117 protein-coding genes and 1 pseudogene (1 of these 118 only partly in view) are annotated in these 115,343 nt (G+C 48.8%); 21 read left to right on the top strand and 97 right to left on the bottom strand.

The features are described 5' to 3' along the window. The 7 genes from K331_RS0111010 to terS form a co-directional block, all read right to left on the bottom strand. Window positions 1-1,197 carry the 5' portion of a hypothetical protein gene (locus K331_RS0111010; RefSeq protein WP_156897643.1) on the bottom strand. 246 nt of this gene lie to the left of the window's left edge, so the window shows 1,197 of its 1,443 coding nt (coding positions 1-1,197); its start codon is at window positions 1,195-1,197; its stop codon lies beyond the left edge, outside the window. A gap of 53 nt (window positions 1,198-1,250) precedes the next feature. Beyond that, window positions 1,251-2,195 carry a hypothetical protein gene (locus K331_RS0111005; RefSeq protein WP_028590350.1) on the bottom strand — a complete coding sequence of 315 codons (945 nt, stop codon included), beginning with the start codon at window positions 2,193-2,195 and terminating at the stop codon, window positions 1,251-1,253. A gap of 17 nt (window positions 2,196-2,212) precedes the next feature. Then, a complete protein-coding gene (locus K331_RS29335) occupies window positions 2,213-2,425 on the bottom strand; it encodes a hypothetical protein (RefSeq protein WP_036634665.1) in 213 nt (70 codons plus the stop codon). 68 nt (window positions 2,426-2,493) lie between these two features. Continuing rightward, window positions 2,494-3,558, bottom strand: a complete 1,065-nt coding sequence (locus tag K331_RS0110995) for a hypothetical protein (protein ID WP_156897642.1) — start codon at window positions 3,556-3,558, stop codon at window positions 2,494-2,496. Beyond that, on the bottom strand, window positions 3,543-5,033 hold the full coding sequence (locus tag K331_RS0110990; RefSeq protein WP_028590348.1) for a phage portal protein: 1,491 nt from the start codon (window positions 5,031-5,033) through the stop codon (window positions 3,543-3,545). Before K331_RS0110990 ends, K331_RS0110995 begins: the two co-directional genes overlap by 16 nt. A gap of 18 nt (window positions 5,034-5,051) precedes the next feature. Then, window positions 5,052-6,329, bottom strand: a complete 1,278-nt coding sequence (locus K331_RS29330; RefSeq protein WP_036634662.1) for a PBSX family phage terminase large subunit — start codon at window positions 6,327-6,329, stop codon at window positions 5,052-5,054. After that, window positions 6,310-7,197: a phage terminase small subunit gene (terS, locus tag K331_RS29325; RefSeq protein WP_084165449.1), complete on the bottom strand. Its 888-nt coding sequence runs from the start codon at window positions 7,195-7,197 to the stop codon at window positions 6,310-6,312. Before terS ends, K331_RS29330 begins: the two co-directional genes overlap by 20 nt. Before the next feature lie 85 nt (window positions 7,198-7,282). Here terS and K331_RS0110975 point away from each other — a divergent pair, with 85 nt between their 5' ends. Then, a complete protein-coding gene (locus K331_RS0110975; RefSeq protein ID WP_028590347.1) occupies window positions 7,283-7,930 on the top strand; it encodes a DUF4145 domain-containing protein in 648 nt (215 codons plus the stop codon). Here K331_RS0110975 and K331_RS0110970 read toward each other — a convergent pair. The 12 genes from K331_RS0110970 to K331_RS0110915 form a co-directional block, all read right to left on the bottom strand. After that, window positions 7,927-8,142 carry a hypothetical protein gene (locus tag K331_RS0110970; protein ID WP_028590346.1) on the bottom strand — a complete coding sequence of 72 codons (216 nt, stop codon included), beginning with the start codon at window positions 8,140-8,142 and terminating at the stop codon, window positions 7,927-7,929. The two genes, K331_RS0110975 and K331_RS0110970, sit on opposite strands and share 4 nt — an antisense overlap. A gap of 777 nt (window positions 8,143-8,919) precedes the next feature. After that, window positions 8,920-9,270: a hypothetical protein gene (locus K331_RS0110965; protein WP_028590345.1), complete on the bottom strand. Its 351-nt coding sequence runs from the start codon at window positions 9,268-9,270 to the stop codon at window positions 8,920-8,922. A 244-nt stretch (window positions 9,271-9,514) separates the two neighbouring features. After that, on the bottom strand, window positions 9,515-9,706 hold the full coding sequence (locus tag K331_RS0110960; protein ID WP_028590344.1) for a hypothetical protein: 192 nt from the start codon (window positions 9,704-9,706) through the stop codon (window positions 9,515-9,517). A 680-nt stretch (window positions 9,707-10,386) separates the two neighbouring features. Beyond that, window positions 10,387-10,872 (bottom strand): hypothetical protein, encoded by a 486-nt coding sequence (locus K331_RS0110955; RefSeq protein WP_036634654.1) that lies wholly within the window; start codon window positions 10,870-10,872, stop codon window positions 10,387-10,389. Window positions 10,873-10,971: 99 nt separating this feature from the next. Then, a complete protein-coding gene (locus K331_RS32950; protein WP_264177750.1) occupies window positions 10,972-11,097 on the bottom strand; it encodes a hypothetical protein in 126 nt (41 codons plus the stop codon). 2 nt (window positions 11,098-11,099) lie between these two features. Continuing rightward, on the bottom strand, window positions 11,100-11,279 hold the full coding sequence (locus K331_RS0110945) for a hypothetical protein (RefSeq protein WP_028590342.1): 180 nt from the start codon (window positions 11,277-11,279) through the stop codon (window positions 11,100-11,102). Further along, complete coding sequence (locus K331_RS29320; RefSeq protein WP_028590341.1) at window positions 11,276-11,641, bottom strand: LexA family protein; 366 nt, start codon at window positions 11,639-11,641, stop codon at window positions 11,276-11,278. The genes K331_RS0110945 and K331_RS29320 overlap by 4 nt, the downstream gene beginning before the upstream one ends. Next, on the bottom strand, window positions 11,638-12,009 hold the full coding sequence (locus K331_RS0110935) for a hypothetical protein (protein WP_028590340.1): 372 nt from the start codon (window positions 12,007-12,009) through the stop codon (window positions 11,638-11,640). Before K331_RS0110935 ends, K331_RS29320 begins: the two co-directional genes overlap by 4 nt. Next, complete coding sequence (locus tag K331_RS0110930) at window positions 12,006-12,491, bottom strand: ASCH domain-containing protein (protein ID WP_028590339.1); 486 nt, start codon at window positions 12,489-12,491, stop codon at window positions 12,006-12,008. Before K331_RS0110930 ends, K331_RS0110935 begins: the two co-directional genes overlap by 4 nt. A gap of 17 nt (window positions 12,492-12,508) precedes the next feature. After that, window positions 12,509-12,880 carry a hypothetical protein gene (locus tag K331_RS0110925; RefSeq protein ID WP_028590338.1) on the bottom strand — a complete coding sequence of 124 codons (372 nt, stop codon included), beginning with the start codon at window positions 12,878-12,880 and terminating at the stop codon, window positions 12,509-12,511. Beyond that, on the bottom strand, window positions 12,873-13,181 hold the full coding sequence (locus K331_RS0110920) for a VVA0879 family protein (protein ID WP_028590337.1): 309 nt from the start codon (window positions 13,179-13,181) through the stop codon (window positions 12,873-12,875). The genes K331_RS0110925 and K331_RS0110920 overlap by 8 nt, the downstream gene beginning before the upstream one ends. Beyond that, the gene (locus K331_RS0110915; RefSeq protein ID WP_028590336.1) at window positions 13,178-13,438 is read right to left on the bottom strand and encodes a hypothetical protein; all 261 of its coding nucleotides are present in this window, start codon (window positions 13,436-13,438) and stop codon (window positions 13,178-13,180) included. Before K331_RS0110915 ends, K331_RS0110920 begins: the two co-directional genes overlap by 4 nt. Before the next feature lie 230 nt (window positions 13,439-13,668). On the opposite strand from K331_RS0110915, the gene K331_RS0110910 reads away from it, so the two are divergent. Then, window positions 13,669-13,893 (top strand): hypothetical protein, encoded by a 225-nt coding sequence (locus tag K331_RS0110910; protein ID WP_028590335.1) that lies wholly within the window; start codon window positions 13,669-13,671, stop codon window positions 13,891-13,893. A gap of 14 nt (window positions 13,894-13,907) precedes the next feature. Here the strand turns inward: K331_RS0110910 and K331_RS0110905 are convergent, their stop codons facing one another. From K331_RS0110905 to K331_RS0110765, 29 genes are all read right to left on the bottom strand, one after another. Further along, complete coding sequence (locus K331_RS0110905) at window positions 13,908-14,708, bottom strand: DNA adenine methylase (RefSeq protein WP_028590334.1); 801 nt, start codon at window positions 14,706-14,708, stop codon at window positions 13,908-13,910. A gap of 20 nt (window positions 14,709-14,728) precedes the next feature. Continuing rightward, on the bottom strand, window positions 14,729-15,058 hold the full coding sequence (locus K331_RS0110900; protein ID WP_051289779.1) for a hypothetical protein: 330 nt from the start codon (window positions 15,056-15,058) through the stop codon (window positions 14,729-14,731). Window positions 15,059-15,070: 12 nt separating this feature from the next. Then, entirely contained in the window at window positions 15,071-17,233 is a 2,163-nt protein-coding gene (locus tag K331_RS29315; protein ID WP_036634652.1) for a DNA cytosine methyltransferase, read from the bottom strand. A 14-nt stretch (window positions 17,234-17,247) separates the two neighbouring features. Further along, complete coding sequence (locus K331_RS0110890; protein WP_028590332.1) at window positions 17,248-17,685, bottom strand: DUF5348 domain-containing protein; 438 nt, start codon at window positions 17,683-17,685, stop codon at window positions 17,248-17,250. Between the two features lie 104 nt (window positions 17,686-17,789). Next, window positions 17,790-18,683: an ICP22 family protein gene (locus K331_RS0110885; protein ID WP_028590331.1), complete on the bottom strand. Its 894-nt coding sequence runs from the start codon at window positions 18,681-18,683 to the stop codon at window positions 17,790-17,792. 21 nt (window positions 18,684-18,704) lie between these two features. Next, on the bottom strand, window positions 18,705-19,124 hold the full coding sequence (locus tag K331_RS0110880; protein WP_028590330.1) for a RusA family crossover junction endodeoxyribonuclease: 420 nt from the start codon (window positions 19,122-19,124) through the stop codon (window positions 18,705-18,707). Beyond that, window positions 19,124-19,291 (bottom strand): hypothetical protein, encoded by a 168-nt coding sequence (locus K331_RS31870; protein ID WP_156897641.1) that lies wholly within the window; start codon window positions 19,289-19,291, stop codon window positions 19,124-19,126. The genes K331_RS0110880 and K331_RS31870 overlap by 1 nt, the downstream gene beginning before the upstream one ends. Then, window positions 19,266-19,484, bottom strand: coding sequence for a hypothetical protein (locus K331_RS29310; RefSeq protein WP_036634650.1), 219 nt, complete (start codon window positions 19,482-19,484; stop codon window positions 19,266-19,268). The genes K331_RS31870 and K331_RS29310 overlap by 26 nt, the downstream gene beginning before the upstream one ends. Further along, complete coding sequence (locus K331_RS0110865) at window positions 19,484-19,678, bottom strand: DUF6906 family protein (protein ID WP_028590329.1); 195 nt, start codon at window positions 19,676-19,678, stop codon at window positions 19,484-19,486. Before K331_RS0110865 ends, K331_RS29310 begins: the two co-directional genes overlap by 1 nt. Window positions 19,679-19,692: 14 nt before the next feature. Then, window positions 19,693-21,111 carry a replicative DNA helicase gene (gene dnaB / locus K331_RS0110860; RefSeq protein WP_028590328.1) on the bottom strand — a complete coding sequence of 473 codons (1,419 nt, stop codon included), beginning with the start codon at window positions 21,109-21,111 and terminating at the stop codon, window positions 19,693-19,695. Further along, a complete protein-coding gene (locus tag K331_RS0110855) occupies window positions 21,083-21,424 on the bottom strand; it encodes a replicative helicase loader/inhibitor (protein ID WP_028590327.1) in 342 nt (113 codons plus the stop codon). Before K331_RS0110855 ends, dnaB begins: the two co-directional genes overlap by 29 nt. After that, the gene (locus tag K331_RS0110850; protein ID WP_028590326.1) at window positions 21,411-22,358 is read right to left on the bottom strand and encodes a DnaD domain protein; all 948 of its coding nucleotides are present in this window, start codon (window positions 22,356-22,358) and stop codon (window positions 21,411-21,413) included. Before K331_RS0110850 ends, K331_RS0110855 begins: the two co-directional genes overlap by 14 nt. 32 nt (window positions 22,359-22,390) lie before the next feature. After that, entirely contained in the window at window positions 22,391-22,666 is a 276-nt protein-coding gene (locus K331_RS0110845) for a hypothetical protein (protein WP_028590325.1), read from the bottom strand. Continuing rightward, window positions 22,663-22,875: a hypothetical protein gene (locus tag K331_RS0110840; protein WP_028590324.1), complete on the bottom strand. Its 213-nt coding sequence runs from the start codon at window positions 22,873-22,875 to the stop codon at window positions 22,663-22,665. Before K331_RS0110840 ends, K331_RS0110845 begins: the two co-directional genes overlap by 4 nt. Continuing rightward, window positions 22,872-23,066, bottom strand: coding sequence for a hypothetical protein (locus tag K331_RS0110835; RefSeq protein ID WP_036634647.1), 195 nt, complete (start codon window positions 23,064-23,066; stop codon window positions 22,872-22,874). The genes K331_RS0110840 and K331_RS0110835 overlap by 4 nt, the downstream gene beginning before the upstream one ends. A 5-nt stretch (window positions 23,067-23,071) precedes the next feature. Beyond that, entirely contained in the window at window positions 23,072-23,779 is a 708-nt protein-coding gene (locus K331_RS0110830; RefSeq protein ID WP_028590322.1) for an MBL fold metallo-hydrolase, read from the bottom strand. Further along, entirely contained in the window at window positions 23,779-24,867 is a 1,089-nt protein-coding gene (locus K331_RS29305) for a hypothetical protein (protein WP_036634643.1), read from the bottom strand. The genes K331_RS0110830 and K331_RS29305 overlap by 1 nt, the downstream gene beginning before the upstream one ends. Then, window positions 24,864-25,121, bottom strand: coding sequence for a hypothetical protein (locus K331_RS0110820; RefSeq protein WP_028590321.1), 258 nt, complete (start codon window positions 25,119-25,121; stop codon window positions 24,864-24,866). Before K331_RS0110820 ends, K331_RS29305 begins: the two co-directional genes overlap by 4 nt. Continuing rightward, on the bottom strand, window positions 25,118-27,133 hold the full coding sequence (locus K331_RS29300) for an AAA family ATPase (RefSeq protein WP_036634640.1): 2,016 nt from the start codon (window positions 27,131-27,133) through the stop codon (window positions 25,118-25,120). The genes K331_RS0110820 and K331_RS29300 overlap by 4 nt, the downstream gene beginning before the upstream one ends. Beyond that, a complete protein-coding gene (locus K331_RS29295; protein WP_036634638.1) occupies window positions 27,130-27,330 on the bottom strand; it encodes a hypothetical protein in 201 nt (66 codons plus the stop codon). The genes K331_RS29300 and K331_RS29295 overlap by 4 nt, the downstream gene beginning before the upstream one ends. An 89-nt stretch (window positions 27,331-27,419) precedes the next feature. Continuing rightward, complete coding sequence (locus K331_RS32945) at window positions 27,420-27,542, bottom strand: hypothetical protein (RefSeq protein ID WP_264177749.1); 123 nt, start codon at window positions 27,540-27,542, stop codon at window positions 27,420-27,422. Between the two features lie 2 nt (window positions 27,543-27,544). Beyond that, on the bottom strand, window positions 27,545-27,793 hold the full coding sequence (locus tag K331_RS0110800) for a hypothetical protein (protein ID WP_028590320.1): 249 nt from the start codon (window positions 27,791-27,793) through the stop codon (window positions 27,545-27,547). Window positions 27,794-27,890: 97 nt separating this feature from the next. Then, on the bottom strand, window positions 27,891-28,187 hold the full coding sequence (locus tag K331_RS0110795; protein ID WP_028590319.1) for a hypothetical protein: 297 nt from the start codon (window positions 28,185-28,187) through the stop codon (window positions 27,891-27,893). After that, window positions 28,184-28,441, bottom strand: a complete 258-nt coding sequence (locus tag K331_RS0110790; protein WP_028590318.1) for a hypothetical protein — start codon at window positions 28,439-28,441, stop codon at window positions 28,184-28,186. Before K331_RS0110790 ends, K331_RS0110795 begins: the two co-directional genes overlap by 4 nt. After that, a complete protein-coding gene (locus K331_RS0110785) occupies window positions 28,438-28,665 on the bottom strand; it encodes a hypothetical protein (RefSeq protein WP_028590317.1) in 228 nt (75 codons plus the stop codon). Before K331_RS0110785 ends, K331_RS0110790 begins: the two co-directional genes overlap by 4 nt. A gap of 5 nt (window positions 28,666-28,670) precedes the next feature. Next, complete coding sequence (locus K331_RS0110780; protein ID WP_028590316.1) at window positions 28,671-28,922, bottom strand: helix-turn-helix domain-containing protein; 252 nt, start codon at window positions 28,920-28,922, stop codon at window positions 28,671-28,673. A 108-nt stretch (window positions 28,923-29,030) separates the two neighbouring features. Then, a complete protein-coding gene (locus K331_RS0110775; RefSeq protein WP_028590315.1) occupies window positions 29,031-29,282 on the bottom strand; it encodes a hypothetical protein in 252 nt (83 codons plus the stop codon). Next, window positions 29,282-29,587, bottom strand: a complete 306-nt coding sequence (locus tag K331_RS0110770) for a hypothetical protein (RefSeq protein WP_028590314.1) — start codon at window positions 29,585-29,587, stop codon at window positions 29,282-29,284. Before K331_RS0110770 ends, K331_RS0110775 begins: the two co-directional genes overlap by 1 nt. A 44-nt stretch (window positions 29,588-29,631) precedes the next feature. Next, window positions 29,632-29,913, bottom strand: a complete 282-nt coding sequence (locus K331_RS0110765) for a helix-turn-helix domain-containing protein (protein WP_028590313.1) — start codon at window positions 29,911-29,913, stop codon at window positions 29,632-29,634. Window positions 29,914-30,087: 174 nt separating this feature from the next. On the opposite strand from K331_RS0110765, the gene K331_RS30930 reads away from it, so the two are divergent. Then, complete coding sequence (locus tag K331_RS30930) at window positions 30,088-30,882, top strand: helix-turn-helix domain-containing protein (protein ID WP_051289777.1); 795 nt, start codon at window positions 30,088-30,090, stop codon at window positions 30,880-30,882. Window positions 30,883-31,040: 158 nt separating this feature from the next. Further along, window positions 31,041-31,259: a helix-turn-helix domain-containing protein gene (locus K331_RS29285; RefSeq protein ID WP_036634630.1), complete on the top strand. Its 219-nt coding sequence runs from the start codon at window positions 31,041-31,043 to the stop codon at window positions 31,257-31,259. Between the two features lie 233 nt (window positions 31,260-31,492). On the opposite strand, the gene K331_RS33120 is transcribed toward K331_RS29285, so the two are convergent. Continuing rightward, window positions 31,493-31,822, bottom strand: a complete 330-nt coding sequence (locus tag K331_RS33120) for a LytTR family transcriptional regulator DNA-binding domain-containing protein (protein WP_028590312.1) — start codon at window positions 31,820-31,822, stop codon at window positions 31,493-31,495. A gap of 154 nt (window positions 31,823-31,976) precedes the next feature. Between K331_RS33120 and K331_RS30925 the strand changes: the two genes are divergently transcribed. Continuing rightward, entirely contained in the window at window positions 31,977-33,257 is a 1,281-nt protein-coding gene (locus K331_RS30925) for an S-layer homology domain-containing protein (RefSeq protein ID WP_051289774.1), read from the top strand. Between the two features lie 413 nt (window positions 33,258-33,670). Further along, entirely contained in the window at window positions 33,671-34,873 is a 1,203-nt protein-coding gene (locus K331_RS0110735; protein WP_036634628.1) for a tyrosine-type recombinase/integrase, read from the top strand. A gap of 755 nt (window positions 34,874-35,628) precedes the next feature. Here the strand turns inward: K331_RS0110735 and srtB are convergent. The 7 genes from srtB to isdC form a co-directional block, all read right to left on the bottom strand. Beyond that, a complete protein-coding gene (gene srtB / locus K331_RS0110725; protein ID WP_028590308.1) occupies window positions 35,629-36,450 on the bottom strand; it encodes a class B sortase in 822 nt (273 codons plus the stop codon). Between the two features lie 16 nt (window positions 36,451-36,466). Beyond that, window positions 36,467-37,261, bottom strand: a complete 795-nt coding sequence (locus tag K331_RS0110720) for an ABC transporter ATP-binding protein (RefSeq protein WP_028590307.1) — start codon at window positions 37,259-37,261, stop codon at window positions 36,467-36,469. Next, entirely contained in the window at window positions 37,251-38,237 is a 987-nt protein-coding gene (locus K331_RS0110715; protein WP_018887301.1) for a FecCD family ABC transporter permease, read from the bottom strand. The genes K331_RS0110720 and K331_RS0110715 overlap by 11 nt, the downstream gene beginning before the upstream one ends. Window positions 38,238-38,383: 146 nt before the next feature. Next, window positions 38,384-39,298: a heme ABC transporter substrate-binding protein IsdE gene (gene isdE / locus K331_RS0110710; RefSeq protein WP_036631621.1), complete on the bottom strand. Its 915-nt coding sequence runs from the start codon at window positions 39,296-39,298 to the stop codon at window positions 38,384-38,386. Between the two features lie 217 nt (window positions 39,299-39,515). Next, window positions 39,516-43,685, bottom strand: a complete 4,170-nt coding sequence (locus tag K331_RS0110705; protein ID WP_028590305.1) for an NEAT domain-containing protein — start codon at window positions 43,683-43,685, stop codon at window positions 39,516-39,518. Between the two features lie 156 nt (window positions 43,686-43,841). After that, entirely contained in the window at window positions 43,842-44,312 is a 471-nt protein-coding gene (locus K331_RS0110700) for an NEAT domain-containing protein (protein ID WP_018887298.1), read from the bottom strand. A gap of 57 nt (window positions 44,313-44,369) precedes the next feature. Beyond that, window positions 44,370-45,215, bottom strand: a complete 846-nt coding sequence (gene isdC / locus K331_RS31445) for a heme uptake protein IsdC (RefSeq protein WP_025681764.1) — start codon at window positions 45,213-45,215, stop codon at window positions 44,370-44,372. Window positions 45,216-45,735: 520 nt separating this feature from the next. Here isdC and K331_RS0110690 point away from each other — a divergent pair. Genes K331_RS0110690 through isdG form a run of 4 tightly spaced genes read left to right on the top strand, consistent with a single transcriptional unit; the run spans window position 45,736 to window position 48,855 of the window. Beyond that, window positions 45,736-46,716 carry an ABC transporter substrate-binding protein gene (locus K331_RS0110690; protein ID WP_051289772.1) on the top strand — a complete coding sequence of 327 codons (981 nt, stop codon included), beginning with the start codon at window positions 45,736-45,738 and terminating at the stop codon, window positions 46,714-46,716. Beyond that, the gene (locus K331_RS0110685; protein ID WP_025681766.1) at window positions 46,716-47,717 is read left to right on the top strand and encodes a FecCD family ABC transporter permease; all 1,002 of its coding nucleotides are present in this window, start codon (window positions 46,716-46,718) and stop codon (window positions 47,715-47,717) included. Before K331_RS0110690 ends, K331_RS0110685 begins: the two co-directional genes overlap by 1 nt. Continuing rightward, window positions 47,714-48,502 carry an ABC transporter ATP-binding protein gene (locus tag K331_RS0110680; RefSeq protein WP_028590303.1) on the top strand — a complete coding sequence of 263 codons (789 nt, stop codon included), beginning with the start codon at window positions 47,714-47,716 and terminating at the stop codon, window positions 48,500-48,502. The genes K331_RS0110685 and K331_RS0110680 overlap by 4 nt, the downstream gene beginning before the upstream one ends. A 5-nt stretch (window positions 48,503-48,507) precedes the next feature. Beyond that, window positions 48,508-48,855, top strand: coding sequence for a heme oxygenase (gene isdG, locus K331_RS0110675; protein ID WP_018887293.1), 348 nt, complete (start codon window positions 48,508-48,510; stop codon window positions 48,853-48,855). Between the two features lie 256 nt (window positions 48,856-49,111). Here isdG and K331_RS0110670 read toward each other — a convergent pair whose 3' ends face one another. From K331_RS0110670 to K331_RS0110655, 4 genes are all read right to left on the bottom strand, one after another. After that, window positions 49,112-50,215 carry a GerAB/ArcD/ProY family transporter gene (locus K331_RS0110670; RefSeq protein WP_028590302.1) on the bottom strand — a complete coding sequence of 368 codons (1,104 nt, stop codon included), beginning with the start codon at window positions 50,213-50,215 and terminating at the stop codon, window positions 49,112-49,114. 23 nt (window positions 50,216-50,238) lie between these two features. Then, window positions 50,239-51,462, bottom strand: coding sequence for a Ger(x)C family spore germination protein (locus K331_RS0110665; protein WP_028590301.1), 1,224 nt, complete (start codon window positions 51,460-51,462; stop codon window positions 50,239-50,241). Between the two features lie 13 nt (window positions 51,463-51,475). Further along, window positions 51,476-53,095, bottom strand: a complete 1,620-nt coding sequence (locus K331_RS0110660; RefSeq protein ID WP_028590300.1) for a spore germination protein — start codon at window positions 53,093-53,095, stop codon at window positions 51,476-51,478. A 669-nt stretch (window positions 53,096-53,764) separates the two neighbouring features. Continuing rightward, the gene (locus K331_RS0110655) at window positions 53,765-54,346 is read right to left on the bottom strand and encodes a LysE family transporter (RefSeq protein WP_028590299.1); all 582 of its coding nucleotides are present in this window, start codon (window positions 54,344-54,346) and stop codon (window positions 53,765-53,767) included. Between the two features lie 116 nt (window positions 54,347-54,462). On the opposite strand from K331_RS0110655, the gene K331_RS0110650 reads away from it, so the two are divergent. Further along, the gene (locus tag K331_RS0110650) at window positions 54,463-55,017 is read left to right on the top strand and encodes a helix-turn-helix domain-containing protein (protein WP_028590298.1); all 555 of its coding nucleotides are present in this window, start codon (window positions 54,463-54,465) and stop codon (window positions 55,015-55,017) included. Window positions 55,018-55,103: 86 nt separating this feature from the next. On the opposite strand, the gene K331_RS0110645 is transcribed toward K331_RS0110650, so the two are convergent. The 4 genes from K331_RS0110645 to K331_RS0110630 all read right to left on the bottom strand — a co-directional run bounded on the left by K331_RS0110645 (window position 55,104) and on the right by K331_RS0110630 (window position 58,943). Beyond that, window positions 55,104-56,111 carry an MBL fold metallo-hydrolase gene (locus K331_RS0110645; protein ID WP_028590297.1) on the bottom strand — a complete coding sequence of 336 codons (1,008 nt, stop codon included), beginning with the start codon at window positions 56,109-56,111 and terminating at the stop codon, window positions 55,104-55,106. 342 nt (window positions 56,112-56,453) lie between these two features. Beyond that, a complete protein-coding gene (locus tag K331_RS33230; RefSeq protein WP_018887288.1) occupies window positions 56,454-56,564 on the bottom strand; it encodes a hypothetical protein in 111 nt (36 codons plus the stop codon). 5 nt (window positions 56,565-56,569) lie between these two features. Next, window positions 56,570-57,601: a cytochrome d ubiquinol oxidase subunit II gene (locus K331_RS0110635; protein WP_028590296.1), complete on the bottom strand. Its 1,032-nt coding sequence runs from the start codon at window positions 57,599-57,601 to the stop codon at window positions 56,570-56,572. 4 nt (window positions 57,602-57,605) lie between these two features. Further along, window positions 57,606-58,943, bottom strand: coding sequence for a cytochrome ubiquinol oxidase subunit I (locus K331_RS0110630; protein ID WP_018887286.1), 1,338 nt, complete (start codon window positions 58,941-58,943; stop codon window positions 57,606-57,608). A gap of 361 nt (window positions 58,944-59,304) precedes the next feature. Here K331_RS0110630 and K331_RS0110620 point away from each other — a divergent pair, with 361 nt between their 5' ends. Then, on the top strand, window positions 59,305-60,438 hold the full coding sequence (locus K331_RS0110620; protein WP_028590295.1) for a virulence factor: 1,134 nt from the start codon (window positions 59,305-59,307) through the stop codon (window positions 60,436-60,438). A gap of 31 nt (window positions 60,439-60,469) precedes the next feature. On the opposite strand, the gene K331_RS0110615 is transcribed toward K331_RS0110620, so the two are convergent. From K331_RS0110615 to K331_RS0110605, 3 genes are all read right to left on the bottom strand, one after another. After that, window positions 60,470-60,976, bottom strand: a complete 507-nt coding sequence (locus K331_RS0110615) for a mismatch-specific DNA-glycosylase (protein ID WP_028590294.1) — start codon at window positions 60,974-60,976, stop codon at window positions 60,470-60,472. A gap of 369 nt (window positions 60,977-61,345) precedes the next feature. Next, window positions 61,346-62,701, bottom strand: coding sequence for an MFS transporter (locus K331_RS0110610; protein ID WP_028590293.1), 1,356 nt, complete (start codon window positions 62,699-62,701; stop codon window positions 61,346-61,348). Between the two features lie 158 nt (window positions 62,702-62,859). Further along, window positions 62,860-63,984, bottom strand: a complete 1,125-nt coding sequence (locus tag K331_RS0110605) for a transglutaminase domain-containing protein (RefSeq protein ID WP_028590292.1) — start codon at window positions 63,982-63,984, stop codon at window positions 62,860-62,862. A gap of 277 nt (window positions 63,985-64,261) precedes the next feature. Between K331_RS0110605 and K331_RS0110600 the strand changes: the two genes are divergently transcribed. From K331_RS0110600 to K331_RS0110590, 3 genes are read left to right on the top strand one after another with little or no spacing between them, the layout of a single operon-like run. Beyond that, entirely contained in the window at window positions 64,262-64,501 is a 240-nt protein-coding gene (locus K331_RS0110600) for a FeoA family protein (protein WP_018887280.1), read from the top strand. Then, on the top strand, window positions 64,498-66,519 hold the full coding sequence (gene feoB, locus K331_RS0110595) for a ferrous iron transport protein B (protein ID WP_028590291.1): 2,022 nt from the start codon (window positions 64,498-64,500) through the stop codon (window positions 66,517-66,519). Before K331_RS0110600 ends, feoB begins: the two co-directional genes overlap by 4 nt. A 34-nt stretch (window positions 66,520-66,553) precedes the next feature. Beyond that, entirely contained in the window at window positions 66,554-66,736 is a 183-nt protein-coding gene (locus K331_RS0110590) for a FeoB-associated Cys-rich membrane protein (RefSeq protein WP_018887278.1), read from the top strand. 281 nt (window positions 66,737-67,017) lie between these two features. On the opposite strand, the gene K331_RS0110585 is transcribed toward K331_RS0110590, so the two are convergent. Genes K331_RS0110585 through xylA form a run of 3 tightly spaced genes read right to left on the bottom strand, consistent with a single transcriptional unit; the run spans window position 67,018 to window position 70,684 of the window. Further along, complete coding sequence (locus K331_RS0110585) at window positions 67,018-67,824, bottom strand: class I SAM-dependent methyltransferase (RefSeq protein ID WP_028590290.1); 807 nt, start codon at window positions 67,822-67,824, stop codon at window positions 67,018-67,020. A 30-nt stretch (window positions 67,825-67,854) separates the two neighbouring features. After that, window positions 67,855-69,354: a xylulokinase gene (gene xylB, locus K331_RS0110580; protein WP_028590289.1), complete on the bottom strand. Its 1,500-nt coding sequence runs from the start codon at window positions 69,352-69,354 to the stop codon at window positions 67,855-67,857. Between the two features lie 13 nt (window positions 69,355-69,367). Further along, complete coding sequence (gene xylA, locus K331_RS0110575; protein ID WP_018887275.1) at window positions 69,368-70,684, bottom strand: xylose isomerase; 1,317 nt, start codon at window positions 70,682-70,684, stop codon at window positions 69,368-69,370. Window positions 70,685-70,914: 230 nt separating this feature from the next. Here xylA and K331_RS0110570 point away from each other — a divergent pair, with 230 nt between their 5' ends. After that, window positions 70,915-72,087 (top strand): ROK family transcriptional regulator, encoded by a 1,173-nt coding sequence (locus K331_RS0110570; protein WP_018887274.1) that lies wholly within the window; start codon window positions 70,915-70,917, stop codon window positions 72,085-72,087. A gap of 450 nt (window positions 72,088-72,537) precedes the next feature. Here the strand turns inward: K331_RS0110570 and K331_RS0110565 are convergent, their stop codons facing one another. The 4 genes from K331_RS0110565 to trxB all read right to left on the bottom strand — a co-directional run bounded on the left by K331_RS0110565 (window position 72,538) and on the right by trxB (window position 77,152). Further along, the gene (locus K331_RS0110565; RefSeq protein ID WP_036634706.1) at window positions 72,538-73,911 is read right to left on the bottom strand and encodes a helix-turn-helix domain-containing protein; all 1,374 of its coding nucleotides are present in this window, start codon (window positions 73,909-73,911) and stop codon (window positions 72,538-72,540) included. A gap of 282 nt (window positions 73,912-74,193) precedes the next feature. Then, window positions 74,194-75,477, bottom strand: a complete 1,284-nt coding sequence (locus K331_RS29270) for a hypothetical protein (protein WP_051289770.1) — start codon at window positions 75,475-75,477, stop codon at window positions 74,194-74,196. A 346-nt stretch (window positions 75,478-75,823) separates the two neighbouring features. Beyond that, window positions 75,824-76,060 (bottom strand): glutaredoxin family protein, encoded by a 237-nt coding sequence (locus tag K331_RS0110555; RefSeq protein ID WP_018887271.1) that lies wholly within the window; start codon window positions 76,058-76,060, stop codon window positions 75,824-75,826. A gap of 147 nt (window positions 76,061-76,207) precedes the next feature. Continuing rightward, a complete protein-coding gene (gene trxB, locus K331_RS0110550; protein ID WP_018887270.1) occupies window positions 76,208-77,152 on the bottom strand; it encodes a thioredoxin-disulfide reductase in 945 nt (314 codons plus the stop codon). A gap of 358 nt (window positions 77,153-77,510) precedes the next feature. Between trxB and K331_RS0110545 the strand changes: the two genes are divergently transcribed. Both K331_RS0110545 and K331_RS29265 read left to right on the top strand, forming a co-directional pair. Further along, a complete protein-coding gene (locus K331_RS0110545; RefSeq protein WP_018887269.1) occupies window positions 77,511-78,245 on the top strand; it encodes a ZIP family metal transporter in 735 nt (244 codons plus the stop codon). Between the two features lie 241 nt (window positions 78,246-78,486). After that, window positions 78,487-79,205, top strand: a pseudogene (locus K331_RS29265) (IS30 family transposase); the annotation flags it as partial. 90 nt (window positions 79,206-79,295) lie between these two features. Here the strand turns inward: K331_RS29265 and K331_RS0110535 are convergent. Then, complete coding sequence (locus K331_RS0110535; protein WP_028590287.1) at window positions 79,296-80,474, bottom strand: RCC1 domain-containing protein; 1,179 nt, start codon at window positions 80,472-80,474, stop codon at window positions 79,296-79,298. A gap of 290 nt (window positions 80,475-80,764) precedes the next feature. Between K331_RS0110535 and K331_RS0110530 the strand changes: the two genes are divergently transcribed. Together K331_RS0110530 and K331_RS33115 are read left to right on the top strand one after the other, a co-directional pair. Further along, window positions 80,765-81,949 (top strand): hypothetical protein, encoded by a 1,185-nt coding sequence (locus K331_RS0110530; protein WP_036634621.1) that lies wholly within the window; start codon window positions 80,765-80,767, stop codon window positions 81,947-81,949. Between the two features lie 235 nt (window positions 81,950-82,184). Further along, complete coding sequence (locus K331_RS33115; RefSeq protein WP_084165447.1) at window positions 82,185-82,358, top strand: IS3 family transposase; 174 nt, start codon at window positions 82,185-82,187, stop codon at window positions 82,356-82,358. 249 nt (window positions 82,359-82,607) lie between these two features. Here K331_RS33115 and K331_RS0110525 read toward each other — a convergent pair whose 3' ends face one another. The 3 genes from K331_RS0110525 to K331_RS0110515 all read right to left on the bottom strand — a co-directional run bounded on the left by K331_RS0110525 (window position 82,608) and on the right by K331_RS0110515 (window position 88,421). Then, window positions 82,608-84,605: a heavy metal translocating P-type ATPase gene (locus K331_RS0110525; protein WP_156897648.1), complete on the bottom strand. Its 1,998-nt coding sequence runs from the start codon at window positions 84,603-84,605 to the stop codon at window positions 82,608-82,610. A gap of 358 nt (window positions 84,606-84,963) precedes the next feature. Further along, window positions 84,964-85,854, bottom strand: coding sequence for a hypothetical protein (locus tag K331_RS0110520; RefSeq protein WP_028590284.1), 891 nt, complete (start codon window positions 85,852-85,854; stop codon window positions 84,964-84,966). A 242-nt stretch (window positions 85,855-86,096) separates the two neighbouring features. Next, the gene (locus K331_RS0110515; protein WP_028590283.1) at window positions 86,097-88,421 is read right to left on the bottom strand and encodes a heavy metal translocating P-type ATPase; all 2,325 of its coding nucleotides are present in this window, start codon (window positions 88,419-88,421) and stop codon (window positions 86,097-86,099) included. A 337-nt stretch (window positions 88,422-88,758) separates the two neighbouring features. Here K331_RS0110515 and K331_RS0110505 point away from each other — a divergent pair, with 337 nt between their 5' ends. Further along, on the top strand, window positions 88,759-89,073 hold the full coding sequence (locus K331_RS0110505; RefSeq protein WP_028590282.1) for a hypothetical protein: 315 nt from the start codon (window positions 88,759-88,761) through the stop codon (window positions 89,071-89,073). A gap of 108 nt (window positions 89,074-89,181) precedes the next feature. Here the strand turns inward: K331_RS0110505 and K331_RS0110500 are convergent, their stop codons facing one another. The 19 genes from K331_RS0110500 to K331_RS0110405 form a co-directional block, all read right to left on the bottom strand. After that, window positions 89,182-89,553 carry an ArsR/SmtB family transcription factor gene (locus tag K331_RS0110500; RefSeq protein WP_025680746.1) on the bottom strand — a complete coding sequence of 124 codons (372 nt, stop codon included), beginning with the start codon at window positions 89,551-89,553 and terminating at the stop codon, window positions 89,182-89,184. 41 nt (window positions 89,554-89,594) lie between these two features. Continuing rightward, complete coding sequence (deoC, locus tag K331_RS0110495; protein ID WP_028590281.1) at window positions 89,595-90,272, bottom strand: deoxyribose-phosphate aldolase; 678 nt, start codon at window positions 90,270-90,272, stop codon at window positions 89,595-89,597. 115 nt (window positions 90,273-90,387) lie between these two features. Then, window positions 90,388-90,762, bottom strand: a complete 375-nt coding sequence (locus tag K331_RS0110490; RefSeq protein ID WP_028590280.1) for a DnaJ family domain-containing protein — start codon at window positions 90,760-90,762, stop codon at window positions 90,388-90,390. Between the two features lie 206 nt (window positions 90,763-90,968). Further along, window positions 90,969-91,295, bottom strand: a complete 327-nt coding sequence (gene cyoD / locus K331_RS0110485) for a cytochrome o ubiquinol oxidase subunit IV (RefSeq protein WP_028590279.1) — start codon at window positions 91,293-91,295, stop codon at window positions 90,969-90,971. A 1-nt stretch (window position 91,296) separates the two neighbouring features. Beyond that, window positions 91,297-91,902, bottom strand: a complete 606-nt coding sequence (locus tag K331_RS0110480) for a cytochrome c oxidase subunit 3 (RefSeq protein WP_018887258.1) — start codon at window positions 91,900-91,902, stop codon at window positions 91,297-91,299. Continuing rightward, window positions 91,902-93,878, bottom strand: a complete 1,977-nt coding sequence (locus tag K331_RS0110475) for a cbb3-type cytochrome c oxidase subunit I (RefSeq protein ID WP_028590278.1) — start codon at window positions 93,876-93,878, stop codon at window positions 91,902-91,904. Before K331_RS0110475 ends, K331_RS0110480 begins: the two co-directional genes overlap by 1 nt. Before the next feature lie 25 nt (window positions 93,879-93,903). Then, window positions 93,904-94,893, bottom strand: coding sequence for a ubiquinol oxidase subunit II (gene cyoA, locus K331_RS0110470; RefSeq protein ID WP_018887256.1), 990 nt, complete (start codon window positions 94,891-94,893; stop codon window positions 93,904-93,906). Between the two features lie 291 nt (window positions 94,894-95,184). Further along, window positions 95,185-95,421: a hypothetical protein gene (locus K331_RS0110460; protein ID WP_018887255.1), complete on the bottom strand. Its 237-nt coding sequence runs from the start codon at window positions 95,419-95,421 to the stop codon at window positions 95,185-95,187. Between the two features lie 350 nt (window positions 95,422-95,771). After that, window positions 95,772-97,445, bottom strand: coding sequence for an ABC transporter substrate-binding protein (locus K331_RS0110455; RefSeq protein ID WP_028590276.1), 1,674 nt, complete (start codon window positions 97,443-97,445; stop codon window positions 95,772-95,774). A gap of 147 nt (window positions 97,446-97,592) precedes the next feature. After that, on the bottom strand, window positions 97,593-98,495 hold the full coding sequence (locus tag K331_RS0110450; protein ID WP_028590275.1) for a carbohydrate ABC transporter permease: 903 nt from the start codon (window positions 98,493-98,495) through the stop codon (window positions 97,593-97,595). Between the two features lie 12 nt (window positions 98,496-98,507). Next, window positions 98,508-99,482, bottom strand: a complete 975-nt coding sequence (locus K331_RS0110445; protein ID WP_028590274.1) for an ABC transporter permease — start codon at window positions 99,480-99,482, stop codon at window positions 98,508-98,510. A gap of 323 nt (window positions 99,483-99,805) precedes the next feature. After that, window positions 99,806-100,933: a DNA alkylation repair protein gene (locus K331_RS0110440; protein WP_028590273.1), complete on the bottom strand. Its 1,128-nt coding sequence runs from the start codon at window positions 100,931-100,933 to the stop codon at window positions 99,806-99,808. A 63-nt stretch (window positions 100,934-100,996) separates the two neighbouring features. Beyond that, window positions 100,997-102,172, bottom strand: coding sequence for an MFS transporter (locus K331_RS0110435; RefSeq protein WP_028590272.1), 1,176 nt, complete (start codon window positions 102,170-102,172; stop codon window positions 100,997-100,999). Between the two features lie 78 nt (window positions 102,173-102,250). Continuing rightward, on the bottom strand, window positions 102,251-102,529 hold the full coding sequence (locus tag K331_RS0110430; RefSeq protein ID WP_028590271.1) for an ArsR/SmtB family transcription factor: 279 nt from the start codon (window positions 102,527-102,529) through the stop codon (window positions 102,251-102,253). Between the two features lie 106 nt (window positions 102,530-102,635). Next, entirely contained in the window at window positions 102,636-104,246 is a 1,611-nt protein-coding gene (locus K331_RS0110425) for a response regulator transcription factor (protein WP_226383577.1), read from the bottom strand. Beyond that, a complete protein-coding gene (locus K331_RS0110420) occupies window positions 104,243-106,039 on the bottom strand; it encodes a cache domain-containing sensor histidine kinase (RefSeq protein WP_028590269.1) in 1,797 nt (598 codons plus the stop codon). Before K331_RS0110420 ends, K331_RS0110425 begins: the two co-directional genes overlap by 4 nt. 26 nt (window positions 106,040-106,065) lie before the next feature. After that, entirely contained in the window at window positions 106,066-106,653 is a 588-nt protein-coding gene (gene def / locus K331_RS0110415) for a peptide deformylase (protein WP_028590268.1), read from the bottom strand. Between the two features lie 358 nt (window positions 106,654-107,011). Further along, window positions 107,012-108,310: a hypothetical protein gene (locus tag K331_RS0110410; protein ID WP_028590267.1), complete on the bottom strand. Its 1,299-nt coding sequence runs from the start codon at window positions 108,308-108,310 to the stop codon at window positions 107,012-107,014. A 49-nt stretch (window positions 108,311-108,359) separates the two neighbouring features. Beyond that, the coding region (locus tag K331_RS0110405) for a non-ribosomal peptide synthetase (RefSeq protein WP_211237334.1) at window positions 108,360-115,343 on the bottom strand (6,984 nt) is incomplete at its 5' end.

Below are 115,343 nucleotides of genomic sequence, written 5' to 3'. Positions count from 1 at the left end.
ATCGATCAAGAAGCAATACTCCGTGCCTGGGATATCCTCGCCGTTATCAACCAATACCTGATTTGTACCAGCTCCCGCATCTGTGAATTCAGTCATGAACTCTGCACGTTGCGGATCGGAGTAGTAGCCGCGGTACACTTTATAACTCTTGGCTTCCAGCTTAGGATCTCCGTGAAGGACACGAGGTATTGTGATCTCCACTTTCTGGCCCGCTGCCACGGCAACAGCCCCAGTAGAAACAGGAGCAGATTCGCCCGATACGCCCTTAGAGCTGATGAAGTAGAAATAAGTTCCTGCTTCGAGTTTGGATGTAGAGTCTTCCTTCACTTCTGCCGCAGCCGTTGCAGGCGCAGCAGGGGAATCTTTCTGACTAACTTGTTTCGGTGCCCCCTCTGACTTAAGGAAGCGATCAGCAACGAAGTCGATATTAGCAGCATTTGCAGCATATCCGCGTACAGGCTGGCCCATCCGAACGTTGCTGCCAATATCAACGATCCGCTGCCGGCCTGCAGGGCCGACAAACAGCTTGGAGAAGTCTTTGTGGACCTGATTGGTCAGATACAATTGCAACAAGGCGCTACCGAGGTTATCACTGATAATGGTAGCTGCATCTTCTAAGATTTCCTCGCTTAGCGGATTACCACGCATATCAATGATATGCTGAGTGGCATATGGCTTTCCGATTACAAATTTCTTCACCTGCGCCAAAACGCCATCAATGGCAAGAGGATTCTTGCTGCTGTCCCCAAAGTATAGATTTTTGTTGAGTTGTTGAAGCAACCACATAGTACCGTTTCGTGTCTCTGCAGCTACGGCGTCTCCCACTCCGACGGTATTAACCAGTTGTGCTGGAAGAGTTACCCCACGGGTCACACCCATAAATTTGACTAACCCGGCCTGACGGATATAGTTACTATCACGTTCAATTGGACGACCGCCCTCAACGATGAATGGATCCCCATCGCTGCCATAGGAATCAAGCACGTTGAATTCTTCTGTCGTGCCGCCTGCACCCTTCTTACCGATGTTTTTCCAGAGACTGAGGTGTTCTTCTTTGGCCGTCACGACACGGAGAGTCGTCTCAAGCGATTGCGGTTGAATCGCTGACATGTCGCCGTATACTCCTGGTGCGTAAGCTGCTCCTGGTCCACCTGTCCCCATTGCTTTGACCAATGCTTCAAGGTCTTGCTGCGTCATTTGGCCGAAGCCATCTGGTAAATTCGTGAAATCCATGCTTTAGTCCCCCTCTCTTAAAGCCCCAATCGTGTCTTGACGGTAGCTGGCAGTGCCAAGCGATCCAGCGGAGTACCTGTTTCAAAGCGAATAACCTCAGTGCCGGACAACTCGCCTGCCTCGAAGGACTTTTCCAGAACGCCTAGCACTTCTTGTCTGGTCATTTCCTTGCCGCCTTCTGGACGTGTAATCGTGGTAAGGTCTCGTTGACCCAAGACGCTCTGACGTTGCTGAGGTTGATTCAAGGACTTGCGCAGCTCCACATTCTCTGCACTGAGAGTGTCCAGCTTTGTCTCAAGCGATTTGATAATTGCCGAATCTTCGCCTTGCTTTTTGATGAGCAGTGTAAGCGATTTTTCTAATCCACCCAACTGTGCGCTAATGTCATGCGTGCCTTGTGGTTGTTGCTGTTGATTGTCTGCCATAGTTAATCCATCTCCCTTAGTAAATGATTTGACCAGTTCCGCATAGGTCATGGTGTTGACCGGGTTCATAGTGAGTACCACGTTCCGCAGAACCGACTTAATGATTTTCCCTGTTTGGCGGTCACGTTCGACAACGCCGCCCTCGATGCTCCAACCGACCGAGCGACTGCTCTGCGATTTTTGTAAGTCTTCGATCGCCACCACTGCTTGCATGGCAAGGTCACGATTAGCAAAAAGACGTCCTTTGACAAAGACGCCATTAACCGATTTGTGTAACGTCGGGTGTTCAAATTGCCCAATTTTGACTTCAACCGGCTCCCCGATAAATTGATTCGGAGCATTTCCGTGCTCCCACTTGATCCAACCTTTATCAAGAAAGTAGGATGTGTCCATCCCTTCTGGGGAAATGCTGTCGTCTTGCTCGTCTGTATCATCGCTTGAGATGACGCCTTGAACGATGTAGTCACCAGCTGCATCCACCTCTACGGACTTTTCCAGTGGGACGAACAAGCGAAATGTGTCCTGAATTTCTTCCAACCCCGTTCACTCCTTCCTTATACCCGTGGCGGCCAATCCCACTGTCCGCCCTGCTGACCCTGCTTGACGTTCTGGTTGAAGAACATACCTGTGGGATTGAGCACACATAGATGCACGGTAGTATCATTAACAACTCCTGTAATTACGGCTGCGCGTGCTTCGCTTGCATATTCTCCACCAGGAGTGCCGTAACTGAAGTAATGCACCGTACGTCCTACTGTCGGTTTCATCTGAAAATCACCCCCCTCCCCATAAAAAAAAGCACCCTCGATGAGTGCCGTCCTCAGTCTGATTCTGTTTAGTTCGCTCGCTTAATGCGTATCCACCGATGGCGGCAGTGCGGATGCAACGGGCAGCAGGGCCACCACTCGGTAACCTTGCGCCCGATATTGGACTTGCCTGGCCAGATGTATTTATAGCCATCGTCCATAGGCCCGTCAGATACGATAAAGGTTTTTTCTTCAAGCAGTTTCTGACAATGCGGACAAGCACCAGGAACCGTAGCTACCTGTATCTCGTCACCTGGTTCCAACGCTGCCAGATAAGCGTCGTTTGCCGCCATAGCCAGCTCGGTAATGGCAACCCGGCGCCAGTCCCTGTTCTGATCTCCATATGAATCAAAAAAAGCCTGGGATAGTTTGTTGGCTCCCCAGCGCTCCTTTTGAGCTTGAATAATCAGTTCCTTTGCCCCAGCACGATGGTTATCCGAAATTTGGCTGACCTTTTCAGCGGCATGGGCGACTGACTGTTCAATGCCCCGCAATTCTTGTGAAGTCAAAGACGGGATTTCATTGTCCAGCAGCGGATAAGGTTCTTTTTCGGCTGCTTTTAATGATGTTGGAAGCTGCTGTAACATGGACGCCACTTGAAGCAGATCCTGATCAAGTACCCTGCCTACCAATCCTGCTTGAACCATGAATTTCTCAGCTACTTTGTCAATGCCTTCGTAATTAGCACGGATATTCTGGTCCACTTTACGGATCAAGTCCAGGGGGGCGTCGCTCCCATATTTTAAGGTTTTAGTTGTTCCTTTAGATCGCATCTCCTTGACCATATCACTAATGCGGCGCTTGTCCCCAGGCCCCTTTTGCAGATCATCGACAGGCAACCCTAACAAGACTATGACCGACGCCAGCATGCGTTGTCCCTTGTTGTCCAACTCGCTGTAGAAGCCATCCTCAAGGGCCGCGATTAGCGGATCATCGGAGGAATCCCACATGCTGCGCCCACCCTGGGGACGTTCTGGCTTTATGTCTAGCGCCTTAGTTATTGTTTCAATGATCTGACGGCGATCGGCCAGCGGGAATGATCTAACCTCGGGAGGCAATCTGATCTGCAGCTTCGACATCAGTATCCCTCCCAAGAAATATCAATCTCTAGAGATTTTTTCAAAGGCTTATCCTCCGTCTTGCTCGCCAGGTCTTCGTTATCGTCATCCGTTTTTTCAAGCGGCTGAGGTTCTTCTTGAGCTTGCGGCTGCTGTTCAGCTATGTACGCCTGAATCAGCACGGAATTGGCTGGCGCATTCATCCACGTTGCTTCTGGCGGCACTTCCTGCCCCCGCTGCTTCCGCACCTCAGCAACTGTAGTTAGCCCCATCTCCATGTCATCCTTCAAGCGTTGCGCCTTCCGCTCTTCTTCTTCCTCGTCCAGCCCAGACCAGTAAAGAGCGAATTCCGGGGCGATCAGATCAAGAATATTTGCGTTGAACCCATCGGAAAGAAAATGCATTAACGGCACGAAGCCCTTATCCTTACTCCCGTCCATTTTCTCGGCGGTGTTATCAGACTGGCTCATGCTCTTTCCGCTGGTCCAGCTCTTAAATCCAACCTCGTTCGGATCGATCTGATAGACAGCACAGGCCAGGTTGAACAAGAATTCAAGAAATTCATTGAATTGCATGTCCTGGTTGGAAGACTTGAACGGCGTGAACTTAAACCCGTTCCCTTCTTCCATTGCCATGACCGGAACTGTCCACTTTCCTTGAGCGCCTTCGGTCAGCGTCTTCCAGTGTCGGCTGAATGCCTCGATGTCCTCTTCTTCATACTTACCGATGACTTCTAGTACACCCTGAGGCAACGAATTGAAAGAGAAATACGACGTGTTGTACTTGACTCCGTTGACAATGCCTGTCACGATCTCGACAAGCGTCTCCAGCTCAGAAAATCCGAAATCAGCATAGGCAATGTCTGTCCGAGGATTACGGATCAAATAGGCCAGCTCCTGCCGGGAATACTCTGCGGTTATACGCCCGTCCACACGTTGTATGTAGGCGATTTGCGCAGCAGCTCCGTTGGTCACTGACTGGTACGATGTTGGCTGATAAATCTCTGAAATAGGAGAGGTAGGCAGCAATTCAATAGTGGCCGCATCAACCGCAAACATATCCGTAATCTGACCACCGCGTGTAAATACATTTTCCCAAGCGATTGCGTCTAGTGTCAGACTATCGCGTGTGATCTTACGCAAGAACTGATTGAAGTTGTCTTTACGCTCTAGGTTTCCCCAGCTCCCCGTCCGAAGGAAGAATTCCTCCAACTCAAAGGCTCGCGCTTGTGCTGCGCGGCTCATAGACTGCTTCGGGTTTTTGAAGCCGATCCGAAAGCCAAGATCTCCCTCGTATCGGGGGCGCCGTGCAAAGCGTGCCACCTGGTTAAGCCGTGTATTGATAATTGCGGCGATAGCAGGCACACGCGCCATCTGCCGCAGCACAGAAAACGGCAGCAAAGAAGGCTTGGTTCGCGTGCCGCCCATGCCGGAATATTGATACGGTAGGATGACCGCCGATTTTGCTTTTGCCTGCGGTTGCTGCGCTCCAACCATTCCTGTATTTGCCAAAGATGTTCACCTCCCCACTTACGTAATAAGCATGGAACGGCGCGGTTTGCCAAAGATGGCATATACCACATAACGCAGCGCATCCATTGCATGGTCATGTTTCTTGATAGGCTTATCTTCGCCGCGCTGGGCGGCTTTTTCGTCCCATATATAACTCTGGAATTCTTTCAGGGTTTCCTTGCATTTTGCAGACACAAAAAGCCGTAGCTCTTTTAAAGCTACGGACACAGATTCGATACCAGGCAGCACACTGTTGTCAGCTTCTTCGATGCGACGCACACCCAACTTCTTCAATTCGGTGATAAACCCTTTTGCCGATGGATCGATGAATATTTTCTTCACATCTACACCAGCTATAAATTTAACAAAATCACTTGCGTAATCGGAAGGTGCACGGGACTCCTCCGGATCGGAATGATAGTATTCCTTCACGATATACAGTTGGCCATCCTTTTCGCCCAGTAGCAGGAACACCGTCGCGTTGGTGTGCCCGTAATCGACACCCACATAAAATTTGTTGTATTCCGCAGGCATATCCGAAGGCTTCAATTCGTGCTTGTCTCGCTCGAATAGGTTATAGATAACACCTTCGGCCATAACCCATAGGCCAAGAATGTAGCGCTGATAAAATATCCCAACAAATCTACGGCGATACCTTTCCCGCACTTTCTCAGATAGTGATAAGTTATCTTCCATTGTGAAGTGGAGATGTACGGCACGCTGTTCCACCAATTTGTCCAACCACTCCAACTTGAACCAATGATACGGTCCGGCTGGGTTGCAGTTAAACCAAAGCTTTGCAGATTCGATGGAGCAACGAGCCGTTGCTTGGTCTACGAAGGACTTGGGCATAAGCGCGACTTCATCAAAAAACATACCTGCCAGTGTGATACCTTGTATCAAATCTTGCGAACGCTCATCTTTACCACCAAAGAGGAAAAACTGATTGCTTATCAGTCCTCGGGAAATCGTCAAGACATTATCTGTTTTATTGTCGTGTACCTGGTAGCCTCTACTAGCCAGCATTCGCTTGAGCGGACCCACAACGTTACGCCGTAGCGCCCCGATCGTCTTGCCTGCCATACCGAACTGCTCACCACGAAACGTCTCCGTTGCCCAAACGATGTAACTAAATGACATAGCCACCGTCTTACCAGCACGAACTGATCCGTCACAAATGATCGCATCCATATCATGGTGAGGGAACTCTGGCATCCACCAAGTCAGGACTTGTATTTGCTTGTCGGAGAACGGCTTCCACTTGAACGTGGAGGGTTTAAGCTTGAGAGTTGCCATCTTTAGCCCACACCTCCGCAGCTCGTCTCCTTAACGCTTCGATAAAGCCGTCATCCTCGATCTTATCTGGTTCAGAACCACCCTGTTTGATCATCAGTTCATGCTTCAGCATCTTGATTCGTACCCGCTTCTCTTCATCCTGCAGACGAGCCTTCAGCTCAATTGCCTTGAGCTTCTTGTCCTGGACTCGGGTCAGTGCTTCTTCAAGGGATATGATGTCATCGATCACCCGGAATGTCTTTTCCTCGACTTGCGATTCTACCAGCTCCGTGCGAGTGATAGGCACTGTCTTGGTGATGCCGGTCTTCTCATCGTGAACGGTCATGGCTTCCTTGATGGCTTTCAGCTCGTACAAGACACGCCGCTCCTGCTCAGTAAGGCCGTCAGTCAATCGCTTGATCCGCAGCAGCATACGCCGCTCACGCAGTCCGTACATCTGGATTGATTGATCCGTTTGAACCATAGGGTCCGTATCAATCTGTTCAATCAGTTCTTGTTCGTCATCTTCGAGGGCGTCCAGCCAGATCGTTTCGTACTCTCCGGTCGTGACGGCCTTCTTGTTGCGATACGGCCCACCCGGGCCGCCGCTGTTACCTTCCGCATTCTTATTCCCGGGCGGAGCGCCGCCCTTATTGCCAATAGCATTCTTGTTCCCTTTGGGCGCTCCACGTTTGGTAACGTTACTATTGGATTCATTGGTAACGTTACTATTCAGATCATCGGCCCACTTGTCCTGTGACTTCCATTTACGGACCTGAGTTTCACCAACAGAAAGAGCGGCAGCGATGTCTTTTAGCTTCATCGTCCCGCCGCTCTCCAGCCACATCAGTTTTGCCTTGTCCCGCTCGGGACTGCGCTCTCTGGCCATTACATATCACCCACCCCCATCAGAAGGTATTCAAAACTTATTGTAGAAATAGTTACTGTACATAATTAGAGAAAGGAAGAGAAGTATGGAAAGTAAGTACTATCCTCCGGTATTTGGTCAAGAGTCGTTTCATTGTCCATACTGCAATGTTTTCGCTAAGCAAACCTGGGGCAAAGTTGCTCATGATGTATTTAGATCTTTTAGTTTCCTGGAGGAGTTTAATGTTTCACGTTGTTCTCACTGCACTCAGTTCTCCCTCTGGAACAACGAAGTGTTAATAGTTCCAATGGCAATAAGTGCCCCGATGCCTCACACTGACATGCCAGAAACTATAATTAGTGACTACAGTGAAGCAAGAAGTATAGTTAGCCGATCCCCAAGAGGTGCTGCCGCACTCCTTCGTTTAGCATTACAGAAGCTAATGATTGAACTTGGGGAATCGGGCAAGGATATCAACAAAGACATTGGTTCTCTCGTCAGCAAAGGTCTACCCGAAGAAATTCAACAGGCATTAGATATAGTTCGCGTAGTTGGAAATGAGTCTGTGCACCCTGGTGAGCTTGATCTACGCGACAATCAGGAAGTTGCCCTACAGTTATTTGAACTAATAAACTTTATCATTGAAGAACGTATCTCTCGCAAGAAACGAATCTCGTCGCTATTCTCTACTCTCCCCGAAGGAAAACGAAAGGGGATTGAAGATCGAGATAAAGATAGAACCGTGACCACCTAAAGTTCATCCCGTTGCAACTTAATGTCCAATTCGATGAGCCGTTCCAGATCGGCGACAGTCTGCATTTGTATGTTCCCAGCCTGTAGATCCTTAACCCACTGAGCGATACCAGCCTTAACGATCTTACGGTATTGCTCTTTACTTTCTTGTATCCCTTCGATAACCGCGAGCTCATGTTGCAGTAACAAGTTGTCATTCTCAGATGTTCCCATTGTTGTTCCCCTCGGCTTCCATGTATTATTGGATGCGAGATAGCGGATGTTGTCGATAATGCCGTGCACGGCGGGCCGCTATCTCAGCCGGGGGATACCCTGGGTGATCAGGGGGACGTTACAGCGTCCTCCTTTTTAATTTTAATAAATTCGCGCAATTGACGGTTAATCACATTTGAACTCAAAATGGTGATGTTATATACGCCACAAACAAATCACCCAATTCAGTGGTCCGTTTTGCTAACGCTCCATCGCCTGACATCGTTACATGAAGGCTATCAATTCCTAAAAGACCCTGTCTATTAAGATCCTTTACAAGGAGGTCATAAAATGAACGTTTCCCATGAAGTTCTCTGAACGCTGATTCAAGAATTCTCGCAGGAGAACCCATCATTAAGTTAGGAGCCTGTCTATTATTATCTTCAAACCATTTTTCGGGACTTTGAAATAAGACTAACAGATGAATATGCCATGGCTTATAGCCGGATTGATCACAGGTGTTGTTGTTGCAATTGTGGTGGACACTGCTTCGAAGACTGTTAACACTATTAGATGAGCTACGGCTCATCTTTTTTTTGACGTGTCCATTTGAGTTGAGTTGGTTTCACCTGTGGGCATGGCTCAGATGCGTGTCCACGCTCACTCAGTTGCTGCTCTCAGCCGTTCTCTATGTTCATTCTTGTAATCGGACGCTAAGCGAGAAGACCGCTCAGGATGGCTCGTATTACGTCATATCACAGCAAATGAAAAAGCACCACGATGGGTGCTAAATGGAACCTAATTAATTTGATTTAACCGCACCCCGACTGCTTGATGAAGATAGTAAGCCTCAAGATATTCCTTAGATGGGGGTTCGTCTTCAAGCGCTTGCTTATCTTTCGCAAGCCGATCTTCTTCCTCTTTCTCTTCATTCAACTGACTTTCAAGCTCAACAGAAATTTTATTTTTCTCATGATTTGATTGAAATAACGCTAATCTAGTGATCGTTATTTTGAATCTTAATTCGATTAGCTTTTTGTCAACCTCTTCAATTTTTTTCTTGCTTCTACTCTTGATTTCATTCATTATCGATTGTAATTCTCGCTGGTATTGAATAAGAAAGTCTTTTTCTGCAGTATTATTCGACATCCTCACACCTCCCCTAACACCACTGTATAACGTGTCAGGGATATTTTACCTCTTTTGTACATTTTGGTCGAGAACAGAATTGCCTTCCTTCCCATCGTCCCCATACACAGCCTTTGCACTTCTCTGGCTGCTTCGGTTCAGGCGGCGGCTTCCGTTTACGTCTTCTTGCCACGGCGTTCACTCCTATTTCGGGCTGGTTCAGATCGCGAAGCTGTTATCCGGACGAACCAATTGATTATTCGTTTCACCATGGATATAAACACCCTTGGACCAATCCGCGCTCAGCTTCTGGATTTTCATTTGCCACAGCTTCAGCTGCCGAATCACAGAATGGGCAGATCAGATCCGCACCTTTTGATTTTTGTATGTTGGCGAGGAATGAACCGTTGCACTCTTCCTTGATACATTCGTATTTCTCCAGCAGTGGTTGTTCCATGTTATCGCTCCTTTGAATGCCAAAAAAAGCCGATCCATGAAGGAACGACTTTGGCTGATATATGTACGATTTTGGCTAAATAAATTACGTTTCTGGCATAAAAGATGCCACTATCTGCTGCTACTATAACGCCTTTAAAAGAATTGCGTCCGTAACGTCCGCAGTAAAATCGCTGCGCTCTTTACTAAGGGCATTGTACTTAGTAACAAGAGAGGAAGAACAAGACCATTTTACTGATGTTGCCAAAATCGAGTCAAAAGATACACCACCAATAATAAGCCATTCCCTTAACTCCAAGCCTATAAATCTCGCATTTGCTCACTCTTTTGATATTCTCCACAAAAAGGGTTATTCTGGAATTGAAGGGAGATGGTCATATTTTTAACCTATCAAAAAAAGAAGTAAGTGTCATTCTAGTTGTATTAGTTATTATTTTCAGTGTCTTCTGGTTCAAGGGTCTGTTCCATGCATTAGAAACTTTCCCTGAGCGAATGAATACATTCGGTAGCAGTTTTAGCAAATGAAGAAAGGCGAGAAGAGGAACGCCCCAGTCATGTGCCGCTTCGTGCGGCTGTGCGTTTCATTCTCGCCTGATTTCCACATTGCCATAATAACACGTAAAAATCGTCAAGTGGTCGTCATAATTCCCCGAAATCCCCCGCGTTTTACTCACTCTGTCGTCAGAATCTCTTCATAATTTCATCAAAGAACCCGGTGAGCTTGAGGGAATTCGCTATGCACCTGACTCCCTCAGTAATTCTCCGATCTACCGTGCTGGCAGCTTCCCCGCGACGAAGAAACATGATTGTCTCCTTACGGGTAAGTCCCTGAATGAAACGCAGGGCCACTACTTCCTTTACCTCTTCATCCAGAATCAATCTATATGCTTGCATAAGCATTGCCGAGATCTTCTTATACTGACCATACACCCATATTTGCTTTTCAGTGAGTATAACGGCATTAGCTGTCTTGTCGGCATGCGGATCGTCCTGATCGATGCGGCGAGCTGCTTCACCGTCTACAGCTACTTGTGCCATTTCGGCACGGTAATTCTCGAAGTCTTTCATAAAGAGGGTCATGTCCCTGAATTTTTTAAGGTAGAATTCTGTCTGTTTGATTTCTTGCTCGCTTGCTTCTGCAAAGAGCTCCCCTTGTCCCCATATCATCGCCACAATCCCTCATTCCCCTTTGTGCTATAATGTCAAGAGGAATGAGTTACCAACAACCATCCCCCGCCTGGCCGCCAAGCTCGCGGGGGATATTTTTTAGCCTGGAATGACTTCGCTGCAGAACTCTTCCCACTCAGCTTTACATTCCTCAATGCTCCAGCCTTCTACTAGTTCTGCGGGATAATCATAGTCCAGCAGCAACCTTCTATAATCCTTTTCCAAGACTACCACTCACCTCCCCTTCGAACATATTTGCCGCTCCCATTGACTTGCTTAGGAGCTGTGACCGATGTATGCCCTTTGTTCGGTGGAGCTGGCGGGTGCTCGGCCCCAATGTCCTTCAGGTGCCGTTCAAGTCTCTCCTTATCCCACACCGCTGTTTTCACTTCTCTATAATCCGTCATCGTATCACCCCGGACTCGATGCTCACCTGCAGCTCACTCAAAATCTTGTTGTGACTCGAGTCATTTGTCATTTGCTGCTGCAACCATCTGATGATCCCTGCCTTGCTGACAGTGCCAGTGGGTCCACCTTTATCCGTCAGTCTGAGTGTACGTGGACCGCTTCGTGTGTTGGTAAGGTAACCTTTTAAGATCAATCGTTCTACGATCCCGAAGGCGGTCGATACGCTCCCCATCATGAAATGGGAAGAGATATCCCGAATGCTTGGCGAATACCCGTTGTCTTCGATGTAGGTTTTTATGAAGTCATATACCTCCTGCTGCCGGCGACTGAGTGGCTGATCTGACTTTGCTACTGTACTCATGACTTTTCAGCCTCCTTGAGATGTAATAAGGTCACATACACTGCCTCCGCACGTTGTCTGTTCGTTGCTTGTAAGAATACGGCCACTCCCGAATATGAGAATAGGTCATTGTCGTAGTCCAACGGATCGGAATCGCTATCCCATTCAAGTAGCTTCGCTAGGTTAGTGCAGTATAAGCTTGCATCCGCCGCTAATGCTGCTGCCTGTAGCTCCAGAGAGAACGCAGGATCATTGCTATAGCGCTTAGGGTATGAAGAATATCCACCCTTGAGCACCAAACCCGGTCTATGCCTGTCCTCTTCTGCACCCAGCAGCACTTCGATAGCTATATTGAGTTGTTGGTCTGTCATCTGCCTTGGGTCGTTCATACCTCATCACCCTTCTCCCAATTCCACATTCCTTGCTGCCCCTTCGCCGGGATCGGCTCCGTGAGCTGAAGGACTTCTGCCATCTCCCAGGCGAAGCGACCGTCATCATAATTGCCGAAAAGGTACTCCTTGTTGTTCTCCACCTTTCCCGACCAGGTAATCGTCCGGGGATTGTTGTCTGCAGTAAGTTGGACGGGCGGTGTAACGAATTCACCCCAACCAGACAACCTGCTGATACTCCAGCACTCTTTTAAATCGCATATGGCCACCACAGCGCCAGTCGGCAGGTTGTCCACGGTGTAACCGTGCCGCGCCAATGCCGCTTTGATCTCTGGTACTTCACACGCTGCCCGGTCAATATGCTTTGCTGCGTGAATAGCTAGTGGCCCACGGTGATGCGTGCGGCGGGGCTTGGTCTCGTTCGTCTTTTCACCGACAGCTAGGAGCGTCGCCCAAGGCTGCCAAACTGTTACGGCCTTCATACATACCCCTCCTCTGCTTAAAAATGATTTCGAATTTTACATTGGGCACTTTCGTTGTGCTGTTTCCATTGCTTTGCAACTTCTCGATCTTTTTCGCTTACTTTTTCTGATGTAATCATGCGCTCGATGTTTCGTTCGTTCTTGCCTAATGCCCTCCATATTTCGGTTAGTTCTTCATCAGTAAAACTCACTTCCGTCGTTTGCGCTTCGATCATCATTGCAAGTTCGTGAGTTGGCAGATTTTTCAACACTCTCGCTATCTCCATCCAACTTTGAGCATCATTCTCCCGGAATTGATCCTTCATTTCTATATTTTTCAAATCCTTTTGAGCGGAATGACTGGCACCCGAATAAATGCTATTAATGTAATTTGCTAATTTTTCACTCATGACGTGTACCCCCTGCCTCAGCAAAATCAAACACTTCTACCTCTCGATCGTCTGCAAGTACGATACGACCTTTTCCCAGAGTGCCGAGAAAACCATATGCAGCCCAGTCGCATCCTTTATTTTCGACATGCCTACCAACACATGCTTGATAGACCTTATTCGCTCCGTCTTCTATATCACCAAAGTCAGCCGCGGTCTGCACATTGCCACACTTAGGGCAAATGAACGCCCATTTAGAAGGATCGCTGCCAAATCTCGCAATAGCTTCGGTTTTCCATTCAGTTAATGGTTGCTTAATCATTTAGCTTCATCTCCCTTTCCTACGACCATTTCAAGGTCGCATTTCTCGCCCATTGCCTTCGATGTGAACATCAAGCCCGTTCCCATAGCCTCCGTCATACCGATTAAGACTTGCGTCCGGTCTGGCTGTTCAAAATGACACACCATACCGCCAATGGCATGGGCCATGGTGTTCAAAACCTCCTGCAGTTCGCCGTAGTTCTTCGCTTGGTCCGTCATCTCCCCGATCTGACGAATAATCCCCAGATTGTCGATCATACATCTCCACTCCCTAATTCATATTTTTGTAACAGACTTGACAAATGCCGTTCAGATGTTGTGTAATGCAACCGCAAAATTCTCTCCCTTTCAAAAAAAAAGTTCTTGACAGGGCTTTTTGTCGAAAATGAGGTCTGCACATCGCCCTCTGCGCTCGCCTACCCTCACAAAGATTGAGTAATCAGTTTGGTATAATAGCGAGTAAGATAATTGAAAGGAGGAGCTTTCAAATGTATAAACTCTACTCAGGAAAGACTGTACTTGAAAGAATCAATGCTGGTCTTGCAATCAGCGACCCAGACGCAATTGCTGCAAAAGTGATTTTTGATAACTTTCAAAGTAATTGGAGTGGTGTAGCGAAAAATTGGAAAACCGGAATTGATACACACCTAGTCAGCAATTTGGGGAGCGCGGCTGCTAAATTCACTAAAACTAAACTCGTTGGAGCTAATTAGCCAGATCCCTTTTACTAGAACAACGCCATCTGTCCGACCTGTCCGGCGGCGACAGGATTGATCCAAAGGACTTCCTCACGAGAAGCCCCGCCCTCCGCTTTCGCACGACGAGTCTCCCGGTTCCAGTGCTGCAGCCGATCATCGTACAAAGGGTGAGCATAACCACTGAGCAGCACTGGTCCAGGATGGTCGTCTAGGATGTTCAATAACTCGCAATGGTCTTGATCGGTCATCTCGTAGCGGTAACTAGTGGTAGTCCGCGTGCTCTGCACATAAGGTGGATCAGCGTAGACTAGCACATCCGGTCTTCGGTACCTCAGGAGTAATTCAGCCGCAGCCTGGCATTCGATTTGTACGCCTTGCAACCGTTCGGCAACCGCGTACACCTTATCCGGGAATGAAAGCCACTCTTTGCCGGGTAAAGGACCATTCGGCTCAATCATGCTACGCCAGCCTGTCCGGTGCGCTGTCTTGCCCCCTCTGCCCTGCCAGAGACGTACTACCAAGCGGCGAGCTCGTTCAAGGTCATCATCAGCGGGATGGTAACTCTCGTAATATTCCTGCCTTGAGTGTGGCGTCCATCGAATCGCATTTGCCAGCTCGTCCGGACGCTCCCGGATTACGCGGAACAGATTGACTATTTCGCCGTCCAAATCGTTAACCGTCTCGATCTGGCTTCGTGGCTTGCTGAACAATACCGCACCGGAGCCGAAAAACGACTCCAGATACGTCATGTGCTGCGGCATATGGCTGATGATCCAGTTTGCCATGCTCCACTTGCTGCCTGGGTAATGCAGTATGCGTGGTACCTTCATTGCTGTCTCCCCCCTAACTCTTATGGACTGATCTTGCCGCACACGGTACATAAATCATGATCTGGCTGCATTACTGCTTCGCCAGGGATATAGCTGTATTTCGTTTCAATCATTTTACTCGGATGATTGCAGTGCTCTTGCAGCCCTACCTTTCGCCGAGCTCTGTCCTCATGCTCATACCTGCATCTCGGGCAGACGTTCATGGTCCACGTCCAGAGCTTCCCGTCCTCGTCAAGGTCATATATTTTTTCGTGGTAGTAGACATCACCTTTGCATATGCACTTGTCGCAGTAGATACAGTTATTCGCGATCTTTCGCGTTGCTGTCTTCCGTTGCACGTGCTTCCTCACTGGCTCACTTCCTTAATGAATTAATACTGGCTGTTCCTCATCCACCGGGGCTACCCATACCGGATTCCAACTGAGAGCAAACGCAATGCCTGCCTCTGCCTCGGCTGCAGCAAGCAAGAATGTATTGCCCATATCCTCTTCGGCATCTGGTGGAACTGCGTTTCCGATGTATTCCCTCGCCTTAGCGTCGCTGCACCCTTCGAGTTGAAACGGTCGTCCGTCAGGAAGGTGGGTCGGGAAGCTCTGCAGCATGGCCAACTCATACGTGGTAAGTGGTCTGTGCCATGTTCCATCCAGTGCTTTAATCACCCATACGCCTTGCTCGTTATCTGCTGGGATACGAGGATCTGCAACAGCGGCAGCTCCAGCGTGAACATCCATGCTGCCCGTAACCGTCTTGGATGTGTCAGCCCAACCTTGGACCCCCATCGTGTCGGCGCGTGGCGCGCTATTAATTCGTGGATCGGCAATGACTTTGCCCTGACCTGCGGATACACCGCCAGTGGTCACCGTAGGGGATGTATTTTCCCAAGGACTTACTCTATATGCTCCGTCGTGGTACTTTCCGTGAACATGAGGATCAGCGATAAGCTGAGCACCGTTCTGTACATCCGCTGAGCCTGTGACCGTTGCTGCAGGTCCGTCTATTGACTGCATGCGGTACTGGTCAGTGTATCGTCCTGGTCTATCTGGAACCCGTGGATCGGACACGCTCCCAGCCGCCTGCATGATGCGATTGGCAGAGCGAACTGTCTTGGCTGTAGCATTCCAGTCTTGGACCCCGTAGCTATCAGGATGGAGCTTAGTGTTAACACGGGGGTCAGCTACGATATGCCCGCCATTGGAAGGCCCGCTGCCGCTTGCAACAGTCCCACCTGTTTCTCCCCACTCAGTGACCTTATAAGCATGATTGAACTTTGGGGTCTCCTTGCCGAACATTGGATCTGCAACTGCAATTGCCCCGGATCCAAAACGAGTACCAGTGATGCACGGAGCTGGCTCATCAGCGCGAACAATTCGGTACACTCCCGGATGCCGTCCGTCCCTTTCCTTTAGATTCGGATCAGAGATGCAACCAGCTCCCTGATTCGGCCCAGCAGCTCCTGTCACGCAAGATGCAGGCTCCTCAGAAGCTTGCACGCGGAATAGATTTGTCTTTCCCTCGCCGTTGATCTGCAGACGCGGGTCGGACACCGCCGTCACGCCGTTGCTACGTCCTGGTCCTGCTGTGCTGGTGACTGCTCTGCTTGGCTTGTCCCAGTCGGCTACCTCGTAAGCACCGCGGCGTGGCTCATGAACAACGCGGAGACTTTCCCATTCGACCTTGTTCAGATCTCGCCAGTCTCCACCTGCAGGTATCAAAGCCAACCGCATCCAAGTCTTCCACTGTAATTTAGGCAAACGGTGTAATGGACCACCTGCTTCCGTGTCGCCTGGCTCTGGTATCTCGGCCAGCACGTCTCCGATAGTACGAAGCGGCTTCTTATCCGGGTAATAAATCACGTTCGGGATCTGCACCTCGTGTCTGGCCAAGATCAGGAACCGAACACGGTTTTGTCCAAGGCCACCTATCTCCCCGAGATTGTGATCCGCCCGGATGCTTACCGCGTAACCATACTTCTCCAGCAGCTTCTCAATCTTGGCCAGCAGATCCTTGCCGCGGCTGGTGATACGTGGGACGTTTTCGAGCTGGATGATGGCTGGGACGCTGCCGCCGTATTCCAGACACGCTCGCAACGTCAGCTCCAGTCCATGCACCGTCAGGTAGTTGAGTGCCTGGTATTTGTCGCTCTTGGCCTTATCTGCCGGCAGCAATCCGCTCAGCCCCTTACATGGCGGCGAAAGGAATAGGAAGAATGGAACCTGCTCCTTGAATGCTTGCCAGATGTCCCAAGCCGTGGCTTCCCGCCACTCTTTCGGCGGTTCGTGGCCATGCCATGCTTCATATTGCCAACGCTCGAACAAATCCATGCAGACCGATGTATCCTCACCTGTGATCAGGTCGTGATTGCGGCACGCCACTGGATCAGAATCAATCGCACACAGAACCTTGAATTTATACAGTTTGCCGCCGTATTCAACTTGGCTACGCATCGCACCAGCCGTGGCTCCGCCGACTCCAGCAAAGAGAAAAGCAGATGTCTTGTATTGCACATTGTCATGTGATGGACTCATATGTTTCCCCTTCCTTAGCGGACCCGCTTGATCCGAATGTGCAGCCCCTCCAGCGGAATGTCACGATAACCGACCAAGCGATAGTCTCCATCAAAGTGCTCAATTCGTGTGGCCACCCAGGAACGAACCCCATCGTTAACATGCAGAAACTCGATTGGCGAGTTGCTGAAAAGTTCTGTCCCATTAAGTGCGTAACGGCCATTCGACTGCTTCTGGAGAAAGCCTTGATCTCGAACCTCATCGAATGTCTGTTCAAGCAGCCTCGCCGCGTCATTCATCAGATCACCAGCCCGATAGAACATATTGCGGAGATACTGCTCTTCAGGCTCTTGACGATCGTAGTGGACGCCCCATTCTTCCTCGGCTGTCGCAATCGTAGTGCTAATTCGTTGCAGGCGTGGCAGCAGCTCCTCCAACTCCATTGCGATCTTATCCTTCAAACTCTTGCCCATGATCATCGTCCTCTCTCGTCAATTTAAGATCATACGTTCTGCCAAATGCCTGTAGTTGATCACCCCGGCCAAGCTGGCCGGGGATGTTGCTATATGAAAGGGGCTTATGCTACCCCGCTACCTGCCAGTTGCTTCTTGACTTCCGATTTGTACTTGGACACGGCCGTTGTCAGCTTGCCTTGACTGATGCCCATGCTGCTTGCAATCTCGCGCCATGTCTCAGTACCGCCGCGTTTGCGTTCAATAGCAGCAGGGATGTCCAGTGTAATTTCAGGGACAGTTGGGCGGTGCTCCAGAATGTATTTCTCAAGGACCTCTTTATCGATTTCGCCAGCTCCTGAAGGGTCATCGTCTCCATCGGCATTGTCGCTCCCTTCATCGTCGTTAGGGACTTCATCCGATCCAGTAGGTGGCTCTTCGCCGTCACCTTGAGCTGAGCCAGATGTCTCGTCATCGCCTACGAATTCCAGCTCGGCATTGTCGGGGCTGCCGCCGCCATCTTTCATCCAGTCGGGCAGATCGTCGCCGTCGTTATCGCCATATGGATCGTTTGGATCACTACTATGTTCACTGTCATCACCTGCAGGCGGTTCGGTTTGCTCTTGTTGCTGATCGCCCTCGCCTTCCGTCTGTTCTCCATCCGGGTTTAGATTATCCTCAGTACCAAGCTCGTCAGCTTCGTCACCTTCCATCTTGAGCTCCGCTTGGTTCTCGTCGCGTTCAATTTTCTCTACAACCCCGGAAGCATCTGTCGTAACCGTGTGGCGTTGCCACTTCTTATACATGGCGTCTTGTTCCTCTTCCCGTTCACCAAAGTCGAATGATGCCTGCGGATCACCGAACAGGACTTGAATCTCTTTGTTCAAACTGCTGGTCAAGAACTCTAAATGTTGTCTAGCGACTTTGCTAGGAATCGTGAGTTTGAATTCAACATCCTTGTCACCGAAAACAATCTTTTTGTCTGTTGTAGCCATGAATTGAATAAAATCTTTCCCCATGTTGGTTCATCCCCTCGAAATTTATAATTGTGATAAGTCCTTGATTTTGATTTCGATGCGTGGGCGGGCGCTGTACCACTTGCGACCAAACTCGTCCACGACCTGGCTGTCGTCTTTCCAAATCACACTTTTAAGTGCATCCTTGATGCCTTTGACGTAGTTGTCAGTATCCGGCTTGGTTGTGGGGCGTATTTTCCCCGCTTCAGCCAGCGCTGCTTTTTTCTTGCTGAAGCTTTTAGGGATTGGGCGATAGACATTGATCAGCAATCCTACTTCCCCAAGTAACAGTGCGGCTGGTGCGTGTTCACTAGCCGCTAACCTTACATAATCCTTGTAGTCCCTAGATTTTGCAGGGTCATACGCTCTCGTGAAACCGCCTTGTGTGCTGAATTTTGGCCGTCCTTGCGCTACTGGATTCCCGAAAACCGTAAACTGGATAATCATGCCTTACGCCTCCCCTTTGCGCGCTGCTTACGTCGTTGCTTCGGCGGCATCATGCTCGACCTAATGACAAACACCTCACCGAGCTTGCTGCCATCGTCACCGCGGACAGCGTAGCTCATATCCGTCTGGTGATAAGGATCAATCAACTTTCGTTGCTGTTGCATCCCGTTGCACCTCCACTCCCGGCCATCCGTCAGCAATTGTCCCAAACTCAGCGATCCCCTCACGGAGCTCAGCTTGGTCAATCCCCGCGAACTCGGCTTGCAGCTCGTCCTGATCCGGTACCTGTCCGGTCCGGACGAAGCGGTGCTTCATGTATTCGTAGACCGACCAGCGTGTCCAGCATGACGGCCGCATTAGGCGCGCACCTCGTAAGGCTGTAACTTCCCATAATCCTTGTTCAACAGCCACCGCTTCCCAGAGTGCTTATTCAGCAGCACGACCCCTTCAGGTGTTTCACGCTCCGACTGCCAGTTGTCCAGCGTTACGCCTGGTCGCGCCTTGAGCAATGCGATTTTCTGCTTCTTCGTCAATTTTCTCCCCTGCTTCATGTCCGTTCCTCCCCTTATGCATACATTCGTTTTTCAATGTCTTTTGGTGGCTGTGAGGCCTCTGGCCAAAACTCTTGCTGAGCCCTTTCTAGGGTGGCGAATTTGTTATAGTTCTTGAGGAATACCAGTTCCACAGTGCCGACCGGACCGTTCCGTTGTTTGGCAATAATGATCTCTATGATGTTCTTCTTCTCGCTGTCCTGGTTGTAATAATCATCGCGGTACAGGAACCCTACGATGTCAGCATCTTGTTCCAAGGAGCCGGATTCCCGTAGGTCACTCATCATTGGACGCTTGTCCTGACGCTGCTCCACGCCTCGACTGAGTTGGGAAAGGGCAATGACGGGTACCTCCAGTTCACGAGCTAACTGCTTCAATGTCCGGGATATCTCTGAAACCTCCTGCTGGCGGTTTTCTGCTCCTTTGCTTTTTCCGGTACCTGAGATAAGCTGCAGATAATCAATTACTATGAGCCCTAAGCCGCGTTGCTTTTTGAGGCGTCGGCACTTTGCACGAATGTCATAAACTGTGATTCCAGGCGAATCATCGATCATGATATTGGACGCTCCCAAAACTCCTGCAGCAGTGGCCAATTTGGTCCAGTCATCTTCGGCAAAGTCTCCCATCCTCATTTTGCTTGCGTCGAGATTACCTTCCGCACAGATCATCCGCTGTACAAGCTGCGCTGCCGACATCTCCAGACTGAAGATGGCTACTGTCTCTTTGGCCCGCACCGCAACATTCTGAGCGATGTTTAGCGCAAAGGCTGTCTTACCAACGGAAGGACGCGCTGCTACGATAATCAAATCGTTCTTTTGAAAGCCTCCAGTGATGCTGTCCAGATCACAAAAACCTGTCGGCACGCCCGTTACTACGCCATTTCGGTAATTCTCCGATCTGATCTCGGACGATTCTACGACTTCCAAGAGCACGGAACCTATTGGCTTAAAATCTTCTGCTGGCGCTACCCTGTCAGCCATCTTTGTTGCTGCACTCTGCATGTTGGCTAGAAGTTGCTGCAGGTCGTTTCCGCCCATCGCCTGATTCATTTGGGATAGTCCGGCCTTGATAATCTGGCGGCGTGTATGAACCTCTTGCAGCATCCCGATGTAATGGCTTGTCTCTGTTGCTCCGACTGCCGAACTGGTCAAGCCAGAAAGGTAGGACACCCCACCGATTTCTTCTAGCTTCCCTTGTTCTTGCAATTGCCCCATGATCGTTACCATGTCTACTGGCTCTCCAGCAGATGTTAACTCCTCGATCGCTTGATACACGGTGCGGCGTATCCGATCAGTGAATAAATTCGAGTTAAGCCTGTCGAGTGAATCCTCAACGACTTCGCCTGTTTGATCAGCAATCAAGGCCCCGAGCACTGCCATTTCCGCTTCTGGATGGGATGGGAGATCAATGTTCAATACTTCTAAGGTTAGCAATGAGCGCCTCCTTCCAGCCCGTCGGCGGTGGGCAAGCTTCACGAGCTGCCGATTCCCTTTCGGCAAAATAGTCCGATGTGACAGCCTTCATCCGTTCCCGTTCAATTTGTTCCCCTAGCCGCCCGCGGATCTCCGCAATTGTCGGAGGGAATTTATTTGTCATGATGTGTTGCTCCACGTTTTGAATAGCCGTATCAAGCGGGAAGTCTCGCAAATATTTGGCGTGGCGGTCGATATTCTCATCGCTGTCATCGAAGGTCGGATAAGATTCCGCAATGATCATGACCAATCGAATTACATCAGCCCTTTCCACGGTTCTCCTCCTCCTTGAGCAATTGTTCTAGTCGATTTAACTTCTGCTGTTGCCTGGTAGCATTTCTGTTTGGCGGCGGACCTGTGTTGGGGTTGCTCGCTTTCTTGGCATCAAACGCCGCATCAAAGGCAATTGCTTTATCCAGCGTCAACGCCTTGCTGCCAAGGTAATCGTTCAAAATACGAGTCGTGAGCCTAATGCTTGGGCTTGTTGAAATAAGGGCTGATCGTTCAAGTGCACGAATGACAACCGCTTCCTCCATTCCGTCTTCATCGATGTATTTGCCCAACACTTCACTTTGATGTGGGTTACAAGAGAATCCATAGATTCTTTCGTGAGCCGTAAAAAACGATTCGTATGGAGCAAGTGCAGTACTCCCATATTCCTCCGCAAACTCTTCACCCCCTGCAGTAGCAGAAGTAGTAGAAGTAGAAGCAGTAGAAGAAAGATCTAATACAGTGTCAGAAATTTTGACCACTTTTTCGCCATTCCCCAAAAAGTTGTCAGATTTTTGGGCTACTTCTCCGACAACCCCTGTATAGTTGTCAAAATTTTCGGCAGGTTCATTGACTACTTTTTCGTTATCGCCTTCGAAGTGGTCAAAATTTTCGGCTACTTCTTCAGCAGCTATGAGGTCGAAGGTGAGAATGTAATCGCCTTTCGAGCTACCTCTTGGGGGTTGGATGTATCCAATCAATCCCCCTTCGACCAGTTTGGAACGGTGCCTATTCAGCGTGTCTCGGTTCTTAAATCCCGTTCGGAGCATCAAGTCGGTGTTCGTCATTTTGAACGTCTTACGCCAACCTAACTTGCTACTCCGCATCCATAATGCCACCATTATTGCTATGCCCTCGGGACCAAACTCCTCCGGGCCGCCAATGGCTTCAAATTGTTCCAAAAGCCCGGAAAGGGTTGGTCTGGCTGTCTCGGTCACTATGTATCCCCCTCCCGTAGCAGCCATGCTTTTTAATTAGATTTTTGAACAGCGTGAACGCGGACTCCGAAGCTACCATCCATGCTGTGTGCCTCAAGCATGGTCGCTTGAACGCCCTTGCCAAACTCCATCATCAGTTCATTGACGATTTGAGGCATGTCCCGCGGATCAGCGGTTAAGACTGCCTGAGCGCCAAGCGAGAAAGCCAAAGCCTTTAAGTGAGTGTCAATTGCGGGCTGTCCTTCCTTAGTTGCATCTTCATACATCTGCTGCATTTGCTGGAATGTACCTTTGTAAGTTGTGGTCATATAGCACGCTCCCTCATCGTTTTTTCCTTCCAAGCTTTGTCCCCCAAGCAGCGAGCTGGCGTTACTTCAAAGTGCCGCCTGCCCTGCACATAGGAAACGAATAAGCCTGTAGATTGTTCGTAGTACATACCGTTCAAGATTCGTCTTCTGGGTGGCCCTGGATGCGGCTCGCAAGAAGCGAATAGGTCCATTTGAATCGGCTTGCTCATGCTTTCGGCCCCCGATCATCTCGTAAAGTGACAATTGGGTATTTGACCCGGACCACCGTCCAGCCAGGGTAGCCCTTTTCGAAATACTCGATTGTTTCCTGTTTAAATGCGGCTAGATCAGTCTTGTACAGCCGCCAAATGCGTTCACCCATCATGCTCTTCAGGAGCGGCCTGCCAGTTAGATCACTCATTGCCATCACCTACCCGCTACATAGACTTGCTTGCCTGTCAGGGCTGCTATTTCGCGTTTGAATAGTGCTTCGTCACTGTTGTTGTCCGACAGGTGAAGCAGGTGAATCTCCTGCACTCGCCGCATGTCATTCGCTCGGATGAAGTCCTTGACGTTCTCCAACGAAAAGTGCGATCGGAGTAATCGATGTTTCATGACAGCAGGCACTCGGCCCGCCGCAATATTTTGATTAAGTATCTGAATGGAATAATTGCACTCAATCATGATGTGAGTCAGGCCAGTAAACCGATGCCTGAGATAATAAGTGTCTGTCGCAAACAGAAGCTTGTCCCCCGCCGTATTAGCAAGGAGGAAGCCCAAGGGCTCCGCTGCGTCGTGTTGAGTGTCAAAGGGCATTACCGACCATGTACCGATGACGATGGGCTGCAAGGCTTGCAGGAGTCTCACTCGATGGCCTTTGATCCGCAAGGCATCGGCGGTGCCTGAGCTGGTGTAGATGTCCACTCCTGCCTTCATCAGATCCTTGACGGCTGCTGTATGGTCCCCGTGCTCATGGGAGACCAGGCATCCGGCCAGCGAGGATACCTGAAAAGCTATCCCGCGCTGAATGTCCTTATAGCGCAGCCCTGCATCCAGCAGCAGAGGCGTATGACCATCAGTAATACGATAGGCATTACCCGCGCTGCTACTGCCCAAGGATGTAATCTCGATCATCAGAACGGCACGTCGCCGTCTGATACGTTATCCCCATCCTCATCGCCAAACTCCAATTCGGCTTGGTTTGAGCCATCTTCCTGATCTGATGGCAGCGTATCGTCAACGCTCTGAGGCTGAGCACCTGCAGGCGGCGTGACATCGATAGGTTCTGTATTTGCATGTTCCGCGATCTCCCGTTGCACCTCAGAGTAAGATTCATCAGTCGCTTCGGTGTATGAAAGCTCGACCAGGGCGTTGCCAAAGTCCTTCGGAATCTTTTTGACCACATTGTTCCGCATCTTTCGGATAAGCATGGATTCGCGACTTTGCGGTTCGCTCCAGGCAGGACTGATGTACTGTTGTAATTCAGGATCGTCCAGTGCGCCAAGTCCCAAAGACTTTGCTTTTTGAAGGATTTCAGACTTCTTAGCGGCAATCTGCTTCTTCTGTTCGGCATTCGCTTTAAAGCGATCAGCACACACACCAAACGTCTCATTCATCATGTTGTTGTTCATGTGAGCAATGAGGTTACGAGCAACATCGTCTCGTTCTGCAATGTGAAACTCGATTGTTCCGTCTTTCTTCATGATCGGGTAAACGATTTTTACAACATCGCCTTTCCCAGTTGGTTGCCATGTTGGCGGCTGTACATCGAATCCGGTATACACGGGATATGTGAATGTATCTTCCGATCGAACGAGCCAGAACTGACCTACCTTCTTCACGTCCCGTCCAAAGCGGGCGAGAATGGCATCATTGCCATCCCCCTCGATCCCCATTTCAATTGACTTTTTCCAAACGTCTTGCCCTCCAACCTTTACTTTCGTATTGCGGACTTGGAAGTAAACTTCCCTTGGGCTAGCTGCGGCGTTGAGTTTCAACGAAGCGGTTTGAAGCAGAATTTGGGTAATGTTACTCTTATCAAGCTGCTCGTCGTTCCAGTTGATACCCTTCGCGTCTAAAGCAGTATTAATGGCAGAAATAGCATTCAAGACACAGGATTTCGCATATTCATCCATCTTGATGCCATTTCCGACGAGCTGCCGCTCGATCATAGGGAAGTAGTTGTCATTCACTTTGGTTAGTGTTGTTGAGTAGTCGCTCATTCTTCTTCATCCTCCTCTGATGCGTCTTCGTACATGAAGCGAACCTTTTTTCCTTGATGTTCTAATAAAAAGCGTTTCAGCAAACTGGCGAAGTCGGCAGGCCCTAACAAGTCGCGTTCTAATATGGCATCCTCTGGACATTCAGAAAGCGGTCCGGCATCCATAACCTCTTTTCCATTGATCTCCAGCGTTTCGCGTCGAAGACCTTCCCAACCTGTCCCAGTTATGACCTTGACCGTCACAACTTCACTCATGCAATCACCTCAATATTTACTGGAATCAAGCTATCATCACTTCTTCTTTCCAAACGAAGTTGCTTGTCTCCTTCGGACACCACTAAGCGGATTACCTGGGCGTCGGTATCGATCAGTTGCGTTACCGCCTCAGCGTTATCAACAAAAATTGGAGCTGAGAAGCCGTAATGCTGGCCAAGCGCGTTTATGATGTCCAGCCCTACATTGATCCGCGCCGCATTGTTCAGACCGCCCTCGTAAGGAACGCCCTTATACAGCGTCTTGCACACATCCTTGAGCCCGCCATTGACCTGTTCCTCGAACAAGCGAAACCGCGCAAAGCGGAATTTGCTATTGATCTTGCTCTCCAGCATGGATACCTTGGTACGGGTGAATTCTTCCGTCAGGAAAAGCTCATGCTCCAGGCGCTCGTACTCTGCAGCCAGTTTGCGCTCCTGAGCGGCCAGTTCGGTGATCCGTCCCTCTGTCGCTGCAGCCTGGACGATTTTGGCCTTATCTGCCTCATGTTCGTCCACCTGCTGACGGATCACTCGAAGCTCGGATTGAACTTTTGCGATCGCATCTGCAGAAGAAGTTCGAAGCTGCTCAATCTCTGCACGTACCGCCGTGGCTTCGGCCAACTTCGCTTGGTATTCAACATCGTCCGCCGGATCAGTGATCGCAGCCTGCAGGTCAGATAGCTTAGCTTCAGCGATTGCGAGAGTGGCCTGCTTCGCGGCCAGCGTCTGTTCAAATTCGATGATTTGTTCTTCAACAGCGAACATCGAATTTTTCAAGGTTCTAACATCTGCCGCTGCTGCAGTACCATCCTTGCTGATCCGCTCCAATCGTTGAGACTTGTTAAGGTTGAAATCCTCCAACGCCTTGTCTTGAGCAGCCTGCACCTGATCGTCAGGGAGAGCTTGGCCGCATGTTGGGCAATTGCTGTCATGCTGATGCTCATGCACCGGAAACTCTAGTGCGTTTGCGGCAGTCCACTCTTCCCGTAACCGTGTAGCCATAGCCTCAGCTCGTGCGATCTGCCGCTTGTATTGCTCGACCTCTCGTTGATTCGCTGATATTTGAGCCTGTATGTCAGATGCTTCTCCGCGAAGCTGCATGACCCGTGTGCGTTGCTCATTGGCTGCTTGCACTCCATCGGCCTGAACACGTTGCTTGATCTCTGTCAGCTCCGCGTTGATCTCACGCAAGCGGATCTCCTTGGCCGATAGCTCGCCGCCGGACTGTATGCGTTGCTGCTCAGCGACCTTAGCCGCTTCCCTACCACGCAGAGTGTCTATGTCTTCCTGCAGGAGCTCCGCGTCCAGTTCAGTAACATCTGGAATGGTGCGCCGGGCTTCATCGATGCGGACCGGGATTTTCTCCAACTCCTTGTTGATTTCAGCCCGTCGAGCTGCGATCACCTTCCGGTGATCTTCAAGGCTTCTATCACCTAAGATGCTGGCCAGCGGCGCTAATTGCCCGTTGCTGGCAATAATTTCGGCATCCGTCATGTCACCACAAACATCAAGTAACACCTTACGGCGTGCTTCGGGTTTAAGCTGCTCATTAAAGTAGGCAGGGCTTGTCAGGAGCTTGAAGACGTCCTCACTAATCAGCCCGTTGACTTCGGCGTTGTATTGATTTAATTTCACAGGAACGCCGTCCACATAATAATCAGTGGTATTCCCGTTGGATTCAGCGATTGCAGATCCGCGCTTCTTGGTGAATTTTTCGTAGTGGACTTTCTTAAAGGAGCGGCGGCGGCGGTCAACCATCAGTACCACCTCTACTTCATGTTCGATCCCGCGTTCTGCGACCTGCCCTTGTTCGTTCAATCCCTTGATTTCAAAGAGTGAATGATTTTGGCTATCCTTATGGAACAAGCCCCAAACAAATCCGTCGAATAGCGTCGTCTTGCCCGTGGCATTGTCGCCATAGACGGACACGCTACTGCTGCCAGTTTCCAGCGCAAAGTTCCGTATACCTTTGAAATTACGAAGGGTCAGGGACACAAGCACGATTTCCTTCATACAGCAGTACCACCCTTCGCGAGATGGTCAGCTATAGCAGTAGCCACAGCCGCAAGTTGTTCGTCGCCTGCCCACAGCTCCACAGTGCCAAACGTTCCCGTCACTGACAGGATCGCTGGAGTATACTGCATTGCTGGTCGCACGGTCGCATCGATGGATTGCTCGGACAAATCAAGAGTAATAGCAGTCGTTTTCATAACGTCCTCCTTGTTTGGAAGCCCCCATCGTGCTAAGATGAGGGCGACAATATTAAGTTTTGAAAGAACAGGTGACCCGTTGCCGCGGGTCATTCTTCGTTTTCGCAGTCCTCACAAGTGCGAGGATAGCCTGGCTCCTCCATGTCATCCATGTACGAACCGCATACCTGGCACAACAGACCGTTCAGGGTCATATCCGCAGCTTCACCCAAGATCAGTTCCTCCCTTCTGGTACAGGTCCGTCTATCGCAATCGTCTTCCAATCCACTATCACAGGCGCGTTTTCGACACTTGCGATCAGTTCCCCATTTTCATCAGATATAAGAAACTCTGAATGCGTGCGGTCTTCGTATTCGGCTCCCACCTGTTTGATCTCAATGACCTCACGGCCACCGATCTCCGTCCCGACCTCAAAAACCCTAGTCGGATTGCTGACAACGGTAAGCTTGCTGATGATTTGCACGGTATGTCCTCCTTCCCTATGTATTGCGGTTTCCCGCTACCGTCGCCCCGATGGGGCTAGGTTTCGTCCGCTCCGCTGCGGACTCGTCAGGCGGGTGTTACAATGTGCTTTCCAAATCGTCAATCGCTTCTTCCAACTCCGTGAATGTATCTTTCAATGATTCAAGAGCTTCCTTTGCTGCCTCCAACGACTCCATGCGTGACTCGTATTTTTCAAGGCGATCCTGAAGCGTGTCGCCCAATTCCTCCATCTGTTCTAAGCGATCAATCTTCTCTTGAAGCAGGTCTATCGAGTCTTCATATACCTCTATCAACCTTTCCACTTCATCCGAAGGGAAGGTGTTCCTCATAGGTGCTGATTCTTTCAATAACTTCAGTACATCGCGGTTGTTCATGCTATGCCTCCGTTCATTAGTTCAATGGCTGCCACGGCTTGTGCCAAGTATTCTTGCGGCAGCTCACGCATCACCGCGGCGGCATTATGCCAATTCAGATAGATTACATCGCGCTCAGCCCAAATCTGTTCGAGTTGATAAGGATCAGGAAGACCGTCACCGATCGCGGCCGACATCGATGCTGTATTCTCGCGAAGGGCCTGCGCTGCAGTGGTATATTGTTGGATGATTGCACTAGCCTTTTGTGCTGTCATGCGCGTTCACCCTTGCTTTCAGGCTGTTGCACTGCTACAATAGACAGCACAAGAGACCTTAGTCGGGTTCTCAAGCTAAGTGTCCGCCCTGCCAGGCGGGCATTTTTTATTTCCGCAATTTCGCGATCTAGCCACCATCCCCAAGTGCCATCCTCTGGTTGGGTTATTTCCAAGCGATTCCGCATTTGCTCAAGCTCATTAATCCGTTGCTGTACAATGTTCAATCAAATCATCCTCCTATTACTGTCATCATCATGTTTTGCAAGATCGATAGCCCGTCCATTCCATACAAGAAAGCGACCATCACGTCTTTCGCTCCTGTGGCATCTACCCACCGAAGCATGGTCGGCATATCCGGTACTTTATGGTCATTTTCATATTTGCTTATGCAGGCTTGCGTGCGGTGCAGCTTGTCCGCCATCTGTTCTTGTGTCAAACCAGCGCGCTCGCGGCAAGCCTGCATGATTGCCCCGAATTTCAAAGGTTCACCCCCTCCCCTAAATTACGAATTATTCCGAATTGGAATGGTGGTGCATATAACAGCGGAGTATCATACATATCAGAGCTACCCCAGCTCGTGATGATCCCCTCATTGCCCGCCAGCAGCCGATGTCGCAGCTTGGCGGGATTGCTTTATCTCAACAAGCACGCCGTTGATTTCTTTTTCCAAGCGGTTGATTTCTCGCTTAGAAATCAGGTGCACGTTGCGTGCATACACCTCCTTGCTGAAGGTGAGGTCCATTGCTTTCTCAAGTGTCAAACCTTTGATATGAATGCGAGTTGCAACGGCGTGAATGAACCCGGAACGGGAGTATTGCCTTGTCCAGTAAAAACGGGCCATTAAGCTCCCCTCCCTCGATTCCAGCCGTCACCTGCGTTCGCGCTAATCCATTCCGTGTGACTTTCCACCCACTCCAGAAACAAGCGGGTCGGCACGCGAGGATGTCCGAACTCTCGAATCACGGGAAAGTCTTCTCTGTTCAGTAACTCAGCGGCTTTAGTGGTCCCGATGTCGAGCAATTCCATTAGCTGAGTTTTGGTCATCAACGGCGGCAATTGATTCGGAGTGTATTGTTCCATCGCCTTTGCAACAGCCGAATCAATGAGTGATTTGAGCAGATCTGTATCAAGCTCGACTTTTAACATCAGATGACTCCTTTCTCAATGTTGAAGGTTAGATGTGATTAAGATCAGATAACCTCTTTCCTTATAGGTTTGTTCATTCTTTTCAGGACATCAGGCGGAATCTTTTCAAGATAAGCAGCAGCTTTGAGCTCGACTGGATCTATCTCCAAAACTTCAGCTAAAGCGTCGTTTAGTTTATCTCCAGCAGGTGGGATTTTCCCGTTTTGAAGCTTACTAATGTAAGCCTTATTGGTTCTTTGTCCTATTAATTTAAGGCGCTCGGCTACTTCTCCAAGGGACAAACTCTTTTTTTCAATTGAGTGCTTCAATAGTGTCGAGTATTTCAACTTTGACACCACCTTTCGTTGCTTATTGTTAACAACGTTGTTATTTGTTAATAACGTTATCACAAACTTACACCATTCCCTATTCGTTGTCAATAAGTAACAACGAAATTATTTTTCTAATTCGTTGACTTAAAAAGACAACGGAAGATACAATAAAATTAAGAGGTGAATTAGTTGGAATACAAAGACTTATTAAAGTCGTATATTGAGAACTCTGGTTTAAGTTTGAGGGAAATAGAAGAAGCTATGAGGGAAAAGGGGTTTTCTACCAATAAGGCTTACATTAGTAAGCTTCAAAACGGTATTCATCCACCAGCTGGTGAAGATATTACAAGGGCATTGGCTGAAGTAACGGGAGGGGACTCTGAAGCTCTTCTTCTGGCAGGATATATTGAAAAAGCCCCCGAAGAAATCAAACCGCTTTTAGCGGAAGCTTCGAGGACTGGTCAATTATTCTCATTCTTTGGGTATTTGGTTCTTTTCCTTGAAGAGTATCGTTCTACCGGTCAGATAAGCGAGGAATATCTGGATAACATCGAAGCATCCAAAAATTTGTTTATCCAGAAATATAATTTCTTCCTCCAGACAAGCACGCTTAGAGATTATCCAGAATACGCAGTTGAGCTTATCATAAGACTAAAACAGCACTTTATGCCGTTAGCGGATTCTATATCATACGGTGGAGGGATAATAGATTTTTCCAACTATATAGATAAGCACGGTAAACCAATTTTCAAATCAAGTCCTTATTCTGAACTGAATCGAGACATTGAACTATATGTCTCCCAACAAGATTTAGAAAAAGACCTCCTAAATATAAGCGAAGTCAAACAGCATACTCACGAGTTACAAAAAAAACTTGAATTTTTTAGATATTTAGAAAATGAGTTAAAGTTAGACCTCAATGACCCTGAAGTTCAAAAAAAACTCAAACGAGCCGCGAAAATCATCTTCTCCGAGGAAGATTGATCCTAGCTCGGAAATAGTAAGTTTCCTTTCTTCTTCATTAAGCGGCAGGCCATCTAATTCAGATACTGCCATGTTAAGAATAGTAGTTTCTTTCATGATGTCACTTCCATTCGTTATTTCTTGTATGTACCACAACCAAAAGTATAAGGAGCAGCACGATGCGGATCGAACCGGATCGTTGCCGTCTCAAGGAGCTTTACAAGGAAACCGGCATAACGCAGCGCATGGTGCATGTTATTACCGGTATTCCCGAAAGCAGGCTAAGTGACTACGCCAATAATCGCACTGTGATGGGATATGGGACCGCAGTGACGATCAGCAAGGCTCTGAAACTGGAGAACAATGAATTGCTCTACACTTGGCGCATTATTGAGTGAATAGTCCTTGAGACGCGGAGGTATTCCCTCCCGATCTGGAGCAAACTTCCGTTTTTATGGAAGTGAGCATTTCGACAAATCATGCTATCCTTCTAACATACAGCAATTCCAAATATATCAACCAATTAATAAATTGTGGAATAATGTAACTTTATCACGCGCAGGAGGTGAAGTCTGTCGAATTATGGTATGAAAATATACCCTTAAACCCTGTTTAAGGGGGATTGACAAGTTCAAAGTTTTGCACGAACGCGAACAAAACTTCCATCTTCAAAATATACATTGCTTCCATCCACTATTCTTTCCGTATGTGCAATTCGGTTTTTGTTAATGACAGTTGAACGATCAAAGGACTTGAACCCATACTTCCCGTAGGCACGGGATATATCCTTTAGCGTCCTGAGACTCATGTACGACCCAGTGGAAGTATGGTAAGCAGGGCAGTATTCCTTACTTTTTGTCGGTTGCCATAAATCAATATAATTCACCTCATCCAACGAAATTTCGACAAAATCCGAGTCCGTACCGTCACGGTCGTGTAACTTAATACATATGAGTTTCATAGTGTCAGCCCCTTGATGTAAGTTTTTTTGAACTCATTGTATAAAGGCATTAGCAAATAAGCATTGATCAAATATTTACAATAAGCGTTGTCGCTTGTTCAACACTAAATAAGCAAATTCCCCAGCCGATGGGGACCCTCTACTGGAGCTCATTATGAAGAAAAAACTATTATCATCCCTGATTGTAATCTCATTAGCCATTACTCCATCAAGTATTTTTGCAGATACAAATATCGTAAATAACGGAATTATTAATACTGGCCCGATGATTATACAGTTTAGCGACTTAAAATCCGATAATTGGGCTTATCCAGCCGTAAGAAGCATGAGCAAGAGAGATGTCATTAATGGCTACAAGGATGGAACGTTCCGCCCTAATGAGTCCATCAGCCGCGAGGAATTCGCAAAAATGATAGCAACGACCTTTTCGTTGGAACTGCCCGTCACTCAAGATGTGTATTTCAGTGACGTGTCGAGTAGCAGATGGTCATACTCATACATATCTGCAGCGAAGGATTATTTAACGGGATACTATCCACCTCAAGGCAAAGCATTTTTTGATCCCGTCTCTGACGCTACGCGGGAAGATGTCGCTGCTGCCTTGGTGAAGATCATGGACCTAGACACATCCAGTTACAGCTCGCACTTTACAGATGAGGCAAACATATCTCCACAGCTAAAAAAATACGTCAATGTCGCTGCAGATCACAATTTGATTACTGGTTATTCTGATGGCACATTCAAGCCACTCGGTCCGATCTCACGTGCTGAAGCAGCTGCCCTGCTCTACCGTGCTATTAAAAATGTTGGTGGCATCAGCACTCCCATTTCAGGGCAACAAACCAGTAATCCAAACGTGCCCAGCGACACAAGTGTTTCAGGCAACATAAATAACGGGGGCCCTCGTCTTTGGATGGATGTCGTTAATGAAGACACTTCAGCGGGAGGAAATCCTTCCATACTCGTCAAAGGAGAGACAGTGCCTGGTGCCACAGTAACGGTAAACGGGAATGAAGTCTCCGTTGGATATTCAGGGGAATTCAGCACAAACATTTTTGTGAAGAAAGATGGAGAATATCCTGTCGAAGTCAAAGCAAGTTATCTCGGAAAAACGACCACCGCTACCAAAAGCATCAAAATGTCGGTTGCAGCTCCAAAGCTAATATTGGATGAACCAAGCACCGTGCAGATTAAATCTGGCACTGAGTATAACATTTGGTTCCAATGGTCTGACAAATACGATTCTAAGCCTACGCTTTATGTAAACGGAGAGCAGCGGTTGTATTCGTTAGGCGGCCGGAGAAATAACGGGGAAGCTTATAGCGGCGTGGTTAAGGTTAGCACTCGCAAAGGAGAGAACACATTCAACCTGAAGCTGGTCAATCGGTTTGACATGGAAAGTAACTCGGTTACAAAATCTGTTTATTACCAGTGATCTAGGAGACCATCACATGTATGAGGAAATTATTAATTTTGTTCGGATAATGGCTAGGTTGGGCTTGATTTTTTTTGGAATTAAACTTCTGGTGGCATTAATCCGAAAGAATGGCGAAACAAAATTTTATTCACTCCTTATGTTTATTTGTTTCTTGATTACCATTCGTATTGAAGACTACCTTCCACCAGCTATAAGGTTAATTGTAGCTTTTTTGGGGACTACAGGCTTTGTTTTCTTTGGAATTAATGGCATTATTGCATTCTACAAGAAGGATAGAGTGTACAGGAAATATTTAATCTTCATTTTCATCTCCATTTTCCTAATAAGTTTACACTATCAATAATGTATAAGTCCTATAGTCCTTCCCTCATGTTCTTGCCAACATCTGTAGCAGCGAGGAGTTGTTCATCATGGCATCTTACACCAAAATCAAGGCAAACAATAAACAAGGGTATAAGTGGATATGTACACTGGAAGGGCCACCGGACCCAGTGACAGGCAAACGAAAGCAAATACCCCGAAGGGGCGACAGTCAAAAAGAAGCTTTAGCCAGGGCCGAGAAAGCGTTAGACGATTATATTAAGCACGATGCAGATAGCCGAACGCTCAACAAGGTTGTTTTCGAGGAAGCTGGGGAAGAATGGTTGAAAGACTATGCTAAAACAAAGGTAAAAGAACGAACTGTTGATATACGAAAAGCAGAGCTTAAAGTTATTAATAGCTATTACGGGAAAGTCCCAGTCATCAAGTTAACTTATAAGCATCATCAAAATATGCTCAACGATCTAGATGATAAGGACTATGCTACAACAACTATTAAAGGTATCAATTCTACTGCAAAGATGGTCATAAAGTATGCGATTAAGCACAAATGGAGACTGGACAATCCCTTCATTGACACCTTCGTGCCAGCAAAGATACTCACGATAGAGGAAATCGAAAACGATCCGATTCAGGAGAAAATACTTGAGAGAAATGAGCTGGAAGAATTTTTGTGGGCTGCTCAAAAATACGGGTTGTATATGGATAATGAAATTTTCCACCTATTGGCCTTTTCTGGCATGCGGTCTGGGGAATTATGCGCTTTGAAAGACACCGATTTCTTTTTTGATTCAAACGAAATCCGCATTACAAAAACGGTATACTATCCAAAGAACAATATGCGGAAGTATAAATTGACCCCGCCTAAAACAAAGGGGTCAATAAGAAGAATTGGCATAATTGATACCGTCATGAGTGGTTTGGAAAAGCACATTCTGACGCTGCCGGATCGCAGGGCGGAATTCAAAAAAGTATTCGATGATTATGAAGATAAGAATTTTGTTTTTGGTCGTAAAAATGGTTACCCGAATTTCCCCAAAAGAATTCTTGATCGGATGGTTAGACTATTAGCAAAAACATCGATTAAAAAGGAAGCGACGCCTCACATTTTCAGACACACACACATCAGCATGCTCGCTGAAGCAGAAGTGGACCTAAAAACAATCATGGACCGTGTCGGTCATGATGATGCTAAGACGACGCTAAAAATTTACACTCACGTGACGCATAAGATGAAAATAAATGCATCCGAAAAAATAAAAGAGCGCTTTGGAAACTTAGTTAAGATCTGATTTTTGCAGAGAATGTGATTTTTAAGTGATTTTTTTATAAATAACCACACGAAAAAACCTTGTAATATACGCTATCACAAGGTTTTTTCGAACAAATAGGATTCATACTAGCTATGTATTATAACACATCGAGGGCTTGAATTCAGCAAATTGCAACGTCTGCAACAAAAAAGACCCCTTCACGGAGTCTACAGCCTTCAATAGATTATTTCAGCCTCATGCGGATTGTCGATATTTGTACAGCTTCACTGCATAGTAGGCTGACCTTGCTACACATGATAAACCCACAATTCCTGCAGCCCAATGCTGAAACTGCATACTTGGGGAGTCAGTAGGATAGGTAACTCTAGCGTAAAAAATGGTTCCTATAACTAGGAAAAACAGCACCATATTCATAATTAATCGAAATTTTGCCTTGGCAGGTGTGATCTCACCGAAGAAGGTATTCATAGGGTCGTTTCCCCTTTCAACGCGCCATCGCGGCCAGTCTAAGAAGTACACATCATAGGAAACATGCATCATAGGAAATAGATTATGCTCTCTTCTAAAAATCTTACTATACCCTATATTATACATGAATTATGAAATATAAGGAACCTACTCGCTCCTATTCCTACCAGTACCTGGATTATATCCAAGGTGAGTGTAGCATCGCTGCAAGCGGGGAATCCTGCCGAACTCTGTTAAGCCCCCGCTTTTCGCTAACCACGAGTTCTCCCAATCATACACAATGGAAATCATATTCGGTCAAGGTACTAGACTCCGGCTTTGGAGGTACGCGGTACGAGCTTGCCCTGCACCACCAATCTACCATAGTCGGGGTCCAGTATATAATCGCACGTAGAAAGCGTAATAATACGGTCCTTAGGGGTAACCTCTACACCTGTGTTATAGATCGAACGGGCCTGCATTTGGGAGAGAAAAACACCATATTCCTCATCTGTGGCAAAATCGGTCCGTATATAATTCACATCAGATGTGGTGGTATAGACGGCGAAAATCTCAATATCGTATCCGGCATAGAGATCATCATAATAGAGCTTCCCATGCTCCTTGAAATATGACTCATCCAAATAATGCTTCAGACTGCCGAACATACTACCATCCTTCATTCGGTGTCCGTAGATGATCGTATTTCGATCCTGTCCACCTACACGATTGCGATAATCCATGAAGATACTTCCCGCCCGTGTCGTCTCCTGCTTGTAATTGCGGTTCAGATAATAGGCATTGTCCTGCGCCTGCACGATCGGGTAGTCAACAGGTGTCCCATCTATAGTCACCCAGCCGACAACATCCTCATTCACCGCTAGTAGTGGGTCGAATTGTGGGCGTACCTTGCCTGCTTCAGCAGAGCCAGCAGCCGTCCATCCGCTGCCTTCCCTCTCTTCAGAAGCCGCTGTTATCATGCTGGGTTCCTGTTCCCCATGATACAGCGCCGCAGCCTCCTTCATCAGCTCACGGTTCATATAATCGTCCATCGCAATCTGAAGCAGTCGGCCACCCGAGAACAAAAAGACGCCTATCCACACAACCAGCATGCAGCGATTCAGCAGCCTTTTCCGGCTTGTACTTATTCCATGCTTCGGCGCGTTATCCATGCTTGATCATTCCTTGCGCAATACCTGTCGGGATGATATGCATACCAATGTCATCCTCATGCCGAATGCTGACCTCCACCCCATATACCTCCTGCATGAGCTGCTCTGTAATGATCTCCTGTGGTATGCCAGTCCTATGGATGCGACCATCCTTCATGACGATAATGCGATCACTATAACGAATAGCTTGATTGATATCATGCAGCACCATAACGATGGTAATCGCGAACTCCTCATTAAGCCGCTTTACGAGCTCAAGAATCTCCAACTGATAGTAGATATCCAGGTAGGTAGTAGGCTCATCCAGAAAGAGAATCGGGGTATCCTGCGCCAATGCCATGGCAATCCATACTCGTTGTCGCTCTCCCCCAGAGAGACCGTCAATGCGCTGCTGGCGCTTCTCCAGCAGATTCGTACCCGTTAAGGCCCGTTCTACCGCCCGCTCATCTTCCTCCCGATCCGCGGATAGCCATTTACGATGCGGCATGCGCCCATATTGGACGAGCTTCTCAACCGTCAGATCAGAGGGCGCCTGATTGTGTTGATGAACTACTGCCAACTTGCGGGCAAATTCCTTTGGCGTATAAGTGCTGATCGTCTTGCCATCCAGCACGACCTCCCCGCTACTTGGAGCATGATGCCGCGACATCACGCCGAGCAGGGTGGACTTGCCACATCCATTAGGACCGATAATCGTCGTAATTCGCCCCGTCTCTACCTCGGCCTCGATGCCTTGCAGGCGATTGATTTTACGGTCATAGGAGAAGGTAACATTTTTAATTTCCATAGATGCGGTCACTCTTTCTCAACAGGAATATGAAAAATGGTCCGCCAATAACTGCCATCAGCGTGGATGCCGGAATCTCCAATGGTGCTACCAACGTCCGGCCAAGTGTATCTGCTGTCAGAATCAGCAGCGCCCCGGAGAGAGCTGAGAAAGGAATCAGCAGCTTGTGGTCCGAGCCGACCAGCAGCCGGGCAATATGCGGAATCAACAGACCGACAAAGGAAATGACGCCAGCAATCGCAGTAGCCGTACCCGCCAGCAATACGGCAACAGCGGATATGAGAAGTCTTGCTCTGGTGACACGCAGCCCCAGATTGCTGGCTGTCTTGTCCTGCAGGGAGAGCATATTGCACCAGGTTACCAGCAGGAGGGACAGAACAAGGCCAATGCCGCCATAGGTCACCATCGTCTGTACATCCATCCATGTCAGCATCGTAATGTTGGAGGTCGTCGACGGATTGATATTCGAGCCCATAATGTAGCTGCAGGCGATAATGAACGCTTCGTTCAGCCCAGTGAACATAGCATTGACTGCGATCCCTACGAGCACGATGCGAATGGGACTTAATCCTGACTTCCAGGATAAGGTATAGACTAGGAAGCAAGCAAGCGCCCCGCCTACGAAGGCCATCAGAGGCGAGTAATAATACAATTGGGGCAGTAGAAAAATGACAATCGTGGGGATAAAGTTAGCCCCCGCAGAGATCCCGATCACGCCTGCATCAGCTAGTGGATTACGCATAACAGCCTGCAGAAGCACCCCTGCTACGGCAAGCGCCGCTCCAGCGAACATCGCTACGATAATCCGTGGTAAGCGCAGATCCTTGATGACCTCGACAGTCTCATTATTCCCTGTCCACATTCCTTGAAGGAACTCCCCGAAGCTCACCTTCAGGCTGCCGGTCACTGCAGACAAAATCACCATATATCCCAGAAGAGCAATGACAATGACAAAGCTCCATACTTTTTTATTCATGAGAGAGTACTTCCTTATGTTTACTTAGAATGGGTCAAGCAATGTAACTTCGACTCTACAAGTCTTGGACTATACAAACCCGGGACTATACAGACCTTAGCTACAAAATCCTAGACTGCAATAGATGTCCATGAATACAGCGACAATTACGGATAGAGCATCTTCTGCAGCTCATCCAATGCCTGATCAGCGGCCAGATTGGCTGTAGTTCCGAACAGACTTTCCTCCAGATCATATACTCTACCATTCTGAACAGCACTGAAATGCTTCCAGATATCATTGGTTGCGAACTCCTGGTTGAACATCTTGACGACCTCATCAGGCATACCATGCGCGGCACGCAAAATGACATCAGGATTCGCCTGCTGCAAATACTCTGTGTTGGAGGCCAAATATTCCACATTCTCGTTCTGAACGATATTCTCTCCCCCTGCCAGCTTGACCAGATCTCCAATAAATGAATTCTCCGTAGCCACCAGATAGCTTCCTGGCACGCCTAGCAGAATGAGAACCTTCGGCTTATCCTTTCCAGCAACCGCCTGCTCAATCTGAGCACGCTTCTCCTCATAACGGGATATCAACGCTGTAGCTTGCTCCTCACGATCATACGTCTGTCCAAGTCTCGTAATAGTCTCTTCCATATTCCCCAGACTTTGCAGATTCAGAAAATCAGCCTTAATGCCGAATTTCTCAAAGGTAGGCTGAAGATCGTATTGCAAGGTCGATACGGACAGAACCTCCGTTGGACGAAGAGATTTCACTACCTCCATATCAGGACTCATAGGGTTGCCAATGGGAGTTAGCCCATCATACCTTGCTGGCAAAGTCTTGGTGCTCGTCGGCACGCCGACCAGATCGATCTCCAGTGCGTCCATAATCTCTGTGACAGCAACGGTCGTGGATACGATTCTATGCTCCTGTGCAGATGACGATGAAGCAGTCTCCTCTGCCTGCTGGTCTACTTGCCCCGCTGTGGGAGTACCCCCACAGCCAACCAGAACGAGTAGCAGGAGCAAGACGGACAGGCCATGTATTTTACTAAATCGTTGCTTGCTCAACATGAATGTTCTCCTTATGCAATAGCATTGATATTATTTACTGCAGTCATCATCCTAAAGCAAATCTTGGCGAGCTATGGAAGCCCGCCAAGATTGATATACGTGATTACATCAGGTGATGTGTTGTAACTGGCTTAGTGAATCCAAGCACTGTCTACTATTGTTATCCAACGATTACTGTTATAGAGCTATTACTGTTATCGTAGGTGCTTCTTGTTACTTATTGCTGTTTTTTGCGCTGCAGACGGAAGCGAATCAGCATCGCTGCAGATCCCGCCATCAGCATGGCATAGAGCATTACAGGAGAGTTATCACCCGTTGAAGGGTTGTCAGAGTTACGTGCTCCTGCGGCTCCTGTTGCTTCTGCGCCCGTAGTCGAGGCATTACGTGCCCCTCCCTGATTCGCATCTGCATTGCGGTCAAAGGCAGGCTGTGCGTCTTCCTGTCCGTTCGCACCAGCTTTACCTGGTGTGGCAGCTGCAGTGTTCTTATCAGAGGAGGAATTCGGCGTTCTGTCTCCATTGGTTGAAGTATCTGTGGTGGATGCAGAAGCACCGGACCCGGAAGTCGTTCCATTCTGCCCAGCCGTATCAGCTGTAGCTACAGGAACACGCTTAATGCTATTGGCATCGAACGTGAGCTCCAGATCATATTCACCATCAGCCAATACGATCTCAGCTTGCTGCTCAAGTGCTTGAGCTGCTGCAGCATTCTCTGTCAGAGCAGATAGTGCACTCAGGAACAGCGGTTGCTCAAAGCTTGCAGATCCTGTTGTCACACCTGCTTGATCAGCAGCCGGAGCAGGAGTTACAGGTGCTGTAATGTGCAGCTTCGCTTTTAGCGGCTGAACCAATGAATCTGGTGTGAACGTTACCTGACGCTGATCCCGCGTCTCGTCATTAGCACTCACCTCTGGTGATACATAGCTGTCGCCTTGCAGCACAGTGAAGTCCTTCACAGATGAGCTACGGTTCAATGTAACACGTGCTTGAACTTTGCCATCTTTAACTGTGAGAGATGCTCCTTCTCCGAAGTATTGATCGACACCTTCCGGACCAGACAGCTTGAAGCCAACGTTATACTGTCCTTCCTCCAGAACAGGCTCCGGAAGCGGTGCTGGTTCTACATAAGCTTTAGGCAGACCCTTTTCGATGTCGCCAATGTTGAAGGTAATTTGCAGCTTGTGCTCATTACCTGCCACGTTTACATTCATGAAGATTGGCTTCGTCAGATCGTTAACTGCGAACTTGATGACACGAGCATTCTGTTTCGCATCTTCACGGACTACCGTCGGTTTTTTATAAGCCTCACCGCTATCAATCTCGATATCGGACACTGTATCACTTTGACGAATCGTCAACTGAACTTCATTTTTCTTGTTGCTTACGATCAAGCCAGCCGGGCTGATGAATCTATCCTGCACGGACGACAGACGACCAGTTGCAGTATCCTTCACCTCCAGTGGAATGGAGTATTCTCCATCCTCCAGCAGACTTACTGCTGGCACTTCGCCAGAGCTCACATATGGGTCTGGTGCTCCTTCTTTGATCGTGCTTGGATAGAATACCAACAGTACATCATAATCACCGGAATAGTTGATCTCCGGAATATCTACCTGAACCTTGGACCATACCGGCTGATTCAGATCATTGACATCAAAGGAAATGACGCGAGTGTTTTGTCCAGAATCGGAACTTACCGTAGTCACTTCTTCATATCCGCTACCGTTGTTCACTTGCATGCCGAGAATATAGTTGCTCTCTTTGACCGTAATCGAGATGGTCTTGCGGTTGCCCATAATATTAAGGGTCGCCGGGCTTACCAGATACGTAGACATACGGGATTCCTTCACACCATCCGGATAGAACGCTCTGAAGTTGATGCTGTACACGCCATCCTCACTCTTAGGAGGTGTAACGCCACCACCGCCACCTGGTACAGGTGTTGGAGTGACTGGTGTCTCTGGATTACCAGGTGTTACCGGGGTTCCAGGGACATTATCCAGTGAGAATACCAGATCCACATTGTATGCTTCGTGGTACGAGATCGCAGGCCAATCAATCTGCACCCAGCCTTTCAGGCGCTCACTTGGATTAGGCACTTCAAAACGAACGGTACGTTGGTTAGCTCCTGTATCCTGACTTACCACTTCCGTATCGGTGAGTACGCCGTTAACTGCGGTCTTGAAGCTGGTAATCTCCTTGCTTTGCTTCAATGTGAACGTTACATGGTATTTGCCATTAGCAGCAGTCAGTTGGCCACTGTTCTGGTCTACATACGTGTACATAACGGATGATTCATTCGTACCCTCTTTGAGGATATTGAATGCAATCGGATAGGTTCCATCGGCAATAACCTCTGGATCTGGGTTAGGAACAGGCTCAGGAGTTACAGGAGTATCGCCTTTGAAATAGTCCGTGAACACCAGATCCACATTGTGCACCATCAAGCCCATAGGGCCTGCGTTCACGGATACTTTTCCTTTCAGACGGCTTGTCAGATCCGTTACTTCAAAGCGAACGATCCGCGTATTCGTCGCCGTATCCTCACTTACCTTCTCTGTCTCCACAAATGTACCATTCAGCTCCGTCTGGAACGAAGTAATCATACTGCTGCTCAGCAGCTTGAAGGAGACGTACTTCTTCCCGCCTACTTCGCTCAATATACCACTGCTCAGATCCACACTTCTGCTCATGGACGATGTCTCGTCCGTTCCATCTTTGAGAACATTGAACTTAATTGGAGTATCTACTCTCAGATAGTCTGTGAACACCAAATCCACATTGTGCACCATCAAGCCCATAGGGCCTGCATTTACCGATACTTTCCCTTTCAAACGGCTCGTCAGATCCGTTACTTCAAAGCGAACGATCCGCGTATTCGTCGCTGCATCTTCACTTACCTTCTCTGTCTCCACGAATGCACCGTTCAGCTCCGTCTGGAACGAGGTAATCATGCTGCTGCTCAGTAGCTTGAAGGAGACGTATTTCTTCCCGTTCACTTCGCTCAGCTCGCCACTGTTCAGGTCCACACTTCTGCTCATGGATGATACATCGTTTGTGCCATCCTTCAATACGTTGAACTTAATAGGAGTTGTTGGAGCTTCTGCTTGGTAGTATTCCGGGAACACCAGATCCACATTATGGACCATCAAGCCCATAGGACCTGCATTCACGGATACTTTTCCTTTCAGACGGCTCGTCAGATCCGTTACTTCAAAGCGAACGATCCGCGTATTCGTTGCCGCATCCTCACTTACCTTCTCCGTCTCCACGAATGTACCGTTCAGCTCCGTCTGGAATGAGGTAATCATGCTGCTGCTCAGCAGCTTGAGGGATACGTATTTCTTCCCGTTCACTTCACTCAGCTCACCACTGTTCAGGTCAACACTTCTGCTCATGGATGATGTGTCATCAGTCCCGTCTTTCAGAACGTTGAACTTGATAGGAGTTGTGCTTGCAGGAGGAGTAATCACAATACCGCTTGTATCAAAAGTCAGGTCGACATTGTATTCTTCATCATAAATGAATGGGAAACCCATAATAGCGGTCATATCCCAGTAGATTTTGACCCATCCATTCAGTCGCTCATTTACATCCGCTACTTCAAAACGAACGATAGCCCGATTGTCCTCGACGGACGTTCTTGCTGCATCTTGCAATTGTCCGTTGATCTCAGTCTTAAAGCCTGTGATCTCCTGATCTTGCGTTAATTCGAAAGAAACATACTGCTTGCCATTAATGACTTCCAGCTTGCCACTGGTTGCATCCACATATTGATACATAACAGAAGTATCATCTGTGCCATCCTTAAGAATGTTGAAGCCTAGCTTATATGTCCCGTCCGGGATCGCTGCAGAAGTTGTTGCTGCCGGAATCGTCACATCATAGGAACCCAGGTTAGCAAAGCTAAAAGAATCCCCGTTAACATTCGTTACAGAAGCCGCTTCCAGCTCTATTGTCGTATTCGCAGCCTGTGCTGCTGGTTTGGTCTTGAACACCAGTTGTACTGCATTTTGATTGACTGCAGCCCCACCATCTTCGAGGGAATCCGCCGTCGATTGTACCAATACCTTGCCTGTTCCCTGCGGAGTCGTCTGTACGCTAAATCCGTTCAGCAAGGAATTCGAGGTAATCAGTTCAAGCTTCTGGTCATCATAAGAAATTTGAGCTGTATGACCATATACGCTGGTGTATACACTGTCTGTAACTCCACCAAAGCCTACATTCACACGTACTTCACCATTGGAATCTGGTGCAGATCCCGTAAGACGCGCCTCTTCACCCGAAGCAGCCGAAGCTGTAGTTGCCCAGCCTGGTATTTGCAAGGAACTCAATAATAGACAGAGCGCGAAAAATACAGAGGCAGTCTGCTTGACTAATCTATTCAATGTAATGTTCTCCCCTTAATCAAATGTAGCCGCGATCTGCTCGCGTCCGCTGTTTATATCCATAATGAACCGGCCCCCAGATCCGTCGCAGCCACTAGCAGCGGCTGCAACAGCTGGAGTGCTCGTAAAAAACAAAGGTTGTTAGATATCGCTTTATTATTGGGCCGCAACAGCCAGTGTAGCTGTGTCGAATTTGATCTGCACTTCATATTGGCCACTGTAGTTGATCGCTGGTACAGACACCTCAGTGTATGCATTCAGCTTCGCGGACAGGTCTGCTACCGGGAATCCCACAACACGTGTGTTCGCTGTTGGGTTCGTGCTGATTACTTCAGCGTTCACATATTGTCCATTTTGTTCTACCTGGAATTTAGTAATCCAGCTGCTGTTCTTCAAAGTCACGTAAGCATAAGCCTGACCGTTAGTCACCTTGATTTGGGCTGGTTTCACGGTGTAAGTATCCATCATGGAAGCCGTATCTGTACCATCCTTAAGCACCTTGAATTGAACTGTATAATTGCCGTCAGCCGGAGCTGCTGCTGTTGCTGTTGTTGCTGCTGAAGCAGAACCAAGTACTGTGAACAGGGACAGGATCAAAGCCATTACGGGAAGCATCATTTTTTTCATGGATATCATTCTCCTCTTCATTGGGGTTTGGTTGGAATCCATTCGTATTCGTCAAGCTTATTTCTTAGCCGCCAGCACCGTTCTTCCGATGAACAGGGCAGATACAGCAAGGCCTACAAGCAGCCAGCCATAAGGAACCTCATCTCCAGTATGCGGATTATCCTCTATTGGCTGATTTACAGTGTTCGCGGCCACCGCACCGCTTTGCTGAGATTCGGCAACGGATGCTTTTCCAGTAGCTTGGCCACCTGTTGACGATGCTACCTGTGACGAGGAAGCTACTACCTTGGTATCCGTTGACTGCTTGCTCTCGGTGCTTGCAGACGCTGCTGGGGCTGATCCAGAAGCAGCCTTGACGTCCTTAGATACTTTCGTATCCTTGGAAGCTGCTGTGCCGGAGGCAGAAGAAGATTTCTGTGCGGTCTGTGATGCGTTGATTTGGGTAAGGCTGTCCTGCTTGAAGTCAAAGCGAATGGTGTAATCGTGATCATAATCGACGGAAGGTACCGTCACGTGAATCTGTGATTTCAGCGGAGTCGAAAGACTCTCCACCGGGAATCGCACCACGCGAGTATCCTTGGCCGCGTTATTGCTGATTACACGCACATCGGAATAACTACTTCCGCGAGCCGTCTTGAAATCTGTAATCCATTCGCTATGATTCAATTGGATCTCCATCTCAATCTTCGAGTCCTTGACGTAGATCCGGGCAGGCTTCTCAAAGTAATCGTTAGCCATGGATACCGAGTCATTCTCCGCCTTGAGAATGTTGTAATCCAACGTGTATTCTCCATTCTTCAATGCCTTGTCTGCGGCCGAAGCCTGCAATCCTGGCCCCCAAGTAAGACTTACTCCGATAATCGCTGCCCACAGGACAGGACCGAACCACTTTTTCTTGAACATTTCTTGTCTCTCCTTACCAAAGTCCACCGAGTGATAATCAAAAGTTAAGTTAATAGCAATTGATTATCATTCTCAATAAATCCTGAAAAAATATTGCCCTCGGCAGGCAATTTTTGTTTTTTAATGTATGTCTTTGTTGCGTCAGCATGCCTGACTTCAGTGCTTTTTACAATTACTTAGCTCTCAAGCTCTAGGTGCGATTTAGGTGCAATTAAGACTACACAAATTCTTTTAACAGCATTTTAAAAATAGCACTTTCAAGCTACCTATAGGCCTCACCTCTTTGATATATGTAAAAAACAGGCATGACATGACAACTCGCCTTGATATTAGCCCACTCGTTTTTAAGTTGTCAATAGGTTTGTAAAATTCATTAAGATTATTTCACAATTCTGTTGACAGTGATATTGATATTCATTATCATTTAATCAAATTGCTTCTCTTTCTATTAATTTCCACGAATTTTAATTTTCACATTTTGAATCTTTATCATCAGATTGACCACAGGAGTGTTTGTCTTATGCGTACAAAAATAAACGGCCTGCTTGGTGCTGGATTTCTACTATTTGCCCTATCAGGCTGTGCTACTGGTGCTGAAGATGCCCACCTATCGGCATCCGGTGCTGGCAGTTCACCCCCCTCCTCCAACACCGCAGCGTCCTACAGCATTACTGATTTTGCCGGACGGTCCATTACATTCAATCAGGTTCCTGAGCGAATTGCCGCACTAAGCAGCGGGGATATGGATGTCATCTATGCACTTGGCGGACAGCTTGTTGGTAGACCTGCAGTGGAGGGAGGGCCTGTTCCAGAGGCGGCTGAACAGGTCGAGCAGATCGGAACGACCCACGAGCTGGATCTGGAGAAGATCGCTTACGTCAAGCCTGACGTTGTACTGGGTAATGCCGCTCTGAATGCAAAGGATACTGCAACCGTTGAGAGCCTTGGTTCCAGAATGGTCCTTACCAGTGCTAACTCCGTGGCAGATATCAAGCAACAGATTGAGCTGTTCGGCAGCATGCTGCACAAGGAGGCTGAAGCTACCAAGCTGATTGAGACACTCAATGGCAAGCTTGCTACCTTGTCCCAGCAGGTTCCAGCCAATAAGCCACGTGTACTGATGGTCTATGGGGCACCAGGCACTTACATGGCTGCTCTCCCCAATTCACTAAGCGGGGATCTATTAAGCCTCGCTGGTGGAGCTAACATTGCTGCGGACTTCCCACAGCTAGAGAACTATCCACAATATGCACAGCTGAACACGGAGCGAATTATTGAAGCAGATCCCGAATTCGTGCTGATCATTACCCACGGGAATCCAGAGGCCGTCAAGAGTGGATTTCTAAAAGAAATGCAAGTCAATGCGGCCTGGAATCGGATGAGTGCCATTCAATCCGGTCGTGTCGAGGTCCTGCCTTCGGATTTGTTCGGTACGAACCCGGGCACCCGGGTTACTGAAGCCCTGGATGTGCTCGGTAGCATCCTGAGGGATGTCCGTTGATGCCCCAAGTACAGCAGCGGGATCGACGCAGACGCCTCGTCATGCTGATATTGCCTGTTCTACTCATCGCTTCATGCCTGTATGGCCTTACCTATGGCTCGGTTCCTATCTCTCTGCGGGATATTGTGCAGACGCTCACAGGCCAAGACAACACGGCCTACACCACCATCATCATGGATCTTCGGATTCCGCGTGTGCTGACTGGACTCCTGGTCGGAGCCTGCCTCGCAGCCTCGGGTGCATTGCTCCAAGGTGTGATGAGGAACGCTCTCGCTGATCCAGGAATTATAGGCGTCTCGGCTGGCGGTGGGCTGGCGGCCATGATCTGCATGGTCATGCTGCCACAATTGGGGTACCTGCTCCCTGTTGCTGCATTCGCTGGCGCCTTCCTCACCTCAGTTGTAGTGTATGTACTCGCTTGGGATAAAGGGGCCTCGCCGGTGAAGATTGTACTTGCAGGAGTTGCGGTTAACGCCCTTCTCGGTGCAGTTACCAACGGCATTATGGTCATCTACAGCGATAGAGTCCAAGCCGTATTACCTTGGCTCGCCGGTGGCTTGAACGGTCGTAGCTGGTATCATCTAAGCTTCATTACTCCCTATGCGCTGATCGGACTGTTGCTCTCTCTGGCTGCTATTCGCCCGGCGAATGTGCTGCTTCTCGGAGACGATGCCGCCAAGCTGCTCGGTCAGAGAGTAGAGCTGCAGCGTGTGCTGATTATCCTACTAGCCTCACTGCTGGCAGGAGCTGCAGTAAGTGTCGCTGGGCTGGTAGGATTCGTAGGTCTAGTCGTACCGCATATGATTCGGCTGATCGCCGGAGAGGATTACCGTGTGCTGCTGCCAGCCTCGATGCTGGGTGGAGCAGCGCTGGTCGTATTCGCGGATACGATCGCACGCTCCTGGTTCGATCCGATCGAGCTGCCGGTAGGAATATTGCTGGCCTGCCTTGGTGCTCCATTCTTCTTGATCCTATTAAGGAAGCGAGGAGCCATGACATGAAGGCCATTGATATTAAGGAGCTTGTCGTAGAGCGTGGCGGCTTCCGTCTGAAGGACATTGAGGCCCTGTTCCCACAGGGACAAATGACAGCAATTGTAGGGCCGAATGGCTCTGGCAAATCCACACTCCTCAAGGCCGTTACTCGTCTGCTACGCATACAGCAGGGTCAGATTCGCATCATGGAGCAGCCTGCGGATACGTTATCGCCCAGACAATTCGCCACATTGGTGGCTATGCTTCCCCAGTCCCGCGAGGGCTTCCCCGATCTGACCGTCAAGGAGCTTGTAGCCTATGGTCGTTCTCCCCATAAGCGTCTGCTGAGCAGACGACTGAATGATGAGGACGAAGAAGCCATCCAGGCAGCAATGACAGCTACGGGAGTTCTGGCTTACGCGGATCGGCTTATCCATACTCTATCTGGAGGTGAACAGCAAAAGGCGCGCATTGCGATGGCGCTCGCCCAACAAACGGATATTCTGCTGCTCGATGAACCGACCACTTATCTGGATATGGCTCATCAACTGGATTTAATGAACATGCTGACAGATCTGAATCGCAAGCGAAAGCTTACCATCGTCATGGTGCTCCATGATCTGCAGCAGGCTGCTGCGTATTGTGACTACATGATTGCCATGAAGCGTGGACGCATCGTCGCAGATGGTGAGCCGAGCACGCTGTTAACCGCAGATTTCCTGCGTCAGGTCTACGAACTGGAGGCCAGGGTGACGTTCATGGACGGATATCCCTTAATCATTCCGAATACAGGATTACATCATAGGAGGTAATAAGAATGGTAATTGTAACGAACACTTCGCAATTGAAAAAAGGCTATGCAGATCAGCTCATCGAACGCTTTAATAAGGTAGGCAAGGTAGAGACTATGGAAGGCTTTTTGGGACTGGAGGTCATGCTGACTGACCATAAGGGCGATTATGATGAAGTGACTGTCGTGACACGCTGGGAAGCAAGAGAGAATTTCCAGGCGTGGACCCGCAGCGATGCATTCCGTGAATCCCATTCCCATCGTCAGATTCCGGATTACATTCTGGATAACAAGATTTCCTTCTATGACGTCAAAATCGTCCGCCATCCCCTTTCCAACGAAAGTGCATTTTTGAGTGAGTCTGAGGCAGGCTAAGAGCAACAGATGAGGAACAGTTCTTCATAGATAAATATTTCTTTCTTCCCATTACTTCTTGTGGGAAAAATAAGTCACTACAACGAATTCTCACATCATTAGGAATCACTAAATCTCATACCGCCATCCTGATGAGCTCACCGGTTCTCATCATTACCAGGTCCGCGGCATCCGACAAAAAACACCGTCAAGCACTTCTCCATTTTTTTCAGAATGGTAGATTGGAGCTTGATGGTGTTTTGCCTCGCAACTACTTTTATTGTCGCTGAGGCTTCGCTCTCTTCTTCTTCCGAATGAGCATGGTCAGGAACAGAAGGGCTGGAAGCGCAACCTGAAAGATAGGCCAGATTCTATTCAGAGCTAAATGAAGACCTACCCATATAAATTCGGTAAACCTGGGTGATAGAAACGTAAGTCCATAGGCGACCATGCTCACCAACAATAGGCCAGGCTTATACCTGAAAGGAGTTATCGTTTGCATTCCGATGGTGGCCCCGAACAAGAAGCCCGTCGTTTTGATTCCGAGTCCAAGAAACAAAATCAACGTAAACAAGACATCAGCCCGCTCGATCAACTTATTCATCTGAATAAGTTGGGTCACCTCAAATAAAGGATAGGTACTTGATGCAGCCAAGTCTGGGCCTAGTACAAGAATCGTAAGTTGATTCATGACAATAAGGAACAGGGCCGTGAGCCAGTATACAATGATAATCCAACGCCTTAGTTTGCGTTTATTCGTAATGATCTTGAACAATACAAGGAAGAGAACCGTCTGTCCGAAAGGAAAAGACATGATCTCGGGAATAGCGGCCTCCACTACGGGAGCCAAGCCATTCTCCAACACCGGGAATAAGAATTCCATATGTAGGAGTCCTGTAAAAGGAATCAGCACTATAATAAAGCCGTAACCAAATACCATGAGCAGCAGCCAAATATGACATAGAAGGAACCAGACCCTCGGTCCAAACATGACCACGTCAGCACAGACTACTAGCGCGATAAACGTAATGACCGCCGTGGGTGTCCTGTTCAGCAGTGTCAGTGTCCCAAGCTCACCCATGTCCCTGAGAGTTCTGGAGGCTTCGTATGTGAAGTAACTGATGAACCCCAGACCAGTCAGACTTCCGACCCACTTTCCCCAATAATGACGAAAGAGCTCAAACAGATCCCTCTTCGGTTCTAGCCTGTGAATGGATAGGTACATCATGAGCAATACAAAGCCAGCCATAGCCCCGATCAGCATCGCTAACCAGGCATCCTGCTTGGCATCAGCCCCTAATAGGAATAACGTTGTACTTCCGACCTGAAATAAGGAAAAGGCCATGGCTAATCCGGATACACGCGTAACAGCTTTACTCATCCTTATACGCCCCTCCCCACTGGTTAGGATTCACTTCCAATATGCTTCTGCAAGAGTCCCGGTCGGCGAATTTGAGCATCCACTCGAATATCTAGTTCCATCTTCTTGAACTCCTGCTCCCACTCTTCCCCCACCGATTTCCATTCCTTTGGGTATTTACGGTGAATCCGGTCAGCAAACCCTACTGCATCCACGCCAAGCTCTTGAAGTTTGGTCCATCCTGTATTGATTGTTTGCATGACTTTCTTCTCAATCTCCTCTTCCATCTCATGGATGGTCTCCGTCTTGGAGATATCCTTGTTGCATGTGGTTTCAATCAACCCCCCGCTAATTTTGACTGCAACCTGCATCGTGTAATGGGAGCCGGTTTTTCGCGGATTAAGTTGGACATTGACCACATCCGCTCTTAAGGAAGTATACATCTTGTTAGGCTGATTTCCGCAAGGGAATGTAAGTTCAACATTTTCAACTTTTTGCGATAGATAGGATACGCCCAGACTCTCTTCTTTGTTGAGAAACCCTTTGAGCTTTCCGTTATGAAATACAGCCAATTTCGTTAAGGCCAGCTTGAGCGGATTAGAAGTTTTTTTAAAGATATCTAAGGTCTCGACCTCTTCCTCGCTCTTGGGATTCTTCTCCCCAACCAGCTCAACCATTGGCACACCAATGGATTTGGAATCCGAATTCATGCTAAGTGCGAAATCATATACCCTAACTTCCGGAAAAATTGACACAATAGCACTTTCTTTGTTGATTAAGTCCGACATGCCAGCCCCCTGAAGGTTTTCGGGAGGCATAAGTTTTTTTATTATGTCTGATGCAAGCCCATCCGTTACAACCATGAGTACCATTTCCCTCGCTTCCGTATTACGCAAGTAAAAATCAACCACACGGTTCAATCCTATCTCGGCTGCCTTCCTCCCGATATAGATAACACGATTATGAGCGACGTAGATCCGTCTCGTGGTTTCCAGATTGCTGCGATTTAATGCCTGGCTATAGGTTTTTCCTCTCACCGAGAGCACATGGAATGCTGGTTGGGAAGCTCCCCCAGACCCTCCACCAACTCCACCAGCTATCACAGACGGGACGATAATCTGATAGGACACCATCCACGAGCCGTCCTCCATCATATCTACCCCTGTAGCCGACGTTACCCACAGCTCGTTAAGCTCAGTTCTGTTCCAGCAACCAGTCATGACTAACATGAATACTATAAACAGAGTTAATTTACCGAATCGAGACACATTCGTTCCTCCCTCATGCCATGGGATCCCGGTCATGTTCCTCCGCCTGTTCGGCGTAGGACTCCTGCTTCGTGGACTGCTTCATTATGTTCGAATCGCCTAGCATCACTGGCCGATTCTTCATCTTCCACCAAGGTACGCGTACCAATAGATCTTTCATACTGCTCTTATTGAAGGGAGCAAGTGGCACCATATAAGGAATGCCGAACGATTCCAGCGCCACCAATCGCACGAGGATGGGGACAAGACCCGCCAACACACCATAGAACCCAAAAGAGCCCGCCAACGCCATGAGCAAAAATCGAAGCAATCGTACTGCACCTGCCATATTGATCGCAGGTAATACAAAATTTGAGATGGCCGTGAAAGATACGATGATGACCATAGCTGCAGACACTAGCCCTGCCTCAACAGCAGCTTGGCCAAGGACCAACGCGCCAACGATGGAGATGGCTGGTCCGATAACCCTGGGCATTCGAATTCCGGCTTCGCGGATTACCTCGAAGGTCAGCTCCATAATGATCGCCTCAAGCAGTGCTGGCAGGGGAGAATTCTCTCTCTGCGCCGCAAGACTAATAAGCAGTGTAGTCGGTAACATCTCTTGATGAAATGTGGTCAATGCAATATAGAACGACGGCAATAGCAATGCTACGAAAAAGGAGGACATCCGGATAAACCGAAGAAACGTGGACAGGTCATACCGTTGATAGTAATCCTCACTTGAAGAAATAAATCGAAAAAAAGTGACAGGGGCAAGTAGCACAAATGGAGTACCATCTACGAAGATCGCGACGAGACCTTCAAGCAAGTTTGCTGCGACGGAATCCGGTCGCTCAGTATTGTACATGGTAGGAAATCGTGATCGTACTCCGTCCTGGATGAACTCCTCGATATATCCGCTCTCGAGGATGCTATCCGTGTGAATCGAATCCAATCGTCGGGTTATTTCCCGAACGACATCCGGATTAGCTATCCCGTGAATATAAGCGACCGATACCTTCGTCTGCGTGTATGTGCCTAGATTTCGGGATTCAATACAAAGCTTCGTCGATTTGATCTTTCTGCGAAGAAGCGCAATATTTGTGCCGATATCCTCGGTAAATCCTTCCTTGGGTCCCCGGATCACCGTCTGTGATGTCGGCTCTTCAACCGATCTCCTGGCCCCTCCGCTGACTGAAGCGGTGAAGGCCTTGGGGCTGCCGTTCAGAATTAGCACAACCTCTCCATTCAAGATGGCGTCCATCACTTCCCTCTGAGTTTCGACAGAGCAGGTACCTCCGACGGGAATATGATCCATCAACCAATCTTCCGGATTCCAGTTAAGGATCGCTTCATTTCGAATATCACCTGTAAGATTTTCCAGCATCTGCATCAGAATTTGTTGATCGACCAGACCGTCAATGAAGCATGCGGCCAAGAAGGGCTTCCCTTGGTGACTGTTCCAAATACGGAGCACGAAGTCAGAGCTATGACCAAAATGCTGCTTCAGCATGCTTATATTGTCTATGAGTGAGCTATACAATGGATTAGATAGTTCCTGTGTGTACTCCTTGTCGACATGTACAGACTTGCTGCCACTTCTATTAGAACCGGAGGGCTGCTTGAACAGCCATTTTTTGAACTCATGAATCACAGCATATAGTCCCCTTATACAACGATGTAAAAGGTAGTATGCTCTATCGGAATGTTAATATACCAAGGCATTTCTTCGTATATCTTTGTAGACTGATTCAAATAGACACGTTGTTCCTGCCTGTCATTCCCTCAGGGCGCTGTATGCATGAAAGCTAAAAAAGAAAGAAATCCGGATATTGGATTCCTTTCTTCACGGTATACGATCAAAAGTAATTCAGTTCGATCTCAACATGGGATGAAATTGAGTTAGCTGTGAATCGGGTGGTGGGTATACCACTGTCACGTGCCAGCGACTTCGTCAACGGAAGTGTGTTGGCATGTTAGAGGCGATCCGGGCGCTCAAGAATATAATGCTTCAGGAATGTCTTCAGTGATTCCTTCACTTCTTCTTGTCCCCTCACTGCTTTGGTGTTTATCTTGTGATTCTTCACAAGAGGGAATTTCTTAGATTGTATAGACAGTTACAGTAGTAAAGACTCATCCAGATCCGCCAGTCTTCCGATTTCAAGAAGACTAATAAATCGTTAGATTTCGGATTGAGGCAGGTTGGTAGTCAGATATTTTTACGGCAGGCGTAACCAATTGAAATTTAATGTTATCCTGACTTTCTCCAGCTTGTGAAGCTTGTAGCATGCCATTCTCATCGGCAGTCGAAGACCACAGTTCCTCAGTGAATCACGATGGTAGCAGCGCAATAGATCAACAGCAGGCCCATCACCACATTAAATCCCCTCTGATACTTCGCCAGCAGATTACGAAAGACTGAACCAAAGATACTCCAGCTAAAGGTACCCATACACCCGATCAGTGCTACAATGACAGAATAGCTCAACAAGGCAACGTACGAGGAATTATAGGGGAGAATAAAAGTTGAAGTTACTGTAATTCCGTACAATATCCCTTTAGGATTAATGAATTGCAGCAGCATACCTGCATGAAAGCTGTTATGGCGAGCTCCCGAGTCAGAATCATTCTCCAGCTTGCTTGTCATCATTTTAAATGCCAGATAGACTAGATATAGCGCGCCAAGCACAGCCATCACAGGCTCGGCCTTGGGCAATGTATTATGTAACATTACATTGAAGAAGCAGCAGACCAGGATAATAATAAGAAAGCCGGTCCCCACACCAAGACAAAACTTCACCGTTCTGCTCAGCCCAAATCGATTGGCAAGCATCAGCGCCATGATATTATTGGGTCCAGGCGTGAAGCTTGCGACCATTGCAAAAATAAGTAAAGAACCCAGCACGTTGTGCTCCCCCTCTATCATACGTTATAAAGAACGAATTAGACGTTATATAGCATTCAGTCTTTTCATTGTACATAGCAGTCGTTATAAAGTAAATAGAATTTGGAGGAATTCACATGGAGAATATTAATGCCATTATCGCCGAGAACGTCAAGAAGATCAGAGCTGGCAAGAAGCTCAGCCTGGAGAAGGTTGCCGAATTAACTGGCGTCAGCAAGACGATGATCGGTCAGATCGAGCGCGGGGAATCGACACCTACCATTACGACGATCTGGAAGATCGCCAATGGCCTCAAAATATCCTTCTCCTCCTTGATTCACCAGCCTCAGCCAGATACTACGATCGTGAAGAGAAAGGATATTCGCCCACTGCTTGAGGATGGCGGTAGATATCGCGTCTATTCCATGTTTTCTTTTGATGAAGAGCGGAGCAGTGAGGTGTATAACGTGGAGATTGACGCCGGTGGTAGTCTGGATGCAAGTGGACATATTGAAGGAACCGAGGAATGGATTACTGTATTCGATGGCGAGCTGTCCTTGAATGTCGGTAACGAGGAGTACACGCTGCATGCCGGGGATGCCATCCGCTTCAAGGCAGACAGACCGCACTCGTACCGCAATTCCGGCCAGAGCATGACCCGGCTGAGCATGATCTTGAACTATCCATCCTAACAAAGCAAAAGAAACCTTTCCTTTGAAATGTGTGGTCGGTGCCCGCATTTTCCAAAGGATGGTTTCTTTTGGGTGTCAACATATAGCTATCCGAGCAGGTGATTCTCTACCCTCAAAGTCTCACCGTGTCCCAGCACCTGAATCCGCTCTGGCGCAATGCCGAGCCGTTCACGCTCAGCCTCCAGTCTGTCAAGCGCTTCCCGAGGCGTATCATCAGCTAGCTTGAACGTGCCATAATGCATGGGCACCATGAGCTTGGAGCCTGTCTCGACAAAGCCCTGCAACGCCTCCTCGGGCGTCACATGCTGGGAGGTCATGAACCATTCCGGCTCGTAGGCACCAATAGGCATTAAGGTCAGATCAATCGGGAAGCGCTCGCCAATTTCCCTGAAGCCACGGAAATAGCCGGTGTCCCCGACAAAATACAAAGTCGGTGGCATCGGGGCCAGCTTCTCAGGCGCTACCTCAGGATTTGCATCCAGTGTTCCACCATGTCCGCTCACATGCGCTTCCGATTGGAGCACAAAGCCGCCCCAGTGGGACGTATTCGTATCCATCAGGGTCCGACGCGTCCAGTGCTGAGCAGGCACAAAGGAGACACGCACTCCTCCCACGATCACATGCTCCCACCAATTCATCTCCTGACAGCGATGGAAGCCCTTGCGGATCATTTTCGACTTCAATCCCACCGGGACGATTACCGTAGTGCCCGCACTGTACAGCTTCCGTAGGGATGCCATATGCATATGATCATAATGCGAATGAGACAGCAGAATGATATCAAGCGGCGGCACATCATGAATGGGGATGCCTGGTGGAGTAAGTCTGCGGTTAAAGGCCATGCGTTCAGCCCAGACCGGATCGGTCACGATATTCAATCCCATATATTGAATGAAGAACGTAGAATGTCCTATCCACGTAATCGTGGTCGTCTCCTTATTTTCCTGCAAATAGGTCAGCTCTGGTGCATGGCTGGGGACGACAAAGGAATAATCCTTGATTTTGCGTCGCCGCTCCTCACGCCACTGCCGGAACTGCTTCAGGGTCTTGTCTGTGCTGACATTATCTATATTGTTGAATCGGAATTTTGGCATGGTCACTGCTTCTCCTTCCTGACGAGGCTTTTAATACATTTAACACCCTCATCCATCCTGAAACTCTCGCTTTTGTTTCGTCTTTAGCAGAATGCCCCCTGATCACGTATTTCTTCACGATACGGCAGGATCTAGAACCCGCAGCATGCCGTCAAGAACCGGCAGCAGCCAGGAGCCGCAGCATGCCAAAAACCGTACGCAGCAATATGCCCCTCTCTGGAAGCATACTGCCCTGTACGGTCGATGTCAAAAAACGACATATTGCGCCGCATTCCTTCTGTACTTCTACAAGGCTGAGCGATCTGTCGACCCACTCTCCAGCCAGGCCGGGATTGTCCTCTCCTAATCCTCCGGGTTCTTGTATCTGGCCGTGTAGATGAACAGGAATACAATGACCGCCAGAATAATTAGCGGAGATTCGTACATGATTGTAAAATGCTCAAAGGCTGCCATCCACCTCACCCCTTCCCGCGGTTATGACCGCGAATGTATGCCGCATCGAACAGGAACAGTCTGAGTAGCAGAATCAGCGAAGGGATCAGCACAAGCAGCCCCGCACAAAAGGCCGTTATCAGCGCAATTCCCATGGCATCATTCGTGAAGCTCTCATAGATGGATATGTAGGGATACAGAATATAGGGCAGATGCGTGCCCCCATAGCCGTACCAGGCACATGCGAACTGAAGGATCACGAAGATGAAGCTGGTCCCCAGATTCCGCCGCTTCCACAATAAATAGACCGCTAGCACAAAGCATATGAACGAGGCTATGAATACCCAGGCCTGATCAAGCATGTTCGCAAAATGCTCTGGGTTCTGACGATTAATCTGGAAAAAAGCGAGGACACTCGCGACAATTGTCGGCCCGCTCCAGAGCAGAGCATACCCTCTGACCACCTCAAAAGCCAAGTCATCCCCCGCACGCTTGGCATAATACGACAGGAACATCGCGGAGATGTACAGCACGCTCACCAGCGCAAGCAGGATGACTGCCCATGTGTAGGGGTTCGCTAAGAACGTCCCCCAATTGAGCGTAACCAGTCCATCCCGCTCTTCAATAACCCCGCCCTCAGATATCGCGAGAATCGTAGACAGAGAGGCAGGGATGAGCAGGCCTGTCGCCCCGTACAAGGCCATGTAAATGATGTTATTGTCCCCATTGTTGCCATAGGTGTTATACGCATAGTACACCCCTCGAATTGCAATCAACACCAGCGCGATGCTTCCCGGGACCAGCAGCCCTGTACCATAGTAGTAAGCCGTATCCGGGAAAAATCCGACCAATCCAACTACAAAGAAGATCAGGAACACATTCGTCACTTCCCACACTGGTGACAGGTAGCGCTGGATAATGTTGTGGATCAGGTTGCGGTGACCAGTCAGTACGCTGTAGAAGCTGAAGAAGCCTGCCCCAAAATCAATGGAGGCTACGAGCAAGTAGCCGAACAGGAACGTCCAGAGCACCGTGATACCTATCAGTTCATAGCTCATACTCCTATGCCCCCTCTATGCCAAGCTGCCGAATCTCTTCAAGCGCATCCTTGTTGCGGAACAGCTTGCTGAGCACTCGTATAGCTGATAAGCACAGCACCAGATAGAGAACGATGAACATCACCAGCATCCACCCCACACTGCCAGAGGTTGTTGCGGCCTCAGATACCTTCATATAACCACGTAGAATCCACGGCTGTCTTCCGACCTCCGCGAACATCCAGCCGAGCTCAATTGCCACCATGGCCATCGGACCAACAAGTAGTAGGGCGAGCAGCAGCCATTTCGGATAAGGCTTGCGTCCCGGAAGCCATTTTCGCAGGATATAGAGCAATGGAATGCAGAGAATAAGCACACCGGTCGTAATCTTCAGATCGAACATATAATGGATCGACAATGGGGGCCGCAGGTCCTCTGGATAATCATTCAGTCCCTTGACCACAGTACTCGGGCTATTGCCAGCCAGGATGCTAAGCGCATAGGGAATCTCCAGTGCATACTTGATATCGCCGTTCTTGTCCATATATCCTCCGTATACGAACGGAGCCTCGGACATCGTGTCGAAGTGCCACTCTGCGGCTGCCAGCTTCTCCGGCTGGTACTTCGCCAGGAATTTACCAGACGCATCTCCAATCAGTACCGTTCCAAGCGCGAATACAAAGGTGCAGACTGTCGTCAGCTTCAGCGCTTTTTTGAAATAGGCATGATTCTTGCCCTTCAACAGACTATAAGCTGCAATGCCTGCCAGCACGCCTGCACTCAACGTATAGGAGGACGCAAGGACGTGAGAGACCTTGGTCGGGGTCGCCGGATTGAACATCGCTACGAGCGGATTGATGTCCGTCATAATCCCATTCACTAGCGCGAAGCCCTGCGGCTGGTTCATGAAGGCATTCACTGTCGTGATGAAGATGGCTGAGGCGGATGAAGCAACGGCTACCGGGATCAAGAGTAATAGATGCGTGTATTTACCACGGAATCGCTCCCAGGTGTACAGATAGATCCCCAGAAAGATGGCCTCGATGAAAAAGGCGAACGTCTCCAGAAATAATGGCAGAGCGATCGCCTGCCCCGCCACCCGCATGAAGGTCGGCCAGAGTAGACTAAGCTGGAGACCGATTGAGGTGCCTGTTACAACGCCTACAGCGACGGTAATGACGAAGCCACGAGCCCAGCGGCGGGCCAGCAGTGTATAGTGAGGATCACCCGTCCGCACACCTCTCCATTCTGCCAAGGCAATCATCAGCGGGATTCCTACCCCGATGGAAGCAAATATAATATGTACGAACAGCGTAATGCCGGTGAGGAGCCGGCTCAGGATCACGGGGTCCAGCGCGGACATACAGCTACACTCCTTTGAACAAATCGGTATTACGACATCAAGCGGCTGATACTCTTGATCAGGGAATATAGCATGATGACTGCAATCACACAGCATACAATAATCAGAGCTTTTTCCTGCTTGCGGAACATTCATACCACCTCCTGATTCGCTTCGTATCAGCCGATATGCCGATAATTACATTGTGGTCCAAATTTCCACGTTTTAACCTAATGCCTACGTGAATCCTGTTCAGTGAATTCTGTTCGACCTCACTGGAATGTAAGGTTCCTTGCTTTTGGCACAGACAATAGAATCATGTACAATAGAGTTAGTTAAAATTCAGGAAACTGCAATTCGAAATAAGGAGGAAATCAAGGTTATGAAAGTAACTTCTATAGAGCCAACCCCAAGTCCGAACACCATGATGCTTCATCTGGATGAACGTCTGGAGGACGGCATTCGCAAGACTTATACGCTGGACAACGAGCGCTCAGCTCCTCCCTTCATTCGCCGCATGCTGCGCATTGAAGGCGTGAAGAGTGTATTTCATACGGCAGACTTCGTGGCATTGGATCGTAAGGGCAGTGCAGACTGGTCGACGGTTCTAAGCGAGGTGAGGGAGCAATTCGGTGAAGATGGCCTGGAGGCCGATTGGGAGCTTCCAGAGGAAGGAGCCGGAGAGCATTACGGGGAAGCACAGGTATTCGTGCAATTTTTCCGGGCCGTACCGATGCAGATTCGGGTAAAAGCCGGGCAGCAGGAGGAGCGAATCTCCCTGTCGGAGCGATTCGTGCAAGCTGTCACCGAGATTGCCAGCGCTACGCTGATCAAGGAACGGAAGCTGAGCGACTATGGAGTACGATACGGTGAATTGCCGGACATCGCCAGGGAGGTCGAGCAGGAGCTGGAGGCGGCCTATCCGCAAGAACGGCTGCGCAAGCTGATCGAGCAGGCGATTGCGCACAGCATAGACGGTGGCGAATTCGTGGAGCAGCGTCGCAGCTACACAGATGCCGAGCTACAAGAAGCCATGCAGCAGGCAGATTGGCGTGTTCGCTACGCCGCGCTGGATGCACTGGAGCCCGAGCCGCAGCATCTTCCACTACTACGTCAGGCTTTATCGGATGACAAAATGCAGCTGCGCCGGCTTGCTGTCGTGTACCTCGGCGATCTCAAGACACCAGAGGCCATGGAGCTTCTCTATCAAGCGCTGAAGGATTCGTCGGCTGCTGTGCGCCGGACAGCAGGGGATACTTTGTCCGATATCGGGGATGCTGCCGCTACACCTGCCATGATTGAGGCTTTGTCCGACAGCAGCAAGCTCGTGCGCTGGCGCGCGGCCAGATTCCTGTACGAGGTAGGCACGGAGGATTCCCGGGAAGCACTGGAGCAGGCAGCTCAGGACCCTGAATTCGAGGTCAGCCTGCAGGCCAGAATGGCATTAGAACGTATTGAATCCGGTGAGCAGGCCGCTGGGACGGTATGGCAACAAATGGCCCGCAGAAACTCTTAATACCCTCACCCACCGTTTGAATGAAGCACAGCTATTCGCTAATCAGCTCATGCAGACGTGTATAAATGCCCACAACCTCTTCCAGCGGCATACGGACAAGTCCGCTGGAAGAAGGGGCTACGAATTCATGCACACCATCCACGACAGAATGCTCCTGTAATCCCCATGGCACATCAGACAGACGACTGAACTCTGTGTACACTCCTTTACCAACAAAGCAAGCATAGCTAGGGCGAAATTCCGCCAGCTTGTCATAGAGCAGGCTTCTTCCCTCTTCATATTCCTCACGGGTAATCTCGGCCGCTGTGCGGGTGGGCCTTGCTACAATATTCGTGAAACCATATCCCAGCTTCAGCAGCTCGCCATCCTCGCTTGGCTTGTACAGCCGCGGGGTCAGACCAGACTGATGAAGGATTCGCCAGAAGCGATTGCCGGGATGGCCGTAGTGATGACCCGTCTCGCCTGATCGGAGACTAGGATTATAGCCGACAAAGACAATCGTCAATCCATAGTCCAGATGGTCTTGGACTGTATCCATTAGACTCCTCCTTCCCACTCACTTACGCTTATAAGAGATATCAAGACGCGGATTAGTGCAGACCTAGTTGTGCAGGGATGTATAGAGCCACTGCAAGCTCTCCAGATACGAGCAAAGTACGAGCAAGATACGATTAAAGTACGAACAGCCCGACCTATTCTGAGCTCATGTTGAATGATCTGGAGAGCGCCGTCGTTAGCGGAAAGCGGGGAAGCCTTGGAGAAACGAAGTGTCTGCCTTTTAGCTTGCTGTTCACCTGCTTACGATCTTTGTTCAAAAGAACAGCAAGCTTAACAGCAGTCGACAGGGCTCCCCGCTTGCAGCGGCTCTATCTCACGTGTGATCTGCTCAAGGTACTATTACTGCCGACTAGTTCACACGCTGTGCAGAAATATGTTCAGATGAAGTGGTGCCGTCCTTCGCGAAGGATCTGCGACCAAGCCAGCCAATCAATACCGCCGTTCCTGATAACAGCCCAGCGAATACATACAGATTGACGATTCCGAATCGTTCGGCGATCCAGCCCATCAGTAACAAGGATACACAGAAAGTGAAGCTCATAAGCGTTGCCTGTGCCGAGAGCACCTTCGGCAGATCATGCACCGCCACACTTTTCTGAATCAGAGTCCTTCTGGATACTACAGCCAGTTCAGCGGGCAAGCCCATAATTAGCACCACGATGAGACTAATCAGGGGTAATACATTTACAGCATACAGTATGGTCAGAACAGCATAACCAGTCATTCCAGCTAACATAGCTGGGAACAATCGGTGCTGAAGGCGATTCACTAGCATAAGCACCAGCAGGCCGCCGACAATCGTCCCCGCAAAATATGCGGCATTAATATATCCCCACCAGGACTCATCCTTAAGCAGCACCTGCTGGACGAAGGCCAGTGTGAACGCACCGACCCATACGGAGCCACCCAGCATGTCGACCATATCCATGAAGGTGAGAATCCGCAGGCGAGTGCTTTTGCCAATCAGCATCCAGCCTTCTCTTAGTACGGCCCATTTTCCATCTCTTGATGGTTGCTGTTGCTCAGAGTCAGCCGTCATCGCAGAAGTCGAATGGATCGGAGTCGGTTCCTCAGGCAGCCCCTGATCTCCACTCTTCACCAAGGTATGCGGTCGAAGCAGGAAGAAGCGCCCCGCTTCCATTGGATCACGCAGCAGAGCAGTGAAGAGCATGGCGATGGCATATAGCACGACGGCAATTATCAGTGTCTTCTCCGCTCCTGCGAAAGCCACAAGCATTCCACTCAGCCCCCAGCCCGCGAGCTGTACCGTCTGATCACTAACGGAAATCATACTGTTGGCCTTCATTAACGCATCCCCCGTCGCAAGACGCGGAACCAGCGCATTCCTTGCAGGAGTCGTCCAGCCGTCCAGGAAGGACATACCCAGCACAAGTGAGAATACAACCAACCAATCCGTGGCTGGGTGTGCCGCATTGATATATAGCACGAGTAAGGTGAAGAAGGCCAGCTGCCCGGTCTGGGATACGAACAAAATAAATGGAAGCTGATATCTGACGAGCAATAGCGGCGCAAGAAACCCGCTAATCATCTGGGCTCCCATGCGTAGCAGGGGAATGAGTATGGCTGTGATGATAGAGTCAGTGCTATTAAATATGAGTGATACCAGTGCCATAATATATAGCACATCGGCGGCATTCGCCATGCTCTGTGTGCCGAGCAGGCAAAAGAACGATTTTTTGTACAACATAGTCTTCTCCTTATAGTGATTAAGCCAACAAATCGAATCGGGGTTGCAACCTATGCGTCTGTATACTTCAACAGTACAGGAGCTTCTTACATGTACTTTCACGCCTTCCTATAAAAATGGAGCAGTCCGCTAAAAGTGGAGCAGCCCGCCCCGGACTAGATCGTCCAGGACAGGCTGACTCTAAGGTGATTAGAATCGTGCTGATTCGTTACGCGATAGGAGATGGATTTCATCCCTAGCTGATAGAGGACCTGCAGATCCTTCTCCAGATTTTTCTCCGTCCCCTTATAGGCGAACACTAGTGTTTTGGTCCCCGCAGACATGGCCTTGCGTGCCTTCTCTACCATTTGCGGAGCTGATGTTACCAGATTACCGTCCTGATACATGGCGTATTCCAGCTCATTGTACATTTCCTGATAGACCTTGGCCTTGGCCCCTCCGGCAGTGATCAGCTGCGTGAGCGTCTGTTCATAGACGGTGCTTGCTGCAGGATATTTCTTCGTCCAGGAGTGATCTTTGCGAATCTGCGCATCTGTCAATAGATAGTAAGCGGTGCTCACTTCATTCGGCCGGTCTGGTGTCGGATCATCCCAGGTCGTATCGAGATGGTACCACTTTCCATCCAGCAGGACCAGATTCCACGCGTGCAGCTGGCCGCCGGCTCTTCCTTCCACAATGCGGTTGGTAATTCCGGTCTCGTTCAGCATCTTGTAGGTTAGAAGTGCATAACCTTGGCATACTGTAGTACCTGTAGCCAGCCCGTCATACGCTGTATATTTCTGTAGTGTCTCATCATAGGCCAGACGCACGACCACCCAATCATGAATGACCTTGACCTTCTCGTGATCGGTCATATCCGGCTTAATTAGCTCCTTCAGTGCGGCGCGTACCGTCTGATCCACAAAAGCTGTCTGCTCCTTGGTCTCACGGTATTTGAGCGTAACGGTAACCTGTGCCGAACTTGACGAGCCTTTATAGTTGTAAGCATAGCTCTTCAAAGTATAGTTCACATAAGGATCGCTCTGCATGGCCTCATCAATGGCGGTCTGCAGATCCTTTTTCAGATTCTTGACCTGTCCCTTATATGTAAAATCCAAGCTGTCTTTGCGGTCCATCATGGCCGCCAGCAGCTTCTCCTCCAATTGCCCTGTGGTCACCTCGACTGAGGGATTGACAGCCGCATAGACCTCGCTCCACTCCACTACCTGAGGAATGCCTAATGCCAGTACAGAGCTTAACAATAGCAACTTGATCAGTCGCGGACGTACTCGATTCATCATCCATGTGCCCCCTTCCAGCTTGTCTGTTACACCTTTTATATCGGAGATTCGGCTTCATTCATGAAGTTAAGGTCATTTTACCACATAAAAGACACAATAAGCTGATTATGCGCGCTAATTTATGGAATTACTCTGTCACATGGCACATTCCCTCAATATTTCTTCATCTGGCTTCACACTGAGAGATTCATCACTGTCTGGAAAAATGGGCTGTGCTACATTACACTCACCAATTGAATGATATTGATTCTCATTTTCGCATGAAGGGTGATTGCTGATGTCTATCGGTATTTCCTTATTGAAGCTGAAGCCCGGAAGTACTGGGCAGCTTATGTCTCTTGATGCACTCGATCCTTTGGTACACCGAAGACTCACCGATATGGGAGTAAGGACCGGAGCCACAATACGTCTTCACAAGGTCACGCCACTCGGCGGTCCGGTTATTATTGAATGCAATGGACAGCTCATTGGTCTGAGACAGAAGCAAGCTGGTCATATGGAGGTCTGTCCCGCATGAATACGATCGCGTTATTCGGGAATCCGAACACCGGGAAGACCTCTCTGTTCAACAAACTAACCCGCACCTATGCGGAGACAGGGAATTGGTCTGGGGTTACCGTATCTATGAAAAGCGGGCTCCTTCGCAACAAAAGCGGGGTGCTCGTCGATCTCCCGGGACTATACTCTCTATTGCCCTTTTCCCTTGACGAAGGTGTAGCCGCGCGCTATTTGCTTGAGCAGCCTCCTTCTTCCCTGATCAATATCGTGGACGCTGCCCAGCTTGAACGCAATCTGTATCTGACCGTCCAGCTGCTGGAGTACGGAGCACCCTTGGTGCTTGGCCTCAATATGATGGATGTTGCGCGCTCCAGTGGAATCACCGTAAGTCCCGAGAAACTCTCATCCGAGCTAGGTGTCCCTGTCATACCAATGAGTGCACGCACCGGAGCAGGAAGTAAAGAGGTGCTGGCTGCTGTTCATGAGAAGTCAGTATCTACCTCTCACGAGCCGCTGCATTTGAACTATGGGCCCGAGGTAGAACAAACAATAGACCGCATCATGGCTATCCTCCCTGACATATTTGGTGTTGAATCGAGATGGCTTGCCCTCCAGCTGCTAGAGCGTAATCCTGTTGTATGGGCGGAAATAACGGACCCTAATCTATATGCTGGAATCACGCAAATTATAACGGAATGCCAGGCAGCTCTCATGCAGGCAGACCCGACTTCCAGCTCCAGTCCCGAAGCTCATCTACGCAACGTGCGCGTCAACTGGATTGCTCATGTCTGTCAACAGGTCATGGTGCGCTCCACAGAACAGCGCAAGACATGGACAGAGCGAGCGGACATGATTCTAACCCATCGTATATTTGGACTGCCACTATTCCTGCTATTCATGTTCCTGACCTTCAAGGTCACCTTTGATTGGCTCGGCAATCCGCTCTCGGATGTGCTGGACGGCTGGATTGCTGGCGGTGTGAGCGACACGGTAACAGCCCTGCTGGAGAGCCTTGGAGCCTCCTCCTTTACTCAGGCATTAATTGTAGATGGAATTATTGCCGGGGTTGGAGGTGTATTAGTATTTACACCGCAGATTGTGCTGCTGTTCCTCATCATATCCATCGTCGAGGATTCGGGTTATATGGCCCGCGTAACCCTTCTGATGGATCGTCTGATGGAATCCGTAGGGCTGAATGGAAAAGCCTTCATCCCTTTCATCATCGGCTTCGGCTGCAATGTGCCGGCGATTATGGCCGCACGTTCGATTGAGCAGCCCAAGGAGCGCTTGCTGACTACACTGCTCGTTCCCTTCATGTCCTGCTCCGCCAGATTGCCTGTATATGCCCTGTTTGCAGGGGTGTTCTTTCGGGAGCACCAGGCATCGGTTGTAATGCTTATGTACGTGCTCGGTATCGTTCTGGCTCTGTTACTGTCCAAGACGTTCTCTGCGCTTCCCTTCGTCTCCAAGGAGCCATCCTTATTCGTTGTAGAGCTTCCACCATACCGCATGCCCCAGGCCCTGACGCTGTTCCGTATCACCTGGGAGAAGGTGAAGGGCTTCCTGCGCAAGGCTGGTACCATCATTCTGGCTGGCTCTGTCATCATCTGGTTCCTGTCGAATATGGGGCTGCATGGCTTCGGAAGCGAGATGGACGACAGTCTGCTCGCCATGCTCGGTGGCTGGCTGGCACCGCTGCTGACACCGCTTGGCTTTGGTACCTGGCAGGCAGGGGCGTCACTGGTGACCGGGTTCATGGCCAAGGAGGTGGTCGTCTCAACGATGAATATCATTTATCATGCGCCGGATATGAGCGGGCTGGAGACTAGCATACATGCGGTATTTACACCGCTGAGTGCCTTTAGCTTCATGGCCTTCATATTGCTGTATATCCCATGTCTGGCGACCGTCGGGGTCATTCACAAGGAGACTGCTTCCCTCCGCTGGACGATGATTTCGATGCTCTATCCGCTGGTAATTGCTTACGTCATATCCATACTGATCTACCAGGGTGGGCATCTGCTGGGCTTGTCCTGAACCTATATCTTCATCGGAAAAGGAGACCTGACCCATGATTGATATCCTGATTATTGTTGCCGTGCTAGGCTATTCAGGCTGGATTGGAGTACGCTTCTGGCGTAAGAGTCGTCAGGGGGCATGTGCTGGCTGTGCGTCGACTGGAGCATGTCCAGGCTGCCCTCCTGCACCTGACAAGTCAAAGAACGTGGAACATAATAGACCTGAGTCAACGTAATAGTTAAATGATATAGCAGTAGTTGTATAAGGTATTGAGCTGAGAATTGCACAAGTCTACCTAAGGCATGCTTATCGCCCCCTTATCCCTCGTGCATGCAATGATCCTTGAATTCAATAGTCCTTGGACTGGTCCCAACACCAAAATCAGCGACAGCCATGGGTGAGTATATCCCCCAGACTGTCGCTGATTTGTTGTACTAACAATCGAAGCTACTTCAACAATGGCCTCTCAATTATGTTGCTCCTCATAACTGGCACTCGAATCCATTTCCTGTTCACTTATAGCTTCCTTGCTTTCATGACAAAGGTTACAGGAAGCATCTTTGCTTTGTTGGCAAAATCGCTGTCTCTTGATTGTATGATGTCATCATCAGATTCCTCCATCATTTGCTCAATGACAAATCCCGCTTTTGCCAACGCATTCACATAAGTGGATAGCTTGCGATCTGATAAGGTTAGCTCACCTTCATCAAGCGATACCGAATACCAGGATTCATCGAAATAACACTTTTTAAAAGCAAGCATGTTATTTTCTGCAACCACACATTTGTGTATCGGGTGAGACCAACTGAAGATCAATATGCCATCTTTTTTCAGGTAAGAAGCAATCCTGCATAAAGTCCCCTCAAGGTCGGTAGTCCAGCCTATGGCATAAATCGAATACACAAAGTCAAAGTAATCCGCTGGTATGCCGCATTCCGCTTCCATGGGAGAACAAATTAATTGTGCCGAGAGACCGCATCCCGTCAAATGTGCCCTTGTCTTCTCGATCTGGTTCTCTGACAGATCCATGCCCCATAGCTCAGATGCTTGACGTCCCCCCAAATATTGCAAGGATTGACCACTTCCACAGCCGATCTCCAGCACCTTTTTTCCTGTGACATCGCCAAAAAGCTGGCACTTTTCTTCTGAGACAAATGCTCCATAAAAAGGAAGTGCGGTTGTCCCCAGGACATCATTTCCTTTGGTATCCCAGAACAAGCTGTTTGTCTGATGAACCACTTTCGTATCCATGTCGACCGAGATGGCAACGCCAACCTCGCCAGCACCTATAACATTTGTTCTATTAGAAGAATTCTTCTTCATCTAGACACCCTTCCGAGCATAATCCTCACCTCATCGGTAGGTCGACAATCCATCATTCAGAGCACGGGTCGCAGGGTATACTTCCTTATACAGGGCATACAAAAGATCATACTGATCTGCCGTTTCCGGTCGTGGCGAGAATCGTCTGGCCGGACGAATGAACTCCTGCGCACAAGCCTGTAGTGAGTCGAACCAGCCGGCACCGTACGCAGCCAGCATGGCAGCGCCAAGCGCAGGCCCCTGCTCACTTTCTAGCTTGATCACGTCAGCCCGGAAGATATCCGCTTGCATCTGCAGCCATATATCACTACGGGCACCGCCGCCAATCGAGATTACCTCGTTCACCGTTTTGCCCGTCGCACGCAGGATATCAATGGACTCCCGGAGCGAGAAGGTAATCCCCTCCAATACGGCTCTGGTGAAATGAGGCAGCTTATGCCCGGCGTCCATGCCGATAAAGCTTCCGCGTATATTCGCATCCGGGTGCGGTGTCCGCTCCCCTACAATATACGGTGTGAACAGCAGTCCTCCGCTCCCTGGACGAACATCTCCAGTGGCGGCCAGCAGCTCCTCGAATGGCTGCCCCGGAGCAAAGGTCTCCTTGAACCACTGCAGGCTGTAGCCCGCGGCCAGAGTCACACCCATAATGTAGAACGCATCCTTTTCACTATGATTGAAAAAGTGCGCCTTCCCCTCCAGCTGAATGTGCTTGCGTTCCTCGTAAGACAGCACGACCCCGGAGGTGCCGATGCTGCACATCGTCTGGCCCTCCTGTAGAATCCCTGCACCAATCGCGCCGCACGCATTATCGGCTCCACCAGCGAAGATAGCCGTATCAGCAGCAAGTCCGGTCTGCTCGGACCATTCAGGCAGCAATCCGCCAGTCTGATCGAAGGACTCCACGAGTGGCGGGAACAGACTGAGCGGCAGCTGGAACGCCTCAGCGATGGCTTCACTCCAGTGCTTCGCCCCCACCTCTAGCAGCAGGGTTCCTGCTGCGTCGGAGTACTCCATAGCGAGCTCGCCTGTCAGCCGATAGCGTACATAATCCTTCGGCAGCATAAAATGTGCTGCCTGTGCCAGCAGCTCTGGCTCATGCTCCTGCACCCATAGCAGCTTGGGCAGCGTGAAGCCTTCCAGCGCACGGTTTCGAGCCAGCTCCAGCAAGCTTGCCCCCAGCTTCTCTTCAATACGGCGGCATTGGGCTGTGGTCCGCGTATCGTTCCACAATATTGCATTGCGCAGCACCTGGCCTTGCTCATCCACAAGCACAAGACCATGCATTTGTCCGGAGAAGCTGATGCCTTCTACGCTATCAGGCGCAATGCCAGCACCTTCTACCAGTCTGCGCAGGGATGCAATCGTACCCCGTACCCAGTCTTCGGGACGCTGCTCGCTGTAGCCTGCTTGCGGCTGTAGCAGCTCATAAGATTCCGAGGTCTCATAAGCTACCTGTCCGCTTGGGGTCACAAGTACCGTCTTGACGCTGCTTGTGCCAAGGTCTACACCAATAACATATCGCTCCTTCATCATAGGTAGCTCCTTAATCGGCCAGAATATATTGGTTCAGCTTCGCCTTCAACCATTCCTGACGTCCGGATTCATTGCGGCGTGGATTCTCGTTGTTCAGGGCGTATTCAGCAAGTGAAGCCAAGGTTGCCTTGCCAGCTACGACATCAGCACCAATACCTTCCTTGAAGCTGCTATAACGCTTCTCAATGAACTCCTCCAGTACGCGATCCTCAATCAGCTTGGCAGCGACCTTCAGCCCTTTCGCATACGTATCCATTCCTGCGATATGAGCCAGGAACAGATCCTCTGCCTCGAAGGATGCACGTCTTACTTTGGCGTCAAAGTTAATGCCACCTTTACCGAGCCCATCATTCATCAGCACCTCATACATGGTGAGCGTAGCATCATAGATGTCTACCGGGAATTCATCGGTATCCCAGCCAATGAGCAGATCTCCCTGATTGGCATCCAGCGAGCCCAGCATGCCGTTAATACGAGCTACACGCATCTCGTGATTGAACGTATGGCCAGCCAGCGTCGCATGGTTCGCTTCCAGGTTCAGCTTGAAGTGCTTATCCAGATCATATTTTTGCAGGAATGCAATCGTCGTAGCCGCATCATAATCATATTGGTGCTTGGTTGGCTCCTTCGGCTTCGGCTCAATCAGGAATTGTGCATCGAAGCCAATCTCCTTGGCATAATCCACTGCGAGGTGGAACATACGCGCCAGATTATCCAGCTCCAGCTGCATGTCTGTGTTCAGCAGTGTCTCATAGCCTTCACGTCCGCCCCAGAAGACATAGTTCTCTGCACCAAGACGCTTACCCACCTCAAGACCCTTCTTGATCTGAGCCGCTGCATGTGCGTATACATCTGCATTACAGGTCGTAGCTGCACCATGCACATAACGTGGATTCGAGAACATGTTCGCTGTGTTCCAGAGGAGCTTTTTGCCCGTTGCTTTCATTTGCTGCTCGATCAGATCGACGATGGTATCCAGATTGCTATGGAATTCCTTCAGGGAAGCGCCCTCAGGTGCAATGTCCACATCATGGAATGCAAAATACGGGAGGTTCAGCTTCTCCATTAATTCGAAGGCAGCCTCTACACGAGCCTTGGCCAGCTCCATTCCTGTCAGATGATCCCACGGACGAACGGCTGTATTTACACCAAACGGGTCACTACCGCCAGCTGTCAGCGTATGCCAATAGGCCATGCTGAATTTGAAGTGCTCCTCCATCGTCTTGCCTGCTACGACTTCCTCAGGATTGTACCATTTGAATGCATATGGATTAGATGAGTTCTTGCCTTCGTAGTTTACTTTTGAAACGTTTTCAAAGTATGCCATAATGTTGACGCCTCCCCAGATTTGTCAGGATTTAATTAGCTTCCCGGACGATCCGGGAGCATTTACACCGTTATACTAACACAACCCATCAAACTTTGTCTATTGCTTAAACTAAGTTTATTTTTTATGATAGAGACACTATTTGTTGAAATGGTTTCGGGCATTATTGCCATGGTAAGCCCAGCTACTAAAGCCATAAAGAACACGTTAACGAACAGGATGTGTACACGATGAAGGTCACAGGTGATCAGGCACTTGTCAAAAAAATAAATAAATCCATTGTGCTGGATACGATTCGGCAGTATGCTCCCTTGTCACGCGTGCAGGTGTCACAGCGAACCGGTTTGAACAAAGCCACGGTATCCAACCTCGTAGCCGAGCTAATTACGGAGGATTTGATTCAAGAGATGGGGCCAGGTGAATCCAGTGGAGGGCGCAAGCCGTTGCTGTTGCTGTTCAATGGTCGTTCTGGCTTCGCCATCGGTCTGGAGCTGAGCGTCAGCTATCTCAAGGGAGTACTGACGGATCTGCACGGGCATGTAGAGGCTGAGCAGTCCCTCCCGCTGGAGCGTACAGACTATCCGTCGGTATTGGAATATATTCAGGCGATGGTGCGCCAGCTATCAGCGCTTGCTCCTTCTTCAAGACATGGCATTGTTGGTGTTGGTATAGGAGTGCCGGGGATGGTCGATGCCGATGGTACAGTACTATTCGCTCCCAATCTGGGCTGGGAAGAGGTGCCTCTTGGACAACAGCTGGCGGCAGAGCTCCAGATGCCCGTACTTGTAGACAATGAAGCTAATGCCGGAGCACAAGGTGAGCTACATTACGGGATGGCTGGCGAGGAAGGCTATGGTACAAGGAATCTGGTCTACATCAGTGTAGGCTCAGGGATTGGATCGGGCATCATTATGGATGGCAAGCCGTACAAAGGATCATGGGGTTATGCCGGGGAGACAGGTCACATGTCGATTGACTGGGATGGGCTTCGCTGCTCCTGCGGTAGTCGGGGCTGCTGGGAGCTGTATGCGTCCGAAAGATACTACACGCGTTCGGAGCCACCATTGCCCACGCTTCACACACCAGAGCTATTACAGCATGCAAGTCATGGCAATACGCAGGTGCAGCAGCTATTTCATGAGATCGGTGCCTATATGGGAATCGGGATTACGAATATTGTGAACAGCTTCAATCCAGAGCTGATTATCATCGGAGGAAATCTATCCGAGGCTCGCGCATGGCTGGAAACGCCGTTGCAGGATATTGTCGCGGAGCGTACACTTCCCTACCATCGTCGGGAGCTGAACATTCGTTTCGCCCAGCTTGGCAGCCGCTCCACCATGCTCGGTGCAGCCTATACGGCGATCTCTGCGTATTTGGGGCATGTGCGGGTGTCGCTATAGTACCTTGACCAAATCATATGGGAGTGTAGAGCCGCTGCAAGCGGGGAGCCCTGTCGACCGCTGTTAAGCCTACTGTTCTTTTGATCGAACATAACAAGCAGATGAACAGTACGCTTAAAGGCGGACACTTCGTTTCTCTAGGGCTTCCCCGCTTTCCGCTAACTACTACGCTCTCCAGACATTTAACATGAATAAGTTTCAGCCAAAGCAATAGCTGTGTCTGTAAGAAATAGAAATTAGCTAAACGTTCTAGTGGGTGACCACGATAAGAGTTCAAATGGATAATATCCACTGAATTTAGGCCACCAGCCTATCGCTGACGACCCTTCTTGCTATTAACCACCGTGATAGTCACTTTGAGTTATTAAGGGATTACCTACTGAAGTGATAGGAGATGGAGACAGAGTGGGAATAACAAACATCAGAGCGCAAAATAGAACAACAAGTGAACTAACTATTTTTTTCATTACAAGTTCCCCCTATGACCAGTAAGCGGTAGTCATGACATACATCAATAGACGCACATGGCCTATAACATTCAAATAATTTCATACAGTTAAGTATGCATTTTTCATTGTTAATTGCAATTGAATTTTTCAAACTCAACATTAAGTAGCGAAATCCATACTTGTACTCTCCTCTTGGAAAATAGTAAGAAGATAACTCGTATAGCAATCTGGTTATTCGCTCGCTAACATTTTGTTGTGTGTATATACCAGTATCCAATTCACGTTTAATAATTTGCTCTATTGCATTACGATACTGCTCAAGAATACTATTCACGTCATGTCCGTACTTGTTAGCAGCCTGGATAATGTTTAATAAGCCAGGGAGTAATTCTTCATTCCTTGTATTTAAATAGTCTAAATATTGAGGAATGACCTCTGTATCTCCAGACATAAGAAGTGTCACATAAGTATTTACTTCAGACCACTCTGCAAACAAACCTTTCCAGCGCAAAGTCTCTGCATCCGTCTCTCGTACCCAAGATAAGTTCGCATATTGACTGTTATAACTAAGGGCTTGCTTGTAATCCCCTTTCTCATCGTGGGCATTTGCAAGTAATAGCTTGGATAACGCAATGTAATAAAACAGTGGCTTCTGCGTTCTGACAGGCTCCTCTTTTCTTCTCAGCTCGGTATTATGTAGCAGTTCATACATGATATTCGCCTTCTTGCCCATAATATGAGCAATATTTGCTACCTTATCCCACTTTCTCAGTGAGCGATAAGCATTAGCTAAATCCCGCAGCGCGTCCAGTTGTTCCATCTCATCAAGACGCTCTACATAAGGCTCAAAATGAATTGCCGCCTCCAGATTCTTCGCCTGATCCTCACCCAATCGCAGCGTGAAGAGTCGATACTGACATAGGGCAAGTCTCTCTGAATGCTGACTGCGTTCACTGAGTGACACACCTTCATACAACAGGGCTGCTGCTGCAAGCTCCCCAAGATCCCTCAACTCCTCAGCCGTCTCAAATAGCAAAGGGGAATAGGTCAGGTTATCCAACAGCAAATTAACGATGCGCTGAGTACAATCCAGACGATTCAACTCCGCACAGCGAAATAATAACGGCTTCAGCCTGCGCCAGTTCGGCGGTGCATCTACCATAGATTCTTGTATGTATTGCGAATAAAAGTACCCCTCCTCCAGCCCCATGACTGAAGTTACCCGATCAAGCTGATCAACAGCAATGAGCTTATGGCCATTAAGAATAGAGCTGATCGTCCCTGGATTCAGCCCTGTCCGTCTTCCTAGCTGGCTAACCTTGAATTGTTGCTGATCCATGAATTGCTCAATCTCTGAACGTATTGTGCTCGTCATCTCCAAAGTAACCACCCCTTAGCTATTAAGGAAGCGTAAACGCTTTGAAATCCATATAACATACTACAAATACAATCCGAAGTTATTATGTAATATTTTTACTTTTATTCACCAAGTATAGCACATGGGATAAGTTGGTCAATACTGAACCTCACACCAACAACGATTTAAATACAAAAAAAGCCAGCACGTTCATAGCTCTGGCTTTAGTCTGTGTACAGCAATGATTTAAAATCGGAAGCCCATCCAAGTAACACTTATAGGAGTTCCACATGTGTAGGACTAATGAGCATCTGGTGTGTCATTATCTATACCAGAAGTCAGCATGTCTAATAGCGTATGATACCTGAGAAGAGATTGCTCATTATTCAACGTCGTATACTTTTTCCAGACCTCGATATACTCCTTCGCTTTTAAGAAATCTCTCCTACCAATGTAGTACATTGCTAATTCGTAGAACAACAGAGACATTCGATCGTTAAAATACTGTTTCGTATACACCCCTAGATCATTATCTTGGCTCTGTGATGTTAAATGGTTGATGGCTAGATTGATCTTGTCTTGATATATTTCCAAATCAAAGCGATATGAATTGGCAGCCTCCAAAATGTTGATCATACCAGATAACAATTCCTGCTTCTTACTCTGAAGGTAGTTCAGATAAGAAGGAATAACAGACACATCACCTGACAATAACTTACATACATGAATATTGACCTCAGCCCACTCTTTAAATTGATTCTTCCAATACAATGTTTCCTTATCAGTCTCTCTTACCCAAGATAAATCTTCATACAATCTAATATATCGAAGCGCCCCTTCAAAATCTTCTTTTTCCAATACAACATTGCACATTAACAAGTTTGAGAAAGCTATGTAATAAAATATAGGTCTACTTGCGTGCTTCGGCTGCTCCCGTCTTTTCAGCTCAGGATTATGGGACAGATCGTACAGAATACTTGCCTTTGTTCTTAGCATTAGCACTAAATCCTGCACTTTATCCCATCTGCGCAAAGAGCGATAAATATTAGCCAAATCCCGCAACGCATCCAATTGCTCAATCTCATCTAGACGCTCTACGTAAGGCTCGAACTGGATCGCCGCCTCCAGATTACGTGCCTGATCCTCACTCAGCTTGAGAGTGAAGAGACGATACTGGCACACGGCAAGCCGCTCAGAATGCTGTCGCAACTCACTCTGAGCTACGCCTTCATACAATATCGAGGCCGCCTCCCCCTGCTGCATCTGATACATATCCTCTGCCGTCTCAAATAGCAATGCGGAATACATCAGGTTATCCAATAGTAAATTAACAATTTGCCTTATACAATCAAGCAGATTCAGCTCCACGCAGCGATACAATAAAGGTCTTATTCGGCGCCAATTCGGTGGCGTATCCACCATGGATTCCTGAATATACCGTGAGTAATAGTGTCCTTGTGGCAATCCCATAACCGAGGTGATCCGGTCAAGCTGATCAACAGCGATGAGCTTGTGGCCGTTCAATACGGAGCTAACTGTACCCACGTTCAGGCCACTGAGCCTGCTTAATGTCGTAATATTCATTCCTTGCTCCCTCATATAGCACTCTATCTCTGAACGTATTACCGTCATTTGCTCCACCCAGTGCCTACCTCACCCTCTTATAAAATAAATTACCACCCGCAAAAGACAATTGATTAATAATTCATATAATTCAAAGTTATTATGTAACATATTTACTTTTTCTCATCGAATGCGATTACGACACCATGAAACATCCGCAGAGACTGTCGCATGCCAAATAGATATATTTTATACATTTCTCAGACATGTCTGTGTCCGCACACAAAAAAAGCCAGCACTCCTAAGAGTAACTGGCTTCTGTATAGATTGGGCCCTTTGCCGCTTCTCAGCAAAAGCTCTTACCTTATTAACCTTCTGGGTTCAGCACCTTGTTGAATTGGGTCTTGTTCATACCAGAGATGCGAGCATCCCCGATCAGGGTCAGAGGCACCGCACGAATTCCCATGTCCCATACCTCTTGTGCATAAGCGTCATTCGTCTCAATGTTGCGTTCCTCGAATTCCACACCTTGCTCCGTCAGGAAGCTCTTCACCTGTTTGCAGTGCGGGCAGTTGCTGGATGTATATACGATCGCTTTTTCCATCGAAATCACCTCATCATTAGATTTGTAAAAAATATTCCCTCCAAGAGCTCCAATGCTCCGGATGAATGCCTCGAACAAATGTCTTAGCACTATTGTAAAACATGGCCAATCAACGTTTCAAGCCAGCCTGTAATAACCTACAACAACTTACAGCGTTACCGAGCTGTGCTCCAGGCTTTCAATATATTTCTCAGCATCCATTGCAGCCATACATCCACTACCTGCAGCAGTGATTGCTTGTCTGTAGCGAGTATCCTGCACGTCACCACAAGCGAATACGCCCGGAATGTTCGTCTCGGAGGTGCCTGCCTTCGTTACAATATAACCATTCTCATCCGTAGTAATCTGACCGTTCAGGAAGCCTGTATTCGGATGATGTCCGATCGCTACGAACACACCGCTTGCTTCCAGCAGCTCTTCCTCACCTGTCTCGTTGTTCTTCATACGCAGTCCGGTTACGCCGCCATTCTCTTGAGCAACGACTTCCAGCGGTGTACGGTTGAGCGCCCATTCAATCTTCTCGTTAGCACGTGCACGATCCTGCATGATCTTGGAAGCACGCAGCTCTTCACGACGGTGAACCAGCGTTACTTTGGAAGCAAAGCGAGTCAGGAAGTTCGCTTCCTCCAGCGCGGAATCGCCGCCGCCCACCACGATAATCTCTTTGTTGCGGAAGAAGAAGCCATCACAGGTTGCACATGTGCTGACACCACGTCCAATGTTCGTTTGCTCTCCAGGGATACCCAGATATTTTGCAGTTGCACCCGTGGACAGAATGAGTGTATCGGTTACGAGCTCACCCAGACCTTCGACCTCCAGCTTGAATGGACGGCTCGACGTATCGACCTTGTTGACCCATCCTGTACGGAACTCCGCACCAAAGCGCTCTGCTTGCTGACGCATATTTTCCATCAGCTCAGGGCCCATGATTCCTTCCGGGAAGCCTGGGAAGTTCTCAACCTCAGTAGTGGTAGTCAACTGACCGCCAGGCTGTGGGCCTTCAATGACGAGTGGGCTCATGTTCGCACGAGCCAGATAGATTGCTGCTGTCAGACCCGCAGGTCCTGTACCGATAATGATAGATTTATACATAAGATCAACCTCCAATATGTGAATTAAGGAAAGACAAGCTACATGGATGAGCACCCTCGGCATATACTAGGTAAGGGCCCGAGCAGGAAAGCTCGAATCTTTATCTATGGCTGGATGCGGGCTACTCTCTAATTACGTTTGAACTACTTTTGAACAAAAGTCTAGGTTGAAATAGCCATTTCCTACTGTTGTAGTTTATAATCATTCTAATGTGTAACTTAATTATGCGGAATAGGAGAGAAAAGGTCAAATGAAGTTTTCATGAAGCAATCTAGTATGAAGTAATTAAATATTGAACAATTAATTATGGAATCTCAAAATTATTTATATAAGTACTTGGGGAGGTCTTGTCCGTCAAATGAATGATGTATTTATCGGTAGCTTCATCTCAGCGATGTCTACCGGACTCGGAGCTATACCTATTCTGTTCATGAAGCGGGTCACGCATCGCCTGCGTGATATCCTGCTGGCCTATGCGGCTGGCATTATGACCTCAGCTTCTGTGTTCAATCTGATTCCGGAGTCCTTGAATCAATCTAATTTTTTGGTGCTGTCGTTAGGTGTGCTACTGGGAGCTGTTGTATTGCTTGTACTGGAAATGTATATCCCTCACGTGGATTTGGAGGACCCGACCCAGCCGCAGATTTTCCAACTGGAGTCTAAGGCCTTCATGATTATCGCTGCAATCACCTTGCATAACCTGCCTGAAGGGCTATCCGTAGGTGTGAGCTATGCGAGCGAGAATGAGAGTCTCGGGAATCTGATCGCACTGTCAATCGGATTACAAAATGCTCCTGAGGGCTTCCTCGTTGCCCTCTTTCTGGTGCATCAGAATATCGGACGATTCAAGGCACTTGGTATCGCCACCTTGACGGGTGCCGTCGAGATCATTACGAGTCTCATTGGCTATTATCTTAGTTCCTTCGTTGCCGGGCTGGTGCCTTACGGACTCGCCTTTGCAGCCGGTGCAATGATGTTCATCGTCTACAAGGAGCTGATCCCGGAGAGTCATGGGGACGGCAACCAGCGCGTTGCGACCATCTCATTCATCCTGGGATTGCTAACGATGATTGGTCTAACGGTACTGCTATAGCTAATCGGAGATATACCAATGCTATTGAAAATCTCCTACCAACCGTCAGCTGTCTTCTAACTACATCATGCTTCTGCCAGATACTGGATGCAAAAAAAGAAGCTACTGCGGTTTGATATCATCCCCTCAGAGTAGACAGAGAAAAGCAAGTACCTTACTCTGTCTACTCTGAGGGGATTTCTTATGGGGAAACTTAGAAATACATATGATATAGCGTTCAAGCGCCATAAGGCTTTAGGCGACTTGGTCTCCGGAGCAAATCGTAGAGCGATTGCGTCTGGAGGGTTAATCGATGGTATGTTTTAAAACGATCTATCGCTGGCTGTATACAGGCCGTCTGGTGAAAGGCGTACTTGCTGTCCTCAGGCACAAAGGGAAGCGGCAGAAGCCAGCAGAGACACGCGGCAAGTTCGCTGTAGGCAAGCCCATCTCTCAGCATCCGAAAGAGATTCGTAACCGGGATACCTTCGGCCATTGGGAGCTGGATTCGGTGGTCTCGGGCCGTGGGAACAGCAAGGGCTGCGTAGCTACGTTCATCGAACGAAAGACCCGCTTGTACACAGCGATTCGTATGCCAGACCGTACCGCGTTGTCCATGGAGATTGCCTTTGGGGTAGCGGCTTCGCAGTGCCCTGCCCATGTGTTTCAAACCGCTACCGGAGACTGGGGCAAGGAGTTCGCCTGTTACACCAGCCTGGAAGCCATTCATTGGGTGCAGGTGTATTATGCAGATCCGTATTCCTCCTGGCAACGCGGCTCGAATGAAAATGCCAATGGCCACCTGCGAGAGTTTTTCCCAAGGGGGCGAATTTCGCACAAATCACGGATGAAGCTCTAGAAAACGCTCTGCACTTGACCAATCACAGACCACGTAAATGTCTGGGCCGGAGAACCGCTCACCAATCTTTTTCAGAGGAACTGTCGCACTCGGCTTTACAATTCGCCATCAAACTTTCCTAATTTTGGTTTTAGATTTTAATTCCCAGAAAAAAGAGAAAAGATGAGCCAATTTGATGACCCATCTCCTAAGTTGTATTATTTTCTTGAGTATTAATTAAAAGGATTTGGAAAATCCGATTTAGTTGCTACTATTTGCTTTTTAATTTTTTTATCAATTCCAAGTTTTCCATTACCATTACTTCCCCATGCCCAGAGTGAGCCATCTGATTTTAAAGCGTGCGAATGATCATCTTTGGCTACGATAGCAACAACATCAGTAAGTGGAGAATATGTAGTATCAATGACTTGAACTGGAGTTTTATATGAAAACTGGCTAGTTCCATTTCCCACTTGACCGCTAGCATTTACTCCCCAGGCCCATACAGATCCATCTTTTTTCAGAGCCAAAGCATGAGAGCCTCCCACACTTATTTTATCAACATTAGTAATGTCAATAGATACGGGATAGCTTCTCTTAATTGTTGTACCGTCTCCAAGCCTTCCCTGTACATTTCTGCCTGACCCATAAACTTCACCACTATTGGTTACGACATATAATCTGTCTTCTCCGACAGAAAAACTTTTAACATCTTCAATTGGATACGGTACAGGGAAAGTTTGATCTTCCTCATTGTCCTGTCCTAAAGAACCTGTTGATCCTTGTCCCCATACCCACAAAACATTATCTTCATCTAAAGCTGCACTGGTATTATAGTTCGAATCAATAGCTACAATACGACTTAACTCCTGAACTTTGACAGGGACGCCTGAAAGAGTCCCTTTCCCCTTAGTTCCTATTCCCAGTTGGCCATATAAATTTGTTCCAAACGACCACACTGTTCCGTCATTTTTCAATACGATTGTGAAACCTTTTCCCGCTCTTGCTTCTTTAACATTATCAATTAAATTACTTTTAATAGGCACTTTCATAATTTGTGTTCTCTGTCCCGTTCCTCCTTCTCCGTAACTTGCATATCCCCAAGACCACAGTGTACCATCATTTTTCACTAAGACCGCATGAGTTCCATTACCAGCATCAATCATCGCTATGTCAGATATGTCAACCTTTAAAGGAGTAGCGGAGTAATTACCTGCACTAACTCCAAGGTTCATGCCTAATCCAGCTGCATAAAACGAAGAACCATCCTCCATTGCAAGATATGTATTATCATTTCTTGCAGCAAGAAGATTATCATAATTCGAATTTGGAGCAGCACTAGTCACTCCTGAGCTTACTCCAACAAGCATAACCACTGATAAAACACTTATTAAAAATCTTTTTCTTAGCATAAGCTTCACGCCTCTCATAATAGTGTTATATTTCATAAATTAAATTATAAACCCATAATTTTCTATTATCAATATTTATATTACAATATTAAAAGTATATTGAATTAATAATATTATTATTTAATAATACCATTATCGAACTTTATTGGAGTTTATGTACTTTATATGAACTAAACATAAAATTGTGTATTAAAATTCCTTTAAAGGATATAATTACTTCGTCACCACTATTAAGTTTACTATTATTGTAATTTGAGTAATAGTAATCTAACACTGAAAGGGGAATTAACATGAAACCATTATTCAAACAGACTTTAATATTATTAAGCATGTTCATCCTTCTACTACCCACTACTGCATCAGCTATTTCAGTTGGGCAAAAGATACCAATTAACTCGTTTACTAATAGGGTACCTAGCGATTCAACAGAGGTATCTGTTGAAAAAACAGGAAAACAAGTTTTTATATCAAATGCTCCCGAAGCTATCGAAAAAGCATCGCAAGTCAATCAGACACTTTATCGTGATACTGTAAGAGGAGACTTTAGATTTTGGTCATATCATATTAATAAACTCGGTGGTCCAATTTCTTTCTACATGTTTGTGAAAAACACAAATTCTTACCCAATTAATCTGTATTATTATAGTAAAGGTGATGGGTTATCAACTGATCCTAATAATCCTGCGAAAGCGGGGGCTCAAGCAATTGACAAATTCCTGAAAGAACCTTCAAGTAAATCTAAAAAATTCATTGTTCGTTTGAAGCCAGGTGAATCACACTTTTTCAATTATGCTAATAGTAAAGGAAAATATACTATTGCTTTTATTGGTGACTTTCGAGCAGAAAACGCAACTAATAATCAGACGGCAGATTCTCTAAAGATCTCTGACATCGTTACTAATGATGGTTCAAAGAATATTATTCAGTATGCGAATACAACAACAATTGCCCCTACTAATGTTGATGTTGAGAAAGACAAAGATGACTGTTATCGTGGACTACTAGAACATTCAGGAAGAACTGTAACTCTCAACGTAACACTGGACTCAAACAACCTTGAAAAGTGGATCGCTTTTGGTGACGGAGAAAGTTTAAGTTTAAAAGATGAGCAAGAACGTCTCACATCGAGATGGTCACGAGACGGACTGGCACAAGATCCTACTGAGGTGTTTACCTTCAAAAATGGCATAACTAAATACCAGGGAGCGTTTTGGGCAACAGATTATACATTTAATATTAACATTATTAACAAATCAAATCGTACAAAAGTTCTTACTCTTCTAGGAAGTGCTAAGAACGCTTTACGTGGAGGTACTATTCATTACAAAATCAGTCCTGCAACTAAATACAAACCATCAGTGAAGTTCAGTAAGGGAGACGCAGTGGTGATTGATAATAGAAAACAATACACTTTAGATACAATTATCCCTCCAGGGGTAAATAGCCCTTACGGACTGTTTTTCAGGGCAGAATAAACAAACTTTTGAGTGAATTATTGAACGTTTATGATCTGTTTATCTTGTATTAGCATTGATACGCACTGACCTAGGCACGATCACAAAGTATTATTCTTCTAAAATGCATTCATTCGTAATCTTATTAACTATCCTTTTCTGTAAGAACATAGGGGATAATAAAGATAACTTTATAAGTTCCCCTGTAATGGTTGCCAGTATGTCCAGAAAGGGAAACTGCTAGGATAACGCATGTATGGAGAACTTCTTTAGCCATTCCAAAGCGGAGTGTTTTAATCGTTACAGGTTTCGAACAGGTGAGGCAGTGAAACATGTTGTTCAACGTTACATCTATTTCTACAACCACCAACGTTTTCAACAAAAATTAAGCAACCTAAGCCCGTATGAATATCGGACTCAGGTTGCTTAAAGTTGCTTTTTATTTGCTGTCTACTTGACAGGGGTGTGTTCAGTTCTACGTCAGTAGCTTTTTTGGCGTAACATTTACTGCCTCATCGCCTCATTTTCTACGTTGCTTCGTTGTCCCCATGCTTAATTACATCCTAGTCTCCGCGCTTACTTACTTACTTACTTACTTACTTACTTACTTACTTACTTACTTACTTACCCTCCCACCTCTTTTCTCTCACGCCCAATTTCCCTGTTCAGTCGACTTTCACTACTTTGTCCGCTCTCCCTGCGAGACAGGTCGAAGCAGTCTTAGACCATTCAAAATCACAAGCAGTGTACTACCCTCGTGTCCGATTACGCCCAGCGGGAGCGCGATATTCTCCATAAAGTTCGCGGTGATGAGGATCAGAATGACCAGCATCGCAAAGATCATGTTCTGCTTGACGATACGTGCAGCACGGCGAGCTACGATAATCGTGGAGGCAATCTCCTCAATGCCATCATTCATCAAGACCACATCAGCCACCTCCAGTGCAGCACCACTGCCATTCATGCCCATACCCAATCCCACGGTAGCAGCTGCTAAAGCTGGCGCATCATTGACACCATCCCCCACCATCACGACATGACCATGCTGCTCTCGCAGCTGGCGCACATGCTCAACCTTCTGCCCTGGCGTCAGACCGCCATATACCCAATCCACTCCTGCCTCTCGTGCAATGACAGCTGCGGTGTCGGGATGATCCCCCGATAGCATCGCTACCTTTACCCCAATGGCACGTAGACGTTGTATTGCTTCTCGGGCCTGTGGGCGCAGTTCATCCCGTGCTCCGATCAGACCAACAAGGGCATCCTCCCGCAAAATAACAGATACCGTCTTGCCCTCCTGCTCCAGCTTCGTTCGAAGCTCCTGCCAGTGCGGAGCCAGGTTCGGCAGCTGCGTCAGCACGTCAGAGCGACCAATCTTCCATTCGATTCCCTCTACTCGACCTTCCATCCCCCAGCCGGTAATAGACCTCACTTGCTCGGCCTCAGGCAGCTCCAGCCCTTCCTCTTCAGCCTTGGCTACGACTGCCTTGGCCAGCGGATGCTTGGACAGACTTTCGATCGCTGCTACAGCGGTCATGATGTCCCAACGATCGAAGCCATCTGCCGTGAACCAATCTGTAACCTGTGGAGCCCCCTCTGTCAATGTTCCCGTCTTATCGAAGGCCACAACGGAGGTCAGAGCCATATTTTCCATGTGGCTACCGCTTTTGAACAGAATCCCACGTCTTGCCCGGTTGGAGATAGCTGACAGCATGGCAGGCATAATCGAAGATACCAGCGCACAGGGAGATGCCACTACGAGAAATACCATCGCCTTGTAGAAAGTCTCTTGCCAGCTCCAGCCGAACAGCAGCGGTGCCAGAGCAAGGATCAGTACCGTAATCGCCACTACAGCCTTGGCATATATTCCCTCGAATCGCTTAATGAAGCGCTGGGATTGCGGAACCTCTGTCTTGGCCTCCTCTACCAGCTTGACGATCTTGGCGAATACCGATCCCTCTGATGAGCGACTGACCTTCACATACAGTACACCCTCACCATTCACAGTCCCCGCATATACTTCGGCTCCAGTTGTCTTGTCGATCGGTATAGATTCTCCTGTAATGGATGACTGGTTCACAGCGGAGCGACCACGGTCGATGATGCCATCTGCTGGAATCAGCTCTCCTGGACGAACAAGAATCAGATCGCCGGGGATCAGTTGTTCAATTGAGACAAGCTCCATTCCCTCGTCCGTCATTCGGACGGCCGTCTCGGGCTGAAGCGCCACCAACTGCGATATATCCCGGCTGCTGCGCTCATTGGTCAGACTCTCCAGAGCTCCGCTCAGGGCAAATATAAAGATAAGCATCGCTCCTTCATTCCAGTAGCCGATGGCAGCAGCTCCAAGTGAAGCAGCAATCATGAGCAGATTCACATCCAGATCCCGTTCCTGTAGCAGTGTCTCCACACCCTCCCGGGCCTTGGACCACCCACCGAGGGTATAAGATACGATATAGAGCGCTACAGACAACCAGTAGGAGTAGCCCGTTACTCCCCATGCAACCAGCATAAGTACCCCACTACCCAATGCTGCCTGCATCTCCTTGTTGCGAATCAGAGCTTGCATTCGAGAGCCAGGCTGTGGTCCTGATCCAGGACGGCCCAGTTGTTGGGCTTTCTTGGAGTCCTCTTTCTGTGGACGTACGATTCCTTTGTTAATAGCTTGCATGACCATCACGATCCTTTCTGTCCGATCATAATTTCTGTCCTTAATGAGAATGAGAGCCATTGTTAGTCCCCTGAAAATGGCACATGCTGCACCGATATGAACCGGTGCAGCATGTCAGACAATGAGAATGATAATCATTGTTTACCTTATACAATTATTTTTACCAAACGCAACTTATGCAGTCATTATACGCTCCTATTGTATAGCTGTAAAGGGCAAATCGCTGAGGTGCAATATCGTATGCTACACACAGCAAAAAAGGCACACATCTCCGCGAGATGGTGTGCCTAGACGGGATCATATTTTTTTCAGCGCCCATGGGCATGCCCTGCTAATGTCTCATTATAATGACGTTGTAAGCTGGTCAGGCTTGAGTAAATACACCCGGCTCGCAGATGAAGCCGTAAGCTTCACCGAGCGTCACGTCTTCAAGATAGCGCTCTATGGCACAAAGCTGCTGCCCCTTGGCCGTCGCCCATACCTTAATATGCGGCTTGATACCGCTCAGTGCATGAGCCAGCCCCGCCCACTCTCCGGCTGATGCGAGATGGTTATGGCTGCTACATGTGTCTGCAGTCGTCTTGGGGAGCCCATCCAGAATTACAAAATCTGCGATTCTCGCCATATCCACATGAATCCGTGTATACTCGATCCCACTGTAGATGGCTCCAACCCGATAACGTACTGAGCCACGGTAGCCAAGTAGTGTCTGCCTGCTCACCTGCTCCAGCCATTCGTCCATCTGACGGAAGGTACTTATACTGTCGGGATCTGGGATCGCAATCTCCAGCTCAAGCTCCTTTCCTTGGCGAATGGAGGTCCAGGCTGCTCGTAGCAAAGCTTCGGCTTGAATATCCTGGAGCTCGCGCAACAGACCTGCCTCAGGTATCGAATGTACCAGAGCTACAGACAACGCCTGCCCGCTCAGCACAGACATGCATGAATCATATTGGGCTTCGAGTATAGCCCTCATTCTTCTTCCCCACACAAGCCGGGTATCGAGAGGCGATCCTTTGTACATCTCAACAAGCTCAAGTAGGCTCGTTGCCATGAACTGGGCATCTCCCCTGAGGAACACCCCATCTACGCTGGCGGGCACCTCAGGCCATGACGGATGAGAGAAATCCATCATGTACCTGGACAGATCCATACGGATGCCTGATCGCTTATTCAGCGTGCCAGACTCCCTGACTCTAGCTACCCTGTCTTGGCCAGCATGCTCCTCAAGCCTTAATTCCCCTCGTCTTGCGCTCATGCATGCTCATCCTTTCCAACTCATATTGAATACACTAATTCACGCTGCATGATGGTTCCAGTAAAGCGTTATCAGCAGCCCTAGAATTACCATATTAGCTTCCATCTTCCCTTATGCCGATTAACGGATGGATCAGCAAAAGAAGGCACCTCAGCTCCCAAGAACTGCAATGCCTTTGACTCGTAAACATGAACTGACTCTTCACTACCTGCTAATTGATCTTGACGACATTAGAGAACCGTTTACCCTGTTGCCGTGGTTGGTTGATCAGATGCTCCCGTTTCCTCTGTTTCAACTTTTAGCACCCTCATCACATTTAGTACGGCCAACAAAGTAACCCCTACATCAGATATGACCGCTTCCCACATCGTGGCAATACCGAAAGCCCCGAGAGTAAGAAATGCTGTCTTGACCAGCAAGGCAAAAATAATATTTTGCCATACAATCGTGCGCGTGCGCTTGGCTATTTTTATCGCCTCTGCCAGTCGAGACGGCTCATCATTCATAATGACAATATCCGCTGCTTCAATAGCTGCGTCCGAGCCTAGTTCTCCCATTGCCACCCCTACATCAGCTCTTGCCAGCACCGGGGTATCATTGATCCCGTCACCTACGAACAGAATTTTCTCCTTAGTGGCCTTGCTCGCAGCCAAGCGCTCAATCTGCTCTACCTTATTCTGTGGCAGCAGCTCTGCATATACCTCATCGAGGCCTAGCTGCTCACCAACCGCCTGCCCCACTGCTTGAGCATCGCCAGTTAGCATGATTGTCTTCTTGATCCCCAGCTTCTTCAATTCAGCCAACGCCCGCGCAGAGTCCTCCTTCACCTCATCAGCGATGTTCAGATAACCTGCATAGGTGCCATCAATAGCGAGGTGTACAACCGTACCACTACTCTCTGCCTGTGTGAAGTTGATGCTCTCACGCTTCATTAGCTTAACATTGCCTGCCAGTACCTGATGACCATCAATGACCGCTTGAATTCCGTGACCAGATATTTCGTCATATTGTGTGATACGCCCAGCTTCTAACGGATGTCCATAAGCAGAGCGTACAGATTCTGCTATAGGATGCGTGGAATGCAATTCTGCCAGGGCAGCTGTCTCCAGCAGCTCATTCTCGCTTAAGCCCTCTGCCGGATAGATGGCAGTGACTTTGAAAGTTCCCTTGGTCAATGTTCCCGTCTTATCAAATACCGCGTAGCTGACATCGTTAAGGGCCTCCAGGAAGTTTCCTCCCTTAATTAATACGCCAATTCTGGAGGCCGCACCGATCCCGCCGAAGAAGCCAAGTGGAATGGATACGACCAGCGCACAAGGGCAGGAAATGACCAGGAAGATTGTAGCCCGATAGATCCACTCCGTAAAAGTCGCATCAACAAGCACAAGTGGAGGAATGACCGCCATCAGGAGCGCAATCACGACAACTACAGGCGTATAGTATCTTGAAAATTTAGTGATGAATTTCTCGGTCGGCGCTTTCTTGCTGCTCGCGTTCTGCACCAGCTCCAAGATTTTCGATACTGTGGATTCCCCGAATTCCTTAGTGACCTCCACTGTGAGCACACCGTTCTTGTTAACCGTACCGCTCAGCACTTGTTCTCCTACCTCGACACTCCGTGGCACAGATTCACCTGTAAGCGCTGAAGTATCAATCATAGATCGGCCCGAAATGACTTTGCCATCGAGCGGAACCTTCTCCCCAGGCTTGATCTGAATGTGATCACCTACCTCTACCTCTTCTGGCGAGACACGGCGTACCTCTCCATTCACTAACAAATTAGCAGAGTCTGGACGGATATCAAGAAGCGAGGTAATCGATTTGCGAGAACGATTCACTGCAATTCCCTGGAACATCTCGCCTACCTGGTAAAACAGCATAACTGCCACGCCTTCAGGATATTCACCAATAGCGAACGCGGCCAGTGTGGCTACGGACATCAGGAAATACTCATCAAAAAGATTGCCTCTAAAGAGGTTCCTTACAGCCTGATAGACAATGTCACCGCCAATAATGAGATAAGCTAGTGCATAAAGAGAAAATGATGGCCAAAACTGATCGTTCAATAAAAATCCACCAATCCCCAACACCAGCGCTGCTCCTAGACGATACAGCATCTTTCGTGTCGCACCTTCGCCATGATCGTGACTATGTCCGGCATGAGCATCCTCGCCGTGGTCATGGCTGTGATCATTGTGATCATGATCTGCATGTGAGTGTCCACCATGCTTGTGTGAATGCGCTTGGCCCGCATGGTCGTGACCAGCCTGGCCAGGACTATGCGCAGTTCTGTTGCTACCAGCTTTCGATCGGCGTGCGACAGCCCCGGCATCCATCATCTGAATATGGGGCTCCAGGCTCTTAACCTTTTTACGCGCTCCCTCCGCAACTGCTTCAGCCAATTCTTCTTTCATTTCCAGCGTTAACTTCTTGGTTACAAAATTCACGGAGCATGAAGTCACACCTTCGACCTTCTGTACTCCATCCTCAATCTTACGGGCACAGTTCGCACAATCCAGTCCTTCCAATATCCATTCCCGCTTGACGCTTCCTTGAGCCGTACTCATGTTAGCACCTCATCCCTTAACAAATAACATATGAGCAATTGTTCATGTTTTGGTTTATACAGTTATTATATTCACCCCTACTTTGGTAAGTCAACCACATTTGCCTGATCAAACGGAATTTTTTCGGGAATACCAAACACTTGAGCATGATGAATCATTCCTAAGAGCAACCCACGACTTATAGCTTCAAGTAATTGATATCGAATGGTGCAAAATGCTAACATATGAACAATTACTGAATTCATTCAAGAGGGGCTATTCCAGACCGTGCTTATCCACTACAATTTGAAGTATAGCGATTATTTTAAATTTTAACCAAGCTGCGAAAGGGGTCCCCATGAACAATAAGCTTTCTTTGATTCTCCGAATGGTATTGCTGAGCGTGTTCCTTTTGTTTCCTAGTGCCCACACAGCTGCTGCTGGGTTCAGTGGAGCTGACGCGGTGCCTGTAGCTAGCATCGACAATACGAGCACGACAGATTCACATGACAATGAAAATGGCAATCAAGTAGAAATGACCCCGGCTCCGACCAAGGGGTACATTGTCTTTGAAGACGAATTACCTTATACCGGCCTGATCCTTGGATGCGTCCTGATTCTACTGATCGTCCTTGGCCGGATTGGCTTCTCGTATTGGAGCCGCAAGCGCTAATTAACACTCTTCGTTCCTCCTTCACTCCATGCCTTACAGAGCTGGAACGCACCAAAAAACAGGCAGGATGCTGAACATGTTCAGCTCCTGCCTGTTTTTGGTTGCGAATCATTTATGCGTAATGTGCTCATGGGTCTGCAAGAAGATCTGCTCGACATGATTGTCGTCCAAAGAATAGTAGACCGTCTTGCCTACCTTTCTGCGCTTCACAATACGAACATTTCGTAAATAGCGCAACTGATGAGAAACGGCGGATTGACCCATATCCAGAATGACTGTCAGATCATGCACGCACAATTCATTTTGCGCCAATGCATAGATAAGCTTGATGCGGGTTGGGTCACCGAGTGCCTTGAATAGCTCTGACATTTTGTAAGCTGTGTCATCTTCAATGATGGAAGACTTGATATGATCAAGCTCCTGTTCACCCGATCCATGACACGTCTGCTCACATTCCATGGCCTCTGTCTCGGAATTCATCGTCTCACCCCGTTTCTTGAGCTGCAATTCGAGCTCATTCATTAATATGCCGACTGGGACTCCTCGCCCTTCGCGATTGCAACCCCACCGCTAGTTCCGATACGTGTAGCACCGGCTTCAACCATGATACGGGCGTCCTCAGCACTACGTACACCACCGGATGCCTTCACACCGATGTCCGGTCCTACCGTCTTACGCATCAAGGCGATATCTTCCTTGGTTGCTCCACCTGTAGAGAAGCCTGTGGAGGTCTTCACATAATCAGTTCCAGCTTCCACAGCCAGCTTGCATGCTCGTACCTTCTCATCGTCCGTAAGCAGGCAGGTCTCAATAATGACCTTGGTTAATGCCTTACCACGCGCAGCCTCTACGACAGCAGCGATATCACGGCGCACCAGATCATCCTCTCCGTTCTTGAGAGCTCCGATGTTAATAACCATGTCCACTTCGGTTGCACCTTTGGCAATAGCATCACCTGTCTCAAATGCCTTCGTCTCCGGTGTAGAAGCGCCCAGAGGGAAACCAATCACAGTGCATACCTTCACTTCAGGTGTGTCCTTCAGCACCTCATAGGCTGTAGCCACCCATGCCGGGTTCACACAGACCGAGGCGAACTTGAACTGCTTAGCTTCCTCGGCCAGCTTTACAATATCCTCACGGCGGGCATCCGCCTTTAATAACGTATGATCAATAATGCTGGTTAGGGATTGCTGGGTCATGAGTATTCCTCCATATAAGTAATATCTTCACTTCGTTATCATACCAATTGCCGACGATTTTGCCAAACTGACTTCTGTCTTAGCTACTGCATTCAGTTTGCTCAGTCCAGCGTCTCTATTCCTCTAGGCGCTTACGCACAGCTGATTCATATTCATAGAATACAGGCGAATTGCCAAGCCCTCTCTCTTCCAGGAGCATCCTGAGTCGAAGTGATTTCTCCGTCAGTCTGCGGCTAATCCGCTCCTTCTCCCCTGCTTCACGGCAAGCATGCAGCAAGTCGTGCAGCTTGATGCATTCCTGACGAAGCTGCAGCTCCTCCGGAAGGATGCCAGCATTTTTCAAAAGCTTATACGACATGCGCAGGTCCTCCGGGACATGGGATAAATCCTCCATGACAAGAGGCTTGCCTGCTCCTGGTAAATGATCAAATTCTCCCTTTGCCATAGCCTCGGCAATCTTCTGCTCCGCTAATCTAGAGAACATCCCCATAGCACATATCAGCTCCTTGTCTCAGCCTTTCATATATTAACTATGATACACCGAACTGAAGCCTGGAGGACAGTTTTTTGTCCCTTACCTGAAGAGATGAGCCACAGCTACAGGCAATCAATCACAAAAAAAGTGCCCCGGACCAGTACAGTCACGGAGCACCCGATTGAAGCTGTTATGCAAGGGAAATCATCCCCGGTTATGAATCAGTGAGCAACTGTGTTGTTCCCCATGATCCAGATAGAGCCGCCTACGATCGTCAGCAGAATAGTCACTCCAAGTATCAGAGTCATCACATTCCAACGAGGTCCTTGGCCATCACGGATATGCATGAAGAAGTACAGCTGTACAATAAACTGCAGCACGGCAGTTACGAAGATCACGATCAAGGTGCCAAGACGATCCACCATATCGTTCATGACGATAACGAGTGGAATAATCGTCAGCACAATGGAGAGGATGAAGCCGACTACATACGACTTCACTGAACCATGACTCTCATGCTCATGGGAATCTGAATGATGCTGCGCCATCTTACATCACCCCCATCAGATAAACAACGGATAATACGAAGATCCAGACGGCATCCAAAAAGTGCCAGTAAAGGCTGAGTGTGTTGACCTTGCCTTTGGTATCCGCTGTGATGCCGCGCTTCTTCAGTTGAAGCATCAGCCCAAAGAGCCAGAATGCCCCTACGGTAACGTGAAGACCATGCGTACCTACCAGCGTATAGAACGCCGTCCAGTAGGCACTCGTTGAGATCGCTGCTCCTTCATGTACCAGTTCACGGAACTCATGAATTTCAAGCCCCAGGAACGTCAGACCTAGCAGCAATGTAACTGCCAGCCAGAACAGCATTGGCTTGAGCTTGCCCTTGTTCATTTCCAGAACAGCAAGCCCGCTTGTGAAGCTACTCGTCAAGAGCACGAAGGTCGAGATAATGATACCTGTCATATTGAATAGCTCAGGTCCCGGACCACCAGCCGTATTATTCTGCAACACAATAAAGGTAGCAAAGATCGTACTGAACAGGATAACGTCCGTCACCAGGAATATCCAAAAGCCAAGCATCTTCATCTCCTGAGGATCATGATGCCCATGATCATGGCCATGATGGTTATGAGCTGCTGCTTGTGCCATTACACTGACCCCCTTATAGCCGCTTCCGTACGTTTTACCTCATCGACAGGGATATAATAATCGTTGTCGTAGGAGTAGAACGAACGTGCAATCATACAAGCTGCTACGCCGATCAGGCCCGGAATGTAGAAGAACCACCAGCTGAATACGAAGCCAAAGCCAGCAATGAACCAGAACACCGACATGATGAATGGAATTGCAGAGTTCTTCGGCATGTGAATCGGTTCGATCGGTTGTTCTTTCTTGAAGATGCCTTGCTTACGACGTTCTTTCTCTTCCCACCAGTCATCACGGTCAGTGACCTGTGGCAGTGTGGCGAAGTTATATTCAGGAGCCGGAGAAGGAATGGACCACTCAAGCGTACGAGCATCCCATGGATCTCCAGTTGTATCCTTCAGCTTGCGATAATTCAGAATACCTACAGCAATCTGTGCAACCTGGAACAGGAAGGCAATACCCATCAGGAAGGCACCGATTGTCGATACGAAGTTGAGCGGAGCCCAGCCTGTATCCCAGCCATAGGTGCTGATCCGGCGCGTCATACCCATCAGACCGAGCGAGTATTGTGGCAGGAAGCAGACATAGAAGCCAATGTTCCAGAACCAGAATGCCCATTTACCCAGCGTCTCCGGCAGGGAGAAGCCGAACATCTTCGGCCACCAGTAGTAGAGACCAGCGAAGTAACCGAACACCACACCACCGATGAGGGCAGAGTGGAAGTGAGCAATCAGGAAGTAGCTGTTATGGAACTGGAAGTCTGCCGGTGCAACGGCCAGCATAACCCCTGTCAGACCCGCGATGAGGAAGTTCGGAATGAACGCAATCGCCCACATCATCGGCGTCGGGAAGGTCAGCTTACCACGGTACATCGTGAACAGCCAGTTGAATACTTTAACCCCTGTCGGGATTGCTATCGCCATTGTACTTATCGCGAAGAAGGCATTGACGTCCGCCCCCGAGCCCATCGTGAAGAAGTGGTGAGCCCATGTGAAGAAGGACAGTACGCTGATGATCAGCATCGCGAATACCATGGATTTGTAACCGAACAGACGCTTCTTGGAGAAGGCCGCGATGACATCAGAATAGATACCGAATGCAGGCAGAACTACGATGTACACCTCAGGGTGTCCCCACATCCAGATCAGGTTGATATACATCATCGGGTTCCCGCCCATATCGAGCGTGAAGAAGTGTCCGCCAGCGAAGCGGTCGATGAACAGCATCGCCAGAGTTACCGTCAGAATCGGGAATGCAAAAATGATGATGATACAGGACGCGAATACCGACCATGTGAACATCGGCATCTTCATCCAGGTCATGCCTGGAGCACGCATCTTGATGATCGTTACGATGAAGTTAATACCTGTTGCCAGGGAACCGATACCTGAGATCTGTATCCCCCAGATGTAGAAGTTCTGTCCGACACCAGGACTATGTGAAAGCTCCGATAGTGGCGGATAGCTCAGCCAGCCTGCATCTGGCGAACCGCCGATGACGAAGGACAGGTTGAACAGCATTGCACCCATGAAGAACAACCAGAAGCTCAGTGCGTTCAGGAATGGGTATGCAACGTCGCGCGCGCCGATCTGCAATGGCACGGCGATATTGAAGAGACCGAACATGAGTGGCATCGCCATGAACAGGATCATGATCGTGCCGTGTGTCGTAAATACTTGGTTGTAATGCTCAGGATGCAGGAAATCTATACCTGGCAGTGCGATCTGGGCACGCATCATGAGCGCATCCACACCACCACGGAACAGCATCAGAATACTTGCGAGGATGTACATAATCCCCACTTTTTTATGGTCAACAGTCGTTAACCAGTTTTTCCAGAGCCAGCCCCATTTTTTAAAGTACGTCAGTCCTCCTACAATCCCGATCGACGCCAGTGCGATGGTAACCATCGCTCCGTAGATCAGCGGATCGCCAGTAACGAAGAAGAACTGTGCGAACTCTTTAAGGTTCTCTAACATTGGGGGCCTCCTTTCCCATCGTCAATTAATGTCCAGAATGTGATTCACTGCTCTCGCCATGCTCAGCATTGGCATCCGGTGCAGTGCGGTATTGCGACATATCCATATCGCCCATGCTGTTAGCTCCGTGGCCTGCATGAGGGTTATGGGAGCCTTCAACTACATACTTGGTAACGATTCGGAAGAACAGGCCTTCAGGGAACTCGGAGTACGTCGTCACATTGGATACGCCAGGCTTAGCAAGCGCCTCGTAGCCTTCCTCTGTCAACGGATTCGTATCCTGCTTCACCTTCGCAACCCATTGATTGTAATCCTCTCGGGATACGGCATTCACATCGAACTTCATCTGTGCAAAGTGCTCTCCACTAAAGTTCGCACCCGAGCCATAATACGTCCCTGGCTCATCCGCCTGCAGATGCAGTACCATAGCCATCCCTGACATCGTATAAATCTGACCACCCAGCTGTGGAATCCAGAAGGAGTTCATCGGAGCATCCGAGGTCAACTCGAAGCGCACAGGCACACCCTCAGGAATCGTCAAGGTGTTCACGGTAGCGATCCCTTCCTCCGGATACATGAACAGCCATTTCCAGTCCAGTGAAGTCACTTGGATGACTACTGGCTTCTCCGTGGAAGCAAGCGGCTTGGAAGGCTCCAATGCATACGTGTATCTAGCTGTAATGATGGAGATGATCAGAATGATCACGATCGGAATCCCCCACCACACGGTCTCCAGCTTGAAGCTGTCATCCCAGTGCGGCTTATATTTGGCCTTGCTGTCAGGTCTCTCGCGATAACGCCATATAATCACGAATGTCATGATCATGACTGGCAGAATGATCGCTGCTGCGAGAGCCGTCGTAATGATAATAAGCTCTTTCTGCGCTTGCCCGATGGGGCCCTTTGGATCAAACACCCAATAGCTGCCGCCGGCAAAGAAGCACGTCCAAATGATCAGCGCAACCGTGAGCACGGTCAAAACCAATGCAATAATAGCTTTTGGTTTTTTGTTCATGATGTTCCCCTCTCTTTAAAAAGTGCTCAAACTTTTCGAACTACCCTAATATTCTGTCCTTATATAAGATAGCAGAAAATCACTCCGATTTTTGCGTTGTTAACAAATTTGTCGATATTTATTCTTGTTTTTGTGAAATAGTTCGCAAAAAAATAATTTCCTCTTGCCAAACGAGCTTGTCTTATGAAAGAAAGTCACTATGATTTTTAAAGTGAAAGCGCATGCATTTCCAACCAAAAAAATCTCCGGCTGAGTCGGAATTACGACCGGAGATTTCCTTGTGATATCCATTTATCGTTTTCCCTCTTCCTGCTCTTCCTTCATACGAGCCGTGCCGAGCGACTTGCCGATCATGTAAATGAATATGCCACCAACGACGCACCCGATGCCAATCATCAGCCCCAGGTTACGATCACTGAAGAAGCCCACATTTACGACGATTAGAATAATACCGATAATACCAGCCACCCATGCCAGAATGGACATGAATGATTCCGTCCCCTTCATTTGCTTCTGCTTGGTCTCCAACTTGCTCCCTCCTCTACACTCTGCAGAGTGTCCTAAGGTTATTCCTTGAAGCTATCCCATGAGCCTACACTAAGTATCCCAACTTGCGGGTCTGATCATGCATACTTGCTTGTAGCCTGCTGATACAAGTCTTGCTTGCAGTTCGCTTATAATTGTTATTTAAACCTTCTGGACATCCTCCTAAACATGACAAGCAGGACTGAAGCTACGCTCCAGTCCCCAATCCTCCTGCCTGTCTTCTATTAGGTTCATCTGAATTTGTCATTGTCTACAACAGAATATTATTATGTTAATTAGGTCATCATATGCTAATCGGCTCATCATTTGGAATCAGGTCATCATTATGGGAATCAGGATTCGCCGTTCCACAGCTTCACCCGGTCCTGAACCATCTTGGAATACTCCTGTTCCATCTCTATGGCTCCTGCTGCATCCACTTCCTTGAGCATGGTGTCATAGACCGCGTCAAAGTTATCTGGCGAAGTCAGGATGGCTTCAGGTATTCTTTTGCGAATAATATCCTGTGTCTTCTCAAAGGCGACTGCATAGCTGGAGTCATTCTCCATAGTCATGTTATAGGCTGCGCCCCATGGCTTTACCGGGAACTCTTCCTTACTAGGATACAGATCCTTCCACGTTGTAGCTCCATAAGCAGCCAGCGTCTCTTTCTCAGGCTCGGAATACGATTCTACGATCTGCTCGGGGAATCGGGTCGTGTAGTAGTTGCCAGTAGCATCCTTCACTCCATCGCCATAACGACCACTCATGAGAGAATAAAGCTCAATGCCGGTGGTTCTTTTGAAATTGATCGCATTGTTCACCTTCTCGTTCAGCACATTCTCAGGAATGACACGCTTGCCATCCTCGACTACATAATGCTTGCCTTCAATCCCCCAGTTCGTTAGCACCTGACCTTCATCCGATGCCAGGAAATCCAGGAATTTGATCGCACGCACAGGATCTGGGCAGGAGGTCGTGATGCCTACACCATACCCGGACAGAAATCCTGCATCCTGAAATGAATGATCCTTATACTCCTCCGTTAACGTGACAGGGAAATGGGCATAGGAGGAATCCTCCATCCCGGCCGCCTTCAGCGCATCCTCTGCATCCTGATAACCCCACTCGGCGTCAATAAGACCGAGCACTCGTCCGCTGGCGATCTTGGACTTGTATTGGTCGCTCTTCTGTACAAAGGACTCCTTATCCAGTAGACCTTCGGCGGACATATGGTTCAGCCAGCGAAAATATTCCCGTGCCTCCGGGCGTTTGTAGTGCAGCTTGGCCTCATACGTATTCGGGTCAATGAAATACTCTCCATCATCCGGTGCACCAGTCGTCAGGAACGCCGCATTGGTGACGGTGATCATAATTCTCCAATCATCCGCATCGAGGGTCAGTGGAATGGTTGGTCCACCGTTCGTCGTCGGGTGCTTCTCATAGTAGGTACGCAAGACATTCTCGAAGTCCTTCACCGTCTTGACCTCAGGATAGCCCAGCTCCTTCAGGACCTTGTGCTGTATTTCGAATCCGCTCGTCGCATCGAAGGTCGTCTGGTCCACCTGACTGTAGCTGGGAATTACATAGATAGACGGATCCTCCAGACTGTATTTCAAGCGATTCATATGCGGGCCGAACATTTTCTTCAGATTCGGGGCATGCTCCTCGATCAGATCAGTCAGATCCAGCATCGCTCCTGCGTCTACAAGCTTGCTAACCTCTGTCTTCGCCGAGATCAGATCGGGGTACTCTCCACTGGCAGCCATGAGAGACAGTCGGTCCTTCCCTCCGCCGCTGACCGCAAACTCGGCATTGAGCGTAACCCCCGTTTTTTTGATAATCTCTTGCCCGACCTCATCCTTCATATTGTTCCATTGGGGGCTTGAGTCGGCTCCGAAGAATGTGAGCGTTATAGGTTCAGTGCCTGTATCGCCAGTCGGTGCAGAAGATCCACCTGCACAGCCAGCAAGAAGAGTTGTGGTTATGAATACAGCTCCGAGCCACTTCCAGGTTTTGGTGATCATATATAGTCTCCTCCCAGTCTCTATCGTTGACTTTATCTCTAGTCATATTAGTTGTATCCATTCATGCCGCATAATTAGGTTCATTCCTATGGATTTCACTTGTACCTCATACTTCATTCGTACCTCAATCAGAACCTCACTAGTACCTCAAGACTTCACAGCTCCGAGTGTCATACCTCCGACGAAATACTTTTGAAGGAACGGGTACACGAGCAGGATTGGGACAGTCACAATGATGGTAATGGACATCTTGATGGATTCGGGCGAGATCTGCGTCATTTGCCGCGCCATATCGTTGACATTGTTCATGCCTGCCCCCCCTTGCTGTGTGCTCTGCAGCACCTTCATCAGCTCGTATTGCAGCGTGGTCAAATGTGCCTTGCCCCCGTTATAGAGGTACGTATCGAACCACGCATTCCATTGACCAACAGCAAGGAACAATGCGATCGTAGCCAGCACAGGCTTGCAAAGCGGCAGAATGATCCGCCAGTATATGGTGAAATCATTTGCTCCGTCCAGCTTGGCTGATTCCTGCAGGGCATAGGGCAGGCCATCAATGAAGGAACGAATGACAAATACGTTAAAGGCACTGACCATTCCGGGGAAAATGTACACCCAAAAGGTGCCGATCAGCCCCAGATCACGCATCAGAATATATACCGGGATCAGACCGCCTGTGAAATACATCGTTAAGGCGAGGAAGACGGAGATAAACCTTCTGCCCTGAAAGTCAATCCGGCTCAATGTATAGGCCAGCATGGACGAGCTGAATAGCCCGAGCAGCGTACCGGATATCGTTCTCAACACCGATATATAAAGGCCTTGCAGCAGACCCTCATACTGGAAGATCGTGGAGTAATTCTGGAGTGTGAACTCACGCGGCCAGATATAGATTCCTCCACGTACGGTATCTGTAGAATCATTCAACGAGATGGCGAGCACGTTCAGAAAGGGGTACAGCGTTACGACGACTACCAGAAACATGAATGCCGTGTTCAGAATATCAAAGAGTTTCTCGGAACGAGTGGCGTTGAAAGCACGGTTCGTCATCACATTTACCTCCTACATAATGCTTTCTTTGGTATATTTCTTGAACAGACCATTGGCAACGAACAGCAGCGTAATGCTGACGAGCGAGTTGAAGATTCCAATCGCCGTTCCGTAAGAGAACCGTCCCATGTTCAGACCGTAATTCAACGCATACAGGTCCAGGACCTCGGAATAATCGGTGACCAGACTGTTGCCGAGGAGGAACTGCTTCTCAAAGCCTATGCTGATCAGATGTCCAATGGACATAATGAAGAGCACCGCTATCGTCGTACGGATGCCGGGCAGGGTAATATGCCAGATTTGCCGAATACGACTGGCCCCATCCACACGGGCCGCCTCATATTGCTCCTGATCAATACCAGCTATAGCTGCCAGATAGATAATCGTATTCCAGCCTGTCTCCTTCCATAGATCCGCTCCCGTCACGATGTACCAGAACCAGCTGCCCTTGGCCATGAACGTCACAGGCTCATCCACAATATGCAAGGCGAGAAGCAGATCATTTACGACCCCGCCGTCAATGGATAGCATCTTGGTCACAATCCCCGCAACTACAACCCAGGATACGAAATGTGGAAGGTATGAAACCGTTTGCAAAAAACGCTTGAAAATCATGCCTCGCAGCTCATTCAGCAACACTGCAAACAGAATCGGAATCGTAAAGCCGAATATAATCCCCATAGAGCTCATCGCAAGGGTATTGCGTAGTACCAGATAAAAGCGTTCATCCTGAAACAGCTCTACAAAATGCTTGAAGCCCACCCATTCCTGCTGAAAAAACGATCTGGCGGGCTTGTAATTCTGAAAAGCCATCGTCCAGCCCCAGAGCGGTAAATAGCTGAATACAAACACCCAGATCACAAATGGAATGGACATAAAGTAAAGATACTTCTGCTTGCGTGCCGTCTTCCAGAACCCCGTCTTGCGGGCATTCAGAAGGAGAGATGCATCCGAACGTCCAGAAGACTTTTTTGGTAGCGTTTCCATTTCAATCCCTCCCAGGTATGCTGTTTCTTTAATCATACTTTGGGAGAGTTTGGCATCATACCCAAGGGATTGGCGGTAATTTCAGGTCAAAATTAGTGATTGCCACGATGCATTGCTCCCTGCTGCATGAGCAACGCAAAAAAGACCAACTGCATACAACAGTTGGCCCAGAATGCCCTACCTTATTATGATGCTGCTACCGTACAATGCTACTCTCTATGATACTACTATTTTATGATGTTAGTTTATGATGTTAATTTATGAGGTAACTATCCTATGATGCGAATTACATTCTATTACTCTATTCATACCATATGATTCTATTACATTAAACGATCATAATATTCTAATGGTTCTAATAACACTTCTGTCTCTGCCAGAGTTACTCCGTTTGCTAGCAGCGAAATTTTGTGTATACCCGGATAATGCTTGCGGGTCGTGAGATCAGCCCAGCGATGCGTACGCGTCCGATGGAAGGTCTCCGCTTGTGAGAATATATGGTCTACCAACAGGAACTTCTTGCGGGAGGACTTTCCACTTGCCTTCACAAAATCAATAGCATATTCGATTCGAACCCGCTCTGTCATCGGCTCCGTGATCGTCAACTGCCAGCTGAGCACCGAGGATTCACCCATAGTTACGCGGGCTGGCTCAGAATCAATCCGTGCATGCTGAAGCCGTGACGGAGACTGGCTTAGATCCGCATATTCGAACAAGGCATAGGCTTCTGCGCGCTCTGTGCGCAACAGCCCTCTACAACCGTGCCGAACAATCCAGTCGGTGCCCGCATGCTGCCCGCGCCACCGATTGGCCAGCTCTAGCACAAGCTGAGGATGATCCTTGGAAATGTCATTCAGATTGTTCGCCACGCTTTTTCTCACATACAGAGAAGGATCTTTCTTCAACAGCTCCAGCAGCCGAAGTACAGGCAACGGGTCCTCACGGAACATCGGCAGCACTTGTCCCCATGGCAATCTGGGACGACAGCCTTCGCTAGCCAGTCTTCGGACATGCTCGTTATCACTGCATGCCCAGCGCTGCATCTGCTCCATCATTCGCTCTGGATGCTGAAGCAGGAAAGGCCGCACTGCAAATTCGGACGAGGAGCCCTTGGTAAAGTGCTCTAAAGCCTGCATCGACAGCTCCCAGTCTTCCTCCTGCTGGCCGTACACCTCTACAAAATCAGGAAACAGCACGAACAGTCCCTTTTGTCGATCATTCCCCAGACTTATGAGGAGCTGGACTGCCTCGCTATAATCAGCAGGCAAATGCTCTCCCAATGCCCGAGTTATATGGCGAATGCGCTCTTTAAGTGCAAGTGACTCCCAACTATCATCAAATATTCGGTTCAGGAAACTTGTCGTCTGGAAAGGAGCATATACCTGCTTCAGGTGCGTTGCTAATTGCTCCAGCACTACTGGATTGTACATATCTCTTAATGGTTCAGCCATTTCATCACCCCTATGCATTGTAATGCACTATACCTGACAGCTATATGTCATATTAACTTCGAGCTATTTGGATGAGCCTGCAAGGGATTTGCTTGAGCCTACACGACTCAGAATCAATACTCCGACGGCAGCGATCGCAACACCTAGTGCAGCGAACCAGATCACCGAAGCCAGAGATATTTGCTCGATAATGATGCCCCCGAGTCCAGCGCCAACAGCCATTGACAGTTGCATCGTGGATTGATTAAGACTGAGCATCACACCAGAGGATTCAGGAGCAAGTGAAGCGAGATTATACTGCTGGGTAGGCCCTGATGACCAGGCTGCGAACGACCACAGAATTAGAAAGGCGAACAGGCTGATTATGGAATGAGCCATAGCGAGCAGCAGGAGCGAAATGATGTGCAGCATCATGCCCCCGATTAATGTAAACGTCACTCCCCGTCTATCCGTCAAAAAACCACCCGCTTTGGAACCGACAAGACTGGCGATCCCGAATACAAGCAAGGCCACGCTTAGCAACGACTCATTTAGTTGGGACACCTCCAGCAAATAAGGCGAGATATAAGTATAGGCTAATGAGTAGCCTCCCAGCCAAAAGAATGTAATTCCAAGCCCCAGAGCAACGTCAGGTCTGACGAGTAATCCAATCTGCCTGCCAAGAGGAACTGGCTCATCTCCTTTCATACGGGGAATTGTTAAAGCAAGTACGATCAGAGCTATTATTCCACTAACAGCAATACCAAGAAATACTGCTTTCCATCCGAACAATTGTGATATCTCCCTACCGATTGGTATACCGACAATAAGAGAAGCGGTAAAGCCCATAGTCACGGTAGCGATGGAACTGGCCTGTTGGCCGGGAGCCGCGATACTGGCAGCGATGCTTAGCGCAGTCACGACGACTATCCCTGCACCTAGCGCCATCACAATGCGAGACACTATGAACATTCCAAAGCCGGGTAAAACAAAAGAAAGAAGATTAGCGATAACGAATAGGCCTAGCGAATACAAAAGTAGTTTACGCCGATCCAGCTTAGCTGTGACTGCCATGAGAATAGGAGTCCCAATCGCGTAAGTCAGCGAGAACACAGTAATTAGTTGTCCCGCAGCAGCCACCGTAACGCCCAGAGTCTGTGCAATCTGATCCAGAATACCAGAAATTATATATTCGGAGGTCCCCACCAAAAAGCTAACTAACGCCAAAACGTATACCTTCCACTTACTATGGCTTACCAAGTCCCATTCACTCCTTCAATAGTTTACATATTCATTATTATTATATTTCTGCAAATATCGAAATAATGACGAAAAAAATTAATTTAACAGGTATGGAGCATATTTCGCGGCTGTTTCTCTATCTAGACTGTAGTATATAAATGTTCCTTCTTTGCGAAAGGTAAGCAAGCCGCAATCAGCCATCTGCTTCAGATGATGAGACAATGTGGAAATAGCAACCGTCTTCAGCTTGTCACCAAGCACTGAGCAGCACTGATCGCTTTCTTCTGTCAGGAGTAACGCAATTTTGAGCCGAGTGGGCTCGCCAAGCGCTTTATATATTTTCACAGCTTGCTGCATGTCCGCCGGTTCGTTCATAAGTATCTCCTCGCTATTATTTCTATATTTGCAGAAATATAATATCATGTATTTGCCAAGTGGTAAACCCTCCAGCCCGTTATATTGTAAATATAATCTATATGTTTTATTTCATCGCATTAGCCCGATAGCTTGATGGAGAGCAGCCAACGTACTTTTTGAATTTGGCATGAAAATAGTCCGCATTCGCATAGCCAATCTCGACCGCTACCTGATGTACCTTTTTCCCCTCCAGCAACAGCCGCTTGGCCTGCTCAATTCGAACCTTGTCCAGATAGACGTTGAACGACTCGCCTGTGTGACTCTTGAACAGCTTGCCCAGATAGCCGCTATTGTAACTGAACGTCTCTGCGAGCAGCTCCAGCTTCAGATTCTCATGGTAATGAGCCTGAATGAAGTCAGTCATCCGCTTCATGGCTCCCTCACGGGTATCATCATGCAGCCTATCGGCGATCTCACTTAGCTGCTCATAAGCATGGTCCAGTAGGGACTGGAGCGTCTTTCGGGCATAGACTTCCGTGATCAAGCCGGAATAATCACGAAATAACCGTTCATGTCGCCCTGTGAACAGCTTATTTAACACCAGGGTAAAGGATTGAGCACAGGCGTCCTTGAGCACCTGTTCAGATAGGGAGCAGCGTATGAGCTCCTCCCTTAATTCATTCAGTATGCCCTTTACTGCCTCTTTATTGGCTACCTCCACCGCATAATAGAGCCGCTCGCCATACGGCTGCAGCTGCTCCATAGAGATGGTCGTATCTCCCTGCAGCTCCAGATCATATTCAGGCGCATCGCTAGACAGCAGAACCCGGTTGCCACCAAGTGCAAAGCGAACCTCAAGCAGGCGCAAGGCATGCAGGTACGATTGGTGTATATGTTGCATCTCGGCCACGACAGGACCTGCAGCAGCATAAGGGGACAACGCCAGCGGCTTGAATACTCGTTCCAGCTTTTCCTGCATCCAGGCAGCTTGATGTCTCCCTGTCAGGGGCTGCTGCAACAGCAAGCCTAGCCCACCCGCCAATATGAACGATACCGTATCCCCTTCCTGCGCAAATGCTTCATCAAGTCTCTGCTTCAGGGCCGTTAACGGCAGATGGCTATCTGCTGATGCTGAAGTCCATCCAAGCAGAAGCACCTGATAGGCCGACCAATCCCTCAGTCCTGACGGAATATGGATTGTCTGCATAGGCTCTTGCAGATGCTCCTTCACGATCTCCCATGTGCCAAGCAGTAGGGGTTCCATAATTCTTTCGAGAGTTGCACTCTGCTGCTCTTGCCCTTTGTGATGCCATGTATGCTGTTGCTGCTGCTCGGAGGTGATGAGCTTGTGGATTCGCTTCAGTTCGCTGGTCATCTCCTCCTCATCCACAGGCTTAAGCAGATAGCCATCCACGCCATAGGCAATCGCCTGACGCGCGTACTCGAAGTCGGCATAGCCAGTCAACAACAACACGTGAGGGGACATATGATGAGACGATGTGTCTGATGAGTACTGATCCCTGATTGTGCGAATGACCTCCAATCCACTCATACCAGGCATTCGAATGTCCATGATAACAAGCCTCGGCGCAAACTTCTCCAGTTTCTCCAGCGCTTCCCGACCATTACCCGCCGTGTCTGCCACCTGAAAGCCACAGGCTTCCCAATCAATCAGGGTCGTCAATCCTTCCCGAATGGCAGGCTCATCATCTACAATCAGCACCCTATACATCATTCATCCTCCTCCACTGGTATTAAGAATTGGACTATTGTGCCTTCCCCTTCCCTGGCCTGTACATGCAACCCGTAAGCTTCACCGTACATCAGCCGCAGTCGATGATGTACATTTCGCATGCCGATGCCACTATTGTCCTCCTCCAAGCGCTGCAGATCGTGCTCCAGCTGTCGCAGCCGCTCATCTGACATACCGCTACCGTTATCCTTTACCTCGACCCGCACAAGCCTGTTGTTCTGCTCCAGTGAGACAGATACCTGAACAGTGACGGCATCCTCTATGTTCTCTAGACCATGGATTACGGCATTCTCCACCAAGGGCTGGATGAGCAGTGGAGGAATTCGAACGCTCTCGATTCCGGGTTCGCACAACACCTCAGGCCGTAGCCTGTCACCGTATCGGAAGCGCTGAATATCCAGATAGGAGCGGACCATGTCCAGCTCCTCTTGAATCGTCGTATAGCCGCTACCAATCTCAAGCTTGCGTCGCATGAGAGTACCAAGCAGCTTGATGACATGGGCAATCTCCTTCTCACCTTTCATATGTGCCTTCATGCGTAGGGATTCGAGCGTATTAAATAGAAAGTGCGGATTAATCTGACTAGCCAGCATCTTCAGCTTGATATCCCTCTGTGCCACTTCCAGGCGGGCATTCTGCTCGCTGGTCTCATAGACCTCCACCATCAGTTGCTGGATGCTAGCTACCATTGTGTTGAACTTCCGTGACAAATCACCAATCTCATCCTTCCCCTCGACACGGGATACTACCGTCAGATTGCCCCCAGCTACATCATGCAGTTCGCTGCTCAGCAGATGCAAACGTCTTGTAATGAGAAAGGAAATCAGCATAACCAGCAGCAAGCCCGCCAATAGAACTGTCACAACACAGATCGTACCTAGCAGAATGACACGATTCGCCTCGCGGACGATGCTCTCATTCGAGAATATGGAGATAAAGGTAAGACCATTCTTGCTACCACGTGGAATCAGCTCATCCACAATAATATGGGAGGATTGTCCCTGCAGCTCTGCCTTGTATATGCCTTTTTTTAGGTCAGGCAGCTCAGCGCCAACCGTATGTCGACTCACCTTGGTTCCGACCATGGCTGGATCTTTGGAGGAGGCTACGATAATTCCCTGTTGGTCAAGAATCATCGTATTGAAGGGTTCTATGCTTAACATATTATTCAGCTCATTCCGGTTGATTCCGACCACAAGCACTCCCCTGCTCCGATATTCAGGAAATGGGATCTGGCGGACAAGGCTTAGTCCGGATATGGGATTGTTAACAGAATCGCGCACATAGAGCCAATGCACACTCGTACCCTGCATTGCAGACTGAAACCATGATTCATGCATTTGGCTTGACTGAACGGGGATGAACTCCATATTGTTGACGAGCGTTGGATTAAAGGAGTAGAAACGGATATTCTCAATCTCCCGATACTGATCTCGATAGGTCTGGAATTCATGAAAATCATTATAGGCAGTTGTAAGCTCCAGCATTCCGCTGTACCGCTTGTTCACTATACCGGCGAAAACCTTATCGAACATCAGTCGGTTCGAGATATCCAGCGGCACTCTAAGTAAATTATCTGTCTGATTCTTGAGCTTGTTGACATTGTTGACGGTCTGGGCGATCGCCGATTCCAGGGCTTGCTCACGCAAATGATAAATGACGGTCCCCCCTACCAGTAGCACGGGTAGCATGACCACGAATACGTAAGAGAATAAGAGCTTGTTGCGAAGACGAACATTGTTAATAAAACGAAGTAGTCTGGCTGACAAAACCATACAAGCCCTCCCCTCCTATCAAGCGCTTACATAATAATAGGCCGGACGCTCACATGATCAGGCAATTGGAATGGATTCGGTATAGAGATGTGATCATAGAACAGGACACCGTCCAGGTGGTCCAGCTCATGCTGCACAACAATACTAGTGTAATCGTGGAATGTGTACTCATTTACCGTGCCCCATGCATCCGCGGCCTGAACCTTTACCCACTCATAGCGCGGCACGAAGCCCGGAACATATCGATCAACCGACAAGCAGCCCTCACCAGCCGCCAAGAATATCATTGTATCGGAATGACTGATCAGAACAGGATTATACAGCTCGTACTCCACTTGAAGCTCAGGCTTCTGAATGCAGATTACGCACATGCGCTTATTTAAGCCGATCTGATTGGCAGACATACCTACACCCGCTCGCAGCTCGTATCGCGAGGCTACGCTAGGGTCTTGGCTGTTCTTCAGGTATTCCATCATAAGCTGCATGTATTGTCTGTCTTCTTCGCCCGGAGGTGACGACACCGCTACAGCACGTCTATGCAATGCTGGAGCACCTTCTCGAATAATATCCTTCATCAGCAACAATGGAGGGTCTAATGGCTTGATTATGGACATGGACAGCCTCAACTTTCTTATTCAGATCTTGGGCCAATGCTCTAATGATCACACCCTGCATTAGTTCATATATCAGTAAGATTGTATAATCACTCTTGTAGTAGCCTTATTGTATCAACAATCGGTTACACTCATTGAATTTATGTAAAAGATTCACATGTATGATTATAGCGAGGATAGCCGTTTTCTGTCAAAAAAATGTATTTATTGACGTATTTAGAATTCGATCTTTTGGTAGGGCACCTGTCAGAATGACTCCGGACAATAACAAACTGAACATAACAAGCTGGACAATAACAAATGAGGCGCCCCTCGGGGCGCCTGAATCTATGCACATATGAATTGTAAGAACAGGACATCAAGAGACGGACTCTGCCTGACTCAGCAGATGATCTGGAGACAGAATTCGATCGAACAGGCCGAATACCTCCTCTGAATCGTAAAGCTTCTCCAAGACGCTGACCTCCATCATTAGCCGCCCTGATAAGGTAGCAGTGGTGAGTAGCACCGACTGGTTTTTGATCGAGAAATAGATGGTATCTATCCATTCCTCCAGCAGCGGATGCGTGATTCTCCCCAGATTGGACAGGGTAATGGAAAAATTCCACGCTGGAAACCGCTCAGGCATTGATTTCATAGACAATTGCAGGCACTGCTCTTTATACTTCCGATATGAATTGGAGAACGATGCAAAGAAAATTGAGAGCGCGTAGGGTACTCCCCTTTTGAACCATCTGAATTCCCGCTTCACCTGCTTGGCCACATCTCCTGATCGAAAAAATTGCATCGGAAGACTGGCTACATAATTCCCATGCATCGTCTCCGGCGAATAGTGGAGCAGATGCTGCAGATCCATCGGCATGGATACAAATACACGTTGCTGCTTCGGTGCATGCTGCAGCAGTCCCTCAGTCATCCGGTAACAGACGTACTCTGTTAACGTCATGTCCCGATCCCGGCTATGCCGCAAGATCGCTGCCGTCTCCTCCTGGCTAAAGCAATACGATCTCTTGGCATGGGTGCCACCTGTCTCCGGTTTTCTCCCTCCGCTCAGATCAACGGTACCGCTCGCTCCTCCTCCTCGCCCCATAGCCTTGAATAAGAAGCCCGCAATAAATACTGGCATCCAGGAGTAAGCAGCCACCTTCTTGCCAAGATTGATCGTTCGTCTGATGGGTAAGGACTGCTCTGGGCTGGTGACATTTGACTGTACCTCTCGTGCACCGGAATACAACTCCAGCCACCGCTGAATCCAGAATACGAGGCTAAGACCATTGGCCACTGCATGATTCATCGCAAAGATCATCGTAAATTCGTTGATCGGATCAATGCGAAATGGAAGACGATCATTAGTCGGAGCATAGTCTGCGAGAATCTCTGCTTCTGTCCGGTACGTGGCCTGCTTTGTTTGCTCCAGCGCCAGCAGTCGGTCCAGCTCGTCTTCTGTAAATGGCTCCCATACGAAGCTGTCCTCGGCGGGTAACTCCACTTTCTTGGCCTGCAGCAGGGGGTTGTTCAGGATCAGCAAGCGATAGCTGGAATACATTGTGGCGGGTGATATTTTGCTCTTGAAAGTGATCGTTGCAATCATGCTGTTCGCTGACAGATAGTCTTCTGTCCCGAAAAAGTACGTGCTTGCCAATTTGATTGCATCCATACGGGTCTCCCCCTTTCTTATCCTTGTCTTACATAAACATGAAAAATGCTTACATAAATCCGACCTTACGAATATGCTCCATCATCAGTCTTACCTTGTGATCATCCACTCGGGACCATTCAAATCCAAGCTTGCGCAAAAGCTGGTCACTTTTGCTGTTCCTCAACAGGAAGAGCGTCTTGCTTGCCCCCTCAAAAAAGACATTCGAGTGGACCAAAATCCGGGCAATCTCCTGCTGTGTATCTGGTTGATTGTATTGTGCAAGCATATATTCAGTGAATTCATTCATAGGCATTGCCTCGACATGTATCTCCGCTTGGTCTAGCAGATCGGCAAAGTCCTTCATGCTGATCTGATGGCTATTGTACAGATGATAAGTCTCATTTCTCAGATGTTTCCGGTCAAATAGAAGCACGATGGCTTCGGCTACCTCATCTACAAAGGAGAAATTCATCGTCTTCTGCTGCATATCCGGCACCTTGCCAAGCGTAACTAGTGACTTGATAAGAGAATAAAAGGCATTGTCCGAGATATTCTCCTGGAACACCCCTGAATGTGAATCAAATACCAGGTTACCTACTCTGAATACATTCGACGTCAATCCTGTCTTCCGGGCTTCGACGATCTCTTGCTCAGCCTCCAGCTTCGTCATGACATAATAGTTATCCAAGCTCTGCCCGACATGACCATCGTACTCCGTGTACAGAATGCTACTCTGATCCTCTATCCATCCGCTTCCCACGCTTGTCGTGGAGACGAAATTGTAATCCTTCTTCTTTCCGGCATTAGCAAAATCAATCAGCCTGCGGTTCCCTTCCACATTGACGGCTACGAACTCCTCATAATGCCCGAAATGCTTCACGTTCGCCGCTGTATTCATGACAGCATCCACCGTGTTCGCCAAGCGCTCATAACGTTCCTCGCTCAGTCCGAAGGCCTCCTCGGTCAGGTCCCCACGGAACACAATCAGTCGACCCTCCCAGCCACGCTGCCAGCCAAGCTCGCTCCCAAAATGAAACCTCAGCTTCGCCTGCAGCCGTTCCAGCGCCTCGGCATCATTGGCTCCGCGCACAGGAACGTGAATTGTGTAATCTGTCTTCTGCAGCAATTGATAGAGAATATGGATGCCTAGGTACCCTGTCGCGCCAGCCAGCAGAATATCATGATAATCTGACCGCTCGGCAAGATTGATATGGTCATAATTTCGATTTCTCATCCGGTACTCTCTCAGGCTTCTGCGGATACCGCCATCAAGAATAGTAGCTCCAGTCTGCCGGGTAGCAGAAGCTTGTTGAAGAGCTTGTACGAATCCCTTCAACCGATCCTTGGAATATTTAATATGATCCGCCAAGGTCCGAACGGTCGGATGCTCGAAGATATCGTTAATGCCTACTTCAAAATCAAGAGCAAGCCTTGAGACCACCTGGATCGCCTTGATGGAATTGCCGCCAAGTCTGAAGAATTGATCATCAATGCCGATCATTTCCACACGCAAAATGTCCCTCCACACCTTCAGGATGGTCGCATCCACGTCATTTCTTGGTGGGACGAGTGTGCTAGCCTGTCCTAATGCAGGCTCAGGTAATGCCTTACGCTCAATCTTGCCGCTCGGTGATAAAGGCATCTGCTCCAGCTGCGTCCAGGCCGACGGTACCATGTAGTCTGGTAGTTCCGCCAGCAGCTGCTGTCGTAGCTCCTCTGGCTCCAGCTCAGCCTCCGCTGTAATATATGCCGCCAGATACTTCTCTCCTTGCTGATCCGCAAGGGCCACTACAGCCGCCTCCCGCACCAAAGGATGCTTCTGCAATTGCTGCTCAATCTCGCCCAGCTCGATCCGGAAGCCGTGAATCTTCACCTGATCGTCGATGCGGCCAAGGAACTCCAGCGTCCCTCCCGGCAGCCAGCGCACCAGATCCCCGGTCCGATACAGCTTCTGCCCGGCCTCATACGGATGGTCCACGAATTTCTCCGCTGTCAGCTCCGGTCGATTCAGATATCCCCGCGCCAGACCGTCTCCCGCGATGCACAGCTCACCTGCTGCCCCGAGCGGCAATAGCTGCTGTTGGGGGTCCAGCACATAGATGCGGGTGTTGGCTATTGGCTTGCCAATAGGCACCGTAGAGAGTTCCATATCCGCTGCCTGATAGGTCCATGTCGTGGCTATGACCGTCGATTCACTCGGGCCATAGGCATTCATGTATTCCACGTGGTCCTTCCAGCGCGTCACCAGCTCCTTCGTGATGGCCGAGCCGCCGGTCACCAGCTTCCTCAGCTTTGGCAGGCTCTTCGGCTCCAGATTCGCCAGATACGTTGGCGGCAGCAACGCGATGGTAATCTCCTGCTCGTTCATATAGCGAACGAATTCATGCAGATGGTTGATCACATCCCGCGAGATCAAATGCAGCGTGCCGCCGCCCAGCCAGATCGTGAACATCTCCCAGACCGAGGCATCGAACGAGCTGCTGGCGAATTGCAGCATCCGGTCGGCTCCGCTCACGCCCCAATGGTCCGCGAAGTACTGCTGGAGATTGAGCACGCCTCGATGCTCCACCATGACCCCTTTAGGCCGTCCCGTCGAGCCTGAGGTGTAGATGATGTAGGCCAGATCATTCGGGCTGTTCACCTGCTCCAGATTGATGCTATCCTCCGGTGCGGCTACCTGAACGTACTCTGCGCCTATTTCGATGATCCTGTCCGCTGCATAAGCCCCCGCCTTGTCACGCAGCTGCTGTTGGGTCAGCAGCAACGAGGCTCCGCTATCCTCCAGCATGTACTGAATCCGCTCCTCGGGATAGTTCGGGTCGACCGGCAGATAGGCTCCGCCGGCCTTGAGTGTCGCCAGGACGGCGATGACCATCTCTGGTGAGCGCTCCATCATGATCGCCACGATATCATCTGGCTGCACGCCTCGTCCCCTCAGCGTACGAGCCAGACGGTTCGCCCGTGCATTCAGCTCCTGATAGGTCAGCAGCTGTCCATCCCACACGAGGGCCGGATGGTCTGCCCTGCTCGCAGCCTGTTCCTCGAACCGCTGCTGTATGGTCTGCTCTCGCGGATAGTCCGCGGCGGTCTGATTGAAGTCCTGAAGCTGGACATTCCTCTCGTCCTCCGCTACGACCTCAATGGCATCAATCCGTATGCCCGGGGCTTGGATAATCTCACGGATCACCTTCCGTACCTGTGATGCTAGCCGTTCCACAAAGCCTCTGTTGTAAGCCAATCGATTGTAGCGGAACTTGATCTGCAACTCGCTTCCAGGCATCACTATGAAATTAAAATCATAGTTCGTCTGCTCGGACACCTGCGCGGCCAGAATGCGCACATCAGCATCAGTTCCACTACGTCCCTTAACAACATCCTCCATTGGATAGTTCTCGAAAGCCATCAGCGTGTGCACCAATTCACTTCCTTGAGCTGTCCGTGACTGGATTTCCGCGAGTGGAGAATAGTGATGCTGCTCTGCCTCCAGTGCCTCACGCTGTAATTTTCCTACCAAGGCTGAAAAGGTCTCATCCTGTTCTGCCTGGACCCTGACAGGGATCGTGTTGATGAACAAACCTACCATCCGCTCCACGCCCTGAATCTCCGCAGGTCTTCCTGATACGACGGATCCGAATACGACATCTCTCGTATTGTTATACCGTTGCAGCAGCACACCCCAGACTGCCTGCATTAATGTACTCAGTGTGGCACCATTGTCCCTAGCGATGCTCTCCAGGCTCATTTTCGTCTCCCCAGCAATTACAACATCATACTCATCCTGCTGATACCTCGCATGGACTATGCCATTCTGGTTGCGAGGCAGTAGCGCCGGGTTCTCGTAATCGGCCAAGTAACACTCCCAATAGGAGGCCGTCTCACGGTCTTCCCGTTGTTCCAGCCAGCGGATATATTGGCCATAGGGATATGCAGGTCCTAATTGAGGTTCTTTCCCTTGCTGCAGCGATTGGTATACCTCCAATAGTTCTTTGAAGACTATCCCAAGACACCAGCCATCCATAATGATATGGTGAAAGCTCCAGACCAGACGATAGCTGTCTGTGCTCATGCGGATTAAGGCAACTCTGATCAGCGGGTCCCGAGTAAGATCAAAGCCTCTTGCCTTGTCCTCCTCCAGATATGACTGTAGATAGTTCTCTTGCTCCTTCTCCGACAAGAAAGAGATATATTGATAGAACAGGTCCATTGGTCGTTCCTGAAGTACGACCTGAATGGGTTTTTCCACCCTTTCATAGATAAAGGCTGTACGCAAAATATCATGCCGCTGGATCAAGTGACGGAAGGACTGCTCCAGCAATTCTTTATCGAGCTCTCCCTCCAGATGCAGCACAGCTTGCTCAAAATAAGCAGGGGAGTCCTTTTCCTTCAGAAAATGAAACAGCATGCCGGATTGCATCGGACTCAGCGTGTACATGTCTGTAATCTTGGCCTTTTCACCCGCGAACCTGCGATAGACCTCCTCAATCTCTGATGAAGTGATATCGCTGGAGCTTACATCGCTTGTCGTCAGCTCCGTGTATTCCCGCGTCGCGCAATGCTCAATGATGTGCTGCAAATGGCGTCTGAAGCTCTCCGCTACTCGCTTCATCGTGGCACTATCGTATTCGTCCTTATGATAAGCGAAGCTCAGACACAGTCTGCCTTCTCTTACGCTGCCGTTAATATCCAGACAGTAAGGTCTAGGCATGTCTGGTGACACCGTCCCATCCGTGAGTACGTCTGCAATGGTAAAGACGCCAATATCTGTGTCCTCGTCAAATTGCCCGAGATAGTTGAAGCTGATCTCTGGATGCAGCCGGGAGATAGGACTCAGTTGTTCTTTGTTATTGGACATATACTTCAAAATACCGTAGCCTATTCCTTTATGTGGAATACGTCGTAGCCCTTCCTTGATGCTCTTGATCCGGGAGGACAACTCCCCGGCCCCCGCCATGTCCAGCACGACAGGAAACTGAGCCGTGAACCAGCCTACTGTTCTGCTGATATTGATATCCCTGACAATCTGCTCGCGACCATGCCCCTCCAGATTCACAAGCACTTGCTCTTCTCCTGTCCATTCGTGAACAGCCTCACCTAGCGCGGTCAATAGGACATCATTAATTTCTGTATTGTAGGCCTTGTTCACTTCTTTCAGCAGTCGGGTGGTCTCCAGCTCATCCAGCATGATCTCTACCTGTCTGATACCGGCCATGGTTCGTTCTTGCACAGGGTAGTCCTTCGGAACAGGCTTGATCTCCAGCTGGTCCAACTCCCGCCAATAAGCCAGCTCCTGCTTCAGCTCCTCGCTGTCAGCATAGGTCTGAAGCCGCTCAGACCACATTAGGAAGGAATCTGTCTTCTCTCGAAACGTGATAGGCTGCCCTTCTTCCGCCTGTCGATACCCCATTGCCATGTCCTCGAACAGAATACGCCAGGATACGCCATCTACGACAAGATGATGAATGCTTATACAGAGATAGTCCCCGACTGTCGTTCGGAACAGACCTGCCTGCACCAATGGCCCCTGCTGAATATCCATACCTTGCTGCAGCTCGGCGGAAGCTTCCTTGACGGCTTCAATAGGCTGGTCGAGAGCTGTAAAATCCTTCACTTCCAATGAATAGAACTGACCCTCCATGTCCCTGTTGAACAGAACTACTTGTCCTTCATGCTCTCGCACTACCAAGCGCAGTACATCATGATGTGCTACCAGCCTGTCGAATACACGTCTTAGCAGCGCCTCATCAAAGCCCTCGGCCCGACGCAGCAGAACCGACTGATTGAAATGATGCCTGGCGGCAAACGGCTGCTCAAAGAACCAGCTCTGGATAGGAGTCGTTACGATCCTTCCGTTCACCGCGCCCTGGAACGCCCTCCGCACCTCCGATTGGACACAGGCACTTAACTCCTCAATGAGCGGATGGTCAAACAGATCCTTGAGCTGCAGCTGCAATTTGTAGTCATGGAGTTTGGATACAATCTGAATCGCCTTAATGGAATCCCCGCCAAGGTTAAGGAAGTGGTCTCGGATGCCGACTCGCTCCACCTTCAGGACCTGCTCCCACACCTTCACTAGGATTTGTTCAATTACGGTGCGAGGTGCCACGTAGGCTACCGTTCCTGTATTCGTCCGCTGAAGCGGCTCAGGCAGCGCCTTGCGGTCAATCTTGCCGCTCGGTGATAAGGGCATCTGCTCCAGCTGCGTCCAGGCCGACGGCACCATGTAGTCTGGCAGTTCCGCCAGCAGCTGCTGGCGCAGCTCCTCTGGCTCCAGCTCAGCCTCCGCTGTAATATACGCCGCCAGATACTTCTCTCCTTGCTGATCCGCAAGGGCCACTACAGCCGCCTCCCGCACCAAAAGATGCTTCTGCAATTGCTGCTCAATCTCGCCCAGCTCGATCCGGAAGCCGCGAATCTTCACCTGATCGTCGATGCGGCCCAGGAACTCCAGCGTTCCTCCTGGCAGCCAGCGCACCAGATCTCCGGTTCGATACAGCTTCTGCCCGGACTCATACGGATGGTCCACGAATTTCTCCGCTGTCAGCTCCGGTCGATTCAGATATCCTCGCGCCAGACCGTCTCCCGCGATGCACAGCTCACCTGCTGCTCCGAGTGGTAACAGCTGCTGTTGGGGGTCCAGCACATAGATGCGGGTGTTGGCTATCGGCTTGCCAATCGGCACCGTAGAGAGCTCCATATCCGCTACCTGATAGGTCCACGTCGTGGCTATGACCGTCGATTCACTCGGGCCATAGGCATTCATGTATTCCACGTGGTCCTTCCAGCGCGTTACCAGCTCCTTCGTGATCGCCGAGCCGCCAGTCACCAGCTTTCTCAGCTTCGGCAGGCTCTTCGGCTCCAGATTCGCCAGATACGTTGGCGGCAGCAACGCGATCGTAATCTCCTGCTCGTTCATATAGCGAGCGAATTCATGCAGATGGTTGATCACATCCCGCGAGATCAAATGCAGTGTGCCGCCACCCAGCCAGATTGTGAACATCTCCCAGACCGAGGCATCGAACGAGCTGCTGGCGAATTGCAGCATCCGGTCGGC

It is taken from the genome of Paenibacillus massiliensis subsp. panacisoli DSM 21345 (genome assembly GCF_000426545.1).
In the GTDB taxonomy this organism is placed as follows: Bacteria; Bacillota; Bacilli; order Paenibacillales; family Paenibacillaceae; genus Paenibacillus; species Paenibacillus panacisoli.
This window is presented reverse-complemented; position numbering and strand designations above follow the sequence as displayed.

Excerpts from the sequence above, each read along its gene's own strand:
- K331_RS0110885 (WP_028590331.1), bottom strand. The coding sequence starts at position 18,683 with ATGGGGAAAGATTTTATTCAATTCATGGCTACAACAGACAAAAAGATT.
- K331_RS0110775 (WP_028590315.1), bottom strand. The coding sequence starts at position 29,282 with ATGGCCCGTTTTTACTGGACAAGGCAATACTCCCGTTCCGGGTTCATT.
- K331_RS0110905 (WP_028590334.1), bottom strand. The coding sequence starts at position 14,708 with ATGAAGGTACCACGCATACTGCATTACCCAGGCAGCAAGTGGAGCATG.
- K331_RS0110790 (WP_028590318.1), bottom strand. The coding sequence starts at position 28,441 with ATGACAGCACAAAAGGCTAGTGCAATCATCCAACAATATACCACTGCA.
- K331_RS0110450 (WP_028590275.1), bottom strand. The coding sequence starts at position 98,495 with ATGACGAACCGTGCTTTCAACGCCACTCGTTCCGAGAAACTCTTTGAT.
- K331_RS0110955 (WP_036634654.1), bottom strand. The coding sequence starts at position 10,872 with ATGATATGGGGACAAGGGGAGCTCTTTGCAGAAGCAAGCGAGCAAGAA.
- K331_RS0110420 (WP_028590269.1), bottom strand. The coding sequence starts at position 106,039 with ATGGTTTTGTCAGCCAGACTACTTCGTTTTATTAACAATGTTCGTCTT.
- K331_RS0110915 (WP_028590336.1), bottom strand. The coding sequence starts at position 13,438 with ATGATCGACAATCTGGGGATTATTCGTCAGATCGGGGAGATGACGGAC.
- terS (WP_084165449.1), bottom strand. The coding sequence starts at position 7,197 with ATGGCCAGAGAGCGCAGTCCCGAGCGGGACAAGGCAAAACTGATGTGG.
- K331_RS0110840 (WP_028590324.1), bottom strand. The coding sequence starts at position 22,875 with ATGAGCAAGCCGATTCAAATGGACCTATTCGCTTCTTGCGAGCCGCAT.
- K331_RS0110525 (WP_156897648.1), bottom strand. The coding sequence starts at position 84,605 with ATGGTCATGCAAGCTATTAACAAAGGAATCGTACGTCCACAGAAAGAG.
- K331_RS0110455 (WP_028590276.1), bottom strand. The coding sequence starts at position 97,445 with ATGATCACCAAAACCTGGAAGTGGCTCGGAGCTGTATTCATAACCACA.
- K331_RS0110545 (WP_018887269.1), top strand. The coding sequence starts at position 77,511 with ATGAATGATGTATTTATCGGTAGCTTCATCTCAGCGATGTCTACCGGA.
- K331_RS0110865 (WP_028590329.1), bottom strand. The coding sequence starts at position 19,678 with ATGAAGCAGGGGAGAAAATTGACGAAGAAGCAGAAAATCGCATTGCTC.
- K331_RS33120 (WP_028590312.1), bottom strand. The coding sequence starts at position 31,822 with ATGAAACTCATATGTATTAAGTTACACGACCGTGACGGTACGGACTCG.
- xylB (WP_028590289.1), bottom strand. The coding sequence starts at position 69,354 with ATGAAGGAGCGATATGTTATTGGTGTAGACCTTGGCACAAGCAGCGTC.
- K331_RS0110965 (WP_028590345.1), bottom strand. The coding sequence starts at position 9,270 with ATGTCGAATAATACTGCAGAAAAAGACTTTCTTATTCAATACCAGCGA.
- K331_RS0110475 (WP_028590278.1), bottom strand. The coding sequence starts at position 93,878 with ATGTTAGAGAACCTTAAAGAGTTCGCACAGTTCTTCTTCGTTACTGGC.
- K331_RS0110650 (WP_028590298.1), top strand. The coding sequence starts at position 54,463 with ATGGAGAATATTAATGCCATTATCGCCGAGAACGTCAAGAAGATCAGA.
- K331_RS29295 (WP_036634638.1), bottom strand. The coding sequence starts at position 27,330 with ATGAAAACGACTGCTATTACTCTTGATTTGTCCGAGCAATCCATCGAT.
- K331_RS0110425 (WP_226383577.1), bottom strand. The coding sequence starts at position 104,246 with ATGATGTATAGGGTGCTGATTGTAGATGATGAGCCTGCCATTCGGGAA.
- K331_RS0110565 (WP_036634706.1), bottom strand. The coding sequence starts at position 73,911 with ATGACGAGCACAATACGTTCAGAGATTGAGCAATTCATGGATCAGCAA.
- K331_RS0110930 (WP_028590339.1), bottom strand. The coding sequence starts at position 12,491 with ATGAAGGCCGTAACAGTTTGGCAGCCTTGGGCGACGCTCCTAGCTGTC.
- cyoD (WP_028590279.1), bottom strand. The coding sequence starts at position 91,295 with ATGGCGCAGCATCATTCAGATTCCCATGAGCATGAGAGTCATGGTTCA.
- K331_RS0110835 (WP_036634647.1), bottom strand. The coding sequence starts at position 23,066 with ATGAGTGATCTAACTGGCAGGCCGCTCCTGAAGAGCATGATGGGTGAA.
- K331_RS0110630 (WP_018887286.1), bottom strand. The coding sequence starts at position 58,943 with ATGTCCGCGCTGGACCCCGTGATCCTGAGCCGGCTCCTCACCGGCATT.
- K331_RS29315 (WP_036634652.1), bottom strand. The coding sequence starts at position 17,233 with ATGAGTCCATCACATGACAATGTGCAATACAAGACATCTGCTTTTCTC.
- K331_RS0110735 (WP_036634628.1), top strand. The coding sequence starts at position 33,671 with ATGGCATCTTACACCAAAATCAAGGCAAACAATAAACAAGGGTATAAG.
- K331_RS0110975 (WP_028590347.1), top strand. The coding sequence starts at position 7,283 with ATGGAAAGTAAGTACTATCCTCCGGTATTTGGTCAAGAGTCGTTTCAT.
- K331_RS29320 (WP_028590341.1), bottom strand. The coding sequence starts at position 11,641 with ATGAGTACAGTAGCAAAGTCAGATCAGCCACTCAGTCGCCGGCAGCAG.
- isdE (WP_036631621.1), bottom strand. The coding sequence starts at position 39,298 with ATGTTGAGCAAGCAACGATTTAGTAAAATACATGGCCTGTCCGTCTTG.
- K331_RS0110585 (WP_028590290.1), bottom strand. The coding sequence starts at position 67,824 with ATGAAGAAGAATTCTTCTAATAGAACAAATGTTATAGGTGCTGGCGAG.
- K331_RS0110615 (WP_028590294.1), bottom strand. The coding sequence starts at position 60,976 with ATGGATACAGTCCAAGACCATCTGGACTATGGATTGACGATTGTCTTT.
- K331_RS33230 (WP_018887288.1), bottom strand. The coding sequence starts at position 56,564 with ATGGCAGCCTTTGAGCATTTTACAATCATGTACGAATCTCCGCTAATT.
- K331_RS0110910 (WP_028590335.1), top strand. The coding sequence starts at position 13,669 with ATGTATAAACTCTACTCAGGAAAGACTGTACTTGAAAGAATCAATGCT.
- K331_RS0110590 (WP_018887278.1), top strand. The coding sequence starts at position 66,554 with ATGATTGATATCCTGATTATTGTTGCCGTGCTAGGCTATTCAGGCTGG.
- K331_RS0110555 (WP_018887271.1), bottom strand. The coding sequence starts at position 76,060 with ATGGAAAAAGCGATCGTATATACATCCAGCAACTGCCCGCACTGCAAA.
- K331_RS29310 (WP_036634650.1), bottom strand. The coding sequence starts at position 19,484 with ATGCGGCCGTCATGCTGGACACGCTGGTCGGTCTACGAATACATGAAG.
- isdC (WP_025681764.1), bottom strand. The coding sequence starts at position 45,215 with ATGTTCAAGAAAAAGTGGTTCGGTCCTGTCCTGTGGGCAGCGATTATC.
- K331_RS0110820 (WP_028590321.1), bottom strand. The coding sequence starts at position 25,121 with ATGAGTGAAGTTGTGACGGTCAAGGTCATAACTGGGACAGGTTGGGAA.
- K331_RS0110925 (WP_028590338.1), bottom strand. The coding sequence starts at position 12,880 with ATGAGTGAAAAATTAGCAAATTACATTAATAGCATTTATTCGGGTGCC.
- K331_RS0110795 (WP_028590319.1), bottom strand. The coding sequence starts at position 28,187 with ATGAACAACCGCGATGTACTGAAGTTATTGAAAGAATCAGCACCTATG.
- K331_RS0110515 (WP_028590283.1), bottom strand. The coding sequence starts at position 88,421 with ATGAGTACGGCTCAAGGAAGCGTCAAGCGGGAATGGATATTGGAAGGA.
- K331_RS29335 (WP_036634665.1), bottom strand. The coding sequence starts at position 2,425 with ATGAAACCGACAGTAGGACGTACGGTGCATTACTTCAGTTACGGCACT.
- K331_RS0110620 (WP_028590295.1), top strand. The coding sequence starts at position 59,305 with ATGAAAGTAACTTCTATAGAGCCAACCCCAAGTCCGAACACCATGATG.
- feoB (WP_028590291.1), top strand. The coding sequence starts at position 64,498 with ATGAATACGATCGCGTTATTCGGGAATCCGAACACCGGGAAGACCTCT.
- K331_RS0110600 (WP_018887280.1), top strand. The coding sequence starts at position 64,262 with ATGTCTATCGGTATTTCCTTATTGAAGCTGAAGCCCGGAAGTACTGGG.
- K331_RS0110530 (WP_036634621.1), top strand. The coding sequence starts at position 80,765 with ATGAAACCATTATTCAAACAGACTTTAATATTATTAAGCATGTTCATC.
- K331_RS0110935 (WP_028590340.1), bottom strand. The coding sequence starts at position 12,009 with ATGAACGACCCAAGGCAGATGACAGACCAACAACTCAATATAGCTATC.
- K331_RS0110700 (WP_018887298.1), bottom strand. The coding sequence starts at position 44,312 with ATGAAAAAAATGATGCTTCCCGTAATGGCTTTGATCCTGTCCCTGTTC.
- K331_RS0110520 (WP_028590284.1), bottom strand. The coding sequence starts at position 85,854 with ATGAGCGCAAGACGAGGGGAATTAAGGCTTGAGGAGCATGCTGGCCAA.
- K331_RS0110505 (WP_028590282.1), top strand. The coding sequence starts at position 88,759 with ATGAACAATAAGCTTTCTTTGATTCTCCGAATGGTATTGCTGAGCGTG.
- xylA (WP_018887275.1), bottom strand. The coding sequence starts at position 70,684 with ATGGCATACTTTGAAAACGTTTCAAAAGTAAACTACGAAGGCAAGAAC.
- K331_RS31870 (WP_156897641.1), bottom strand. The coding sequence starts at position 19,291 with ATGCAACAGCAACGAAAGTTGATTGATCCTTATCACCAGACGGATATG.
- K331_RS0110670 (WP_028590302.1), bottom strand. The coding sequence starts at position 50,215 with ATGAGTAAAGCTGTTACGCGTGTATCCGGATTAGCCATGGCCTTTTCC.
- K331_RS0110635 (WP_028590296.1), bottom strand. The coding sequence starts at position 57,601 with ATGAGCTATGAACTGATAGGTATCACGGTGCTCTGGACGTTCCTGTTC.
- K331_RS0110605 (WP_028590292.1), bottom strand. The coding sequence starts at position 63,984 with ATGATGAATCGAGTACGTCCGCGACTGATCAAGTTGCTATTGTTAAGC.
- K331_RS0110970 (WP_028590346.1), bottom strand. The coding sequence starts at position 8,142 with ATGGGAACATCTGAGAATGACAACTTGTTACTGCAACATGAGCTCGCG.
- isdG (WP_018887293.1), top strand. The coding sequence starts at position 48,508 with ATGGTAATTGTAACGAACACTTCGCAATTGAAAAAAGGCTATGCAGAT.
- K331_RS0110830 (WP_028590322.1), bottom strand. The coding sequence starts at position 23,779 with ATGATCGAGATTACATCCTTGGGCAGTAGCAGCGCGGGTAATGCCTAT.
- K331_RS33115 (WP_084165447.1), top strand. The coding sequence starts at position 82,185 with ATGGAGAACTTCTTTAGCCATTCCAAAGCGGAGTGTTTTAATCGTTAC.
- trxB (WP_018887270.1), bottom strand. The coding sequence starts at position 77,152 with ATGTATAAATCTATCATTATCGGTACAGGACCTGCGGGTCTGACAGCA.
- K331_RS29285 (WP_036634630.1), top strand. The coding sequence starts at position 31,041 with ATGCGGATCGAACCGGATCGTTGCCGTCTCAAGGAGCTTTACAAGGAA.
- cyoA (WP_018887256.1), bottom strand. The coding sequence starts at position 94,893 with ATGAACAAAAAACCAAAAGCTATTATTGCATTGGTTTTGACCGTGCTC.
- def (WP_028590268.1), bottom strand. The coding sequence starts at position 106,653 with ATGTCCATAATCAAGCCATTAGACCCTCCATTGTTGCTGATGAAGGAT.
- K331_RS0110440 (WP_028590273.1), bottom strand. The coding sequence starts at position 100,933 with ATGGCTGAACCATTAAGAGATATGTACAATCCAGTAGTGCTGGAGCAA.
- K331_RS0110690 (WP_051289772.1), top strand. The coding sequence starts at position 45,736 with ATGCGTACAAAAATAAACGGCCTGCTTGGTGCTGGATTTCTACTATTT.
- K331_RS0110500 (WP_025680746.1), bottom strand. The coding sequence starts at position 89,553 with ATGAATTCCGAGACAGAGGCCATGGAATGTGAGCAGACGTGTCATGGA.
- K331_RS0110715 (WP_018887301.1), bottom strand. The coding sequence starts at position 38,237 with ATGAATAAAAAAGTATGGAGCTTTGTCATTGTCATTGCTCTTCTGGGA.
- K331_RS29300 (WP_036634640.1), bottom strand. The coding sequence starts at position 27,133 with ATGAAGGAAATCGTGCTTGTGTCCCTGACCCTTCGTAATTTCAAAGGT.
- K331_RS0110960 (WP_028590344.1), bottom strand. The coding sequence starts at position 9,706 with ATGGAACAACCACTGCTGGAGAAATACGAATGTATCAAGGAAGAGTGC.
- K331_RS0110685 (WP_025681766.1), top strand. The coding sequence starts at position 46,716 with ATGCCCCAAGTACAGCAGCGGGATCGACGCAGACGCCTCGTCATGCTG.
- K331_RS0110845 (WP_028590325.1), bottom strand. The coding sequence starts at position 22,666 with ATGACCACAACTTACAAAGGTACATTCCAGCAAATGCAGCAGATGTAT.
- K331_RS0110445 (WP_028590274.1), bottom strand. The coding sequence starts at position 99,482 with ATGGAAACGCTACCAAAAAAGTCTTCTGGACGTTCGGATGCATCTCTC.
- K331_RS29330 (WP_036634662.1), bottom strand. The coding sequence starts at position 6,329 with ATGGCAACTCTCAAGCTTAAACCCTCCACGTTCAAGTGGAAGCCGTTC.
- K331_RS29270 (WP_051289770.1), bottom strand. The coding sequence starts at position 75,477 with ATGAATATTACGACATTAAGCAGGCTCAGTGGCCTGAACGTGGGTACA.
- K331_RS0110920 (WP_028590337.1), bottom strand. The coding sequence starts at position 13,181 with ATGATTAAGCAACCATTAACTGAATGGAAAACCGAAGCTATTGCGAGA.
- K331_RS0110430 (WP_028590271.1), bottom strand. The coding sequence starts at position 102,529 with ATGAACGAACCGGCGGACATGCAGCAAGCTGTGAAAATATATAAAGCG.
- K331_RS0110720 (WP_028590307.1), bottom strand. The coding sequence starts at position 37,261 with ATGGAAATTAAAAATGTTACCTTCTCCTATGACCGTAAAATCAATCGC.
- K331_RS30925 (WP_051289774.1), top strand. The coding sequence starts at position 31,977 with ATGAAGAAAAAACTATTATCATCCCTGATTGTAATCTCATTAGCCATT.
- K331_RS0110480 (WP_018887258.1), bottom strand. The coding sequence starts at position 91,902 with ATGGCACAAGCAGCAGCTCATAACCATCATGGCCATGATCATGGGCAT.
- K331_RS0110410 (WP_028590267.1), bottom strand. The coding sequence starts at position 108,310 with ATGGATGCAATCAAATTGGCAAGCACGTACTTTTTCGGGACAGAAGAC.
- K331_RS0110570 (WP_018887274.1), top strand. The coding sequence starts at position 70,915 with ATGAAGGTCACAGGTGATCAGGCACTTGTCAAAAAAATAAATAAATCC.
- K331_RS0110890 (WP_028590332.1), bottom strand. The coding sequence starts at position 17,685 with ATGGGCAAGAGTTTGAAGGATAAGATCGCAATGGAGTTGGAGGAGCTG.
- K331_RS0110645 (WP_028590297.1), bottom strand. The coding sequence starts at position 56,111 with ATGCCAAAATTCCGATTCAACAATATAGATAATGTCAGCACAGACAAG.
- deoC (WP_028590281.1), bottom strand. The coding sequence starts at position 90,272 with ATGACCCAGCAATCCCTAACCAGCATTATTGATCATACGTTATTAAAG.
- K331_RS0110945 (WP_028590342.1), bottom strand. The coding sequence starts at position 11,279 with ATGACGGATTATAGAGAAGTGAAAACAGCGGTGTGGGATAAGGAGAGA.
- K331_RS0110535 (WP_028590287.1), bottom strand. The coding sequence starts at position 80,474 with ATGCTAAGAAAAAGATTTTTAATAAGTGTTTTATCAGTGGTTATGCTT.
- K331_RS0110770 (WP_028590314.1), bottom strand. The coding sequence starts at position 29,587 with ATGTTAAAAGTCGAGCTTGATACAGATCTGCTCAAATCACTCATTGAT.
- K331_RS29305 (WP_036634643.1), bottom strand. The coding sequence starts at position 24,867 with ATGAGCGACTACTCAACAACACTAACCAAAGTGAATGACAACTACTTC.
- K331_RS0110490 (WP_028590280.1), bottom strand. The coding sequence starts at position 90,762 with ATGGGGATGTTCTCTAGATTAGCGGAGCAGAAGATTGCCGAGGCTATG.
- K331_RS0110680 (WP_028590303.1), top strand. The coding sequence starts at position 47,714 with ATGAAGGCCATTGATATTAAGGAGCTTGTCGTAGAGCGTGGCGGCTTC.